Origin of the sequence: Marinobacter litoralis (assembly GCF_003336705.1) — a bacterium.
Lineage (GTDB): Bacteria > Pseudomonadota > Gammaproteobacteria > Pseudomonadales > Oleiphilaceae > Marinobacter > Marinobacter litoralis.
Genome location: NZ_QMDL01000003.1, coordinates 345,678 through 461,020, shown reverse-complemented (window position 1 = coordinate 461,020; position 115,343 = coordinate 345,678). Strand labels below are relative to the sequence as shown.

Genomic DNA, 115,343 nt, shown 5'->3' with positions numbered 1-115,343 from the left:
ATGAAATCAATTAGTTATAGAAAAGCCCCGCAGACGTTGACTTGCGGGGCGAATGGCTCCTACGAATTCAGATACTTCGCATGGAAGCGAAGGTGCTCTTCAATAAAACTGGCGATGAAGTAATAGCTGTGGTCGTACCCTTCATGCCGGTTCAGTTCCAGCGGGTAGCCACTTTGCTTCGCTGCTGCTTCCAGCATTTCCGGTTTCAACTGCTCGGTCAGGAAATTGTCCGCTTCGCCTTGATCCACCAACGCCGGTACAAACTTGCTTGCCTTTTGCATCAGCAAACTGGCGTCGTACTCGGCCCAGCTGGCGGTGTCTTTACCCAGGTAAGCGCCAAAGGCCTTCTTACCCCACGGGCAGTTGACCGGATTACTGATCGGACTAAACGCCGAAACGGACTGAAAACGCTCGGGATTTCGCAATGCCAGTACCAATGCACCATGTCCGCCCATGGAGTGGCCAGAGATGGAACGCTGATCGCTCACCGGGAACATATCTTCAATCAATGCCGGTAATTCGTTGAGCACGTAATCGTACATGCGGTAATGCTTACTCCAGGGTGCCTCGGTGGCGTTCACATAGAACCCGGCACCCTTGCCCAAATCGTAGCCTTCGTCATCGGCGACATCGTCACCGCGCGGGCTGGTGTCCGGGGCAATGATGGCCACGCCCAGTTCGGCTGCCATGCGATGCGCGCCGGCTTTCTGCATGAAGTTTTCATCGGTGCAGGTCAGCCCGGACAACCAATACAGCGCTGGCACCTTTTTGCCATTGGAGGCCTGCGGCGGCAGGTAGATAGCAAACCGCATCGAACAGTTCAGGGTCTTGGAGTAATGACTGTACTGCTTGTGCCAACCACCAAAACTTTTATTACTGCTCAGATTTTCAATAGTCATTGCAACCTCTCAATAAAACGGTCGCCTGTGTTATCCACAGGCGACCTGAATTCATTACTTGTCGTAGTGAATAACGGTACGGATGCTCTTGCCTTCGTGCATCAGATCAAACGCCTTGTTGATATCTTCCAGACCCATGGTGTGGGTGATGAAATCATTCAACTTGAACTCGCCTTGCATGTAACGCTCAACGATGCCCGGCAGCTCGGAACGGCCTTTCACACCACCAAAAGCGGAACCTTTCCAGACCCGGCCGGTCACCAGCTGGAACGGACGCGTGGAAATTTCCTGGCCGGCGCCCGCAACACCGATAACCACCGACTCACCCCAGCCTTTGTGGCAGCATTCCAGTGCAGACCGCATCACATCCACGTTGCCGATACACTCGAAAGAGTAATCCACACCGCCGTCGGTCAGCTCTACGATGACTTCCTGAATCGGCTTGTCGTAGTCTTTCGGGTTGATGCAATCGGTCGCACCCAACTGGCGGGCCAGTTCAAATTTGCTCTCGTTGATATCGATGGCAATGATGCGGCTGGCCTTTGCCATGGTGGCACCAATTACCGCCGACAGGCCGATGCCGCCCATACCGAAGATGGCCACGGTGGCGCCCTCTTCTACTTTGGCGGTGTTCATTACCGCACCCATACCGGTGGTTACACCGCAACCCAGCAAGCAGACTTCTTCCAGGGGCGCTTCTTTATTCACTTTTGCCAAAGAAATCTCGGGCAGTACGGTGTACTCGGAGAAGGTTGAGCAGCCCATGTAGTGATAAATAGGCTCACCGTTCAAAGAGAAGCGGGTGGTGCCGTCGGGCATCAGGCCCTTGCCCTGGGTTTCACGAATCTTCCCGCACAGGTTGGTTTTGCCGGAGGTGCAGAATTTACATTCGCCACACTCAGGGGTGTACAGCGGAATAACGTGATCGCCCACTTTCAGACTGGTCACGCCTTCACCGACGGACTCAACAATACCGCCGCCTTCGTGGCCCAGAATGGTCGGGAAGATGCCTTCGGGATCTTCGCCTGACAAGGTAAACGCATCGGTATGACACACACCACTGGCGATCACCCGAATTCGTACTTCACCAGCCTGTGGCGGCATTACATCCACTTCCTCAATGGACAGAGGTTGTTTCGGGCCCCAGGCGATGGCTGCTTTAGATTTGATGGTCTGAGTCATGTTGTGTGCTCCAGATTTTGTCGGGCTTCGGCAGGTTCTTCTGCCATGTTGATGGGATCATTGTATTATTATTCTTAAGATAGATAATCGGCCAATTAAGCAAATCACCTTTACTGTATAGTAACAATGAACCGTATTTTGTTTGCTGGCGGCATTTTGTATCTAAGCTCACCCAAGTCGTAACGCAAGGAACTGAACATGTTTATTTGGGAAGGGGTCAGTGAGTTTGTCGCGGTCGCGGAAGCCGAGAGTTTTACCGCTGCCGCGAAGCGATTAGGTATTTCAACGGCGCAGGTCAGCCGGCAGGTCAGCGCGCTGGAATCCAGGCTGTCTACCAAACTGCTGTATCGCACCACTCGTAAGGTTTCGGTGACTGAAGCCGGCCAAACCTATTATCAGTATTGCCGACAGGTGCTCGATGGTTTGGAAGAAGCCGAACGGGCCATGACCAACCTGCAACTTATCCCCAAGGGAAAATTACGGCTGACAGCGCCGGTCACTTACGGTGAAAAGGTGATTGCCCCTTTGGTGAACGATTTCATCTTGCGTTACCCGGAGCTGGAAGTGCAGCTGAATTTAACCAACCAAAAGCTGGATCTGGTGGGCGGCGGTTACGATTTGGCGATTCGTCTGGGCAAACTGGAGGATTCGACCATGATGGCCAAGCGGTTGTCGTCGCGAACCTTATACGTATGCGCCTCACCCGGATATTTATCCACCTATGGCGTGCCCCACTCGCTTTCAGAGCTGGAACGGCACAACTGTCTGCAGGGTAATCTGGATTACTGGCGATTTCAGGATAGAGGCAAGCCTCACAACGTCCGTATCAAAGGTAATATGAAGTGCGATAGCGGTTGGGCACTGCTGGATGCCGCTCTGAAAGGCATAGGGATAGTCCAGTTACCGGATTACTACGTCCAGCCGTCACTGGCCTGTGGAAAACTCATGAGTTTATTGGAACATTACCAGGAAGCTGACGACGGAATCTGGGCCGTTTATCCACATAACCGACACTTATCCCCAAAAGTACGGATGCTTCTGGATTTCTTGGATGAATCGTTAAGCTAACACCAAGTGAGGCGACCTACGCCTCACTTGCCGATACAAAATGAGCTGAAGATCTTACCCAACAGCTCATCCGGGGTCAGATGCCCGGTAATTTCACCCAATGAGTCCTGAGCAGCTTTCAGGTCTTCCGCCAACAACTCCCCGGCCCCGTAGCCTTGTAATTGGGATTGCCCTTGAATCAGCGAGTCCCGGGCCCGTTCCAATGCATCCAGGTGCCGGCGCCTCGCCAAAAAGCCACCTTCGGTGGTACTGGCAAAACCAATACAGGCTTTTAAGTGGTCACGAAGAATATCCAGACCTTCGGCTTCTTTAGCCGCCAAACGCACAACCGGCGCCGCTTGCCCGGGTTCATCACAGATACCCACTTGCTCACCCGACAAATCCACTTTGTTGCGAATCACCGTAACCGGCGCATTTTTGGGTAGCTGGTCGATAAAATCCGGCCAGATTTCATGGGGCTCGGTTTTATCCGTGGTGGTACCATCGACCATCAACAAAATACGGTCGGCCTGACGGATTTCTTCCCAAGCGCGGGCAATACCAATCTGCTCCACTTCATCAGGGCTATCGCGCAACCCTGCAGTATCAATGATGTGCAACGGCATACCATCAATGTGGATATGTTCTCTGAGTACATCCCGGGTGGTGCCTTCGATTGCCGTCACGATAGCGGCTTCTCTACCTGCCAAGGCATTGAGCAAACTGGACTTTCCGGCATTCGGCCTGCCGGCAATCACCACTTTCATGCCGTCCCGGAGAATGGTGCCTTGCTGGGCTTCCGATAAAATCTTTTCCACACGCTGTAACAAGCTGTCCAGATCGGTGGCAACTTTGCCATCAGCAAGGAAATCGATTTCTTCTTCCGGAAAATCGATGGCTGCTTCCACGTAGATACGCAGATGAGTCACCGCATCAACCAGATCATCGATCTGCCGGGAAAAGACTCCCTGCATAGAACGCACAGCGCAGCGAGCGGCTTGTTCGGAGCTGCTTTCAATCAGGTCGGCAATCGCTTCAGCCTGAGCCAAATCGAGCTTGTCGTTCAGGAACGCTCGTTCGGAGAATTCACCGGGGCGGGCCAGTCGTGCGCCAAGATTGCAAACTTCTCGAAGTAGCAGATCAAGAATGACCGTGCCGCCGTGCCCTTGCAGCTCAAACACATCCTCGCCGGTAAACGAGTGCGGGTTTGGAAAGTACAGACCAATACCCTCATCGATCAGTTCACCCTGAGTATCCAGGAAAGGGCCGAAATGCGCATACCGTGGTTTGGGTTCGAAGCCCAACATGGCTCGGGCAATGTTCGACGCTTTCGGGCCGGAAACCCGGACAATCCCTACCCCGGCCTGACCCGGTGCGGTGGCAATAGCGGCGATGGTGTCGGTAGCTGGCTGCATAATTTCTTTCCTGACTAGAACTGACAAAGGCTCCACAAGGGAGCCTTTGTTGGGTCAGAAATACCGGACGATCAGTATTTCTTGCCTGCAACTTCTGCTTCAATCTTGCGAGTAATGTACCACTGCTGCGAGATTGAAAGAATGTTGTTCACCAGCCAGTACAGAACCAGACCCGCCGGGAACCACAAGAAGAACACGGTAAAGATCAGTGGCATCAGCTTCATGATCTTGGCCTGCATAGGATCAGGCGGAGTCGGGTTCAGGCTCATCTGGATGAACATGCTCGCACCCATCAAGATTGGCAAGATGAAGTACGGATCCATCTGGGACAAATCCTGAATCCACAGCATGAACGGTGCATGACGCAGCTGAACACTCTCGAACAGTACCCAATACAGCGAGATAAACACTGGCATCTGCACTAGAATCGGCAAGCAGCCACCCAGCGGATTGATCTTTTCCCGCTTGTACAGAGCCATCATTTCCTGGGACATGCGCTGGCGGTCGTCACCGTAGAGCTCTTTCAATCGAGTCAGTTGCGGTGCTACTGCGCGCATTTTCGCCATCGAACGATAGCTGGTCGCGGACAAATGGAAGAATACCGCTTTCACCAGAACCGTCAGCAGGATAATCGCGACACCCCAGTTACCCACCAAGCCGTAGAACCACTCCAGAATGATGAACAGTGGCAGTGAAATAAAGAACAACCAGCCGAAATCGACGGTACGGTCCAGATTCGGCGCCAGAGCTTCAAGCCGATCGATGATCTTCGGGCCTACGTATGCCGTTGCGCCTACTTCCGTTGTTTCGCCCGCTGCGACAGTCGTAGCCGGGTAAACGAAGCCCATTACGTGCAAGGGACCACGCCGGGTTGTCTGGAATTGAGCCGGTGTTTCGGAATCCGGTACCCAAGCGGTAATAAAGTAATGCTGCAGGAAAGCCAACCAGCCGTTGGTTACTGATTGATTAATGCGCGCTTCTTTGAGGTCGTCAAAGTCGTATTTTTCATACGGATCTTCCGGCGTACTCATCACCATACCCAAGTAGGCCTTGATGCCCATACTGGCTTGGGAGGTAGGATCGGGTGCTTGGTCCCGAACAATCTTGCCGGTGAAGTTACCTTGCCAGGCGCTGTCAGACTGGTTGTCGATCAGGTAACGAACACCAATTTCGTAGCTATCGCGCTTGAACTGGTAGCGTTTGGTGATTTTTACGCCGGTATCTGTGGTGAAGTTCAAATTCAAATTTAGTTCGTCGCTGCCTTCTTCGAGTACAAACTCGTTAGCAGCTGCTTCGAAAACAGGCGGTTTTGCTGCACTGCGGCCATCGGGGCCATCGCGACCGATCAAACCACTTTCGAGAAAATACGTGCGGTTATTGGTGTTGGAAAGCAGCTTAAGCGGTTGTTCACTGTTTAACGATTCGTCGTAATCGAGCAGGGAACTCTCGACGATGTTGCCACCCACACGATCCACTTTCAGGTTATACACATCGGTTTGTACTGAAATGAAACGGTTGCCCACGTTTTCATTGGTCGTGGTATTGGCTGATGCAACACCACCGGTTTCCGGTGTGGAAAACTCGTCGGTACTGGTACTGGAAGATCCACTTTCGGGTAACACCATGCTGTCTGCGGGCTGATTGCCGTTAGAAAGCGTTTCGGCCTGAACCACCTGTTCGGTTTGTGGCTGATGGTAATCTTCATTCCAGGCTAGCACCATCAGATAACTGACAATCGCGAGACCGGCAAACAAAACGATGCGTTGAATATCCATAAACTTAGTGTCTGGTCTGAGTAGTGGATTGGAGCGGTTCAGTCGGGCCAGCTGTTATTTCAGGATGTACATCCATGTTCGATTCAGTGCCTGGTACCGGATCATATCCGGCATCCCCCCACGGATGACATCTCAACAAACGTGCACCAGCCAGGTAACTGCCTTTGAGTGCTCCGTGATGTTGAATAGCCTCGACGGCGTATTGTGAACAGGTAGGAGTGTGTCGGCAATGGCTAGCCATCATGGGACTGATAGCGTACTGGTAGAATCGTATGGGTAACAGCAGAAGTTGCCGCATTACTCATTGCCTTGAGCGTTAGCATCCGACGGGGTCTTGGCAAGCTGGCGATACTTTTTTTTCACCCTGCGCCAAATGTCGTTCAATGATGAACGAACATCGGGGTTTTCAAGCGTATTCAATCCTTGCCTGCCTAAAACAATAATATCGAGGCTGGGTAAATCCTGCTGAAGTCTGAATGTTTCTCTGACTTGGCGTTTTATCCGGTTTCTTTGAACCGCATGACGCAAGTTTTTCTTCGAGAAAATCAGACCGACCCTGGCGTGGCCGAGGTTATTCGGGGCAGCCAGGATCAGAAAATTCCTGTGCGGAACCTTCAGCTGCACGTCATCAAAGACTTTGCCGTAATCTGCTGGCTTTAGCAGCCGAACGGATTTTGGAAACGTCAAAGCCTTCATGAGGCAGAAATCAGCTTACGCAGACAGACGTGCGCGGCCTTTGGCACGACGACGGGAAATCACCTTACGGCCGTTAGCAGTCGCCATACGGGCACGGAAGCCGTGAACACGCTTGCGCTTCAGGACGCTCGGTTGGAATGTTCTTTTCATGATTATGTTCTCACAAATCGTAAATTGAAATTTGTAACTGGCTGCAAAATAGACAGCTGAAACAGGAGCGGCATTCTAAGCAAATCTGAGGGGAAGATCAATCGAAGACTGATGTGCAGACGAAGTTTTCGATGTGGGTAGATACCGCAACGATGAATAATAAATGTATTAGGTTCTTTTAAATTTCTTTTAAAGATTAATTATTACTGTTATTACGCAGCCTGTTTTCTGTGGATAAGCGAAAAATCCTCAATAACTACAGGTGGTTGTGGCAATGATAAGGCTTGTGACATGTGTGCCTAAGCCCTGTGCGTAAGACCAAGACGGATTGTGAACAAGTGGGGTTTTGGGTTTTGACCGAAGTTATACATCGATCGGTGCAGAGCTTTCACACAGGGCTCTACCCCGCCTGTACACAATGTTCTGTGTATAACTATTTTTTAGGCAATTTCTGTACACAAGCTTGTAGATATGTCTGTAAGAGCTTGAAACAGCGGTTTAATTGTTTCCACAGGGTGTTCATTACCTAGATGCATGCCCTTTTCCTAGAGCGCTGGGCGGGGTAGAATTCGGGGTCATCTTGAATAACGGGCGTGAGTTTTCCCCGTTTAGAGCACAATCGGGTAGTTGGGAGCAGGCTGTCTTGCCTAATAGTATGTGGCATCAATGTCTTGAAGTACTTCGGGATGAGTTTCCCGCACAACAGTTTAATACCTGGTTGCGACCCCTTCAGTCTGATCATCGGGACGGGTTGTTGATGCTTTTCGCCCCAAACCGCTTCGTTATGGACTGGGTGAACGAAAAATATATCCGGCGTATAGAAGAAGTATTAAAAGACCTGAACGGAGGCCAAGCACCTCGGGTTCAGATGAAAGTGGGTTCGGCGCCTAAGCCTGATGACCCGGTGGTCAGATCGGTGCCTGAAGTGGACGAAACCGGCCACGCTGTTACAGAGGAAGAGAAAAGTGTGGCAGCTACTGCCGTCCAGCGAAGCAGCGCACCCGCACCCAGTGAACCGGTCAGACAACCCGCTTCGGCGCCTGCACCTTCTTCTTCAGCGGGAAGCCAGCGTCGATCGGTCCAGGTTGAAGGTGATATCAAGCATCAGAGCTTTCTGAATGAAACCTTTACCTTTGATACCTTTGTAGAAGGTAAGTCGAACCAATTAGCCCGCGCTGCATCCATGCAGGTTGCCGAGAATCCGGGGGGTGCCTACAACCCTCTGTTCTTATACGGTGGTGTCGGTTTGGGTAAAACCCACCTGATGCATGCCATTGGTAATGAAATCGTTCGTCGTAATCCAAAAGCGAAAGTGGCTTACCTGCGTTCCGAGCGGTTTGTGGCAGATATGGTCAAGGCGCTCCAGTTAAACGCTATTAACGAGTTCAAGCGTTATTACCGGTCAGTGGATGCCCTGTTGATTGACGACATCCAGTTTTTTGCCCGCAAAGAACGTTCACAGGAAGAGTTTTTCCACACCTTTAATGCGCTTTTGGAAGGTGGTCAGCAAGTTATCGTGACCTGTGATCGCTTCCCTAAAGAAATTGTGGATATGGAAGAGCGCCTCAAATCCCGATTCGGTTGGGGTTTGACGGTGATGGTCGAGCCACCCGAGTTGGAAACCCGTGTGGCGATTCTGATGAAGAAGGCCGACCAGGCCAACGTGAAACTCAGCAGCGAAGCCGCGTTCTTCATCGCTCAAAAAATTCGTTCAAACGTGCGAGAGCTCGAAGGTGCGCTACGTTTGGTGATAGCGAATGCTCACTTCACTGGTTCCGAAATTACGCCACCCTTTATTAGGGAAAGTTTGAAAGATCTGCTTGCTCTGCATGAAAAGCAGGTCAGTATGGATAACATCCAAAGAACGGTTGCCGAGTATTACAAGATCAAAGTATCCGATCTGTTGTCGAAGCGGCGTACCCGCACGGTCACCCGCCCCCGGCAGGTGGCGATGCTGCTTTCCAAAGAATTGACCAATCACAGTTTGCCGGAAATCGGCGATGCCTTTGGTGGCCGTGACCACACCACTGTGCTGCATGCGTGTAAAAAGATTCGAGAATTGCAGGAAACCGACCCGGGTATCCGGGAGGACTACCAAAACTTTATGAGATTACTGACCACCTGATGCGAAGGGTGGCAAGTTAATAACATTCACTTCCGATAACTGAAGCCGAGTGCCATGAAACTGACAATCAGCCGTGAATCCCTGCTTACTCCGCTGCAAAGCATTGCTGGCGTTGTGGAAAAGAAACAAACCATGCCGGTTCTGTCGAACGTGTTGTTGGAAGCCGAAGACAACACTCTGACTCTCACTGGCACCAACATGGAAGTCGAGCTGGTTGGCCGGGTTACTCCGGTGCACGTGGACCAGCCAGGCAGAATTACGGTTCCTGCGCGCAAGTTGTCTGATATTTGCCGGGCCTTGGGTGACGAAGCGCCGATTGATCTGGCCCAAGAAGGCGATCGGCTGCACGTTCGTGCCGGCAACTCGCATTTTACTCTGTCCACCCTACCGGCAGAACATTTTCCAAATGTGGAAGACGAGCCCGAAAGTTTCCGCTTGGAACTTCCCCAGAAAGAGCTGGGCCGCATGTTGGACGCGACTGCTTTCGCAATGGCACAGCAAGACGTGCGTTACTACCTGAATGGTTTGTTGTTGGAAGTGGATTCGGGCCACGTACGGACCGTTGCCACCGACGGTCACCGTTTGGCGTTGGCGCACTTTAATATGGATACCGGTTGCCCGGAGCCACGTCAGGTGATTGTGCCTCGTAAAGGTATTCTGGAACTGGCTCGCTTGCTGGATGACGATGAGTCACCGGTCACTTTGGTGATTGGGGATAACCACCTGCGGGCAACGGTAGGTTCATACACCTTCACCTCCAAACTGATCGAAGGCAAATTTCCGGACTACAACCGTGTTATCCCGCGGGGCGGCGACAAAGTCGTTATGGCTGACCGCGCTACCCTGAAAAATACCTTGCAGCGAGCGGGCATTCTCTCTCACGAAAACATACGCGGCGTGCGTTTGAATCTTAAACCAGGCCAGCTGGAAGTTTTCGCCAACAACCCGGACCAGGAACAGGCCGAAGATGCACTGCCTGTGGACTATCAGGGCGAATCCCTTCAAATCGGTTTTAATGTAGGCTACCTGATCGATGTGATGAATGCGCTCAGCGATGCTCAGGTGAAGGTAACGTTATCCAACCCGAACAGCAGTGCATTGATCGAAGCCGAAAACGATAACGGTTGTATGTACGTTGTCATGCCGATGCGTTTGTAATTGTTGGGGGAGAAGTTGATGGGACCAGTAGTGAATGGAATCAAAGGTGCGTTCAGGATTGGTCAGACCCTGAGCGTACTCGGCCGTACCGGCTTGAATTGGGTGCGGGGCGACCGCCCCCCTACTCCGAAACTGTTGCGCCAGACCTTCGAGAATTTGGGTTCGACCTATATCAAGCTCGGACAGTTTATCGCCAGTTCACCAACTTTCTTCCCGAAAGAATACGTTGAGGAATTTCAGTTCTGTCTCGACAGCACGCCGAACTTGCCGTTCAGTGTGATCAAAAAGATCATCCGGGATGAACTCGGTCGCCCGATTAACGAAGTTTATGCGGAAATCGATCCGGTGGCCCTGGCTTCTGCGTCGATTGCGCAAGTGCATGCGGCCAAACTGGTGAGCGGTGAAGATGTGGTGATCAAGGTTCAAAAGCCGGGTGTGGAAAACATTCTGCTGACGGACCTGAATTTCCTCTACCTTTCCGCGCGTATTCTGGAAACTTTGGCGCCCAAATTGTCTTGGACTTCGTTGTCCGGAATTGTTGATGAAATCCAGAAAACCATGATGGAAGAATGTGATTTCATCAAGGAAGCCAATAACTTGAAGGTGTTCCGGGAATTCCTTGAAAGCACCGGCAATGAAGAGGCGACGGTACCTCAGGTATACGAACACTGCAGCAGCCGTCGTATTTTAACCATGGAGCGGTTTTACGGTGTTCCGTTGACGGACCTCGAAAGCATTCGGGGTTATGCGAAAGATCCGGAACGTACCCTGATCACCGCTATGAATACCTGGTTCTCCAGTTTGACTCAGTGTGAGTTTTTCCACGCCGACGTGCACGCGGGCAATTTGATGGTGCTGAAAGACGGTCGTGTCGGCTTTATTGATTTCGGTATTGTTGGTCGGATCAAACCTGATACCTGGCAAGCGGTAAGCGATTTCATTTCGGCGATTATGGTCGGCAACTTTGAAGGTATGGCCGATGCCATGATTCGGATTGGCATTACCCACAGGGAAGTAAAGGTGCAGGATTTGGCAGCGGACCTCCAACGGTTGTACAAACAGATGGACCGCATGGTGCCGGATGAAAGTGCTTACCTGTTGGATCAAGCCGAAGACGACGTAAACCATATATTGATGGATATGGTGAAAGTCGGCGAAAATCATGGCCTGCACTTCCCTCGTGAGTTTGCTCTGTTGCTCAAACAGTTCCTCTATTTCGACCGCTATGTTCACATCATGGCACCTGAAATGGATGTGTTCATGGATGACCGGCTAACCATGCTGCATTAACGAGCGAAGAGGCATAGCTTCTTGTACACTAAGGCAATGCTGGGTATCAGCATTGCCTTTTGTGTTTTTAAGGCTTCAAGTTTCCATCTGATATTGAGATTCCCTCCTCTATGGCGCTAGTGAAACTCCAGACTCAGTGGTTTCGAAATCTGGAGCCTGAACCGGTTCGGTTCTCCCCTTCTTTCAACTTGCTCTACGGTGCCAACGGCAGCGGTAAATCCAGTGTGCTCGAAGCCATCGGGTACTTGGGGCTTGGCCGTTCGTTTCGTATCTCGCGCCATCAAGCTGTGGTTTCACACGGTCAGAGCAAGCTCACCGTGTTCGGGGTATTGGATGCCGGGTTGGACGAACATGCGAAAGGTGACGGACGTATCGAACCGGTTGAACATCGGGTGGGTATCTCCCGTGACATCACTTCGAAAGAAACTTCGTTGCGTGTCAATGGTGAGGCGGTTCGCAGCCTATCGTCGTTGGCGAAACGATTACCCGTTTCTGTTATCGACCCCGGGGTGTTTGACATCGTTGCGGGTGGTCCGGGTAAGCGCAGGCAGTTTCTCGATTGGTTAGTGTTCCACGTGGAACCTTCGTTTTCCTCTTTGTGGCAACAATGTCAGAGAGTGACATCACAGCGGAATCAAACGCTCAGAAATGGTAGAATCGATGAGTCGTTGATGAGGGTATGGGATAATCAGTTTGCCGTGCTTGCTGAATCTCTCAGCGACACCAGAGCTGAGGTTTTCCAAAGGTTTAAAAGTGCCTTTGACGAAGTGCTCAGTGAGCTGGATGCCGGATGGACGGATGGTCTGAAGCTCGAGTTTTACCCAGGCTGGGATCGTAGCCATTCTTTAGTGGAAGTACTGAAGAATCACAGAGAACAAGAACGCCGGATGGGGCATACGCTTTATGGTCCAAACCGTGCTGATATTCGCCTGAAATTGGGCGGGCGTCCTGTGGCGGAGACTTTCTCCCGCGGACAGCAAAAGACCTTGGTTATCCTTATGAAGATTGCCCAAGGCAAGGTTTTAAGTGATTTGGGTAAACAAGTCACTTTCTTACTGGATGATATTAATGCCGAGCTGGATGTCCGTCATCGGATTATGTTGGCCCGGAAGCTTCAGGAATTACGTTGCCAGGTGTTTATTACGTCCATCGAACACCCGGAACCGGATGTATTGTGGACGGATGGACAAGCACCAGAATACCGAATGTTCCACGTGGAACATGGAAAATTGACGGAAGAATAAACTGGGAAAGTTGCAGCAGATCCTATAAGTACTGCTGAATCAGTTACCCGGTATCACCTTCAGGAGTCTCGTTAATGAGTGAGTCGAATTACAATTCCTCCAGTATCAAAGTCCTAAAAGGGCTGGATGCGGTGCGTAAACGCCCGGGCATGTACATCGGTGATACCGATGATGGAACCGGCCTGCACCACATGGTCTTTGAATTGGTGGATAACTCCATCGATGAGGCTTTGGCTGGTCACTGTTCTGAAATCGGTGTATTGATTCACCCCGATGAGTCCATAACCGTTCAGGATAACGGTCGTGGAATTCCTGTGGATATTCACGAAGAAGAAGGCGTGTCGGCGGCGGAAGTCATTATGACGGTACTGCACGCAGGCGGTAAGTTTGATGACAACTCCTACAAAGTCTCCGGCGGTCTTCACGGTGTTGGTGTGTCTGTTGTTAACGCCCTCTCCTCAAAGCTGACGCTGACCATTCGTCGTAATGGCACAGTGTATGAGCAGACTTATACACACGGTGTTCCGAATGCACCGCTGGGCGAAGTGGGTGAAACCGATGCTTCAGGCACCAAGGTACACTTTATTCCGTCACCGGAGACCTTCACCCAGATTCAATTCCACTACGACATCTTGGCGAAGCGTCTGCGTGAGCTGGCCTTCCTTAACAGCGGCGTGCGCATCCGTTTGACCGATGAGCGTTCAGGCCGTGAAGAAGTGTTCGAGTACGAGGGCGGTTTGCGTGCGTTTGTTGAGCACTTGAATACCAACAAGACACCGATCAACCAGGTATTCCATTTCAACCGCGAACGTGAAGACGGCATTGCCGTGGAAGTGGCGATGCAGTGGAACGATGCGTTCCAGGAAAACCTCTTCTGCTTTACCAACAACATTCCTCAGCGTGATGGTGGTACCCACCTGGCGGGCTTCCGGGCCGCCCTCACCCGCTCGCTGAACAACTATATCGATCAGGAAGGGTTGGGCAAGAAGGCTAAGGTTGCCACCTCCGGCGACGATGCACGGGAAGGTTTGACCGCTATCGTCAGTGTGAAAGTGCCTGACCCCAAGTTCTCGTCCCAGACGAAGGACAAGCTGGTTTCATCCGAAGTGAAAACAGCCGTTGAGCAGGAGCTTTACCAAAGCTTCGCCGAATACCTGCAAGAGCATCCGAACGAAGCCAAGCTGATCGTGAACAAGATGATCGAAGCGGCTCGCGCTCGTGAAGCAGCCCGGAAAGCTCGTGATATGACGCGCCGGAAAGGAGCACTGGATATCGCTGGGCTGCCTGGAAAACTGGCGGATTGTCAGGAAAAAGACCCGGCCCTTTCCGAACTGTTCATAGTGGAGGGTGATTCTGCGGGTGGTAGTGCCAAGCAGGGTCGTGACCGGAAGACGCAGGCTATCCTGCCTCTGAAAGGTAAAATCCTGAACGTAGAGAAGGCGCGCTTCGATAAGATGTTGTCTTCTGCCGAGGTTGGCACGCTGATCACGGCACTGGGTTGTGGTATCGGACGGGAGGAGTTTGATCCCGACAAACTGCGTTACCACTCTATCATCATCATGACCGACGCCGACGTGGATGGATCTCACATCCGCACCCTGCTGCTCACCTTCCTGTTCCGTCAGATGCGGGAAATCATCGAGCGTGGTCATGTCTTTATTGCTATGCCACCGTTGTACAAGGTCAAGCGGGGTAAGCAGGAGCAGTACCTGAAGGATGAGAAAGCCAAAGTGGCTTACCTCACCCAGACAGCTATCGACGGCGCTCAGCTGTTCGTAAACCCGGATGCCCCTGCGATCAAGGATTCCGCTTTGGAAACCATGATCAAGGACTACCAGGCCGTTATGAACATGATCGAGCGCTTGTCTCGGGCCTACCCGGGTAAGGTGCTGGAGCAGATGGTTTACAACGACACCTTGACGTTTGACCAGCTGAAAGACGAAGCCGCCGTTGCCGCTTGGGTTGGCCGTTTGGGTGAAGGTCTGGAGCTGGATACTCGTACCGGCACCAAGTACACCTTCTCCGTAACCCGGGATGAAGAGCGCAACTTGTTCCTGCCAAAGGTAACGGTGTTCATGCACGGTATTCCGTATGAGCATGTATTTGGTCATGACTTCTTCGAATCGACCTCTTACAAGGCGATTGCCGATCTGGGCGAGACCCTTGAGGGTCTGATCGAAGAAGGCGCTTATATCCAGCGTGGCGAGCGCAAGCAGCCGGTTCTGTCTTTTGCAGGTGCACTGGAGTGGTTGATGAAGGAAGCTCAGCGTGGTTTGAACATTCAGCGCTATAAGGGGCTGGGTGAGATGAATCCGGAGCAGCTTTGGGAAACCACGATGGATCCTGAAAGCCGTCGGATGATGAAGGTCACCATCGAGGATGCCTTTGCGGCAGACCAGATCTTCACGACCTTGATGGGGGACGATGTCGAGCCCCGCCGTGACTTTATCCAGACCAATGCACTGGAAGTTACCAACCTGGATATCTGATTCATCAGAACATCCGGCACAAAAAAAACGGTGGTTTCCGAAAGGAGCCACCGTTTTTTTATTGAAAGAATAAACCGAGTGAATTACTTAGAAGACTGCGCCCTCTTCCGCTCTTTTTCCTTTTCTTTTTCAATCAGGTGCGGAGACATAACCTCTTCCAGTGTGTGCCCGGTAAGCCGGCGAATTGTCCGCCACAGGTACCAGAAGATCAGCATCATCATCACCATGGACGGAATAGCGATCATCGGGTAGCTGACCAGTGTCATGCGCCCCAGCTCTTCGTTAAAGGCTTGTGTACCTGCCGGACTGACGACTATCCATTTGGCCAGCATGTAGTTCATGATGGATGAGAACAGGAAGGTACCGGCGAAAAAATAACTGGCTTTCAACAGACGATTTTCGAATTCATCCACACTGCCCCGCTCTTCCAGGGACTGGTGAATCTTATCCACATCCAGCACATTCGGGTTGTACAGCAGCGTTCTGACCAATGGGTACTTGGTTCGGGTAGAGATCAACACTGCCAGACCAATTACGGCAGGGACAGACGCTTCCTTGATGGCCAGCCAGCCTGCATCCAGCTCGAGCAACCCGATGCCGCCGGTTAAAGCGACACTGATTAAACCCAACAGCGCGATAAAGTTCTTTTTGCGATAACGGATCAGTTCAAACAAGCCCCAGCTTAGCGGGAACGCCAAGCCGATGATCAGCGCGTTGACGCTGCCCAGATGTTCATCGCCACTGAGCTTCATAAGAATGACTGAAGGAATGACAATACTGACCAGAAGATCAATCCACGGGCGTGGTTGATGTTCAGGAGTGGTCGGGGAATTCTGGGAGATCATGGTTTCCGCCTGATAAATAGATAAAAAAAGGGTAAAAAAAGAGCTTTAGCCAAAAGGGCTTTGGCAGTATACGATGAATTGAAAGCCCAAGGTAACCGCGCTATTGCACAGTCCGGCCTGAATAGAGATGTAAAAAAAGCCGGGTCATTGCCCGGCGTAATGAGCGCAAACGGGCCTGTCAGGCTCCGGTTTCTTTAAGGCACTCCTCGATGATGTTCAGGCCTTCTTCCAGCACGTCATCCTCGATGGTTACCGGCATCAGAAAGCGTAAGGTGTTGCCAAACATACCGCAGCTGAGAAGGATCAGACCTTTCTCTTTGGCCCTCTTGGTAATCGAGGCGGCAAGCTCTGGTAGCGGTTTACGTGAATCCTTGCTTTCCACCAGTTCGAAAGCCGCCATTGAGCCAAGGTTGCGAACATTATCGACGTGGGCAAACTGGTTTTGCCATTGCTCGAACCGGTTTCTTAAGGTGTCACCCAATCGTTGGCTTTTGCCCAGAATATCTTCTTCCTCGATGACATCGAACACCGCCAACGCCGCCGCGCAAGCGGTGGGGCTTCCGGTGTAGGTACCACCCAGTGAGTTAGGCCCGGAGGCATCCATCACTTGATCGGTGCCAACCACGGCGGAAATCGGCATGCCGTCGGCCATGGATTTGGCCATGGTCATGATGTCCGGCTCCACGCCGCTGTGTTCGATCGCAAACAGCTTGCCGGTGCGTCCAAAACCACTCTGAACTTCATCAACGATTAACAGAATATCGTTGTCATCGCAGAAGTGTCGAAGCGCCTTCAAAAAGCTTGTCGGGGCAGCGTAGAAACCACCCTCCCCTAACACCGGTTCCAGAACAATCGCGGCTGTATCCTGAGCCGGCGAATCGGTTTTCACGGTCATCATCAGGCCGCGCAGCGCTTCCTCCTCGGAGATACCGTGGTAAGGAACAGGATACGGCGCCCGATAAACCAGCCCGGGCATCGGGCCGAAAGAGGTTTGGTAGGGCGCGGCCTTTCCGTTCATGGCCATGGTGAAGAAGGTACGGCCGTGATAGCCGCCATCGAAACAGATGATGTTGGGTTTACCGGTCGCAGCGCGGGCAATCTTCACTGCGTTCTCCAGCGCCTCGGCCCCGGAGTTGGCCAGCATCACTTTAGCGTGGCCCCGAACCGGCGTGACTTCACTCAGCTTCTGGGCGACTTTCACATAGCCCTCGTAGGGCATCACGGTCTGGCATGTGTGCATCAGTTTATCGAGTTGGGCTTTGACCGCGGCCACCACTTTTGGATGGCGATGACCAATGTTGAGGACACCAATGCCCCCGGCAAAATCGATCATTCGTTTGCCATCGGCATCCCACAATTCAGCGTTCAGGGCATGATCGGCAAATTGTTCATTGGGACTGGCAGCTCCTGCAGCGACGTAACGCTCTTTAAGTGCTTGCAGCTCTTGGTTGTTCACGTGTGAATCCCCCTGCGCCTGAGTGACGAATGTCTAACTTCAGTGTAGGAAGTACGTCGCCATCACACAAACCGACCATTGTGAACGGCAGGCACAGGCCGGCGTTCTGAAGTACACTCAGGCGGGCAGCTGGATAAGTTTATCCACAGCCTGATCATTGATTTTGTTCTGAACTTGAGGATGCTCTGTGCGCGCTTACGCCGATAATGATTACCCGGCCGATCACAAACCCGATTGGAAACTGGTTGCCGGGCTGTGGCCTTATCTGGCCGAATTCCGTGGCCGGGTGGTGCTGGCGCTGTCTTTGTTGGTGCTGGCGAAGTTGGCGACCGTCGCCACGCCCATCGCGCTGAAATACATTGTCGACTATCTGGACCAGACCCAGGCCGCCGACATGGTGCTGTGGATTCCGGTGTTCTTGGTGTTGGCTTACGGTGGCCTGCGCTTCGGAAGTACCCTGTTCAGCGAATTGAGAGACGCGGTGTTTGCTCGAGTCGCGGAACGGGCTATGCGGCGCGTGTCTTTACGGGTATTCGAGCACTTACACCAGCGAGAGCTAAGTTTTCATCTGGATCGTAAAACCGGCGGACTGGCACGGGATATTGAACGCGGTACCAACGGTATTAGTTTCTTGTTGCGCTTTACCTTGTTCAACATTGTACCCACGTTGCTGGAAATCCTGATGGTTGCCGGCATTCTGTTGGTCGTCTTCAACGTCGGTTACGTAATGGCCATATTGGTGGCGGTGGTGGTGTACGTGGTGTATTCCATCAAGATCACAGAATGGCGCACCCAATTTGTTCGGGAAGCCAACGCGCGGGACAACGAGTCCAATTCTCGGGCGATCGACAGCCTGCTGAACTACGAGACGGTCAAATACTTCAACAACGAGCGTTATGAGGCAGAGCTGTACGACCAGGATCTGGATAACTGGGAACAGGCACGTCTGAAGAACCGGCTATCACTGGCGGCCCTGAACACCGGCCAGGCGTTGATCATCGGTGTTGCGTTGATTGTCATCATGACGATGGCCGTGCGGGAGGTGGCCAGCGGTGAGATTACCTTGGGCGATTTCACGATGGTGAACGCCTACTTGTTGCAGCTGTTTATCCCGCTGAACGCTTTGGGGTTCGTTTATCGGGAAATTCGTCAGGCCTTGGTAAACGTAGAACGCTTGTTCAAACTGCTTGGGGATAAACCGGCGATTCAGGACGCACCGAACGCCACCGAACTCGTTGTGGATAACTCGGAAGTCCGGTTTGAGCATCTTCATTTTGCCTATCGGGCAGACCGGCCGATTCTTCAGGACGTGAACTTCTCCATTCCGGCTGGCCATACCGTAGCCGTGGTCGGGGCCAGTGGCGCCGGCAAGTCTACCCTCGCCCGTTTGTTGTTCCGTTTTTACGATGTGGATAACGGGCGCATCAGCATTGATGGCCAGGATATCCGGCAAGTGACGCAGGACAGCCTGCGTTCCGCCATTGGCGTCGTGCCGCAGGACACGGTGTTATTCAACGATACCCTCTACAGGAACCTGGCTTATGGCCGCCCGGATGCAACTGAGGAAGAGGTGCATCAGGCTGCTCGGATGGCCCACCTGGAAAACTTTATCCATAGCCTGCCGGAAGGGTACAACACCAAGGTGGGTGAGCGAGGTTTGAAGTTGTCCGGTGGGGAAAAACAACGGGTGGCCATCGCCCGGGTGATTCTGAAGAACCCGCCCATTCTGATTCTGGATGAAGCGACCTCGTCACTGGATTCGTTGTCTGAGCAGGCGATCCTGAGCGCGTTGAAAGAAGTGAGCCAGCAACGCACGACCTTGGTGATTGCCCATAGGCTTTCAACGGTGCGGGATGCCAACACCATACTGGTGATGGATGCGGGCCGTATTGTCGAGAGCGGCAGTCATAACGAGTTGCTGGCCCACGGCGGCTACTACGCTCATTTGTGGGAGCAGCAGCACCGCAGTGATGACGACAGCGAGGCTTAATCCTCGCTGAGGCGCTGGGCCAGACCTGAGGCGCGTACAACCTGTGTTTCAACGCTGTCCTGCAAGACTTTGGCATCGCCAGTGATCAGACTGAACCAGTGCCTGGCTCGAGTAATCCCGGTATACACCAGTTCTTTAGTCAATACCGGGCTGAGCCGGTCGGGGAGCACCAGACAGGTGTGGATAAACTCCGAACCCTGGGATTTATGCACAGTCATCGCGTACACCGTTTCCAGTTGCTGCAGCCGGCTGGGGGAAATCCAGCGGATACCTTCGCTGCTGTCACCACTCGGGAAGGCCACTCGCAGGGTATCTTTGGCATCGCCGTTGGCGGTTTTATCCCAAGGTACACGGAAGGTAATGCCGATATCACCGTTCATCAAGCCGAGGTTGTAGTCGTTCCCAGTCACCAGCACCGGCCGGCCGGGGTACCAGCCCTCCGTCCGTGAAATCAGTTTTTCCGACAGCAGGTGTTGCGCCACCCGATCGTTCAAACCTTCCACGCCCCAGGGCCCTCGGCGCAAAGCACAGAGGATCTGGAAGTCGTTGAAGGCATTCAGTACCCGAAGCGCCAGCGCATCCCATGCTTCGCGGGGACTGTCTGCATTGAGATTATGATCCCGCATCATTTCGAGGTAGTGACGATAGCCCACCGGTGGCAGCAGCACTTCACCGTTCACGACCCTGCCCTTGCCCGCGTTACGAAAAGCCTCCGGTGTTCCGGTAATGGCATGCTGGCAGATGTGATCGAGAGCGCTTTCCAGCTCAGGTTTTTGCGTGTGGCCATTCAGCCAGATCACGTCATCGAACTCGGCTTGGCGCATTTTCTGGCGCATAAAGTTATCCACAGCACCACCATTGACCGCCTCGGACACAGCACGAATGCCACTGCCCTCACCGAAACGGTAACTTTTACGCAGCATTGCCACCGCTTGATCCAAGGCATGGCCTTGGGTGTCGATCAAGGTTTCTGGTATCTGAATACCCGTAATAGCGGCGAGCCAGGCCGCGGTATTTGGCGTGTAATGGCCTGCCTTGGCGCGCTGGCACAATTCACCCAGCACGGCACCGGCATCCACCGAGGCCAGCTGGTCTTTGTCCCCTAACAAGATCAGCTGGGCGTGGGCGGGCAGCGCATCGAATACCGAAGCCATGAGGTCTACATCGACCATGGAGGCTTCATCGATCACCAGAATATCCACCATCAACGGGTTGTCTTGGTTATGGCGGAACTTACGGGAATCCGGGCGGCTCCCGAGTAGCCGATGCAGAGTGGTGACTTTGGTGGGGATATCGTCCAGTACAACTTGGCCGGGCAACTCGGAAAAGGGCAAACGGTTGGCCGCGCCGGCAATGGATTCGTTCAGGCGTGCGGCGGCTTTACCGGTCGGTGCCGCCAAGCGAATGCGGTATTTGCGCCCTGCCCGCTCCGGGGATTCACCCGCGATTGCTTGCAGTGCCGCCAGCAGTTTTACTACCGTGGTGGTTTTACCGGTGCCCGGGCCGCCGGTGATTACCGAGAAGCAGCTGCGTGCAGCCAAGGCACAAGCCAGCTTCTGGTAATCGATGTCTTCGCTTGGAGCGAACAGCGTGTTCAAAGCCTGCGAGAGCGTGCGCGCGGCGGGCGCATCGGGCTTCGCCATTGGGGATGGCAAAGCCAACCGTTGCAAAATGCCCTCGGCAATACGCTGCTCGTAACGCCACAGCCGGCGCAGATAAAGTCGGCCTTCGGTCAGAATCAAAGGTGACATGCGGGTGCCGTCACTGACCGCGAAGGATGCCGACAATGCGGAGACGCAATCCTGCAGGGAGATTCGGGCCAGTAGATCCGCCGGTTTCAGGTGATTCAAATCCAGTGGCATGGCCTGATTCAAGTTATCCACACGGGGCTGCGCCTCGTTGGAAGGTTCCTCCGGGGGAAGCGACAAGGTGGCATCGGCATCGTCCAGCAGAGTGGCCAGATCAATGCACACGTGGCCTCGGCCGACTTGGTGGGAGATCAGTGCCGCCAACAGGAAAACCAGAGGATGCAGCGGCTCACCCTGCTCTTCGGACAAATCCCGAATCAGTCGGGCAAAGCCCAGATCCAGAGGGCGAATCCACTCAGCCTGCTGCCATTGTTCCAGCAGAGCATCGGTTTTATCCACAGTGGCCAACAAGCGCGAGTTATCCACAGTCGGGTTCGAGGCTTCAACCGTGTGCCCGTCTCCCAAATCCATCGTTATCTGGTGTTCATTATTTCGGGTACGGCTCATGCGGCCACCTCCCCTGAAGCAGCGTTGCCATCAAACAAGGCATCCAGTTGCTCGATCAGCGCCTTCGGTGGTTTGTCGACGAACGCGCCACCGGTGGCCGAGTTCACGCCTCGCAGGAACAGATACACTGCGCCTCCAATATGCTGGTCGTAGTCGTAATTCAGCAAACGGGCTGTGAGCAAACGGTGCAGGGCCAGCAGGTAAAGCACGTACTGCAAATCGTAGCGTTTATCCAGAATGGCCTCGCCCATGGCTTGGTCGGTGTAGGCGCTGTCATCTTCACCCAAGGTATTGGATTTATAATCCAGCACGTAATACTGCCCGTTGTGCTCGAACACCAAATCAATAAACCCTTTGATCATGCCGTTGAAGCGTTTTGCCTCGGCCTGTGGTCGGTCGGCGGCGTTGAGCGTGTGTGCTTTAACCAACTCGTCGAGCTTTTGCACATTGACGTTGCGGCTTTCGAACCAGAATTCCAGTTCCGGGCGCAGGCTGGTTAGCCCGGCCAGGCTCACCCGTTCATCGCCCGAACGTTGCAGTGGGATGGGCTGAGTCATCAGCGCCAGCAGCCAGTGCTGCAAGGGTTCAACCCAATCACTCCAGCCGCGAGTACTGCAGCGGCGGGTCAGTTGCTCCCGCAGTTGCTCGGGGTTATCCACAACCCACTGGAAGCCGTGGTGGGTGCACCACTCCAACAGCTCATGCAGGAAGGTGCCGGGTCCCGCGCCTTTCGGAAAGTGGTGATGGTTGCGCTGGTCTGTCACCACTGCAGTGTCTTCCTCGGTATTCTGGGCGCTTTCTTCCAGCAGGTTCTGGGTTTCAGCGTCTTCAACCTCACCGGTGAACACAATGCCGGTGCCGGCCATACCGGTGTATTCGATCGACGAATAGCTGGCAATCCACCAGTCTTCTTTGGCTTCCCGGCTGGAAACCAGTGCCGGACCAAGCGCTTCCGGTGCCTGTTCGGTGTAGAGCGTGTCTTCCGGCTCCGGTAGCGGAGTGACGGTAATCTCCGGCCTGCCCTCAGCCAAGGTGTTCAGGCACTGGCCGATGCTTTCTGCCCCGCTGCCGGATATCAGGTATCCCAATCCGCTTTGTTGCCAGTTGTCGAGGGCTGCGGCGCCCACCCAAGTGGCGAACCTTGCCCGGGTCAGCGCTACGTAGATCTTACGGATGTCTTCACCCAAGCGTTCCTGATCGGCTTTGGCGACATCCTCGGCACTCGGGTCGAATACGGTGATCAGTTTGTTGTCGCTGTCGTGGTAGCTGACAAACGACTGCTTTTCGCTCTGGGCCCGGTAGGCGGTGCCAAAGGGCAGGAACACCAAGGGGTATTCCAGTCCTTTGGACTTATGCACAGTAATCACTTTCACTAAGGCGGCATCGCTTTCGAGTCGCAGTGTGCGGTGTTCATCTTCCTCGTCGGCAGCGCGAAGAATCTGCGTGAAATGGTGTACCAGCGCGTGTTCGCCGTCCAGTTGCAGGCTGTCTTGTTGCAGCAGTTCGGCAATGTGCAGAATGTCGGTCAACCGGCGCTCGCCATCGGGCCGTTGGAGCAAACGTCCGGGCACTTCAAAATCCATCAGGAAGCTGCGCAGCATCGGCAGCACGCCTTGGTTCTGCCATTGCTGTTGATAACCGATAAAGCGCTCTATTTCTCGTTCCAGCACCAACTCATCGGTGAGCAACTGGTTCATCGCCTGCCAGGATTGACCCAAAGTGGGGGTTGCCAGCGCAGCCCGGATGTAAGCCAGTTGCCGGGGTTCGGCAAAGGCTCGCAACCACGACAACACTTCTTTGGCTTCCGGCGATGTCAGCACCGAGCCCCGGTCGGACAAGTACACGCTTTTGATGCGCCGGCGGCCCAGTGCATCGCGAACGGCACTGGCTTCATCCCGGTTGTTGACCAGCACGGCAATGTCTTGCGGGCTGACCGGTTCCAGATCGTTCGGATCATCCTGCAACACAAAACCAGCCTTCTGGCCCTGCCCCAGAGTTAGCAGGCGCGCGATTTCACTGGCACAGGTTTCGGCGATATCGGCGGTGGCGGTGCCTTTGGCGATCGCTTTGGGGCTGCCGTCTTTATGGGTATCGCCGGACTCGTGGGTCCAGAATATCAGGCTGGGTTGAGGTTCTCCGGTCACCGACCACACCCGTTTGGTGCCGTTGGCCGCGACACCCTGAAACGGTAAGGGGGAGGTATCGCCCTGACCAAACAGGAAGGCACCGTTGCGGCTGTGTTGGTCGCTGTATTCGAACACCCGGTTTACCGCAGACACCATGGTTTGTGCAGAGCGGAAGTTTGTCCCCAACGTGTAGGTACGGTCTTGCACCCCCAGACGGGCTTGCAGATAGGTATAGATATCCGCGCCGCGGAAGCCGTAGATGGCTTGTTTCGGGTCTCCGATCATCAGCAGGCAGGTATCCGGGTGGTTCTCTTCAACCCGGTAAATACGGTCGAAAATCCGGTACTGAACCGGGTCGGTATCCTGAAATTCATCAATCAATGCCACCGGAAACTGGCGGCGAATGGTGGCGGCCAGTTGTTCGCCCCGGGGGCCGTGCAGGGCATCGTCGAGCCGGGTCAGCAGGTCGTCGAAGCCCATTTCCGAACGTTTCTGTTTTTCATCTTCCAGGCGTTGCGCAATCCAGTGACTGGCGTGGCGCAGGATGTCGGATTTCGCGCTGGGTTGGTTCTGGCCGAATTCGATCAGTTCTTCAAGCGCGTCGAACGCCGGATGATACGGGGCCGGGTCGTCACCTTTCAGGATGTTATCCAACCCTTCGGGGGTCTGGTTTTTGAAGCCCGCGGCTGAGTCCAGCTTCTCCGGCAGCAAGTCGTTGGAGCCAGCCCAATCCACCAAGGTGTCCCAGACTTTCAGCATGGCGTTCTTGCTGCCACCGTGTAGCCGCTTGTTCTTGTTGAGCTCGTTCAGTAGATCGGCTACTTCCCCCTGCCACTTGGCCCAGTCATAGCGTTTCAGCGCGTTTGACTGGTTTTCTCTTTCGGTGACGGCCTGTTCGATGGCGTTATGCACATCTGCGGGTGGCGTGCCGAGGCTTTCGGGATCGCCGATTAGGTTGCGGACGGCCGTGCGAAGATCCGTGGGGGTTTTCCAATGGCTCAGGGCTTCATCCATCAGTGCCGGCGGTAGTGGGTAAACAAAGGTACGCCAGTAATCCCGGGCGACCTCGTCCAACAACTCGCTCTGGTCGGTTTCCAGCGTAAGTTTGAACAGACTGCCACTGTCGAAAGCGTGCTCGCTCAACATGCGATTGCAGAAGCCGTGGATGGTGGATACGGCGGCTTCGTCCATCCATTCGGCGGCGAGCAGCAGTTTTTTGCGGCAGTCGGGCCAGCTGGCCGGGTCTGGATAGCTGTCGTCCCGAAGCTTGTGGATAAGTGCCGTTTCCGGTGATGGCTCAAGGCTGGCGGCGTGCTCGGAAAACACCTCGGCGGCCTGGGTCAGCCGGGTGCGGATACGGTCCCGGAGTTCTTTGGTGGCGGCTTCGGTAAAGGTCACCACCAACAGGTTCGGTGGCAATAGATCTTGCAACGGGCTTTGCTCTATCTGACCGTGACCCAGCACCAAGCGCACATACAAAATGGCGATGGTAAAGGTTTTCCCGGTACCGGCACTGGCTTCGATCAGGGCGCTGCCGTTCAGGGGCAATGCCAACGGGTCGAGATTGGGATTTCGGTTGTTCGTTTGCTCTGTCATTCCATGCTCTCGATCTGTTCAGCCGCGGACTTGCCCTGCTCTGCTTCCCACAGGGGGACATATAAGTCGTGCAGGAGCGCTTCAAATTCCCCACTGGCCATGAGTGATTCCGGCGTTTCGAAAGCACCGCGCAGGTAGCCGGTGTCTCTGGTCAAAGCGGTGGTGTAGGCGTTCTCGGCTTCATCAATGGCGCGTTCGTGATCGCCCACGTACTTTTTGCCGCCGTAGAAACTGGTGACCCAGGCAAAACCGGCGTCGCAGTGAATCGGTAAGGCCCGGGTGGTGGCTTCCATCCAGCGTTTCAGGACGGTGTCAAAGCGGTGCTTGGCCGTTTCGGGTGTCATCGGGGCAAAGCTGAACTTACGGTCTTCTTCCTTACCCAGAATCAGCGTTGCAAACGGTTGGCCGCTGAGCTGTCCGGCCAGATGGATCAGCCAGTCCCGCATCAGGTTGGCGTAGCGCACTTTCTTGCTGTAACCGGAACCGGTCAGCAAACTGGAGCTGGCCACCACCAGTCGGCACAGATCGCCGTTGGCATTGCGGCGCAGGCCATCAATCAGGTCGGCCACTTCCACGGTGCCGGTGGACTGTTTAAACGCGTAGTTGAAGGCCAAGGGTTCAGCCACGGCTTCGGGCCATTCCGCCAGCGCGCTTTGGTAGCGCCCGAACAGGTTCGGCAAGCGCCCGGACAGTTCGCTGCGTAGTCGGTGTTCGGTCACGCCCATGCCGAGGTCACCCCGCCGGGCCATGCGGTCCAGCGTGGTTTCCAGCCGATCGTGCAGTTCTTCTTCGGTGCCGGCTTTGAGCAGGCTTTGCTGGATCAGTTCGTTGTCCAGACGCCAACGGTCCAGCCCGTTCAGGTCGAAGTTTTCGTTGTCGGTGTCGTCGTTTTCCACCTCTTCAAAGCGTACCTGCAGGCGGCGTTGATAGAAGGTTTCGATGGGCTTTTTCAGAAAACCGGCCAGGTCGTTCAGGCTGATGGGCTCTTCCGGTGCCTGATACGGCAATGGGGTTTGAGTGTGTGCTGCCGGTTCCACCCCGTGGGCGCTGCGCCATTCCCGTTCATAGGTAAACAGGTTGCGGCTTTCCAGCACCTCCACCAAGGGCTTTGCGGTGTCTTCCAAGATATTTTCCCGGGCGTTGGCCTTGGGGAAATAGTCGCGGCTGAAGGGCTGCAACGGGTGTTGGGTGGTCAGTGCTTTCGTCACCGTCTTGTTCGGTTGCCCCGCCACTGTCCACAGGCTGTCGAGGTGATCCTGAAGCTGGCCCACCAGCACCGATGGTGGCCGCTCGGAGTCGTCTTTGATGCTGCGCCCTACCCAGCTGATGTAAAGCTGTTCGCGGGCTGATAGCAAAGCTTCCAAAAACAAATAGCGGTCGTCCTCGCGGCGGGAGCGATCTCCCGGGCGGTAGTCTTGGGCCATCAGATCAAAATCCACAGGTGGCCGCGAGCGAGGGTAGTCGCCGTCGTTCATCCCCAGCAGGCACACCTTGCGGAAGGGAATTGCCCGCATGGGCATCAAGGTGGCGAAGTTGACCTTGCCGGCCAGGAAGCGCTGGTTCAGACCACCTTCGTCCAAGCCGGACAGCAGCACGTCTTTGACGATGTTCAACGGCAATGATTGCTCGTTTAGCCCGGCCGCCAGTGCATTTTCCAGCCATTGCTCCAGATGCCGCCGGAAGCGGTTAAGCAGCAACAGATCACTGCCTTCCACTTTGTGGAAAAACTGCTCCAGCATGTCCGAGAAAAGCGTTTCCCACTGCTCAGGGGTGCGTTGGGTTTGCAGGGCCTGCCACAAGGTTTCCAGTTGATGCACAAAGTCACCGAGCCGGCCGGCCAGATCGGCTTGCAGACCACCGATTTCGCCATAGGGCTCTACGCCGGCCCATGGGTCGTCCTCACCCATGCCGTAACCCAGCAGCATGGACCTAAGCCCGGATTGCCAGGTATTGCGATCCAGTTCTGCGGGTAAATCAAGACTTTCCCGGTGCTGACCGTGCAGGCCCCAGCGGATGTTGGCGCCTTCCACCCAGCGCCGCGCCAGTGGAATGTCGTCTTCGTGGATGCCGAAGCGATCACGGATACCGGGGACTTCCAGCAGGCTGATGATTTCACTCACACCGAAGCGACTGCGGGGCAACGACATCAGCGTTTCCAGTGCGATCAACACCGGTTCGTGGTGGCGCTGCCCTTGGTCAGAAATGGTGAACGGAATGTGGCGTTTACGACCGGGCTGGTAACGGCCAAACACCGCCTGAATATGTGGGGCGTACACGTTGATGTCGGGCACCATCACGATGACATCGCGGGGCCGAAGGTTGGGGTCGGCATTGAACGCTGCCAGCAATTGGTCGTGCAGTACTTCCACCTCACGCTGGGGGCTGTGGGCTTCGTGAAAGGCAATGGAATAATCCCGGGTAAGGTCCAGCTCGCGGGCTTGCTCACGAATTTCCTGCAGCGGGGTCAGGTTATAGATGTCATTCTGCAGTTGGTTTAACAGGCTGGGGGCCTCCCCGTTGCCGTGCTCCGAGAAGATATCGATTTTCTGGTCCGGGGTCTGGAAGCTGCTGCGATATTCCTCCGGGTTGTCGAATTCGTCCAGCAGGCGAATATAGTCCCGGCCTTGTTTGCCCCAAGCCGCCAGTAACGGGTTGGCGTGTTGGTGCAGTTGGTCTTTATCATCAATCTGCGACAGTACCGGATGGGCTAGGCCCCGCTTACGGTTGGCGCGAAGCAGTTCCCGGTCGCTGATGATATCGGCCCAGTAAAACTGGCTGGGGTTGTGCACACACAGCACCACCTGACTAAAACGGCTAAGCACGTACAGTGCTTCCAAAGCCTGTCGCGGCAGTGAGGAAACGCCAAACACAACGATGCGTTTGGGCAGTCGGGCCGGGTTAGCGGGCGTGGTGATGCGCTGGCCCTGCTCCATAAAACGAGTGTGAATTTGCGAACGGCTGGTACGTGAGGCTTCGCCGACATCTTCCACCAGCTTGCGCCACAACAACGGCTGCCAGAGAGTTTCCGTTGTCAGTGGTTTTTCTTCGCCTCTGGGCGTAATGAGAACATCCCGGCCCTGCTCCCAAGCAGCGAGCCAGTCAGCGCGGAAGACCTGATATTGGTCGAACAGATCGGCCACTTTTTCAGCCAACTGGAAGTTGCGCAGCTCGGTGTCGGTGCCGTCCAGAAAACGGGCTAGCGGAGTGAAGGCTTCGTCTTGCCCGACCAGTTCGGGTAAAAGCCGGTATAACCGCCACACCAGCCGGCTTTTATCGAAGGGTGATTGCTCGGGTACTTCGCCGTCCGGTAACACGGCCCGGTACGCTTGCCAGATAAAACGAGCCGGGAATAGAAAGTCCATTCCGGCAGCAATACCCAGCCCGCCTTCGACGCCGTCTTCGGTGCGTTTTTCGGCCAGTGCCAGCTTCAACCATTGGGCAATGCCGTTGCTTTGCACCAGAAACGTTTCGCTTTGCAGCGGCGGCATCGGATTTTGCCGGCAGATGTACACCACCGCCCGGCGCAGATCTTCCAGATGGTTGGCGTGGATGGCGTGAAAGCCGGGTTCAATACTGTTGGTCTCAGGCATACCAGTGTTATCTTGATTCCGGAAAATGGGTCTGGGTGACAGGTTACCCCAAACCCGAGTTTGTTTCGTTAGGCAGGATATCCCTTTCATGCGACAAATGCGGTCGTATCCGACCACGGCGGATCTTGAGAACCCGTTGTACTACCTGGAAAACATGAACACCTTGGTGGACTGGGTGGCTGCGCATCACAGCGATCTCCTGACTGAATTCGAGCGCGCGCGGCTGGCGAGTTTCCGAGCGCTACCGGTGGCGGCGCGGGCGCTACTGACTCGCATGGTGATGCGCACCGGTGACTTGTTCCGTGTGGATAAGTTGAATTACCCGGAACTGCCGCAGCCGGAAACCGACGCCGTGGCGGAGCTGATCGCTGAGCAATGGCTGGAGCCTGCCCCGTTGCTGGGCTTAGAGGATGTGTTTCGGTTGTTTACCCTCGCCGAACTTCGGCCGCTGTTTGCAGACTGGCTGGCGCAGAACCGCTTGCCCAAAAGCTTACCCAAAGCCCAGCTTCGTGAGGCCCTTGCCGCCACCTTGCCCGAACCTGAGCCGGTTCACCGCTGGTTTGATCAACCGGTGCCGCAGGTGGTGCAAGTACAGGATATGGCTCTGTTCGATCGCATTCGCCTGATGTTCTTCGGCAACCTGCGCCAAAGCTGGACCGACTTCGTGTTGGTGGAGCTGGGCGTACAGCAATTTGAGACGGTGCCCTTTACCCCCGAATCCCGGGCCTTCCAGCACCGGGCCGAGGTGGACAGCTACCTGCAGATGCATCAGTGCCGGGAGCGCTTGGATGCTGGTGAGGCGGCAGAAGAGGTTTGGCCGGATATTTCAGCGCCTGTGGATAACTCATGGTTAGCCAGCCGCCGAAACCGCCTGTTGTTGGAACTGGGCCGACAGGCTGAGCGGCAAGGCAATTCAAAACTAGCATTGCAGGCTTGGGCCGCCAGCGGGCACCGGGAAGCCAGGCTCAAGCAGTTACGATTGTTGGAACGCCTGAAACGGTTCGAGGAGGCCTGGGCCATCGCCGGGCAGTGGCAAACCGGCAAACTGAGCGATGCCGAAACTCAAGGACTGGAGCGGATTCTGAAACGGCTGGCACCGAAAATGGGCGCACCGAAACCACAGGTGCCGACCAAGCCGTTGATCCGGGAAATAACGGTCACCCTCCCGAAACCGGATAGCGGCACGGTTGAGCAAGCGGCTTTGGCGCACCTAACCAGCGAAAGTGCCCCGGTGTTCTATGTGGAAAATACACTGATCAATGCCCTGTTCGGCTTGCTGTGTTGGCGGGTGATTTTCAAACCCATCGCTGGCGCGTTTTTTCACCCCTTCCACATCGGCCCGGCAGACCTGACTCGAGAAGACTTTGTCGCCCGCCGACAAACGGAGTTCGACCAGTGCTTTGCGCTGCTGGAAACGGAGGCTTATCGACGAATCATCCGTGAAACCTTCAAAGCGAAACAGGGTCTTGCTAACCCGTTTGTCGCGTGGCCGGTGGTCACCGAAGACTTGCTGGAATTGGCCATGGAGTGTATCCCGCCGGCCCATCTCAGAGCGCTGTTTGACCGGCTGCTAACCAATGTGAAGGAACACCGCAGCGGCTTCCCGGATTTGATTCGTTTTATCCCCAACGGAGAAGCCCCTGAACACCGTTATGAAATGATTGAAGTGAAAGGCCCCGGCGACCGACTGCAGGATCACCAACGCCGCTGGCTCGCTTTTTTCGACCAGCAAGGCATACCCGCCAGCGTGTGTTACGTGCGTTGGCAGGATGCGGGGGGGAGTTCATGAAGGTAGCCGTTCGTACCCTGTGCGAGTTCGCTGCTCGCCACGGCGATCTGGACTTCCGCTACACCCCGGCCCCCAGCGCGGAAGAAGGCATCGCGGGCCATCAAACGATTCAGGATAACCGCGGTTACGGCTACAAAAGCGAGTATTCACTTACCGGAAAGTGCATGGGTTTAAAGCTATCCGGAAGAGCTGACGGTTATAACCCGCACAACGGCCGGCTGGAAGAAATCAAAACTCACCGGGGTGATGTGTCCCGTATACGCGAGCACCAACGGGCACTGCACCGAGCCCAATTGCGGGTTTATGGAGCTCTGTTATGCCGACAGGAAAAGCGCAAAAAGCTGGAGTTGGCGTTGGTCTATTTCGACATCGGCAAGAGCAAAGAAACCACACAGGTAGAAACTGCCAGTGCCGACGAGCTGTGGCTGGAACTCGAAGCTCTATGCACCCTGTATAAAGCCTGGGCCGAGCAGGAAGAACATCATCGGGAACAGCGCAATGCGTTGTTGGCCGAGCTGACCTTCCCCTTCCCGGACTTCCGTCCACGCCAGCGGCAGCTGGCGGAAACCGTCTACAAGAATGCCGTGAAAGGTGAAACCTTATTGCTGGAGGCGCCCACCGGACTGGGTAAAACCTTGGGCACCCTATTCCCGGCGTTAATGGCGATGCCCGCCGCAGGACAGGATCGGCTGTTCTACCTCACCTGCCGCAACACCGCTCGGCAACTGGCACTGGATGCTGTGGATAAGTTGCGTTCGGCCCAAGACCCGTTGCAGCCCTGGCCCCTGCGTACACTGGAACTGGTATCCAAAGACGACGCCTGTGAGCACCCGGACAAAGCCTGTCACGGCGATTCCTGCCCGCTGGCGAAAGGTTTTTTCGACCGTTTGCCAGATGCGCGGGCCGAAGCCGTTCAAAGCAAAAGTCCGCTAACTCAAGATGTTTTGCAGCAAATCGCTGCAGGTCACGACATTTGTCCTTATTTTCTGGCTCAAGAAATGGCCCGTTGGAGCGATCTGGTGATCGGCGATGTAAACCGGATGTTCGACCAATCCGCCTTGCTCCACGGTTTGATCCGCCAAAACAACTGGAAAGCCAGTGTGCTGGTGGACGAAGCCCATAATCTGGTGGACCGTGGCCGCGGCATGTACTCGGTACGCCTGGACCAGCATCGCTTGCTGAAGGTTAAGAAAACCGCGCCCAAACCGCTGAAGTCGGCTTTGGACCGAACCGCCCGCGCGTGGCAGAGTCTGATTCGTGATCATGGCGATCAGGACCAGCCGGTGTTTCTGGCTACCCTACCCTCACAGTTGTTGGGGGCCTTGCAGGCGATGGTGTCCACCATCACCGATTACCTCGCCGACAACCCGCCCGACCTCCCGTTGCAAGAAGTGATGTTTGAAAGCGTGGCCTTTATGAAGCTGGCGGACAGTTTCGGGGATCACTCGCTGTGTGAATTTCAGCGCAGTGGTCGTGGACGGGCCAGTTTAACGTTACAGAATCTGATTCCTGCCGATTACCTTCGCGAGCGCTTTGCCGATGCCCACTCGGTGCTGCTGTTCTCCGCCACCCTAAGCCCCGGCGTTTATTACCGGGACCTGCTGGGTATGACGGAAGATGCCCGGTTTACCTCCCTGCCCAGCCCGTTCAGCGCCGAGCAACTGCAAGTAAACTTTACCCCCGGCATCAGCACTCGGCAGGTTCACCGAGAGGCTTCGTTGCAACCCATTGCGGAGGTGATTGCCAGCCAGTACCGGCAACGCCCCGGCCACTACCTGGCGTTCTTCAGCAGCTTTAAATACGCCAAAGAAGCCAGTGATGCCTTGGCGGAACACGCCCCGGATATTCCCCAGCGCAGCCAGCAACCGGGCATGACTGCGGAACAGCGGCGCGAATTTCTGGCGGGGTTCCAGAAGCCGAATGGCGGCGTGGCATTCGCGGTATTGGGCGGGGTGTTCAGTGAAGGCATTGATCTGCCCGGAGACCAGTTGATCGGTGCCTTCGTCGCCACCTTGGGCCTGCCGCCCTTCGACGCTTGGCACGAAATCCTGAAAACCCGACTGCAGCAGCGGTTTGGCAATGGCTACGAATACACCTACCTCATTCCCGGCTTACAGAAAGTTGCGCAAGCAGCGGGACGGGTGATTCGAACACCGGAAGACCAAGGAGTGATCTGGCTCATAGACGACCGATTTCTGAAGCCGTCAGTTAATCGGTTGCTGCCGGGCTGGTGGTTTCCTGAGCCGTTCTGAACTTTGTTATGTTTTGTAACTCTTTGAAATAAATCCGGAGTTTCGCCATCCCGCTATTGAAAGTTTAGGTTGCATGCTTACAATTCGTCAGCTTCTCACGCGTCCTTCACTTATCCCCAAGGCAGACACTGCAGATGAATAACACGGATCTTGTTTTCCAGAGCTATGGCCGCTGTTGTCGAACCGAACAGTTTTTTGTCGATTTTTACGATTTCTTCATGGCCAGTTCAGAGGCCATTCGCAAGCGTTTTGCCGACACCGATATGGCGGCCCAACGCCATCTGCTACGCCACGGCGTGATGCAGATCATTCTGGTGGCTCGCGGTATGTCCGACCGTAAATTGCGGGATCTGGGCGAGAGTCATAACCGAAAGAATTACGACATCCAGCCGGAATGGTACGATTTGTGGGAAGAGGCGTTGCTGAAAACCGTGCGTATGCACGATCCGGAGTACAGCCCGGAGCTTCGGCAAGCCTGGAAAGAGGTGCTAAAACCGGGGATTGATCTGATTCGCGGCGCTTATTGAGGCGGCTTGTTTTACGGCTGGCCCTGAATAAACAAGCCCTGCCGTTAATCGCTGCAGGGCTTTTTTATTGATCAGCCGAACTGGAAAAATGCCAGCTTGTTGCCGTCGGGATCGCGCACATAGGCCCCGTAGAACTGGTTCGGGATGCGCTGCCCCGGCTCACCGTCGCAGGTGGCACCCAATTCAATGGCTTTCTTGTAGTAGCTGTCTACCGCTTCTTTCGAGCCCGGTTGCAGCGCCAGCATGTTGCCGTTGCCCGGGTTGTTCGGTTCACCGTTGAACGGCGTGCATACCGCCAGCATGGGCGTGCTCAGATCTTTGCCGATGAACGCAATACGGCCCATATCCAGCAGCAATTTTGCGCCCATGTCCCCCAGCAGATCGCTGTAGAACTGCTTGGCTTTCTCCATATCGCTGACGCCCAGAGTAACGTATCCGATCATCATGAATCTCCGCTTGGGTTTTCGGTTGGGTATAGCATGGCTTCTAACTGCTACACTAACCCATTAATCAGAAGGAGTGTATGCATTGATTTACCGGTTCAGGCGGTTTTGTCCAGGGCTTGCGGCCTTGTTCGCAACCTGTGTTGTGCTCAGCGGGTGCGCCCTGCCTCCGTTGAGCGACCGCCCTGAAAGCCAATCCCTTCCCGCGCAACAAACCTCACCAGCTTCTCGCGCCTGAATCACCGGATGCACAATAAATCCTTCAATGCCGACAAACAGGCGGCGATTGTCGGCGGGCGCAATATAGCCAATGAATATTTCGGCGCGGGCTCGGGCGCGTTGTTTGCGGATCTGGATGTGCTCGCTATTGGCCCGGTGGTTGAATCCGAATTTCTGAAGAATCTGTTAGCGGGCGATCTTGAGTTTGTCTGGTCGCCGGTGTCGATGGTGAGCGATGACCCGGCGAAAGTGCTGGGAGAAAACCCCGAAAAAGGCTTGATGAGCCGCCAATTGGCTGAAGCCATGGGTGACCCGAAGCACTCAATTACCTTGGTGTCGCCCTACTTCATCCCCACCAAAGCCGGGGTGGAGATGTTCCGGAAACTGCTGCTTAAAACCGGTGTGCAGCTGTTCGAGTTGCGCAAGGTGCCCGGAGAAGAGCCTGTGGAGCGCTCGTTACAGGACAACCTGATGGGCAGCTCGTCTTCCAGCCTGCATGCCAAAACCTTTGCGGTGGACGGAAAACGGTTGTTCGTGGGCTCGTTCAACTTCGATCCTCGTTCCGTTCACATCAACACGGAGCTGGGCTTTGTGATTGAAAGCCCGGAACTGACTCAACTGATGGAAAACCACTTTGAAGAGCAAGCCCAAATAACCGCCTATGAGGTAGTGCTGGACGAAGACGGCGATTTACAGTGGATAGAGCGCAATGGTGATGAAGAGATACGGCGCAGCAGCGATCCGGGTGTTGGGGTACTTAAACGGATAATGGTTTCGGTGTTTTCGTTTTTGCCGATTGAGCATTTGTTGTAGGCGCGTTTTAGACAACGCGTGGTTACTCGATTACGCACACAAATTCACCCACTACTCGATACTGAAGCGCATTTTCTTCGTTCAGTTCAAGAGTTTCGAAGTTTTGATCGTACGAGTTGGGCTTAAGTTGAATGCGCTTATGGAGCCAGCCGTGTTCGTCTTCGGTTTTAAAGCTTTCGTACACTTTCACCGTGTAGCGCGAACCGAAGTCAGCATCGATGCTATCTGTGCATTCCACCAACACCGTTTTGCCATTCCGGCTGCCACCTCTATCGGGACGGAACAGGCACAAAGCGCCATTTGGTATAACCCGGTTCATTGATTCTCCGATCACTTGGCAGGCAAACATTCCCTCCCGTACCTGAATGTCGTTAGGTACGGCTACCCAGTCTTTGTCCTGTGCGTTCTGTAGGTCACTGAACGTGCCAGCGGCCGCTTGCAGATCGAACAAAGGCACAGCGTTGACATATGGCTTGAGGTCCACCACTTCGGGAGTCCAATTGTCTCCTTGGTTGGGGGCGTGTTCAGGGATGTGCTGCTTGAGATATTCCCGAAGCGCCTTATCACAGGCGTAAACGAAGGTGCCCCGAATTCCCCGGAGCATGATGGTTCGGTAGATATTGATGATGTATTGCTTCAGCTCTTCCGGGTCTTTAATGCCCTGCCCACCAGTGCGGTCGAAATAGTTGGCCTTATCGATGACGATGGATTGGCTTTCCGTATCGAAACGGATTTCTTCTCCAAATATGATGCCTGCGTAGTTAAGGTCGTAGCCCTGTGTAGTGTGGATACAACCGACTTCGTTGTGAGAGCTGACCTTATTAATCCAATCGGTATTCGTGCTGTTCCAGCGAAGCTGGACGTCATCAATGACAATGTCGTACGCCGTGCTGTCTTTTTTTGAGATCCACGGCCACGAATAGCCAGCAATTAGCCGGGACAACCCGACCTGGGTTTCTTTGTCGTTAATGGCCTGCACCATATCGCCAAGCGATTCGAACACTTCGAACTCATAGTTTTTTGCTCGGAAGACTTCTTTCTTACCAACACGACCGTTGAGCAGGTTATCCACAAACTCGACATAGGGTTGTCCAGCCTTTACGCGGAACTGCGACAGAAGCGAATGCGTCACGGAATCCTTGGCGGCTTTAAGGTGCAGGAAAACTTCTGTATCGGCGTCTGACGGTTTGATCGATTGCCCTTGGTCATAGAAGAAAATGGCTTTATCAGATTGCTGGCACACCCAATCGACTTCGCTACAGCTGTGTTTGTCCAAACCCAAAGCCGCACAGGTTTTGTCAAAGCCACCGAAGTAGGCTCCGAGGTTTTTACGCTTTCGCAAGCGATGGGATTCGTCCACTAACACGATGTCGTAGTGCTGTTTGGCGAGTTCAGATGGACTGATCACCATACCGGGACTAAGGCCTGAGACGTGTCTGAATGCCTTCTTTAGTGTGGTTCGAAAGGATGTCATCGGCACGACCAGCGCCATCTTTGGCTTGGGAGTAGTGGCCTGAAATTTGGTGAGTAAGGACTGAATCTCTGCTTCGTCTTCAGAGAAATCCCGAAGGTCAATGTGATTTTTTTCTGAGAGAAGCAGTTTGAACAGGAATATCGCCAAGACGGATTTCCCGGTGCCTGCTCCACCTTCAATGACGATGTTTTTGACACCGGGGTTTAGCAATTCATGCAGGATGGTAAGCAGCCCCTGACGCTGGTCGAAGGACAGCGATTTATAAGGGGAATATTTAAATACATCGGAATTATCGAGGTGATCTAGAGTACGTGACACCACTCCTTTGGCGATCAAGCGATTCCATACTTCCCGGAATACCTCGTTGTAGAGAGCGTCGCGCTGGTAATAGTTGTGATCCGCGAGGCCGAGATTGCCGTTCAGCAGCGTGTATTTACCGTCTGCTGCCATGTATTTGATCAATAGCGATTCGACATCCAGAGTCGCCGATTTGTTGAAGTATTCGCTGGTGATCAGATGAACTGCAGTTAGCAGTTGTTTCTCGTTGTGCTTGAGGTGTGTGCTCATACGGGTGAGCGTGTCTGTGGTTTCGCCGATGTAAGCACGTCGGTGTTTCTCATCACTAAGCACGTACACCAGGGGCCAGCTATCCGCTGCAAAAGCGTTGTTACGTAACTCGCTTATCGCATCCTTGCTGAAAGGGTAACGCTGTACTTCTACCATCGACGATTGACTCATAGCTCCGTGTATTTTTTTGCTGTTCCTTTAGCTTTGCTAACGGGGTATTTCTGTTCGTTCTTGGCAATCTTGTCGAGCACGATTTGTTCCAGGTTCAAATCGTAGCTGTCTGCCAATAGCAAGGCGTAGGCGACAACATCTGCTAATTCTTCTTTCACTTTCTCGACATTTGCTTGTTCGGGAGATTTCCAGAGAAACAGTTCCAGCAACTCCGAAGCTTCAATGCTCAGGGCCAGCGATAAATCTTTAGGGTTATGGAATTGTTTCCAATCTCTGTCGTCTCGGAATTGACGTAGCCGGGCCAGTGCATCCTTCATAAACGTCCTCCCTTCTATTCTGGATAAAGGTAATTGCCAGAACATTAGCAGACTTACGAAAGATACAGAAATGCTAACCCGAAAAGGGCTATGGAATGATAACAACGAGGGAGATCAACAACAGAAAAGCGGGAAAATGGTCGGCGTGGCAGGATTCGAACCTGCGACCCCTTCGTCCCGAACGAAGTGCGCTACCAAGCTGCGCCACACGCCGATCAACGGCCGGTATTATACGGATTACCGGCCATTTTGCTAGCCCCTTCCCTGGGGAAATACCTACTTAAAACTGCGCGTTAGAGCGTTTACCCGGCTGTGGGTAGCAGGGAAATATCGGCAACGCGCAGGAACAGGTTACGAAGACGGTTGAGCAGCGCCAAACGGTTGTTTTTAACGGCTTCGTCGTCGGCCATAACCATGACTTCGTCGAAGAAGTTATCCACAGGTTCGCGCAGGCTGGCCAAGGATGTCAGAGCGGTGGCGTAGTCGCCCTGCTCGAACAACGGCAACACTTTCGCGGCTTGCTCTTCAACCTTCTGGGCCAGAACTTTCTCGGGCTCATCCTGCAGCAACGCGTTGTCTACGGTTTCGCCAATGCTGTCGCCGCCCTGCTTGGTCAGGATGTTCGATACCCGCTTGTTGGCACCGGCCAAAGCCAGAGCTTCTGGCAACTGGCGGAAGGCTTCAACGGCCTTCACGCGGCGGTTGAAGTCCAGTGGGCAGGTCGGGCGACGTGCGTGCACGGCCAGATAGACTTCGGCACTGATGCCCTGCTCGTCGTAGAAGGCCCGGAAGCGCTCGAGCATGTAGTTCACCACGGTGCTGGCGGTGTTCTCTTCGGTCAGTACCGTGAAGTTCTCTTCCGCCCACTCGCACAGGGTCTGCAAATCCAGCGGCAGTTCGCGCTCGATGATGATGCGCAGCACACCGAGGGAAGCACGGCGCAGGGCAAACGGGTCACGGGTTCCCGAGGGCGGCTGGTTGATGCCGAACAGACCCACCAGTGAATCGATACGGTCAGCGATGGCAACGGCGCAACCGGTCAGCGTGGTGGGCAGATCGTCGCCGGCAAAGCGCGGCATGTACTGCTCGTTCAGGGCCTTGGCCACGTCGGCGTGCTCGCCGTCGTCGGCGGCATAGTAGCTGCCCATGATGCCTTGCAGTTCGGTGAACTCCAGCACCATTTCGGTAACCAGATCGGTCTTGGCCAGCATGGCGGCGCGCTCGGCCAAAGCCGGGTCACTGTCGATGGCTTCGGCGATTTTCTTGGCCAGTGCGGCTACGCGCACAGACTTGTCGTAAATGCTGCCCAGTTTTTCCTGGAATACGATCGGCTTGAGCGCATCGATACGATCTTCAAGCTTGGTTTTGCAGTCGGTTTCGAAGAAGAAAGCCGCGTCCGACAAGCGCGGGCGGATGACCTTCTCGTTACCGGCAACCACCTGAGCCGGGTCTTTACTTTCCAGGTTGGCGACGGTGATGAACAACGGCATCATCTGATCGTTGCTGTCGACCACGTGGAAGTATTTCTGATGTTCCTTCATGGAGGAGATCAGAGCTTCGGCTGGGACTTTCAGGAAGCGCTCGTCGAAGCGGCCCATCAAGGGCACCGGCCATTCGTTCAGGGCGGTGACTTCGTCCAGCAGATCTTCGTCGATAACGGCAACGCCACCGGCTTCGTTCTTGGCCAGTGCGTTCACGCCAACCCGAATTTGCTCACGACGCTCGGCGAAATCGGCCAGTACGTAACCTTCTTGCTTGAGCACGGTTTCGTAGTCGGCCGGGGTCGGGATGATCAGCTCTTTCGGGCAATGGAAGCGGTGGCCACGGGTTTTGTTGCCGGGCTTCAGGTTCATGATCGGGTTGTCGATCACGTTGTTGCCGTACAGCATGATCAGCCAGTGGACCGGGCGCACGAATTCGGTGCGGTGGGCACCCCAACGCATGCGCTTGGGAATCGGCAAAGCAGACAGTGACTGGTTGATCAGTTCAGGCAGCAGCTCAACCGTGGGCTTACCTTTTTCGACGGTGCGGAATACCAGCCAGGCGCCTTTGTCGGTTTCCAGCGTGTCCAGTTGATCGGGAGTAATGCCCAATGAGGTGGCGAAGCCGGTCAGTGCGCGGGTCGGGTTGCCGGCATCATCAAAGGCGGCTTTAACCGCAGGGCCACGCTTTTCTACAGACTTGTCAGGCTGGGCATCGGCCAGATCCCGAATGCGCACCGCCAAACGGCGTGGCGCCGCGAAGGCTTCGACGGCGCCAAAGGCAACACCCGCGTCTTCAAGGCCTTTGGTGATGCCTTGGGTGAAGGCGTCAGACAGGCCTTTGAGGGCTTTCGGAGGCAGTTCCTCGGTGCCCAGTTCGACTAGAAAATCCTGTGTAGCCATTATGCTTTCCCCTGTTCCTGCTGTGCCTTTTTCGCTTTTCCGGACTTCTTGCCTTTGGCTTTAGCGTCAGCCGCATCAGCCGCTGCCAGCACCTCTTTGCGGAGCGCTTCGGGTGCCAATGGGAAGCCTTGCTTGCGGCGGCTTTCAAAATAAGCCTGAGCCACGGAGCGGGCCAGTGTGCGTACACGCAGGATGAAACGCTGGCGCTCGGTCACAGAGATGGCGTGACGAGCATCCAACAGGTTGAAGGTGTGAGAGGCCTTGAGTACCTGCTCGTAGGCAGGCAGTGGCAGGCCGGCTTCGATCAGGCGGGCACTTTCCCGCTCGTACACGTCGAAGCTGTGGAACAGGAATTCGGTATCGGCCTGCTCGAAGTTGTAGGTGGACTGTTCCACTTCGTTCTGGTGGAACACATCGCCGTAGGTGACTACGCCATCCGGGCCGTTGGTCCACACCAGATCGTAAACGCTGTCGACGCCTTGCAGGTACATCGCAATGCGCTCAAGGCCGTAGGTCAGCTCACCGGTAACCGGGTAGCATTCCAGACCACCCACCTGCTGGAAGTAGGTGAACTGGGTAACTTCCATACCGTTCAGCCAGATTTCCCAGCCCAGACCCCAGGCACCCAGCGTCGGGGATTCCCAGTTGTCTTCTACAAAGCGGATGTCGTGTACCAGAGGGTCCAGGCCCAAAGCACGCAACGAATCCAGGTACAGTTCCTGAATGTTGTCTGGAGACGGCTTCAGAACCACCTGGAACTGGTAGTAATGCTGCAGGCGGTTCGGGTTTTCACCGTAACGACCGTCGGTTGGGCGGCGGCTGGGCTGCACGTAGGCGGCGTTCCAGGTCTCGGGCCCGATGGAGCGCAGGAATGTGGCCGAGTGGAATGTGCCGGCGCCGACTTCCATATCGAGAGGCTGAAGTATCACGCAGCCATGCTGCGCCCAGAAATTCTGCAATGCCAGAATCAGACCCTGAAAGGTCTTGATGTCTGGCGCGGAGTTATTGGTTGCCTTGTCTGTCACGACGATTGCCTGCTGGTCAGTCTGTGTGTGGCGCTCCGCTTTCACGGAACACTCCGAAAATTTAAAACGCGCATTATACGCTGGCTGGCGCTGCTTTTCTAAGTGCCAATCTGCGTATTGATGTGTTCGGGATCAATCAAAAGAACGTCAGCCCCACGTGGAACAGCTTCTCCACATCCCGGATGCGGGATTTATCGACCAGGAACAGAATAACGTGGTCGTTCGGCTGCACGCGCAAGTGATCGTGGGCGATCAGAACCTCGCCATGGCGCACGATCGCACCGATGGTGGTGCCCGGTGGCAGATGGATTTCATCCAGCCGTCGGCCCACCACTTTCGAGGACCGGTGGTCGCCGTGGGCGATGGCCTCGATGGCCTCGGCTGCCCCGCGGCGTAGGGCGTGTACGTTCACCACATCGCCCCGGCGCACGTGGGTCAGCAAACTGCCGATGGTGGTTTGCTGGGGTGAGATGGCCACGTCGATAACACCGCCCTGAATCAAATCCACGTAGTCGGGGTTGTTGATCAGGGTCAGTACTTTGCGGGCGCCCAGGCGCTTGGCCAGCAGCGACGCAATGATGTTGGTTTCGTCGTCGTTGGTGACCGCACAAAAGACATCGGTATTCTCGATGTTTTCTTCCACCAGAATGTCTTTATTAGCGCCGCTGCCTTCCAGCACCACCGTTTTGCGCAGTTTTTCCGACAACATGATGCAGCGGTCGTGATCCCGCTCGAGAATTTTCACCTGGTAGCGGCTATCCAGTGCCCGTGCCAGCCGGTAACCAATGTTGCCCCCGCCACAAATGAAGATGCGTTTATACGGCTTGGACAGCGGCTGCAGTTCACTCATCACTGAGCGGATGTGGTCTGTGGCGGCGATAAAGAACACTTCATCACCATCTTCGATCACCGTATCGCCTGTCGGGATGATGGCACGGTCTTTCCGGAAAATGGCGGCAACCCGTGTGTCGATTTTCGGCATATGGGTGCGCAGATAGGACAGCTCGCGGCCTACCAGAGGGCCACCTTCGATGGCTTTGATGGCGACGAGTCGGGTCAGGCCTTTGGAAAACTCCAGCACCTGAAGCGTGCCGGGATACTCGATAAGCCGGGTGATATGCTTGGTGACCAGTTGTTCCGGGCTGATGATGACATCAATCGGAAAGCCCCGAAGTTTATCCAAGTCTTTCTCGGTATCTTTGTTGTAGAACAGCGCGGGATTGGCCAGATACGAGCCGGCGCGCACCCGACAGATGGTCGTGGGCGTTTTGTGCAGCAGCTTGGCGACCTGGCACGCCACCATGTTGGTTTCATCGCTGTTGGTGACGGCGATGACCATGTCGGCATCCTCGGCGTTGGCTTCGTTCAACACGGCCGGATACGACGCCTTGCCGTGCACCGTGCGAATGTCTAGGCGATCTTGCAGCTCCCGGAGGCGAACGCTGTCGCTGTCGATCACGGTGATGTCGTTGGCTTCATTGGCGAGGTGTTCGGCCAGCGTACCACCGACCTGGCCTGCACCGAGAATCAGGATGTTCATGCGTCAGGTTTCTCCAGCACGGCGTAGAAAAAGCCGTCGTGGCTGTTGGGATCCGGCAGCAGATTGCGGCCGGCATCCATATCCAGGCCCCAGCTCGCGTCGATCGGAATCAGTTGTGCGTGTTCTTGCTGTTTCAGGAAGCGCTGAATTATACGGTGGTTCTCTTGTGGAAACACCGAACAGGTGGCGTAGACCAACCGGCCTCCGGGTTTCAGGATAGACCACATGGCGTTGAGCAGGCCAAGCTGTATGCCGGCAAGCGGCACGATGTCCGATTCACGGCGTAGCAGTTTGATGTCCGGGTGCCTGCGGATAACGCCGGTGGCGCTGCAGGGCACATCCAGCAAGATGCGGTCGAAGGCCTGACCATCCCACCATTGCTCTGTGTCAGCCGCGTCCGCCTGTATCAGGCTGGCGGACAGGTCGAGCCGGTCCAGATTTTCCTGAACTCGGGGCAGGCGATCTTGCGATTCGTCGATGGCGATGACTTCAGAAAGTTCGGCACAGCTTTCAAGGATGGCGCAGGTTTTTCCACCGGGTGCCGCGCAGGCATCCAGCACTCGCTGGCCGGGTTGAAGATCCATCAAGGTGGTGCACAGTTGTGCGGCTTCGTCCTGAACACTGACGGCACCGTCTTCAAACCACGGCAGGTTGTCCACAGGAACCGGGCGTTCCAACTGAATGCCAAGCGGGGCGAAGCGGGTTGCCTTGGCACCGATGCCGGCATCGGTCAGCAGCTTGAGGTATTCGTCGCGGCTGAAGCGCAAAGCGTTAACACGCAGCGTCATCGGGGCTTGGGTGTTGTTGGCATCGAGGATGGCCTGCCAGTGCTCCGGCCAGTTGTGGCGCAGTTTTTCCACCATCCAGACCGGGTGGCTGAAGCGGCTGCTGTCGTCGCTCGGCTCCGGAGCGCCTTCCCGCTCGGCCGCTCTTAATACGCCGTTGACCAACCCGGTCAGGTGCGGCCGATCGAGCGCGCGGCAGGCTTCTACGGTTTCATTGAGCACGGCGTAAGTCGCCTGTTCACTGAAACGAAGCTGAAACAGTGCTACCAACATCAGATGATGAATAACCCGGTCGGGTTTGCGAATGGGTTTCTTCAGGCGCTGGTTGAGCTCGCCATCCAGCCGATGAAACCAGCGACAGGTGCCGTAGCAAATGGCCTGCAACTGGGGACGCTGCTCAGGGGGCAGTTGGCTCAATGCGTACGGCAGGCATTGCGAGAGCGACTGACCGTTTTCGACCGCAAGCAGCACATCGGCTGCAACCGCTCGAAACGGCAGGGAGTCATAGAACATGATCAGTTCAGCTCCTGTTCGGGCATCAGCACGGGTTTACCGCCGTTAATCAAGTCATTCACGCTCAGGGCGCGAGTGCCGGGTAGCTGCACTTTGGTGACTCTCAAACAGCCGGTGCCACAGGCAATGTCGATACCTTCCCGTTCACGGCGAAGCACGGTGCCGGGGGCTTTATCGCTGCCCTGCTCTAGCGCCTGGGCCTGATGCAAACGGATGCGCTGTTCGCCGAGATCGGTGAAGGTGCCGGGCCATGGGTTGAACGCCCGGATCAGTCGCTCGATGTCGGTGGCGCTGTTGTTCCAGTCGATGTGGCCTTCTTCTTTTGACAGCTTGTGGGCGTAGCAGGCTTCGTCGTCGTTCTGGGGCTCGCCGGTCAGCGCGCCTTGGCTCAGTTTCGCCAAGGCCTCTACTATGGCGTCGCCGCCCATATCCGCTAATCGGTCGTGAAGGCTGCCGCCGGTATCGTCCGGGTTAATCGGAGTGGCGGTTTTCAGTAGCATGTCGCCGGTATCCAAGCCGACATCCATTTGCATGATGGTGATGCCGGTTTCGGCGTCGCCGGCGGCAATGGCCCGCTGAATGGGTGCAGCACCGCGCCACCGAGGCAATAAGGACGCGTGAATATTCAGGCAACCGTGGCTTGGGATCTCCAGCACGGCTTTGGGAAGAATCAGGCCGTAAGCCGCAACGATCATCACATCCGGATTCAGTGCCGCCAGTTCCTGTTGTGCCTCCTCGGGTTTCAGGCTCTGGGGCTGGAACACAGGGATATCGGCATCCAGTGCGACTTGTTTTACCGGACTCGGCATCAGTTTGCGGCCTCGGCCGGCTGGCCGGTCGGGCTGACTGTAAACGCCTACAACAGTATGCCCCGCCGCAAGAATGGCTTTCAGGGCGATGGCAGCGAAATCCGGAGTTCCGGCAAAAACAATGCGCACGGTGGTGTTATCTCTGTGTCGTTGAATACGAAAAAACCGGGTCGTAACCCGGTCCTGAATTCGGTCTGAAGTTGAGCGGCATGATCCGGCTCAGACTCAGGCGCTCTGCTTGTGGAGCTTTTCCAGCTTCTTGCGAATGCGGTTACGCTTGAGAGAGCTGAGGTAATCCACAAACAACTTGCCGTTCAGGTGGTCCATCTCGTGCTGGATGCAAACCGCCAGGAGGCCGGTGGCTTCGAGAACAAACTCTTCACCATCACGGTCTTTTGCCGTAATCCGGACGTGTTCGATGCGCTTCACGTCTTCATAAAAACCCGGCACCGACAGGCAGCCTTCCTGCATGGCTTCCAAATCGCCATCCAGTACTTCCACTTTCGGGTTGATGAACACCCGCGGCTCGCTCTTGTCTTCGGATAAATCCATGACGATGATCTGCTTGTGCACGTTCACCTGTGTCGCCGCCAGGCCAATGCCGGGCGCATCGTACATGGTCTCGAACATGTCGTCGATCAGCGTGCGTATTTCGTCGGTTACCTCGTCTACCGGCTTGGCGATGGTGCGAAGGCGCGGATCCGGGTACTCAAGAATATCTAAAATCATAGTGCTCTGGCTTCTCTGAAATGCGACAGCGTACTGCGCAAATTTTCTTCACAAATCTATTATGAAGCATGTGTGATGAGGGTATTATCCGATAAATTACCGATTGAGTACAAACTGATCAGTTAATAGTAGGATTCTATCGATTATTCCGCAGAATTTACTGGAAGAACAAAAGATAACATCACAAATCCCCATACATCTTCTATAGTAACGGGAATAACAGTGTAACAAGCCGCGGGTGAACTGTGGTGCCGTTACCGAACGCTAAGATTCAAGGCACGCGATCAAGGATACAGACGATGAGGAAATTGTTGTACGCTCTGGCAGTTACTACGCTGCTGTTTACCTCCTGGGCCCATGCACAACCCGAGTTCAAGGCTGACCATCCTGAGCGTTACACGGTCGTCAAAGGGGACACCCTGTGGGACATTTCAGGGCGTTTTCTGAATAACCCCTGGTACTGGCCGGAAATTTGGCATGTTAATCCGCAGGTTGCCAACCCTCACCTGATCTATCCGGGCGATCGTTTGGCGCTGGTTTACATCGATGGCAAGCCGCGCATTACCAAGGTGGCTTCCGGCGATGTGAAATTGTCTCCGCAGATTCGTTCTGAAGCTATTGATACTCCGATTCCCGCGATTCCTCTGGACGCCATTGCCAGCTTCCTGACTGACACGCGCATTGTCAGCCCTGAAGAAATCAACGGTGCGCCTTATGTGCTCGAAGGTGAAGATGGCCGCATCATCACTGGCGCTGGCGACAAAATCTACGCCCGTGGTGAAAAGCCCGCAGATCGCGTTGGTGTGTTCCGCCGCAGTCAGGAATTTGTTGATCCGGATACCGGCGAGTTTCTGGGTCTGGAAGCGCGCAGCATTGCTCGTGGTAACGTCGCGGCCGAGAACGGCGACGTTCTGACGGTCGAGCTGACGCGTTCCAGTGAAGAAGTTCGCATTGGCGATCGCTTACTGGTGAGTGAAGACCGCCGTCTGACCACCAACTTCATGCCCAGCTCTCCCGATGAGCAGATCGAAGGCAAGATGATCTCGGTCGATGGCGGCGTGAACCAGATTGGTCAGTACAATGTGGTGGCCATTAACCGCGGCGCCCGTGAAGGCATGAAGGCCGGTAACGTGCTGGCGGTGATGAAGGCCGGTAACCGTGTTCGTGACCCGATCACCGGCGAAACCATTGAGCTGCCTTCCGAGCGGGCCGGTCTGCTGATGGTATTCCAGGTGTATGAAAAGATGAGCTACGGGTTGGTTCTAAAAGCCACTCGTTCGTTGTCGGTGGGTGACAAGGTCGTTAACCCCTGATACTTCTCAGCCCTTATAGCCAGCGAAAGCGGGTTGTGGGGGATAGCAGTACCATTAAATGGCTGGGCCGGAGCGCCCGGCCATTGTTGTTTTCAAGGATGAAAAAATGTCGGAACAGGAATTTCTGCAGTCTGAGGCTGGCCGCTGGCTGGTGCTTTCGCTTCTCCCCCGGTTTGGTGTGCGCGTTCGTGAAAGAGTGCAGACTAACACCGCCAGTCTGGTTGATGCCCTTGATCTGAACGCCGCGACCCTCAAAGCGTTAGGCCTAGGGACAGAAGCCATTGAATTGATTCACGCCTGGCAAGGGGGAGATGTCCATCACCCGAAAATCCAGCACGCGCTCTGGATTCATCAGGCATGCCAGCAACATGGCATTGCGATTATTGGTCAGAGTCATCCCGATTTCCCGGAGGCGCTGCGGCAGATACACAATGCGCCGCTGGTGCTCTACCTGTTGGGCGATAGCCGGTTGTTGTTGCAAGATCAGATTGGCGTAGTAGGCAGTCGCAATGCCACCCGGCAAGGCTTGGATCATGCTCGTCAATTTGCCGCAGAGCTGAGCAAGCGCGGCCTGTTGATCACCAGTGGGCTGGCACTGGGCATTGATGGCGCAGCCCATGCAGGCGCGCTGGATGCCGGGTACCCGACCATTGCGGTGGTGGGGTGCGGATTGGACCGGCTTTACCCGGCGCAGCATCGGAAACTGGCCCACCGCATTGTGGATAACGGGCTTATTGTGTCGGAATACCCGCCGGGTACTCAGGCCCGGGCCGCCTATTTTCCGCAACGGAACCGGATTATCAGTGGTTTGAGCCGAGGCGTGCTGGTGGTCGAGGCCAGTCTGAAAAGCGGGTCGTTAATCACCGCGAGAACGGCTCTTGAGCAAGGTCGCGAGGTGTTCGCCATTCCCGGCTCGATCCACAGCTCGGTCGCCAAAGGTTGTCATCAATTGATCAAGCAGGGGGCCCGACTGGTCGAAACGGCCGACGATGTGCTGGAAGAATTAGGCACTTGGTGGTCGATGCAAGCAGCGCCCGCGCCCGAGGCTGCCGGCCCGGTCGAGAAACCGGATCTGGACAGTCGGGAAATCGCGGTATTCGAGGCTTTGGGGTATGATCCACAGTCTACCGATGCACTGAGTCTTGCCACCGGATTACCGGCGGATCAGTTGATGCAGTCGCTTTTGCTGCTGGAATTGGAAGGTTTGGCGTATTCCGCTCCGGGCGGATACTTGCGGCGAGGCTAACCGGTGCATTTCCACTATCTGATCAAGCAGGTTGTACGATTTCTTTATGTCGCCAACGTCGTCCTTGAATGCCTGGCAACTGCATTGTGCCCGCCGCACGGTGTTGTCCGGCGGAGTAATTGCTTACCCCACCGAAGCGGTCTGGGGTTTGGGGTGTGACCCCTGGAATCAACAGGCGGTAGAGCGCATCCTCGAGTTGAAACAGCGGCCAATGGCCAAGGGTATGATTCTGGTGGCGTCGTCCATCGATCAGGTGCGGTTTCTTTTGGACCCTCTGCCTCGTGTGTTGCAATGGGAAGCCGAGCAGCATTGGCCGGGGCCCATCACGTGTTTGATACCGGATGTACTTGAGCAAATTCCGGAATGGGTGCGGGGGCAACACAGCACCATCGCGGTTCGCGTATCTGATCACCCCTTGGTACAGGATCTGTGCGAAGCAACCGGGATGCCGCTGGTTTCAACCTCATGTAACCCGGCAGGCCGCGCGCCTGCTCGTAACATTTGGCAAGTGCGACGTTATTTCGGCAAGGAACTCGACCGGGTGATACCGGGCGCACTCGGGGGCAACCGTAATCCCAGCCGTATTATCGATATCCTCACCGGAAAACAGTTTCGTTAGGAGCAAGCATGTCACAGCAGCCGGACTCTCAGGCCGTTAAAGCGTATCTACTGGGCCTTCAGGACCGCATTTGTCAGCGATTGGAAGCGCTGGATGGTCAGGCTTCCTTCATCGAGGACAGCTGGGAACGGCCGGAAGGAGGCGGCGGTATCAGCCGGGTCATTTCTGAGGGCAAAGTGTTTGAAAAAGGCGGCGTGAACTTCTCCCACGTGATGGGCGACACCATGCCGCCATCGGCCACGGCGCATCGGCCTCATCTGGCGGGAGCACCCTGGCAGGCTATGGGGGTGTCGTTGGTGATGCACCCGGAGAACCCGTATGTGCCAACCTCTCACGCCAACGTCCGTTTTTTCATTGCAACACCTGAAAAGGGTGAACCGGTGTACTGGTTTGGCGGTGGTTACGATCTGACGCCCTACTACGGTTTTGACGAAGACTGCGTGCACTGGCATCGCACCGCCCGCAACGCCTGTGAGCCGTTCGGTGACGACGTTTACTCAAGGTTCAAGCACTGGTGCGACGAGTATTTTTACCTGAAGCACCGGCAGGAACCTCGCGGTGTCGGCGGACTGTTCTTTGATGATCACAATACCGGCGATTTCGACCGGGACTTTGCCTTCATGCAATCCGTGGGCGACAGTTACATTGAGGCCTATGAGCCCATTGTAAAGCGCCGGATGGATCATGCGTGGGGTGAGCGGGAACGAGATTTCCAACTCTATCGCCGTGGACGTTATGTGGAATTCAATCTGGTGTATGACCGTGGCACGCTGTTTGGCTTGCAGTCAGGAGGCCGGACGGAGTCTATCTTGATGTCGCTGCCACCCATGGTGCGCTGGGATTACAGTCGCCAGCCGGAGCCCGGCAGCGAGGAGGCCCGGCTAACCGATTACTTCCTCACGGACCGAAACTGGTTGGAGGGTATTGATGAACAATGAACTCTACGCGGTTGTCGGAAATCCGATTAACCACAGTAAATCGCCCCGGATTCACAGCTTGTTTGCGCAGCAAACCGGCGAGCCGGTGGAGTACACAGCGATTCAGGCTCCGCTGGACGATTTTGCCGGCACCGTAAAGCAGTTCTTTGAAGGCGGCGGAAAAGGTCTGAATGTCACCGTGCCGTTTAAAGAGGATGCTTGGGCGCTTGCCGAGCACAGAACATCCAGAGCGGAAAAAGCCGGGGCGGCCAATACGCTGTACCTGGATCAAGAAAATGATCTTGTGGCCGATAACACAGATGGCGTCGGTATTGTTCGTGACCTGCGGGACAACCAGAAAGTACCGCTCAAAGGCGCGCGTATTCTTGTGCTGGGCGCTGGAGGTGCCGTACGGGGTGTACTGGGCCCGATACTGGCGGAACAGCCTGCAGCATTGACCCTGGCGAATCGCACCGTCGCCAAAGCTGAGGCCTTGGTCCGGTTGTTTGCTGACGAGGCCGCCAACATTGAGTTGTCGGCCTGTGGTTTCGAGCAGCCGGGACAGCCGTTTGATGTGATTATCAACGGCACCAGCGCCAGTTTGCAGGGGGATTTACCTCCGATCTCGGGGAATGTGATCGGGCCGGATACGGTGGTGTACGACATGATGTACTCTCTGCAAACCACCACGTTCAACCAGTGGGCGTTGGATAACGGTGCTCAAAGGGTATACGACGGATTGGGTATGTTAATCGAGCAGGCGGCAGAGGCGTTTCATGTGTGGCGGGGTGTCCGCCCGGAAACCTCTCCGGTTGTGGACGAACTAAGAAACGACTGAGCCGAGGTTAATAACGTCGGCCATAAGGGAAGGTCATGGATATTCTGACGCTTGTCGGGCTGCTTGCCGGAGTTGTGATTGTGCTGCTTGCCATGTTGGCAAACGCGTCGATCTCCACCTTCCTGAATCTGCCGGGCTTGGCCATTGTGCTTGGCGGTACCTTTGCGGTGACTTTGATTAAGTTCCGGTTGCCCACCGTTGCCAGTGCCTTTCGGCTGGCGGCAAAAACCGTGTTCACCGATCGCCTTCCCCGTCCATCTTCGTTAATTTTAGAAGTGGGTGAACTGGGCCGGATGGTCCGTAAAGAGGGCATTCTGGGCCTCGAAGAACACGAAGCCAGCGACGAATTTCTGAAAAAAGCCATTACCTTGTGCGTTGATGGCCACCCGCCGGAATTGGTCGAAGAAGCCTTGCTGCAGGAAAGCCAGCAAATCGCCGAGCGCTATGACGTGGCCGAGCGGGTGTTTCGCGGTATTGGTGAATCTGCGCCGGCTATCGGCATGCTGGGCACCCTGATTGGCTTGGTGCAGATGTTGAATACCCTTGATGACCCTTCCAGCATCGGGCCGGCCATGGCCATCGCCCTGTTAACGACGTTGTATGGGGCCTTTCTTGCTCAGTTGATTGCCCTGCCCCTGGCGGAAAAACTGCAGCTTAAAGCCGAAGACGATGCTCGTAATCAAATGCTGATCATCACCTCGATCAAGAGCATTATGCGAGGTGAAAACCCAAGGGTGATGACTGAGTTCCTGTCTTCCTACCTGCCTCCCGAGCACCGGAACGGTCTTGCGCCTGAAAAGGAGGCATAAGGTTTGTTGCTGCCCGGGGCTCGTAAACGGCAAAAGGCCAAAAGCGGTGCGCCAGACTGGATTGTAACCTTTGCTGATCTGGCCACCTTGCTGCTGACTTTTTTTATTCTGCTGCTGTCGTTTGCGGAAATGGATGTGGAAAAGTATCGAGCCATGGCCAATTCCATGTCGGTGGCGTTTGGTTCCCAGAACGTTATTGGTGAAGGGATTGGAGGGTCGCCGATTACGCTGGTGGAATCCAATACGGTGTCACTGCCCGAACCGTCTGACAGCTTGCAAGACCAGCCTGAATTTATTGATGAACGAGCGGAGAAGCCGGAAATCCGGCAGATCCCGGGTGGGGTTCTGGATTTGAGTTCCAGACTGGTGCGAGAGCTGGAACCGGAAGCTGCGGCCGGTACGTTGCAAGTGAATTATGACGAAGATCAGGTGGTGATCCGCTTTGCCGAAGAAGCCACGTTCCGGTCCGGGGATGCGGCCATTAAACCCAGCATGATTCCGATTATTGAGCGGGTCGTGACGGTTTTAGCCGGTTGCGATGGTGATGTGGTGGTGTCAGGCCACTCCGACGATCGCCCCATTTCCAGCAGTAAATACCGTTCTAACTGGGATCTTTCCGCGGCTCGAGCTGTCTCTGTGGTGCATGAACTGGTGATGAACCGGCAAATTCCTGCGGACCGGGTGATGGCGGCCGGACGCGCTGAAACCCGGCCGTTGGCAGCGAACGATAGCCCTGAAAACCGCGCCTTGAACCGCCGGGTGGAAATTTCCATTCGAAACCCGGAGTGCCAGACGGCCGAAGCGGTTGGCGATCTTCCTGTTGAAATTCTACCCTGACACGGCTTGCCTTATGCTTGCAGTGTAGATCCTCATAGTACTTTCATATAACTGACACAGTTTCAAAGCCTTATACTGTGCGGCCTTAATACCTGGAATCCATTGGGAGTAAGAGCAATGAGCGGACCGGATAAACCGAAAGTCCTTGATGAAGTGTGGAGTGACGAGCGGGTAAAAAGCTTCCTGGATCTGGAGCCTTATGACAAGACGGTGCAGGCGGATCATTTTGTCCTGTTACGTGCCTATGAAGCCATGCGTGCCGAGGATTTCGAGCGCTTTGTCGGCTTCTTTGTTGCCGCAGGCCGCAACCTGGATGCCACCGACGAGCACGGCGAGACCATGCTGGACCGTATCTCCAAGCATGGCCGCAGCGGCGATTACGCCCGCGCACTGGAAAACGCAGGCGCCAAAGCACCAGCCGGAAACTGAGTTCCGGCTGAGCTTATTCTGAAGCTTCGAGGTATTCGTTCTTCAGCTTCACGTAGTTGGCAGCGGTGTACTTGAAGAAGGTTTTCTCTTTGTCGCTCAACGCTCTTGCTTGTTTGCAGGGCGAGCCGACATAGAGGTAACCGGATTCAAGCCGCTTGCCCGGCGGTACCAAGGTGCCTGCCCCGATGATCACCTCGTCTTCGACCACGGCCCCATCCATCACAGTGCATCCCATGCCGACCAGCACCCGGCTGCCAATGGTGCATCCGTGCAGCAGGGCTTTGTGGCCAACGGTCACATCGTCGCCCAGAATCAGCGGCCAACCACCCGGGTTGAAATCGCTGGCGTGGGTGATGTGCAAAACCGACCCGTCCTGAATGCTGCAGCGGTCGCCAATGCGGATTTTATGCATATCGCCGCGGATCACAGTCATCGGCCAGACCGAGCAATCGTCGCCCATTTCCACATCGCCGATCACCACGGCACTCTCGTCTACCCAGGTACTTTTACCAAATTTTGGTGTGCTACCCTTGTGAGTTCGTACATTCGCCATTACATATACCTCTATAACGTTTCCCGGAGGTTGGGGGCGCGTGTGGGATAGGTCTTTCCAAAACTGTGCGGAGCCATGGATGGCGGAGCTCAAGCGTCACATGGACGTGCCGAAGGAGCGTGTTTTGGAAAGACCTATCCCACACGTGCCATGCACCAATGTGTGATATCGGGAAGCTACCCTAAACATGAACCGCTGAGAAGGGGACCTATGAATAACCCGCTACTGACTGACGATCTGCTGCCGAAGTTCGAGCACATTCGCACCGAGCACATGGAAACGGCGATTGACCAGATTCTCAGCAAGAACCGGATGAAAATCCAATCGCTGGCCGATCAGGAAGATCCTACTTGGGATACCTTAGTTCAGCCCATGCAGGCGATGGAAAACGACCTGAGCAATGCCTGGTCCGTGATCTCCCACCTGAACGGTGTGATGAACAACGACGACCTGCGCAAGGTGTATAAAAACTGCCTGGAAAAGCTGACCGAGTACAGCACCGAAATCAGTCAGAATGAAGCCCTGTGCAATGCCTATAAGAAACTCGCAGCACGGGACGATTTTAAAGATCTGAGCGAAGCCCAGCGCAAGTCCATCGAGAACACCCTGCGCGATTTCCACTTGGGCGGTGTTGATCTGCCGGAGGACAAGAAAAAGCGTTACGCGGACTTGTCCCGAGAGTTGGCCGAGCTGTCGAACAAGTTCAGCGACAACGTATTGGACGCTACCCAGAACTGGTTCAAGCACATTACCGATGTCAGTGAATTATCCGGTGTGCCGGAAAGCGCCCTCGACGGTGCCAAGCAGACCGCCCGGCAGAAAGAGTTGGATGGTTATGTGATTACTTTGGACTTTCCCAGTTTCCATCCGGTGATGACTTACTGTGATAACCGCGAGCTGCGCCGGGAAGTGTACGAAGCCTTCGTTACCCGCGCGTCAGACCAAGGCCCGGATGCGGGCACTTGGGACAACACTCCGGTAATGGCCGAGATTCTCAAGCGCCGTCATGCATTGGCGCAGCTGCTGGGCTTTAACAATTACGCCGAGCGTTCGCTGGCCAAGAAAATGGCCCGTAGCGTGGACGAAGTTCTGGAATTCCTGAACCAGCTGGCGGAGAAGTCCAAGCCGCAAGCCGAGAAGGAATTTGCCGAGCTGAAGGCGTTTGCCAAAGACGAACACGGTGTAGACGACCTGCAAGCCTGGGATGTGGGCTATTACAGCGAGAAGCTACGTCAGAAACGCTACGACATTTCCCCGGAAACCCTGCGTCCCTGGTTCCCTGTGGATAAAGTGGTGCCGGGCCTGTTCCGGGTGGCTGAGAAGCTGTTTGGTATTCAGATCGAGGCAAAGCCCGAAGTCGAAACCTGGCACGAAGACGCCACAGCCTACTGCATCAGCCGCAATGGTGAGCCCATTGCCTGGTTCTATCTGGACCTGTTCGCCCGCCAAGGTAAACGTGGCGGAGCCTGGATGGCCGATTGCCGGGTACGCTGGCGCAACATGCGCGGCCAGCTGCAGCTGCCGGTTGCCTTCCTGACCTGTAACTTCACCCCGCCGGTGGATGGCAAACCGTCACTGCTGACCCACGACGAAGTGACCACCCTCTTCCACGAGTTCGGTCACGGCCTGCACCACATGCTCACACAAGTTGAGGTCATGGACGTGTCCGGCATCAACGGCGTGGCGTGGGATGCCGTTGAGCTGCCGTCCCAGTTCCTGGAAAACTGGTGCTGGAATCCGGAATCTCTGGCGTTGATTGCCAGCCACCACGAAACCGGAGAACCGCTGCCGGAAGATCTGCTGCAGAAACTGCTGGCGGCGAAAAACTTCCAGTCCGGTATGGGCATGGTGCGCCAGTTGGAGTTCTCGTTGTTCGATTTCCGCTTACACGCGGAGTTCACCGACGAAGCCCCCACCAACCCACTCGATATGCACCGCAAGGTGCGCGAAAACATCGCCGTGGTGCAGTCGCCCGAGTTTAACCGCTTCCCGAACGCCTTCTCCCACATATTCGCGGGTGGTTACGCTGCGGGCTATTACAGCTACAAGTGGGCTGAGGTGCTGGCGGCCGATGCCTTCTCGTTGTTCGAGGAAAAAGGCATCTTCGACCCGGAAACCGGCAAGGCGTTCTTGCAGAACATTCTGGAAAAAGGCGGTTCGCAGGAGCCCATGGAGTTGTTCAAAGCCTTCCGTGGCCGTGAGCCTCAGGTGGATGCGTTGTTGGAGCAATCTGGCATCACCGGCGAAGTAGCCTGATACAATGAAAGCTGGCCGTGCTATTGCGGCCAGCTGGTTAATCTGGAGTTGAGTTATGCCGAGTCCAAAGCGTTTTATCGCCGGTGCGGTGTGTCCGCGCTGTGCGGAGATGGACAAAATTACGATGTTCACGGACGACAAAGGCGATCAGGTGCGTGAGTGCGTGGCCTGTGGTTATACCGATGCCCTGTCTGAGGTTGAGCAGCCAGCGGCACCTGAAATTGAGACCCGGGTGAATAAGCGGGGCAATGAGGACGACCATACGGTTAAACAGGTGGTGTTTTTTAAGGCTGGTTCTGAGGACTGACTTGTCTTGGAGTATGGCTCTGTAGCCTGTTGGTTTGGGAGATGGTCGGGGTTCGGGAGAGGGGGCCAAAACGGAAAACGTGGTTTCCCTGATAGTTTTGGCCCCCTCTCCCGAACCCCTTTTTTCTGGCCTTTTTAGAATCGCTTGGGTGCTTGAGGCGTTTTCAGAAAAACATCAAAAAGTGCTTTTTCGTTCTCTTTAGTCTTTACCCCAGAGATTCCTCCAAAGATAAACGTTCGGGGTTGGTGGGGGGTGTCAAAACTATCAGGGAAACCACGTTTTCCGTTTTGACACCCCCCACCAACCCCGAACCACCCCGCAAAAAAGCAGGCTACAAAAAGGCAGGCTACTTAAAAAGTTAAAGAACCATAGCCGCCAACCACCCAAAGCCAAGCAGTGGCAAGTTGTAGTGCAGGAAGGTCGGAACAACCGTATCCCAAATGTGGTTGTGCTGACCGTCTACGTTCAAACCAGCCGTTGGCCCAAGGGTGGAGTCAGACGCCGGGGAGCCAGCATCACCCAGAGCACCGGCGGTGCCTACCAAGGCAACAATGGCCAACGGACTGAAGCCCATTTGCAGAGCCAGCGGAACGTACAACGCCGCGATGATGGGAATGGTGGAGAACGACGAGCCGATACCCATAGTAATCAGCAGGCCAACTACCAACATCAGTAGCGCCGCAAGAGGCTTGTTCTCGCCGATGGTTGCCACCGAACCTTCTACCAAGCTGGCGATTTCGCCGGTTTCCCGCATCACTTCTGCAAAACCATTGGCAGCGATCATGATGAAGCCGATCATCGCCAGCATTTTCATGCCTTCGGTGAACAAGTCATCCGCTTCCTGCCATTTAACAACACCCGACAGGTTGAACAGAACGAAACCTGCCAGAGCGCCCAAAATCATAGAGCCCAGCCACAGCTGAACTACGAAGGCTACAACAATGGCGATCAGAGCCATGATCAGGGTTTTCGGGCTGTATTTCACATCCACCCGCTCGGTCTGGCTGATCAGTTTCAGATCGTAGCCGCGACCGCCGCGGTAGCTGAAGAACACCGCAATCAGCAGACCCACCAACATACCCAAAGCGGGCAACGCCATAGCGGACATGACGTTAAGCTCACTGGCATCTACGCCGTTGTCTGCTACGTTAGCCAATAGAATTTCATTCAGGTAAATGCCGCCGAAGCCTACCGGCAGGAACATGTACGGAGTGATCAAACCGAAGGTCAGTGCACAGGCCACCAAACGGCGGTCCATATGAAGCTTGGCCATAACGTACAGCAGCGGCGGCACCACCAGCGGGATAAAGGCGATGTGAATCGGCAGGATGTTCTGGGAAGACATCGCAACGGCAACCAGCAGACCGATGATCATGAAGCGAATGCCGGTGGCTGCGCCGCCTTCGTCTTGCTTGCCGACCAGAGCCAGGGCCTTGTCGGCTAAGGCATGAGCGAGGCCCGATTTACCGATAGCCACAGCGAAGGCGCCCAAAGTAGCGTATGATAAAGCTACAGTTGCGCCGCCGCCCAAGCCGGCGTTAAAGGCATCAATGGTGGATTCGAGAGACATACCTGCAACTAGGCCACCAGATATGGCTCCGACAATCAGGGCAACAACAACGTGGATGCGGCACAAGCTCAGTACGAGCATGATCAGTACCGCGGCAACAACGGCATTCATGGCAAACTCCGGCTGGAAACTGAAGGTTAGCTGGCACTTTCAGGGCACCAGCGGTACGAAAAGTGGGCTAATGTGCAGGAAATGGCCGTTCCAGTCAAAGTGGTTGTGTAACTAACGGTTGGAGTCTATTCGGGCAAACCGGGGAACTTCTTCCCCTGCCACCTGAACGGTTTCGCGGAACATGCTGAGCGGGCGCACCCACAGGCTGTGGTCTCCATACAAGCAGCGGTAGACCACAAGCGATTCTTCGGTTTCGCTGTGCCGTGCCACGCCAATGACTTCGTAATCCCGGCCTTTGTAATGGCGGTAGCGGCCCGGTGAAACAGGTTGCGGAGATCGGCTCATAAATGTTGCCCCATGCGAAGTGAGCTATGCTCAAAGTGTGCGTAACGTTCAGCCTGTAGAATCTGAATTTCCAGCCGGCCGATGAGCAATGGTAGACATGTTGTGAGAGCTATTCTATTTATTTTGCTGTATCTGATCAGCCCGATAGCCTTGTCTGGCCCGGTAGCGTTTCAATGGCTGGCAGTGCCTTATGGCGAGCTCACACTGGAGGACGTTCGCTCTTCACCTGCGACCGAGTGGCACACGGTATCTGCGGAAGACACCTTCAATCACGGCTTCAGCGACAAGGATTATTGGTTAAAAGTCTCTCTGCCTGTGGATAAACGTAACCGACTCTTGGTTATTGGCTATCCGTTGCTGGATGAAGTGTCTGTGTACTGGACGGTTGCCGGGCAATTGATCGAAACCCACCACACTGGTGATAAGCTTCCGTTCAGCAGTCGTCCGATCGTCCATCGTAACTTTGTTTTTTTAGTCCCTGCCTCTACTGAACCCTTGACCGCTTGGGTGCGAGCGCACACAGATGGTTCGGCTCAGATACCGGTCTCAGTGACAGCCTCTGCGGAGTTTCTGGCGAAGGAGCAAGCGTCGTTTGGCTGGCAAGCCATGTTTGTCGGCGTCGTTTTAGCACTGGTTTTGTATAACTTCTTTTTGTTTGTGATGGTGCGTGACACAACCTACTTGTGGTACGTGGCGACAGTATTTACCACGAGCTTGGTTCAACTTAACTTTAACGGCTTACTGTTTCAGTGGTTGTGGCCAAACACCCCGTGGCTGAATGAGTTCGTAACCGCTCCGTTAGTTGGAGCCGCTTTAATTTTCGGTGTGACTTTCACGATCAAGTTTTTGTCCTTAAGGCATTTCAGCCTAGCCAGCTATCGCCTGCTTTGGCTGATTCGATTACTCGCCATTCTGTTACTTGGGTACAGCATTTTCGTGTCGTATCACACGGGGATTGCTTTGGTAAGCGCCTTGGCGGCTATCGGCACACCGATGGTTTGGCTGGTGGCGTTGAGGCTCTGGCGTCGGGGGCAGGCGTTGGCGGGTTATTATGTTTTGGCGTGGACGCCTCTTTTAGTGGGGCATCTAGCCTTAGCCACGAGCAAACTGGGGTTAATTCCCCGGAGTTTGTTTACCGAAATGGCTCCGCAAGCCGGGGTGGCGATTGAAGCGGTATTACTGTCCTTTGCCTTGGCCTACCGAATCAATATTGAACGCCAGAAGCGCCAGGAAGCACAAGATCATGCGTTGGCGGTGCAGCGAGACGCGAATCTGACCCTGGAGAGTCGGGTTCAGGCCCGGACCGAAGAGCTGCAAAAGGCCAATGAATTGCTTAAAGCGGCAAGCTTGACCGATGGCCTGACCGGTGTTGCCAATCGTCGACGTTTTGACGAGAAATTGAATGAAGAGTGGCAGCGGGCCGTGCGTCATGACCAGGAACTCAGCTTGATCTTGGTGGATATCGATCACTTCAAAAAGGTGAACGACACCTTGGGCCACCTAACCGGAGACGATTGTCTGGTAGCGGTCGCCCATGCCATCGACAACGAAGTGCAGCGTGCTATTGATCTACTTGCCCGATACGGCGGCGAGGAGTTTGCGGTACTGCTGCCAACCACGGGTAGCGAGGGCGCTGAGATCGTAGCGGAGCGCCTGAGGGTGGCGATTGAAAGTTCTCCGGTGGATTCGGGTGACGGTAAAACTCCGGTAAATCTTACCATCAGTCTCGGGGTCGCCACCCTTCTGGCGAGCCAACATACCGACCCGCAAGAGTTGATACGGCGCGCGGATGAAGCGCTTTACCGAGCCAAGAATACAGGTCGCAACCGGGTAGTTGTCTGGCGGGATAGCCAGACAACTACCATTAATTGAAGCTCAGTTTTTCAGTTTGTATCGGCCCGGGCCGAGGAAGATAACGGCTAAAGCCGAGAACAAGAAGAAGCCTTGCAGTTCCAGTGACCAGCCGCCATTGCTGCTTAGCGAAAGCAGTTGATGGCTGTGTACCAGCGCGATCGCGACGATCATGTTGAAGACTACAATGAGCGCGCCAATGCGGGTCTGGTAGCCCAAAATGATCATTAGCGGGGCGATAATCTCACCGACGTAAACGCCATAGGCTAGGATGGCCGGCAAGTTGTGGCTGACCAGTTGGCTTTCAATGAATCCAATTCCATTAAGCAACTTAGACACCCCGTGGAACAGCAGAAGGCCGCCAAGAGTGAGTCGAATAATCAGTTTTCCCAAATCTGCATTGTCCAACACGTGAGAGTATCTCCTTAATTATTTCAACCAGTAAGGTGAGTTGCGGTGATCAGTTTAGCGAGTTGGCAAGTAGCCGAAAAGGAGCGGGGTTAATCTGGGTTGGCTGAAGCCTTGACCAAACGGTTAAAGCATTCCTGGCCGGAGTGAAAACTGAATGTGATTGCGATCCAGCAGGTGCTCCCAAAATTGGCGCATCCAGTCCCAGGCGCGGTTGTTGACCTGATTCACGAAAGGTTCGAGATCGAGGCTGTAGTAGTCGGGAGTGCCAGCAATCTGAAGTACCGTGATGGTAATGGCATCATCGAGTTCATTGGCAAACGGTTCGCCAATCAGTTCGTGCACCAGCAGGTTGGCACGAGTGGCCTCAAGGTCAATGAGTTCGCTGGCACGGATGGAACGGTTGTTGTCGTGCATCTCCTCCATCAGACGATGGCACATGTAGGCACGGATGAGCAGCCCGTCCAAACCGTCGTACTGAACCAGTAAAACAGAGGGCTGGGTGAAGTATTGGGCTGCGCCGTCGATGAACGGTTTAAACAGCTCTCTGATACCGGCTTCCTGAGCGCATGCATCGACACACTCGATCAGGCGCGGGGCCATCTCGATGTACTCGACGGCGAACTGAAACAGGCTTGTGGCAGGGTTTGAACCGCCCACCACAATAGAAGCTGGCAATCGATCCACCTTTTCTTTCATTTGTTGCAGAAAGCTGCCGGAGCGAGCTTCTTTGCGTCGAGCCTGATCAATAATCTCGAGGACTGCTTGTGGTGTCATTGCAGGAGATGCCGCTGTTTGTACGAGTTGAGGTCGCAAGGCCCCTCCTTGGTCATACCAAGAGCAACCGGAAGCAGGTTATGGGGTGGCTGGCCACCACGATATGCCTGCCATTTCTCGTTATTGTAGCCAAAATTCTCGAGGTTGCTGCCATAGAGTGTTAAATAACGTTACAACTGCGGACGCTTGATTTCGGTTCAGTGAGTTTGAAACCAGCGGTCGTGGCGGGTGTACCGCCAACATAGCCAGCCCATACTGGCGGCCCGGGCCAGCATCAGGCTGATCAGTGACAGCCACAAGCCATGATTGCCCCAGTCGGTTGTTAGCCACCAAACAGGAAGAAACACCACGAGGGCCGAAAACAGCATGGTGTTTTGCATCTCCCGGGTGCGGGTGGCGCCAATAAAGACACCATCCAGCAGAAATCCCCAGACCGCGGCGAAAGGCAGTAACCACAGCCAAGGTAGATACTTCCAGGCTGTGAGCTGCACCCCCTCAATATCGGTCAGCAAACTGATCAACCATCGACCGCCAAGTACGAACGCAACCGTAAGCAGCAGTGCACCCCATATCGACCAACGCAGGGCGCTGCTGAACACCGTTTTAAACTGGTCTTTGCTGCCTTTGCCAATGGCTTCGCCAATCAATGCTTCGGCCGCATTGGCAAAACCATCCAGAGCGTTAGAAATAACCAGCAGGAAGGTGATCAAAACTGCGTTGGCGGCCAGTATGATGTCCCCTTGGCGGGCGCCCTGTGCGGTAAAAAAGGCGAGCACCAGCAGCAAAGCGATGGTGCGCACCATGATGAAACGGTTGACCTGAAGAATCCGAAGATAATCGGATATTTTCCCGAACAGCTCCTTGGTCAGCTTTTGACCCTCGGGCATGCGTTTGAGCACGATGACGAAACCGATCGTGGTGGCGCCGTACTCGGCCAGAACGGTGGCCATGGCAACGCCGCGGCTGTTCCAGCCTAAGACCGTTACAAAGAAAATATCCAAAGCGATGTTGATGCCGTTGGCAATGATCAGCATCACCATCGGGCCCCGGGGATACTGGGTGCCGATCAGCCAGCCCACCAAAGTGTACTGGCACAGTACGGCGGGCGCGCTCCAGATACGAATCGAGGCGTACTCAGCTGCCAGTTCAGCCACCGCCGGGCTCGGGTTCATTAAATGCAAGCCAAGGGTGATTAACGGCTGGTGAAAAAGGATCAGCAACAAGCCTATACCCACAGCAAGCATCAGCGAGCGCAACAGCAGCGCGACTTGAGCGAAGGAATCCTGTTGGCCCCAGGCCTGCGCGGCCAGACCGGTGGTCCCCATGCGCATAAAACCGAAGGTCCAGTACAAAATACTGAACAGGTTAGCGCCAACTGCAACCGCACCGAGATATTCCGGGTTATCCAGATGGCCCAGCACGGCGGTATCTACCAACCCCAAAAGCGGCACCGTGAGGTTCGTCAACATCAGCGGCCAGGCAAGCAGCCACAGGCGCTGGTCTGTGGGGCTGAAGATTGCTTTATGCGAATTACTCATTAAAACGGGCCGTTTATCTCATTTAGGTTTAATTGGATTTTTAGTGTTTTGCTAATCACTGGCTACACTGAGCAATGATGTATCCATAAGCAGGCTTTCACTCGCGGTTGTTCCGGTGTTGCGAGCACCGGAACCGACCGCTGAGGGATGACGCAAAATCCGACAAGAATAACACTCTGTGGAGACACAGTATGCGCGTGCATGCCAAGCGGGCACTTGCCCTAGTTACTGGTCTGTTGCTTCCGACTGTTGTCATGGCGGACTGGACCATGAACATGACGCCGGGCGTAACCGGTACCAGTAATCAGATATTCAGCCTTCACATGACCATTCTATGGATCTGCGTAGCCATCGGCGTGGTGGTGTTCGGGGTCATGTTTTGGTCGATCTTTGCCCACCGCAAGTCACAGGGCCACAAAGCAGCCAACTTCCATGAACACACATGGGTGGAAATACTTTGGACTGCTATTCCATTTGCCATTCTGGTCGCCATGGCGGTGCCAGCCACGGCAACACTCATCGAAATGTACGACACCACCGAATCCGAGGTCGATATCAAGATCACCGGGTATCAGTGGCGTTGGCAGTACGAGTATATCAATGAGGACTTCGGTTATTTCTCCAGCTTATCGACGCCTCGCGATCAGATTGAGAATCGTCAGGCGAAGGGTGAGAACTATCTGCTTGAGGTGGACAAGCCGCTGGTGATTCCGGTTGGTAAGAAGGTTCGTTTCCTGTTAACGGCCAACGACGTGATCCACTCTTGGTGGGTGCCGGCATTTGGTGTGAAAAAAGACGCTATTCCGGGCTTTATTAATGAAACCTGGACCCGGGTGGACGAACCCGGAATCTACCGCGGTCAGTGCACCGAGCTGTGTGGTAAAGACCATGGCTTCATGCCAGTGGTGGTCGAAGCCGTGCCCGAAGAGGAATATCTGGCTTGGGTGGCAGAGCAAAAAGAAGCCGCCGAAGCGGAGCGTCAGCTGACCCAGAAAGACTGGACCTTGGATGAGTTGATAGAGCGTGGCGAGAAGGCCTATGCCAGTGCTTGTGCAAGCTGTCACCAACCGAACGGTGCGGGTATGCCCCCGGCCTTCCCGGCGCTTAAGGGTAGCCCGATTGTCACCGGCGATATGGTGGCACACATCGATATTGTGGTGAACGGGGTTTCCGGCACCGCGATGCAGGCCTTTGGCGGGCAGTTGAGCGAGGTAGACCTGGCGGCTGTGATTACCTACGAGCGGAATGCCTGGGGTAATAACACCGGTGAGATGGTCACACCGAAAGAGATCTTCGATTTCAAGAATAAAGAGTAGTTGACGCCAGATAACAACAATCACCAGCCATAACAAAACGGCGGTAACGGGGGTTTTCATGAGTGCGGTTGCAGATACCCACAACCAGGAACATCACCACGGCCCGGCCAAAGGCATCAGCCGTTGGTTGTTGACCACTAATCATAAAGACATCGGGTCTATGTACCTGATCTTCAGCTTCGCTATGTTTCTGCTGGGCGGCAGCATGGCGATGGTCATACGGGCAGAATTATTCCAGCCGGGTTTGCAGATTGTTCAGCCCGAGTTTTTTAACCAGATGACCACCATGCACGGCCTGATCATGGTATTCGGGGCGGTTATGCCCGCGTTCGTGGGTTTGGCCAACTGGATGTTGCCACTGATGATTGGTGCGCCCGACATGGCCTTGCCACGGATGAACAACTGGAGTTTCTGGCTACTGCCCTGTGCCTTCCTGATCCTGGTGTCCACACTGTTTATGGAAGGCGGCGCACCCAACTTTGGCTGGACCTTCTATGCGCCTTTGTCCACGACTTACGGGCCACCAAGTACCACCTTCTTCATTTTTGCCATCCACATCATGGGTGTGTCGTCCATCATGGGTGCCATTAACGTGATCGCCACCATTCTGAACCTGCGCGCACCGGGCATGACCCTGATGAAAATGCCCCTGTTCGTATGGACCTGGCTAATTACGGCGTTTCTGTTGATTGCGGTGATGCCGGTGCTGGCCGGTGCGGTCACCATGATGCTGATGGACATTAACTTCGGCACCAGTTTCTTTGACGCCTCGGGCGGCGGCGACCCGGTGTTGTTCCAGCATGTGTTCTGGTTCTTCGGGCATCCAGAGGTGTATATCATGATTCTGCCGGCGTTCGGGGCCATTTCTCACATTGTGCCGGCGTTCTCCCGCAAGCCGCTGTTTGGCTACGCCTCCATGGTGTATGCGGTGGGCGCTATTGCCCTGCTCTCGTTCCTGGTGTGGGCGCACCACATGTTTACCGTGGGCATTCCGCTGGCGGGGCAGCTGTTCTTTATGTATGCCACCCTGCTGATTGCAGTGCCCACCGGGGTCAAGGTTTTCAACTGGGTGACTACCATGTTCCGGGGTTCGCTGAGCTTTGAGGCGCCCATGCTGTTTGCCGTCGCCTTTATCATCCTGTTTACCATCGGCGGCTTCTCCGGCTTGATGCTGGCCATTGCCCCGGCGGACTTCCAGTACCACGACACCTACTTTGTGGTGGCACACTTCCACTATGTTCTGGTGCCGGGGGCCATCTTCGGCATCTTCGCCTCGGCCTATTTCTGGTTGCCGAAATGGACCGGCAACATGTACGACGAAACGCTCGCCAAGACTCACTTCTGGTTGTCGTTCGTGGGCATGAACCTGGCCTTCTTCCCCATGCATTTCCTCGGTTTGGCGGGCATGCCACGGCGGATTCCGGATTACGCGCTGCAGTTCGCCGATTTCAACATGGTGTCGAGCATTGGCGCCTTCATGTTTGGCGTTACGCAACTGTTGTTCCTGTTCATCGTGGTGAAGTGTGCCCGTGGCGGTGAGAAAGCACCGGCAAAACCGTGGGATGGCGCAGAAGGTCTGGAGTGGACGGTTCCATCCCCTGCGCCTTATCACACCTTCACAATACCCCCTGAAGTGAAGTAAACGGGAGTTAGTCATGGCCTATCCGCAGCAAGGCAAGCGCAGTAACAGCCGGGTCATTGCCTGGTGCATGAGCGGCGTGGTGGGCATGTTCGCGTTTGGATTTGCCCTGGTTCCCTTGTACGACGTGTTTTGTGACATCACCGGAATAAACGGCAAAACCAGTGGCCGCTATGAAGCGGGTGCCAGTGATCAGGTGGATGAAAACCGAACCGTCACCGTGCAGTTTCTGGCCAGCAATGGCCCGGGAATGACGTGGGAATTCCGCCCTGTGGTACGCAGCGTGAAGGTGCACCCTGGTGAACCGATGACCGTGAATTTCTTTGCTTCTAATCCGACGGACAGCAACATGGTGGGCCAAGCAGTGCCCAGTCTGTCGCCGTCGGAAGGCACGCTGTATTTCCACAAGACAGAATGTTTTTGCTTCAATCAGCAACCACTGGAGGCGGGCGAAAGCGTGGAGATGCCGCTGGTGTTTATCGTGGATCCGGAGTTGCCTGAACACATTACCAAGCTGACGTTGTCCTACACCCTGTACGATCAGGGTAAGCCCGTGGAAGTTTCTGGCCCTGCAACGGCAGACACAATAACCAACAATAACGGCTAAGCCATCGGAGAGAGCTATGGCGGATCACCAGACCTACTACGTTCCCGAACAGAGTAAGTGGCCCATTATCGCCACCGTTGGCCTTGGGGTGACCCTCTACGGTGCGGCATCAATCATGGTCAACGGCAATCAAGGTGAAAGCACCACCGGTTCCTGGGTGATGTTCTGGATTGGCGCATTGATCATGGCTTACATGTTGTTTGGTTGGTTCGGCAGCGTGATTCGTGAAAGCCGGGCCGGCCTGTACAGCGATCAGATGGACCGTTCGTTCCGTTGGGGCATGAGCTGGTTCATTTTCTCAGAGGTGATGTTCTTTGCCGCCTTCTTCGGAGCACTGTTCTACGTGCGGGTGTTCGTAGTGCCCTGGCTGGGGGGCGAGGGTGACAAAGGCAGTTCCAACATGCTCTGGGAAGGCTTCCAAGCCAGTTGGCCATTAGTAAACAACCCCGATCCACAAGCGTATCAAGGACCGTCAGAGGTGGTTGGGCCTTGGGGATTGCCGTTGCTCAACACCATTCTACTGGTGACATCCTCGTTCACCGTGACCATTGCCCACCACGCCTTGAAGGCCGGCGATCGCGCCAAGGTGAAGCTCTGGATGGCGCTGACCATTGCGCTGGCCGTTGTGTTCCTGTTTGTTCAGGGTTACGAATACGCCCATGCCTACAACGATCTGGATCTGACGCTGCAGTCTGGTATCTATGGCAGTACGTTCTTCATGCTGACCGGTTTCCACGGGGCCCACGTTCTGTTGGGTACCATCATGCTCACGATCATGCTGATTCGGATCTCCAAAGGGCATTTCACCGCAGACAACCACTTCGGCTTTGAGGCCGCGGCTTGGTATTGGCACTTTGTGGATGTGGTGTGGCTAGGGTTGTTCGTGTTTGTTTACGTACTTTGAACGCTGGCGTTATCTACGGTGTCGGGTTGAGGGTAATCGATCCGGACCAGAGCGCGATCAATAGCAGGACGAGCAACATCACACTCAAGGCAACCCGGACTGCCAGGGAGTTGACCACCCTCCGGGTTTTGCCGCCATCGTGGATCAAGAAAAACAGACCGCTGAATAAGCTCACAACAACGGCGAACAGCAATACGACGATGGCAACTTTAAGCATGGGGGATCCCGTTGTTATTGATTGTTTTGGCGTTGGCCGAAAAGGTTTAGGCCCTCTCCTTATCTCCACTATAGCAAAGCATGGGTAGGCTGGTTTGATGGATCGCCGATGGCAGTTTGATTGGCGCTTGCTTGTTTTCAGCGGGCTACTCCTGCCTCTTCTGTTGAGCCTGGGCATCTGGCAATTGAACCGGGCTGATGAAAAGCAAACCTTACTGGAAGCATGGCAACAAAGAGCCAGTGATAAGCCTTGGGCGGAAGTGATGACCGGAGATTTACAGCCCGGTTTGCCGGTGTATCTCACGGGTTTTTACGATGGGCAAAGCTGGTTATTGGATAACCGGACCCGGGACGGCGTGCCTGGGTATGAAGTGCTGACCGTGTTTCGGCCGCTTGAGGGGCCGGTCGTAGTGGTCAATCGAGGCTGGATCCAGGGTTCGCGAACCCGAAATATCTTGCCGATGATTGAAACCCCGAACGAACTCCTCACATTGGAAGGCCGTTTGGCGGAGTATCCGGAGCCCCCGGTTTTGGCCGAAGTCAATTCATCGGAATCCGGTTGGCCGAAACGAGTGCAAGCGTTACCGAAAACCAAGGTGGCCGAATTCGTGGATGAACCGGCTCCGATGATCGTTATGCTTTCTGATCCAAAACAACCCGGCGCCTACCGCGCCGACAGGGTTCCGGATGTGATGGGTCCTCAAACTCATTATGGATATGCGGTGCAATGGTTTGCGCTTGCGGCAGTGCTGACTATATTGACTGTAGTAGCGAGTTATAGGCGTAGCGAGACATAAAACAATAACGAACGACTGAAAGGCAGGAGCCGATCATGACAACGACAACGGCTGACTCCATGAGTGGGCGCGATTCCTCGAGCCCGGAACAGATTCGCCGTGGCCGGCGCACAGCGATTCTTTTGTTTGCTGTAGGCTTTGGGCCCATGGTGCTGGCGACCATCATGTTTTATACCGGCTGGTTAAACCCGGCAGGCCACACCAACAACGGTGAACTTCTTCAGCCGGTCGTGCCGGTACAGACGCTGAATCTTGAAACCCATACCGGCGAGCCACTGGCGGATCGTTTTGGTGTGGATAAGGTGGACCCCCAGTGGTTGATGCTGGTTGCGGCCGGACATTGCACCGAAGAGTGTGAGCAACTGCTGTATCTGGCGCGGCAAGTCAATATTGCACTTGGCAAAGAAGCCCCGCGAGTGAGCCGTGCAGCCTGGTTGGGTTCAACACCGGCAGCCTTGGATGCACGCTGGAATCAGGAATACCAACGAATGGAACGGTTGACGTTGATGCCCGGAATGGCCCCCGCTTGGCCTGAAGGGGTAAACCCCGCAACGGAACCCCGTATTCTTCTTGTCGACCCCTTTGGCAATGTCATGATGCATTACGGAACCGACAACACCGGTAAGCAGATGCTCAAAGACATCAAACGGCTGCTGAAGCTGTCTCAGATTGGCTAACCGGGAGGGGGATGCGGTGAACCAGACTCCAACAGACGCCCTGGCCCGAAAGCTAGCGTTCTGGTCCACATTGGCTTGTGCGCTGGCCGTGGTGGTGATCATGCTCGGTGCATGGACGCGTTTGGTCCACGCCGGTCTTGGCTGCCCGGACTGGCCAGGTTGTTATGGCTTTCTGACAGTGCCCCAGAGTGAAGCCAACATTGCCATTGCGAATGCACGTTTCCCAGAAACCCCGGTGGATGTCGCCAAAGGCTGGCCGGAAATGATCCATCGCTATGCCGCCGGTACGCTGGGGTTGGTGGTGTTCGGATTGGCCATTGCCGCCATTCGTCATCGCCGTGAACAGCTACCTGTGCGATTGCCATTGTTTATCGCGGGCTTCATATTGCTGCAAGGCGCATTCGGAATGTGGACGGTCACGCTCAAGCTCTGGCCTCAAGTAGTGGCGCTGCACTTGTTAGGTGGGTTTACCACGCTTAGCCTGTTGTTCTTGCTGACGTTGAGATTGCGTAAACGTGCAGGTGCTCAAAGTCTGTCGGCGGGCAGAGTTGCTGCCACCCTGACTAAGCTTCGCCCATGGCTATACGGTGGCCTGCTCCTGGTTGTGCTCCAGATAGCGCTCGGAGCCTGGACCGCGGCCAATTACGCGGCCGTCGCGTGCACTGACTTACCTACTTGCCAAGGCCAGTGGTGGCCGGAAGGCATGGATTTTCAGCATGGCTTCGATATTGCTCAGCAAGTGGGTCCGAATTATCTGGGTGGGCAGCTAACCGATAGTGGCCGTGTTGCCATTCATGTGACCCACCGGTTGGGGGCGGTCATTGTGCTGTTATACCTGGGTTTTCTAATGATACAGCTCTGGCGACAGCGTGGCGGCAGTGGCCTGGACCGCAGTATTGCTTTGGTGGCCGGCGTGCTGGCGATTCAGTTCAGCCTGGGCTTAGCCAACGTCTGGTTTCATATTCCGCTTGGCATTGCCGTGGCTCATAACGCCATGGGGGCCGGGCTCCTGCTGTCGATGATCAATCTGATCTGGCGGCATTCCCAGTTACCGCATTTCCAAACGGCGACGGCATCCCACACAACAACCATAACTCGGGAGGTAACGGCATGAGCGAGCAAGTGAAAGCGCTGCCGGTTCAGAAATCTACAGGGTCTGCAACACACATTTCGTGGCATGATTACCTGGAACTGACCAAGCCGCGGGTTGTGGCGTTGATGATTCTGACCTCTCTGATTGGCATGTTGCTAGCCGTCCCGGGAGTGCCGGGCTGGAACGTGTTGTTCTTCGGCAACCTCGGAATCGCCTTGCTGGCCGGTGCTGCGGCTGTGGTTAATCACGTGGTGGATCAAAAAATCGACACAGTCATGGCGCGTACCCGCAAACGCCCGGTGGCGACTGGCCGGATTGCGCCCTTCGATGCCATTTTGTTTGCCGTGGTGCTGGCGGCGGTCGGAATGATTGTGCTCATGTGGCAGGTGAACGAGATTACCGCCTGGCTCACGCTGGCATCTCTGGTGGGTTATGCGGGCGTTTACACCTTATTCCTGAAGCGTGCGACACCTCAGAACATCACCATTGGCGGCCTTGCGGGGGCGATGCCGCCACTGCTGGGCTGGACCGCGGTAACCGGGCAGGTGGAAGGCCATGCGCTGCTGCTGGTGTTGATCATATTTGCCTGGACCCCGCCACACTTCTGGGCCCTGGCCATTCACCGCAAAGAGGAATACGCCAAAGCGGGCATCCCGATGTTGCCCGTCACCCACGGCAACAAATACACCGAGCTGCACATTGTGCTGTACACCGTGATGCTGTTGGTGGTCAGCCTGCTGCCTTTTGTCACCGGCATGTCGGGCGGCATCTACTTGGTGGGTGCGCTGGTGTTAGGTTTACGATTCCTGCAATATGCCATTCGCTTGCTGAAAGGCGATGATCGCCGGGTAGCGATGGACACCTTTAAGTACTCCATCGTGTATCTGATGGCGTTGTTCGTGGTGCTACTGGTGGATCACTTCGTCTTTTTCTGACTCGTGAGCATGACACTCATTTAACAGGGAGGCCCTATGGGGCGTTCGCTACGTATTACGCTGATTGGGTTGTTTCTGATTGTGGCTCTTGTATTCGGCTTAACCGTAGGGCGTCAGGTGTTTCTGGCGAACAGCGAGCCGGCACCGGCACCAGACCTGAGTGAATACAACACTTATGTGTATGACCAGCCGCGTGAGTTGACGGAATTTACCTTGTTGAATGAGCAAGGGGAAACCGTAACCCGAGAGGATCTGAAAGGCCGCTGGAGCTTTGTGTTTGTGGGCTACACCAATTGCCCGGACATCTGCCCTGCGGCCATGGCGAACCTGCGCCAAACCGATAAACTGTTGTCCGCCGAACTGCCACAGCCGGATTATCTGCTGGTGACCGCTGACCCGGAACACGACACCCCGGACACCCTGAAAGCTTATACCGGTTTTTTTGGTGAACATTTCCACGGTTTGACCGGTGAGCTGGATACACTCAGATCGCTGGCGAAAAGCCTGAGTGCCGTTTTTGTGCACCGCGAAGTAGATGGTCAGCTTTTGGTGGACCACAGCGGGCACTTCGCGTTGCTGAATCCCGACGGCAAACTGCAGGCTCTGATTCAGCCACCGCACAACCCCAAAGAACTAGCGGAAGCCTTCGAGCGAATATACCGCTGGGCCAAGACGAATCACCCCAGAGCTGCAGGCGTCTGATCCCCCTGTGCCTTAGGTCTGACTGACAAAGCCCATCGACTGCCATACACTGCCCGATTAATGCTTTTACCATGCTTAGCCGGGCAGTAATCATGACATCATCACCGACTGTTTCTCCCAAACAGCTATTCACCGTTCTGCTGGCCGGCGGGCTTGTGTTGTTGGTGGTGCACACCTTGGGCCGGTTTATTTATACGCCATTAATGCCCTATCTGGTGGCGGACGATCAGATAAATGCTTCTCAAGGTGCCGCGATCGCAACGTGGAATTATCTGGGCTACTTGGTGGGTGCCCTGCTGGCGATACGTTGGCATCGGATCGACCAAATTCGCTTCCTGCTACCGCTATTCATGCTGGTGCATGTCATTACAACGCTGATCATGACTCAAACTGACCACCTTACGGTGATGTCGGTGGTGCGCTGGCTAAATGGCGTGGCAAACGGGGTGATCTTCGTGCAAGCACCCGCTTTGATTCTGGAATGGCTGGTGTTGCGAAACCGCGCTTCATTGAGTGGCTTGGTGTATATCGGCGTTGGCACCGGGCTGTTGGTATCCAGTGGCTTGGTGGCAGGCCCTGCAGACTTCCTCGAAGGCGCACAGCGCTGGTGGCCAGCGCTGTTGGTATCAATCCCGCTGGGTTGGTGGGGCGTGATGCAACTGCGCAAGCTGGATGTGCCGGTTCGTGATCATGATGACTCTGGCAAAGCGATTACCACTACACCCCTGCTGGATCGCGCCAGTGTACCGTTATTTTTGAGCTACGCCGGTGCCGGCTTGGGGTACATCTTACCCATGACCTTTTTGCCGCTATTGGCCAATCTTGAGTTGCCAGCTGACCACTTTCTGCAGGACGGCACGTGGATGCTGGTCGCGATTGTGACCATCCCGTCGCCCTGGTTATGGAACAAACTCGGTGCCGTGATGGGCGACCTGCGGGCGCTGAGGTTGAACTTTATTATCCAGTTGGCAGGCGTTCTGGCTGCAGTGGTCTGGCCCGGTGCCGTTGGTTTGGTGTTATGCGCGATGCTGGTGGGCGGCACGTTTGTGGGCACGGTTCTACTTACTCAAAGAACCGGGCGTGCGTTGCACCCCCACCAAGGCCCAAGGCTGTCGGCTGCCATGGTGGCGCTGTATGGTTTTACCCAAATGGTTGGCCCATGGTTAACCAAGCAGTGGCTGGATGCGGGCGGTACTTTGTTGTCGGCATTCGGTATTGGTGTGGCGGCTCTGGCATTTGGGTTGGTGTTTGCGTTTTTTGTGCCTCGCCCGGAGGTTTGGCATTCTCGGTCTTGAGTCTGGTTTGGCCAACTAAACCGTCGTTCAATCATGGTAGTGTTTTAACATATCTCATTATTCTGCAGGGTGTGGGAGGGGTTTTGAATTTTGGGTCGAACAAAGGTGTCTGAGCGAAGCGAGTTCTTTTTCGGCCCAAAATTCAAAACCCCTCCCGCGCCACCCCCAAACCAAAAAGGCTAAACCCAACACCCCCCCATGCCCCCAATAGAAGCCATACTCCCAAAGCTAACCCAATCCCTGAACCAAAGCACCACAGCCCTGCTACAAGCCCCCCCGGGAGCCGGCAAAACCACTCGAGTGCCCCTGGCGTTATTGGATGCACCATGGCGGGATGACCGGAAGATCCTGATGCTGGAACCCCGGCGCTTGGCGGCAAGATCGGCGGCGCGGTTTATGGCGACACAGTTGGGAGAGGCCCCGGGGCAAACGGTTGGGTACCGGACCCGGTTGGATACCAAGGTTTCTGCGAACACCAAGATTGAAGTGGTTACTGAAGGCATTCTCACGCGCTTGATTCAGAGCGACCCCATGCTGGAAGACTACGCCGCCGTGCTTTTCGATGAATTCCATGAGCGTTCGCTACAGGCCGATCTGGGCTTGGCGTTGGTACGGGAAACCCAGCAGGCATTGCGGGAGGATCTTCGGATACTGGTGATGTCGGCGACACTGGATACCGCGCCGATCGCCAGAGTACTGGGTGATGTGCCGGTGATCAGCAGTGAAGGCCGGGCGTTTCCGGTGGAGGTGATGTACCGCCCGGTGCCCCGGAATGGCCGGGTGGTGGATCAGGTGGTGTCGGTCGTGCAGGAGGCTCTGCAGAATCAGACCGGTTCGGTATTGGTGTTTTTACCGGGTGCCGGGGAAATCCGACGGGTCGCGCAGCAGTTGCAGGGGCAGCTGCCGGACAACGCAATACTGGCACCGCTCTACGGTAATCTGAAATCCGAGGAACAGGACCGCGCCATTTCACCGGCCCCTGCTGGCAGCCGAAAAATCGTACTGGCTACCGCCATCGCCGAGACCAGTCTGACCATCGAAGGTGTGCGGGTGGTGATTGATGCCGGCCAACAACGCCGGGCGGTATTCAATCCGAACAGTGGCATGACCCGCCTGATGACTGGCCGGGTATCCAAAGCGTCTGCAGAACAGCGTAAAGGCCGGGCCGGTCGTATCGAGCCGGGTGTGTGCTATCGGCTGTGGAGCGAGTCCGAGCAGTTCGGACTGGCCGATTTTACCCCGCCAGAGATTCAAGAAGCCGATTTAGCCCCCTTGGTGTTGGAGCTGGCCCAATGGGGTGCCCGTTCGCCGGACCAAGTGGCGTGGATCGATTCACCGCCGATCGCACACTGGCAGCAGGCGGTGACCTTGTTGCAGTGGCTGGATTTACTGGATGCCGAGGGTGCCATCACCGATCACGGCAAGGCCGCCCGGGATCTGGGTATGCATCCGCGCTTGGCGCACATGGTGATCAAAGGCCGCATTTTGGGGCTGGGGCAACTGGCAGCGGAGTTGGCCGCTTTGCTGGAAGAGCGGGATTTGCTTGGGCCGGGCTCCGGTGCTGATTTGCATGAACGCATTCGGGTGTTACGTGGCGAGCGCGGCCATCGCGGCATAGATGTGGCCCGTTTGAAAGCGGTGAAACAGGCGGCCAAGCGCCTTTGCCGAGACGAAGCCTCAGCAGAGCTGCCCACCGAGACCGAAGTGGGCCGGGTGTTGGCCCAAGCTTACCCCGACCGCATTGCCCGCCGTCGTCCCGGAAGCACACCCCGCTACCAACTCAGTAACGGCAAGGGCGCGGTGTTGCGGGAAGACGACGCCTTGGCTCGACAGGAGTGGCTGGTCGCGGCGGACTTGGACGGCAAAGCCCGGGAAGCGACCATGTATTTGGCGGCACCGGTAGATTTGTCGGATCTGGAGCAGGATCTCGCGGCCCATATCGAAGACCGCGAAGAAGCCCTCTGGGACGACAAACGGGGCACTGTTTTGGCCCGGAAGGTTCGCAAGCTGGGTTCGTTGGTGCTCGCTGAGCAAGCGCTGGCTCAGGTGGCGCCGGAGTTGCTCCAGCAAGGCTTGTTGGATGCCGTTCGGCGCAAGGGACTGGATAGCTTGCCTTGGACACCGGCTGCCCAACAGTGGTGTGCACGGGTTCGGATGCTGGGCCATCAGTTCCCCGGTGATTGGCCGGACGTCAGCGACAGTGCATTGCTGGAGTCGCTGGAGGATTGGTTGGCACCCTATTTGTCGGGTATGAAGCGCTGGGCAGACCTGGCTGGCCTCAATCTGGTTCAGGCTCTGAATACACTATTGGATTATCCACAACAGCAGCGGTTGGAAGAACTTGCCCCGCGCGCGCTGACGATACCTACCGGCCAGAATGTTACCTTGGATTACAGCGCTGATAACGGGCCGGTGCTGGCGGCTAAACTGCAGGCTTTGTTCGGTTGGACGGAAACCCCCAAAGTCGCCGGTGGCCGCGTGCCGGTGGTCATCCACTTGTTGTCTCCAGCCCAGAGACCACTGGCAGTCACTGCCGACTTGGCCAGTTTCTGGAAGAACGCCTACCCGGAGGTTCGCAAGGACACCCGTGGCCGATACCCCAAGCACCCTTGGCCGGAAGATCCACTGACCGCGCAAGCACAACAGGGCACGAAAAAGCGCCCTGCCAAGTAACCTTTGTGCCTTTGATCACTGGCCCGTAATGCGACGATGCGCACTAACGGAGTGCGCTGCTTAGGCCCAACGTGCGGGCGTGAAAAAAGCCCGAATTTCGCATGAAAAAAACGCTTGTCAGTTGCTCAAAGCTGATTAAAATGCCGGCAATTTCATCCGTTCGGCGGCCACACATGCAACTCGTGTCTTTTAATGTCTTTCGTACCCTCGGGTTCCCCGATACCACGGTCCTCAAGCCTGAGCATTTCCAGCGTCACAAGGATTTGTTGAAGGAAGCGGATTGGGTGCTCTTCCCTGAATACTGGCAACTGAACGCACTGGTACACGGATTGAAATGCCGAGTATTTCCCAGTGTCGCCAGTTACCGAATTGGCCACGACAAGATCGAAATGACCCGGGCCTTTCAAACCGTCGCCCCCGAGCACACGCCTTGGACACGCATCGAGGCCAATGGCCCGCAGGAGCGGGAGGCACTTTGGAACGCCATGCCTCTACCCTTTGTTGCCAAGCTGCCGAAGTCCAGCATGGGTGACGGTGTATGGCTGATTGAGTCCCGGGAGGACTGGCAGCGTTATTGTGATTGTACCGACGTGTTGTACGTGCAGGAGTACCTGCCGATTGACCGGGATGCGCGAGTGGTGGTTGTGGGTGACCGGGTTGTGGCCGCCTATTGGCGAACGCAGGCAGAGCAGGGCTTTTATAACAACGTAGCGAAGGGTGGGCAGGTCGATACCCGCGAAGTCCCTGCGGTGGTCACCGACCTCGCGCTGCGTCTGGCGCGAATGCTGGACGTTAACCACGCAGGCTTTGATATTGCGGTCGTGGAGGGCTACCCCTATGTACTTGAGTTCAATCGCCTGTTCGGTAACGCGGGCTTGGCGAAAGGCAGCGATCTCAACGAGGCCATTTTGGACTATCTAAAGGCCCGGCACAGTGCTGAAAATCCGGAAGGACCGACAGAGCCGCCGCCATTGTGGCCGGTGGCTGTGTAGGCTTGAATCGATAGACTAGAAATCCGTGTTGCGCATGGGGATTTTCGCACCTGGTTTATGGGTATATATGCGCATTTGCGGTGATCAAAGAAAAGCCTGATGATCGCGAAATCCTATGGGTGCTGCAGCCGTGCTGTGGGGCCTTTTTCTATGTCTGCTTTCCCTATGGAGGGATGCACCACTGATGATCGACGCAGCCAACGCACATATTGCTGATTACTACGACGCCGAAACCTTCAAGCGTATCAAGGAATTCTCCGAAACGAAGGAAACGCCGTTTGTAGTGATTGATACCGCTACCATTAATCGTCAATACGATGAGTTGGTGGAAGGATTCCCTTATGCGAAGGTTTATTACGCGGTAAAGGCTAACCCGGCCCCCCAGATTTTGACCATGCTGAGGGACAAAGGCGCCAACTTTGATATCGCATCGGTGTATGAGCTGGAAAAAGTGATGGCGTTGGGGGTTACCGGCGATCGCATCAGTTACGGCAACACCATCAAAAAGGCCAAAGACGTGCGGGCCTTTTACGAAAAAGGTGTGCGCTTGTTTGCCACGGATTCCGAGGCGGACCTGCGCAACATTGCCAAAGCCGCGCCCGGCTCGAAGGTGTACGTGCGCATTCTGACGGAAGGTACGCTCACCGCAGACTGGCCTTTGTCCCGCAAGTTCGGTTGCCAGACCGACATGGCCATGGACCTGTTGATTCTGGCTCGGGAACTGGGCTTGGTGCCCTACGGTGTGTCGTTCCACGTGGGTTCCCAGCAGCGCGAAATTGGTGCCTGGGACGCGGCGCTGAACAAGGTGAAGGTCATCTTTGAGCGTCTGAAAGAAGAAGACGGCATTGAGCTGAAAATGATCAATATGGGCGGTGGTTTTCCGGCCAATTACATCAGCCGTACCAACGAGCTGAGTGTTTATGCTCAGGAAATTGCCCGTTTCCTAGAGGAAGACTTCGGTGTCGATCTACCGGAAATCATCATTGAGCCGGGCCGTTCACTGATTTCCAATGCCGGTGTGCTGGTCAGCGAAGTGGTGCTGATTTCCCGCAAATCACGCACAGCGTTGCACCGATGGGTGTTTACCGATGTGGGTAAGTTTTCGGGTTTGATCGAAACATTGGATGAAGCGATCAAGTTTCCGATCTGGACGGAAAAGGAAGGCGTTGGTGAAGACTGCGTAATTGCCGGTCCAACCTGTGACAGTGCCGACATCATGTACGAGCACCACAAGTACCCGTTGCCGTTAAATCTGGCCATTGGGGACCGGATGTATTGGTTGTCTACAGGCGCCTATACCACCACCTACAGTGCAGTAGAGTTCAACGGATTCCCTCCGTTGAAGGATTACTACATCTAAAAAGTATCGATGTTTGGCCGAGGTCAGTCGTCAGGGCGACCTCGGCCCAAGCGGCTTATTTTTGAATCAGCTACGGTTTAGCTTTAACCGGAAGGCAATGGGCAGCACCAGCACACTGTAGGCTAGGATCACCCACACTGCGTGACGGATATCGCCGGTCCAGTCCGCCAGAACCCCGCCCAGCATTGGCACTGAAAACGCCAGTGTGTAGCCGACCAGAAAGGTTCCCGCAGAGAGCCGGCCGGTTTCCTCGGAAGACACCAGCAAGGGTGGCAAAGCCACCAGAAGAATCAGCAAGATACCCGCGAAAAAGCTCATGAAGGTAGCGCTGATGATCGACGCCCAGCCGGTCAGCAATAGTGCACCGAAAGTCCCGCTAATACTCAGAATCGCCATCACGACAATCAAACTGCGCAGCCCTACCCATCGCCGTGCCATTTTCAGCATGACCAGCGAGGCGAAAACCTGCGCGAAGTTGTACCAGAACAACGCGTCCGGGAGCAGGTCGAAGTTGCCTTGTTGCTCCAGCAAATTCCCCATATAAGCATTCAGCCCGAAGAACGATGAGCCGGATAGCCCTAACAGCAAACCCAATCGCAGCGTAAGCGGGTTCTTCCAGTCGGGTAGCCAAGCCGATCTTCGCACCGGTCGAGCCAAATCCCGCTTAGGAAGAAACAGTGCAGCCGCGACCAACAGCGCCGGTAGCGACCAAGCCAGCAGCGTGGCGCGCCAACTGTTGTCCAGCAAAGGCATAAGAACCGGTAAGGTAATTCCCGCCCCTATAAATTCGCCCATCAACATGCCATTCATATAAATGGCGGACCCGATGGCCAAGTGGTGTGGTTCAAGCCAGCGCGGTAGTAGCGCGGGTAAGGCCGGCTGCATCATGGCGACACCCAGCCCCATGATCGCGCTGGCGATCATCAGCGTCAGGGTGTCGGGCACTAACCCCCGGCCAGCGGACCCAATCACCATGATCAACATGGCCAACGCCAGAGTGTTACGCGGGCCGATACGGGAAATGGCAAGCGACCCGGGCATAGCGCCAATGGCGAGCATCAGAATAGGTAAAGTCGTCAGTGCACCGGTGAGCGCTTGCGTCAGGCCCAGTTCGTCACTGATGAACGGTGCCAGCGGCGGTGCCACCAGCACCGGTATTCTTAGGTAAACACCGGCTAACCAAAGCAACACCGCCACCGGCAGCAGCTTGGCTGGCGATGGCGATGTGTTCGCGGCGATAGCGTTTGCCACGGCGTGCGAATCAGTCTTCGCTGGTGTCGGGCAGGTAGGCACCGTCTTCGTCGTGTACTTCCTGACCGGTGACTGGCGGGTTGAAGGCACAGATCAAACGCATGTCTTCGGTACCACCGCGCAGGGTGTGTTGGTCGTGTTGGTCGAGTGCGTACAGGGTGCCGTCGGTAATTTCGTGAGTTTCACCCGTCGCCTTGTCGGTAATGGTGCCATTGCCGGCTACGCAGTAAACGGCTTCCAGGTGATGCTTGTACCAAAGGTTCAGTTCAGCACCGGCCGGAATGATGGTTTCGTGGAACGAGAAACCCATGCCGTCTTTTTTCAGAAGCATGCGGCGGCTGGTCCAGCCCGGGCCCGTGACTTCGCGTTCGGTACCAATAATGTCTTGCACTCGTACGATTTTCATTCACATTCCTCATTGTGTGATGGAATAGCCTTACAGTATAAACATGCCCGTCAGCCGCGATTCAACCGCCAGTTGTCATAAACGGCCATGGCCTGAGCAATCGCCCGAGTCAGATTTTGCCGCTGCGACTCGCTTAATGTTCGCTGTTTTCGGCACCGATCGAGCGCTCGCTGAATCTCGCGTCGGCTGGTTTTGTCGAGCTGTTCCAGCCAATGATGGTCGGCCGGCTCAAGCGCCAGCAAGTCTCGCCCTGCGTGGTTTCGGTGGCTGATGTGCCACCAGTGATCGACCGCCCGGCCGAGAATGACATAGCCAAATTGGCTGTCCTGAACCGGGCCGAAGGTGGCGGACTGAAGCCCGTTTTGCAGGGGCCCGATGCTGAGTGCCGGCAGCAGCAAACGATCCCCGTATAAATAACTACCCGCCGCACCGATCAGCCCACCGACCAGAGCTCCGGTGCCCAGTGAAGAACCGAAGGTCAGCGCATCCACCCCCGCGCCGCCCATGGCCCCGGCTCCGAAACCGGCGGTTGCCAGATACTTCTTGCTGACGGCCCAGTGTTGGCGGGTATCTTCAGAAAACAGGTCGTGCTGGTTGGCCCATTCCAGTTCTGCTTCCTGACGGGTAATGCGTTGGTGCTGGTACAGGTGTTCGATGTCGATGCGCAGGGATTGCTCGCGTCGGCGCTGTCGCTTGTACCAGCGGTCTCGTAGCGTTTCGGCGAGCGTGGCTTCGCTGGTACTGGCTACTTGGTCCAGCGTCAGCGTGCGTTTCTCCTGATAGCTCATTAACTCTTCCAGCGCTCGGGCAATCATGCCAGCTGCCAGTCGCTGGCGCTGGTTCCGTTGCTCAGCCAGCCGTTGCGTGGCTTCCTCCAATGGCTGCTCCCAGTCGGGCTCCAGTTGGCCGAATGTTCGCAACAGGCTCAGATGTTTCTCGAACGGAGCACGAACGGCATCGAACTTGCGGACAACTTGGAAGAACTGTCCAAGCGCAGCCTGCCACACATCGCTGTAGTCGTCGGGGCCAATGCTGTTGATCAAAGCCAGGCTTGGGCGACCGGTCCAGCGCAGGATCGTCATTTCCGCTTCGTGTTCTGCGCTGTATGGAACCGAGCCGTCTACCACGTAAATGATGCCGGCCCCTTCGATGATGGGGGTGAGTAACTCGCACTCATCGGTGTAGCGATCGTCGCCTTTATGCTGAACGACAAAGGCGCGGACGGTTTCGGGATGATCCGAAGCAGACAAACTGTGCGCCTCCAGCCATTGCAGCACCCGCCTCGGGCGCTGAAAACCCGGGGTGTCCGTCAGTGTATAAAGTTGTTTGCCATCAACCGTTAATGGGTAGCGTTGACTGGCCCGGGTGGTGCCGGGTTCCAGAGCGATCGCAATGGCGTCGTTCTGGGACAGGGTGGCGACCACGCTGGATTTGCCTTTGTTCGGATGGCCGACTACCGCGAATACCGGAGGTTGTTTCATGGTGCTAAGCCTCCGGTCGGGTAAGGAGTGTCCGGCGCGGACGGTAACAGAGCGACGGTCGCGAAGCCCTCGGGAAGCCGTTCGGTAAAGCGCAGCCAAGGTTGAATCAGGTGGTTTTTAGGGCGCTCATTGGCGTTGTTTGCCAAGGGCAGAAGCATGACTCGAGATCCTTCAGGCCATTGTTCCATGGCTTGTTCCAGAAAATCGTGCAGTTCGCCGGTTGGTGGCTCCCAGCTGCGGGTAACCAGAATGACGGCGGGTGAGGTTTCTTGTGCGAGATCTTTGGCCAGTGTGGCTAAAACGAGATCGTCTTCGGCTAACGACGCTCGGCCTCCGGCTTTCAGAATCTGGCTGTCGTGCATGGTTAACTGTTGAGGCAGCTCTGGCTCGCCGGCGCCGGCCCAGCAAATCAGGTGACGGGTGTTACACAGATCGCTGGCGGTGGCTTGAGTTCGGACATCCGGCAGATCGCTCGCATCGTTATGTTGGTTGCCGGTGTCGAGTGTCGGGGTTTCCATTCGGTACAACAGCGCTTGCATGCCCGGGTGGCTGTGCAGCAGTTGGCGAGCTTTGCGGGCTGTCAGCCAGTGGCTGAACCCTAACAGTAGCATTCTGGGAAGCATCACCCAGGTAATCCAGAGCATTACCACGAACGGCCACCAGTTGCCCCATTGCTCCGGGGTGGCTCCTTGGCTGGCGGGTGCGGCCCGGAAAAATCGGGTTGCTTCAATCAGCTCCTGAGACGGCACGGCCGCCGGCCACAACGACGACCAGGGTAAGGCGATGGCTTGAACTAAGCGATGATAGCTGGCGGCGGCGGTATCGAGCGTGGTACTCCAGCCAAACGCCAAATCCTGAATGACCAGTAAAATGAACAAAGTGAGCAAACCGGTGAGGGCAAAGGCAACACCACCCGTATGCCCGGCACGAGCCATGAGGATCGGTTGCAAAGGCATCAGTGCGCTTGCCTGAGATTGGGGTATGAGGCGTTTGGATAACCGGCGCCATGGCTGCCAGCCCATCAGTGATTGGGCGGTGGTCGCCAGTGCCAGAAGGAGTTGTAAAAGAACGAAGGCCAGAAGCACGGTAATGTTGATACGTTGGCCGCCGTCGTAGAAAAGCAGGCCTGCCATCGTGAGCACGCCGAACACAGCACCGGCTGCGGCGAACCCGCTGTTAATGCGTCGCCACTGTTTCTCTACGTTACGCCCGGTTTGTTCTTCGCTGCCGGGGCCGCTGAGCCGCCGCATGTGATCGAGCCAGTGTTCGGCGGTTGGGCTGATTCCCTGCTGCTCACAATCGAGGGCAAAGCGACGGTCCCGGCGGTGCAGAAACGCCGGGGCTTGATCCCTGTCCCGCTGGAAGCGGTTATCAACGTCCAGCAACAGACGGAGGGTGTTCTGGCTCATGCAGCGTCCTGATAAATTCGATCGGGTTTGCTTTCCTGCTAGGATATAGCCAACGACGCTAACGAAGCCAGCCGGAAACCCTATGCCCCACCACTTGATGAATCTTCGCAACGTACCGGATGATGAGGCTGATGACATCCGCGCGCTGTTTGAAGAGCACGATGTCCGTTACTACGAAACACCTCCGAGCCGGTGGGGTATCAGTATGGGCGGGTTTTGGGTGCACGATGATGACGAAGCGGCCCGGGCAAGAGCTTTGTTGGACGACTACCAAGCGCGGCGCCTGGCCCAGCAGCGCCAGGAATACGATGCCCGTTGTGAGCGTGGTGAGACCGGCCTTTGGCACCAGTTCCGTTCCCGGCCGGTGACTTTTCTTGCGGCAATCATTGCGATTGCCGCTATCCTGAGTTTGACGTTGCTACCCTACATCCGTTTGTAGCAACGATGGCGAGCCTTTCATGAAGCAGATTTTCCCCGATAAAAACAAAACCGGGTTAACCCGTGAGCTGATCGACGCAATGGCGCCTATGTTTGAGCAAGCCAGTGCCGGTGCCATCGCAATTGATGTGCAGAGCCGCATCACCTGGATCAACCAGTGTTATGCCGATTTGCTGCAATTACCGTCTCCCTCTTCGGTCATCGGCAAAGAAATTTGGCGGGTGATTCCGCATACCCGAATGCCGGAAGTGGTCGCGACCGGAAAGCCCATGCTGCTCGACATCATGGAGCACAATGAACAACAGTTAGTGGTTTCACGTTTACCGTATTATGACGACAACGGCGCGGTCGTGGGTGCCGTGGCATTTGTGCTTTACGACGATGTCCAGCCGTTGACTCCGCTGGTTTCCAAGTTTCGGCGTTTGCACCAGGATCTGGCCGCTGCCCGAAAAGCGCTGGCGAAAAAGACCCGAGGCACGCGTTACAGCCTGACCGATTTTGTCGGTGCCAGCCCCCAGGCCCTGGAAGTAAAACGCCGGGCCCGACTGGCGTCCGGGCGAGACGTGCCCGTGTTGCTGCTGGGTGAAACCGGCACCGGTAAAGAAGTGTTGGCACAGGCGATTCACTCCGCCTCGGAGCGGGCGGAAAAACCGTTTGTCGGGGTCAATGTGGCGGCGGTGCCGGAGAACCTGTTGGAGGCCGAATTCTTCGGCGTTGCTCCCGGGGCCTATACCGGCGCAGACAAACGCACACGAGACGGTAAGTTCCAGCTGGCCAACGGCGGCACGTTGTTTTTGGACGAAGTCGGTGACATGCCCCTGCCACTGCAAGCGAAGCTGTTGCGCGTGCTGCAGGAGGGTGAAATCGAGCCGCTGGGTTCGAATAAGCTCAGTTCAGTGGATGTTCGGGTGATTGCCGCCACTAGCCGGAATCTTGACGAGATGATGGCCGAAGGCAGCTTCCGTTCCGATTTGTATTACCGACTGAACGTGCTGGAAATCTGGATACCGCCTTTGCGCGAGCGATTGGTGGATCTGGGGATCTTGTCTGAGGTGCTGTTGGGTGAGATTTGTGAAAGCCAAGGCCTGCGTGGCGAAATCACCGATGCCGGTATTGCCGCTCTGGGTGCCTATCATTGGCCGGGAAATATTCGGGAATTACGGAACGTACTGGAGCGGGCTCTGACCATGAGCGAAGAAGGTGAACTTCTGGATGCAGGTGCTATTCTGAAAGTACTGCCCGGTGGCGATGCAGAGGCCGTCCCGAAAACGCCGTTCCGCCCGGTGCGACCGCTGGCTCGGGTTATTGCGTTAGCCGAAGCCCAGGCCATTGAAGAGGCGTTGGCGGCCTGCCGCGGTAATCGTACCCGAGCGGCCAAGCTGCTGGGGATTTCTCGTTCGGTCTTGTATGAAAAAATGGCGAAATTGTCCGGAAATTAGGACGGTTGTCCGGAAGTTCAGACAGTTAGCTAAGACTTTTAGTGATTTTTGTCTGGATTTACGGACATTTGCCACGATCGCTCAGCTTTATTTTGGAATAAATATATTATTAATCAGTGGGTTAGGTTGCTTGGCATAAGCGTTGCTGATTTCAGAGTGTAGTACGTCAGAACAACGCTTGAATAACAACTGACGCAACACTGTTGGACCACATAATCGCGCCAGTTGGATTTCTAGCGTTGTCTGATTCTATAAAAAGCTTACCGGCGGAATGGCCGGATGGCGGACGACAACAACAAGAAGGATCCAATACATGTCGATCAAGCAAAAGCTCTCTCGTCTTACGTATGGGATCACTGCCGCGGCAGTGATCAGTGGCGGTCTCGCCAGCAGTGATGTACTCGCCGCCGAGAAAGTGCGCTGGCAAGTACCCCTGGCCTTCCCCTCGCATCTGATTGGCCTGACCACGCCGGTGAAGCATTTGAGTGAGAACCTCAAGGCCATCTCTGGTGGTGATATCCAGTTGCGTTACTATGAGCCCGGGGAGCTGGTTCCACCGTTTGAAATAATGGATGCCGTTGGTAGTGGCAAATATCCGGCCGGTTATACCTGGGTTGGATACGATCAAGGCACTATTCCCTCCCTGCCGCTCTATTCCGGAGCCCCGTTCAACATGGAACCACCCGCTTATCTGGCGTGGTACTACGAAGGTGATGGCCGGGAACTGCTGGAAGAAATCTACGCAGAGCGCAACATTCACCCGATGCTGTGTTCCATCATTGGCCCTGAGGGTGCCGGCTGGTTCGCGAAGCCAATCAAAGGGGTGGAAGACTACGACGGCCTGAAGATCCGCTTTGCCGGTATCGGCGGTAAGGTGCTGGAGAAACTCGGTGCCTCAGTGACCATGGTGCCGGGTGGCGAGATCTATCAGGCGCTGGAGCGTAAAACCATTGACGCGACCGAGTTCTCGCAGCCTGCAATCGACAAGATGCTGGGCCTTGATCAGATCATCAAGAACTACATCATGCCGGGTTGGCACCAGACTTTGACCACGTCGCACCTATTGGTGAACAAAGACGCCTGGGAAGACCTGGAACCAGAGTCGCGTGCGTTGATTGAAATGGGCTGTGAAGCCGCCACGCTGAAAGGCTTTGCCCAAAGTGAATGGGCGCAACCTACCGCTTTGCGTGATTATGAAAAGGAAGGCGTAACCGCCCAAACCCTACCAGAGCCAGTGCTGCGTGAGCTGCAAAAGGTCACCACCGAAGTGCTGGATGAAATTGCGGCTAAAGACCCGATGTTCAAGCGGGTTCTGACCAGCCAGCGCAACTTCATGGAACACCACTCCATCTGGCACTCGAAGGGCTACTTGCCCCGGACTTTCTACCAGTACGACTGATCACTGGATGATGATCATGACAGGCAGCGGATGCGCGCTGCCTGTCGCTCTCCCCTGCATCCGAAAGAATCGAGGTAAACGTGACGGACTCCAATACACCGGTGGGTGATCCAACCCTGCCCCACGATAAAGAGGGCTTGCCCTCTAACGCACTCTCATCGCGGCTGGATTGCCTCGTAGTTGCTGTCGGCCGGCTCAGCTCCTGGCTGTGGATAGGCGTGCTGCTGGTGGTGCTGACCAATGTGTTCTCGCGCTATGTGCTGGAGCAAGGGTCGATCGCTCTGGAAGAGCTGTCCTGGCACCTGTTCGGCATCGCTACCATGCTGACGTTGGGCTACGCAGTGGTCCGGGATGACCATGTGCGTGTAGACGTGTTGAAAGAAAAGTTTCCGCTCAAGGCCCAAGCCTGGATAGAGCTGCTGGGAATCATCGTTCTGGCGTTGCCTATCATTTATATGATGATCGATGCGCTGGTGCCATACGCCTGGAAGGCCTGGATCTATCAGGAGCGTTCGCAGGCACCCAGTGGCCTGCCGTACCGGTTTATTTTCAAGAGCATGCTGCCCCTTGGCCTGGCTCTGGTCATGCTGGCTTTATTCTCCCGAGCGACCCGGTGCACCACTTTGCTGTTTGGTTTTCCGAGAGCCATAGCGCCCACCCACGATGATCGCCGCTCCAGCGGCCATCCAAATCCTTGAGAATGAGATAGACGCTATGGGTGTAGAAGCAATTCTAGTAATCGCCATGTTTGCCAGCTTCATGTTTCTGCTGTTGCTGGGCTTCCCGGTGGCCTGGTCGCTGGCCGGTATTGGATTGGTGTTCGGCATCGTCGGACATGTGATGGTGGAGTATTTCGACTCCCCGATCTGGTTTACCTGGCAAGGCACCATTGGCGTGCTGGATGCCAGAATCTACGGCATTGTCGCCAATGAACTGATGGTGGCGCTGCCCATGTTTATCTTCATGGGCATCATGCTGGACCGCTCCGGCATAGCCGAGAAACTGATGCACAGCCTGGTTCGCGTGTTAGGGCCATTGCGTGGCGGCTATGCCGTGACGGTGGTCATCGTTGGCGTGTTACTGGCGGCATCTACCGGCATTGTCGGTGCCTCGGTAGTGCTGCTAGGTATGTTGTCTCTGGGACCCATGATGCAGGCCAAGTACAACAAGTCGCTGGCGGTGGGAACCGCTTGTTCGGTAGGCACCTTGGGCATTCTGGTGCCGCCCAGCATCATGCTGGTACTGATGGCCGACCGGCTGGGTACGTCGGATGCCTCTGTGGGTAAGTTGTTCATGGGCGCTCTGATTCCCGGTGTGATGCTCGGAGCCATGTACATTTTGTACATCCTGATCGCCTCTTTCATAAAAAAAGATCTGGCCCCCGCGCCAGAGAATCGTGAGCCGCTGGATGCCAGGGCCATTCTTGGTGTGGTTCAGGCGGTATTGCCGCCGATGGTGCTGATCATCGCGGTGTTGGGGTCTATTTTCTTCGGGATCGCCACCACCACCGAAGCTTCAGCTGTGGGTGCCGGGGGCGCATTGTTGATGGCTTTTGTCAGCAAGCGCCTGAACATGGAAACCCTGAAAGAGTCTCTGTATCAGACCAGCCGAACCTCGGCGTTTATCTTTGGCATCTTCATCGGTGCCACGGTATTTGCGTCGGTGCTGCGCGGTTTGGGAGGTGATGAGGTCATTGAGGGGGCCATTACCGGCTTGCCCTTTGGAACCACCGGTGTGTTGCTGACGGTGCTGTTCATTACCTTCCTGCTGGGCTTTTTCCTGGATTGGGTCGAGATCACCTTGATCGTCCTGCCGCTGGTAGCGCCGGTACTGTTCAAGATGGGCGTCGAGCCCGTGTGGTTTGCGATCATGTTTGCCATTTGCCTGCAAACCTCCTTCTTGACCCCGCCGGTCGGATTTTCGCTGTTTTACATCAAAGGAGTGTGTCCGCCGGAAATCACCACCCGGGACATTTATCTGGGCGTATTGCCCTTCATCGCATTGCAAATACTGGCGTTGGCGTTGGTGTTCTGGTTTGAGCCGTTGGCGACCTGGCTGCCTAACGAAGTCTACGGCGGCTCTTGAACCCATTTGCAGTGTTAACGACAGACAATAACGAAACAACAATAAGGGGACTGTGATGAAACGTCTTCAACAGCAAACTGCATTAGTCACCGGCGCGGGACGAGGTATTGGTCGTGCCATTGCGGAACATTTCGCCCGCGAGGGTGCCCGCGTGGCGGTCGCCGATCTTACACTGGACAGCGTGGCAGACACCGTTGCCGCGATCGAGCAGGCGGGCGGCACGGCAATGTCCCTGGCCATGGATGTGACCGATGAAGCGGCGGTAAGCCAAGGCGTGGCCGCGATTGTGGAAAAGTGGGGGCGACTGGATATCGCCCTTGCCAATGCCGGTATCCAGCACATTGGACCGGTACATAAATTGGCCTATGCTGAATGGAGTAAGGTGATGCGTGTGCATTTGGATGGTGCGTTCCTGGTTACCAGAGCGGCCTTGCAGCAAATGTACGAGCAAAACAGCGGCACTATGCTGTACATGGGTTCGGTGCATTCGCTTGAAGCGTCGCCCCTGAAAGCACCGTATGTGGCGGCCAAGCACGGTATGCTCGGATTGTGCCGGGCGGTGGCGAAAGAAGGCGCGGAATTTGGTGTACGCAGCAACATCATTTGCCCCGGCTTTGTGCGCACGCCATTGGTGGATAAACAGATTCCCGAACAGGCCAAAGAATTGGGGATCTCGGAACAAGACGTCATCAGCAAGATTATGTTGAAGAATACCGTGGATGGCGAATTTACAACCGTGGACGATGTGTCTGAACTGGCGGTCCATTTGGCGGCCTTCCCATCCAATGCTTTGACAGGACAATCCATGGTGGTCAGCCACGGTTGGCATATGCAGTAAATACCCGGAGAGACCGATGAGTGCATCAGAACAATCAGCGGTGGTATGGACTCCGACAGAAACCACGTTGGCCGAGTCACGAATGGGCCGGTTTAAACACTGGCTCGAGCAAGACGGACACGGCCCATTTGCCGATTACCACGCGTTGCATCAGTGGTCGATCGACGAACTGGAAACCTTCTGGGAGAAAGTCTGGGACTACTGTGGGTTGATCTGTGATAAGCCGGCTACCCGGGTGTTGGGTAGCCGAAAAATGCCGGGTGCCGAATGGTTCCCGGGTATGAAACTGAACTTCGCTGCCAATTTGCTGCGCTGGGCGGATAATGATCATGCAGACAAAGAGGCGGTCGTCGCCTACTGTGAAACCCGCCCGGTATTGCGTAAAAGTTACCGTGAACTGAAAGCCGACGCCGGTGCACTGGAAGCCTTCCTGCGCAGCAAAGGCATTGGAAAAGGTGACCGGGTTGCCGGTGTTGTCACCAATGGCTATGAAGCGTTGGTGGGTATGCTGGCGGCCACCAGTATGGGTGCGATCTGGAGTTCCGCGTCACCGGATTTCGGAATTGGCGCGATCAACGACCGTTTCGGCCAGATTGAGCCGGCCGCGCTGATTGTGGTGAACGGTTACGGCTATGGCGGCAAAACTTTTGCACGTCAACAGGACTTTGCCGACCTGATTGCCGGCCTGCCCTCACTGAAAGCGGTTGTCAGTGTCCAGCAACTGCCTGACCAAGCGCCGGTATCCGGTGATCGGGTTACACCCTGGGAGCAGGCGCTTGAAGATGGTGCCGGACAAGCGCCATCATACACCCCGGTGGACCCGGATCATCCTGTGTACATCCTTTATTCGTCCGGAACCACCGGAAAACCCAAGTGCATCGTGCACGGCACCGCTGGCCTGCTGATCAACCACGCCAAAGAACTGATGCTACACGGCGATGTCGGCCCGGAAGACCGTTTCCTGTACTTCACCACCTGTGGCTGGATGATGTGGAACTGGCAAGCCTCGGCCTTGATGACCGGTGCCGCCGTGATCACCGTAGACGGCTCACCCGGCTACCCCAGCCTCGATGTCCTTTGGGACACCGTGGCCAAAGAGAAAGTCACCCATTACGGCACCAGCGCGCGCTTCATCGCCGGTTGCCGGAAAGCCGGGCTCAAACCTGCGAAGGCTCACGACCAAAGTGCCTTGCGCGTGGTTTTCTCCACCGGCTCGCCGCTGCTTCCGGAAGACTACGATTGGGTCTACAGTGATGGCGCACCGAACGTTTTGCTGGGCTCCATCGCCGGCGGCACCGACATCTGCGGCTGCTTCGTGGGCGCAACCCCGTTGCTGCCTGTGCGCCGGGGCGAAATCCAATGCCGCGTCCTGGGTGTCGATGCCGTTGCCTACAACGACGAAGGTCAGCCGGTCAGCAATGGCCGCGGTGAGCTCGTCTGCCGCCAGCCCCTACCGTCCATGCCTGTCAGCTTCTGGCAAGACCCGAACAGCGAACGCTACCAAGATGCCTACTTCAACACCTTCCCTGGTGTTTGGGCCCAAGGCGACTTCATCGAATTCACCGAACACGGCGGCGCCATCATCTACGGCCGCTCCGACGCCACCCTCAACCCCGGCGGCGTAAGAATCGGCACCGCCGAAATCTACCGACAGGTTGAAACCGTCGCAGAAGTCAAAGACAGTCTGGTGGTTGGCCGCCAGATCGAAGGCGACGTAGAAGTCGTCCTCTTCGTTGTCCCGGCCGAAGGCCAGAGCGTCACCGCGGACCTGATGAAAACCCTGAAAACCAAAATCCGAGAAGGCGCCAGCCCCAGACACGTGCCCAAGCACATCGTCGAAGTGCCCGACATTCCCTACACCCGGAGCGGGAAGAAAGTGGAACTGGCGGTGGCTCGGCTGATCAACGGTTCGAACAAAGCCGAAAACCGGGATGCTCTGGGTAACCCTGAAGCCTTGGATCAAATACGCGAGCGGTTGATGGAATCCGGCCTTTTGCCGGAATGACCTCAAAGCCCACCAAATGTTAGAAAGTTTCGTAAATTCCTGCCGTTTCATCACGTTGTAGCAGAAGATCTGGCATTATTCGTACGTTCTTATACTAAGATCGTAATCCATAAGCCGTAAAAAATGCTATCTTATTAGGTCTATCAAAAGTTCCGAATCAGTCATCGCCCCGGCCAGACGTTCACAAGACGACCGGCCTCGCCATGACCGTCCTGAACCCACCCCTTAGCCAGAGGACGAAAATGACCAAATCCAAGTCCAAGATCATCTACACCCTGACCGACGAAGCCCCCGCGCTAGCCACCCGGTCACTGCTCCCCATACTGGAAACCTTCGCCAAGCCGGCTGGTATCGAATTTGAAACCAGCGACATCTCCCTCGCGGCCCGTATTCTGGCAGGCTTCCCTGACTACCTTGAAGAAAACCAGCGCGTCACCGATGACTTGGCCGAATTGGGTGAATACACCAAAGACCCAGATGCCAACATCATCAAACTGCCGAACATCTCTGCCTCTATCCCGCAGTTGCGTGCAGCCATCAAAGAGCTGAACGAAAAAGGTTACAACGTCCCTGAGTACAAAGAGCACCCAGAGACCGACGAAGAAAAAGACATCCACGCCCGTTACTCCAAAGTATTGGGCAGTGCCGTAAACCCGGTTTTGCGTGAAGGTAACTCCGACCGCCGTGCCCCGGCCGCGGTAAAAGCCTTTGCTCGCAAGTACCCGCACACCATGGGCGAATGGAGTCCGGCGTCTCGTACCCACGTTGCCCACATGCGTGGCGGAGATTTCTACTCCAGCGAGCAGTCCGTGACTCTGGACAAGGCCACCAACGCCCGTATCGTCTTCGAGAACAAGAAAGGCGAACAGACCGTCCTGAAATCTGACCTGCCCCTGCAGGAAGGTGAAGTTGTCGACGGCATGTTCATGAGCAAGAAAGCGCTCTGCAAATTCTTCGAAGATGCGATCGAAGATTGCGAAAAGACCGGTGTGATGTTCTCCCTGCACGTCAAAGCAACCATGATGAAAATCTCTCACCCGATCGTGTTCGGTCACGCGGTGAAGATTTACTACAAAGAGTTGTTCGATAAGTACGGCGACCTGTTCGAAGAAATCGGTGTAAACCCGAACAACGGTCTGTCCTCCGTACTCGACAAAATCAAGCAGTTGCCAGAGTCGAAGCAGGAAGAAATTCAGGAAGCCCTGCACAAGACTTACGAGCACCGTCCGGAAATCGCGATGGTTGACTCGGTGAAAGGTGTGACCAACCTGCACGTGCCGAGCGACGTGATCGTTGATGCGTCCATGCCCGCCATGATCCGTAACTCCGGTAAAATGTGGGCCCGTGATGGCAAGCTTAAGGACACCAAGGCGGTAATGCCTGAGTCCACCTACGCCACCATCTATCAGGAAACCATCAACTTCTGTAAGACTCATGGTGCTTTTGATCCTACCACTATGGGTACCGTGCCGAACGTTGGCCTGATGGCACAGAAAGCTGAAGAATACGGCTCGCACGACAAGACCTTTGAAATCAAAGAAGAAGGAATTGTCCGCATCGTCGCTGAAGACGGTACCGTGCTGACCGAGCACAACGTGGAAGAAGGTGACATCTGGCGTGCTTGCCAGACCAAAGACCTGCCAATCCGCGACTGGGTCAAGCTGGCCGTTAACCGTGCCCGTGCCACCGGTATGCCTGCTGTGTTCTGGCTGGACGACGAGCGTGCTCACGATGCCGAACTGATCAAGAAGGTAAACACTTACCTGAAAGATCACGACACCGAAGGTCTGCACATCCGTATCGAATCGCCTGTACGTGCCATTCGCTGGACCATGGAGCGCCTGATTCGTGGCTTGGATACGATTTCCGTAACCGGCAACGTACTGCGTGACTACCTGACTGACCTGTTCCCGATTCTGGAACTGGGCACCAGTGCCAAGATGCTGTCCATCGTACCTCTGTTGAATGGCGGTGGTTTGTACGAGACCGGCGCTGGCGGTTCTGCGCCTAAGCACGTTCAGCAGTTGGTACAGGAAAATCACCTGCGCTGGGATTCATTGGGTGAGTTCCTGGCTACCGCGGTATCTCTGGATGAGTTGGGCGAGAAACACGACAACGCCCGCGCCCGTTTGTTGGGTCAGACCATGGACAAAGCGACTGAGCGCCTGCTGGAGAATAACCAGTCCCCATCCCGCGTCACCGGCGAGCTGGACAACCGTGGTTCTCACTTCCATCTGGCCCGTTACTGGGCAGAAGAGCTGTCCAAGCAGGACAGCGATCAAGAACTGAAGGAATTCTTCACCAAGTTGTCCAAGCAGTTGGAAGACAACAAGGACAAGATTCTGGAAGAGATGACCGTGGTTCAGGGTCACCCGGCCGATATCGGCGGGTACTACTATGCACCGGCGGACAAGGTCTCAGAAGTGATGCGCCCAAGCGCTACCTTCAACAAGATCCTTGAAGAAGCTGCTGCTTCAGTGAAATAAGGCTCGAAAACAGGCCGGGGGTAAAACCCCGGCCTGTTTTTTAGTCTTGCTGTAAATTTGCGAAACCCGCACCGGTCAGCTTTGCCAGATCGGCTGGGGCCAGTTCGATTTCCAACCCCCGTTTACCCGCACTGACGAAAATGGTGTCGTACTGTTCGGCAGTGGCATCAATGAACGTTTTCAAGCGTTTTTTCTGCCCTAGCGGGCTCACCCCGCCCAGTACATAGCCTGTACTTCGCTGCACCAGTTGTTTATCCGCCATGCCGGCTTTTTTGGCTTCTGCTGCTTTGGCGATCAGCTTTAGGCTAAGCATGCTGGTGACCGGCACTAAACCCACCGCCAGCTCTTTGCCGTCCAGCGCCACGACCAATGTTTTAAAGACCCGGTTTGGGTCAACGCCCATTTTGTCGGCGGCTTCGCTGCCGTAGCTTTCGGCCGACGGATCGTGTTCGTATTCGTGCACGGTGAAGCTGATTTTCGCTTTTTTAGCGGCGAGAATTCCGGGAGTCATAAGCAGTCCTGTTGCCTGAACGGTTTTCCGGAATTAAAACATGGACCGCTGCGCAGTTCACCCTCGCCCGAACACCGGCCAGCGCTCGGTGATTGCATCTGAGGTTGCGTCGTAAACCGCGAGGTCGCCAAATTCCAGCAAGACAGCCTCACTTTGGTGAGGGCGCAGGAATACCCGGTCCCCCACCTCGAGTGGAACGCCCTCTGCGAGGTTCAGCATTTCCTGATTGGTTGAGCGGCCATAGATGCTGTTGTGTACCAATCCCGGTGGAGATACCGGGCTGGCCTTCCAGTAGCCGCCATAGATAAACGCGGTGCGCGCATGATTGGGGTTCCACAGTGCTTGCAGTCGACCCAGCCCGGGTACTCCCGGGATGCGGGTTCGATCCAAAAGCTTCAGTACCGGTGTCGCAATGAACGCAGCGGGTTGGTGGTCGGCCAGGGTGGCCACATCGAAGTCAGTGGGCAGAACCAGCCCTGAACCTGCAGCCAGTTCGTTAGCGGGTATTCGCCCGGCCATCCCTTGATACAGCTGATAGGTCGTAGAGCCTCCGGTGTTCAGGGTCAGCTCTGAAATGCTGCGGCCCAAGGTCGCTTCTGCCGTGTCCACAAACTGCTGATAACGGGCCATGGCTTGGTCGCGCAGCCAGTTCGTCGGCCCGGGTGCTTTGGCAATATGGGGTTCATACCCCATGAAACCGCTGAAGGTCAGCCACGGCGAGCGTTCGATACGCGAGAGCGCCCAGACCAACGCATCCTGGCTGGCAAAACCGCCCCGGTGCAGGCCAATATCGATTTCAAGGTTTACCCGCATTGGTTGCTTGCGCTGCTCCGCCAGTTGCCGGTATTCAGCCAGCCTTGCCGGAGAATCCACTAACCATTGCAGTTGGTGATGGGGTTCGAATCCGCTTGGGGCGGCTTCGAGTTGCCGATAGAAGCGTGCAGCGCAGGTTGCCGGAAGCGGCTTACCAAGCAGAATGTCGGAGTCAGGCAGAGCACGTGCTACCTGGTTGAGGCTCGGCTGATGAAACAGCATCAGTTTCCGGGTGCCGGCAACCGCCATGACGTGTTGGAGCAATGGAACGGATGGGAGCGACTTGGCGACGATCCGGTAATCGAAATCCTTGCCGATGCGAGCGCTCAAAACGGCGATATTGTGATTTAAACGCTGGCGGTCGATCACCAGCGTCGGTGTTGCCAGGTCTTTGTCCCGCAGGGCTTTTTGTAGGGCCATAAAATAACGGGAGTGCCCGGCGGTTTGCGCTTCAGGCCTCAGTAAGCCGGTTGCCCCCAATCCACCCACTGCAACGCCGGCCAGCAGCAGTCTGCGGCGTTGTTTGCGAAACGCTTCGCTGTGAGCCATGTTGGTCTATCCCGCACTCGTGGGTTGGTTGAACAGACGAGCCAGATAGGGGTTCAGAAAACGGCCGTTCGGGTCGAGTGATTCTCTCACTTCGCAGAACGCCTGCCACTTTGGATACAGTGACTCGAAATCGGCACCCGTGAGGGTATTCAGTTTGCCCCAGTGTGGCCTTCCGCCATACCGCTTCAGAATGGGTTCCACGGCCTCGAACAAGGGGGTATGGTCTTCCTCAAAGAACCGGTGTACCGCGATGGAAACTGAATCGCGCTGGTAAAAAGGGCTGAGCCAGGCATCGTCGGCCTTTACAAACCTTACCTCAATGGGGAAAAACACCTCGGGGAATTGGCTTTCGATGGTATCGATCACCTCTCGAAGCGCAGCCTGCCAATGGTCTCTCGGCAGGTGGTATTCCATTTCATTGAAGCGCACGTTCCTGGCACTGGTGTAGTTCTGCCAGGAGGAGGCCACCTTAACCTCGGTGCCGAGGGTGCGCATGTAGCCACCGAGTATGAGCCGGCGCAGACGCGGCGACCACGACAGGTAATCGCGGGCTTGTTGCAGATCCCGGGCACCGTCGTTCTGATCGATGGCCTCGGTTTCAGATACCGGCTCATCGGTGATGTCGTGGGTGCTGGTGAAGCCCATGCCCGAGAACGGGATATAGAAGAATTCGTAGTTGCGGTGCGCCTTGGCGCGCGCGTCGGCGTTATTGAGAATGTCGTCGATGGCTAACCATTCGGTGGTTTTCTTTAGCCGGTATGGGCGCCGGTTCTGGAGGGTGACATCGGTTACGAAGCCCAAGCTGCCCAGCCCGACTCGTGCTGCCTGGAAGACGTCCGGGTTCTGCTCCCGGCTGCACTCCAACACCTCTCCCTGCGCGGTGACCAGTGTCAGGCCTTCAATATAGCCCGACAAGCTCATCAGTTCAGCCCCGGTGCCATGGGTCGCCGTTGCCAGTAAGCCGCCCAGCGATTGCTGATCGATGTCCGGCATGTTGAATAGTGCTTGGTTGATGCTTTCGAGCGGTTGGCCAAGTTGACCGAGCAGCGTGCCGGTGGCGATCCGGGCACGGCAAAGATCATCGTTGTGATCGAGGATACCGTTCAGGCGAGCCAGTGACACCAGCACATCGTTGGTGGGCACCAACGGCGAGAACGAATGGCCAGAACCAACAGGCCGAATAGTCGCGTTTTGATGGGCTGGGTTGTCCAGAATTTCCAACAGTTCGTTGACCGAACGCGGGGCCAGACGATGGCTCGGACTAGAACTCTGCGAGCCAGACCAGTTGCGCCAGGTCATTGTGCCTGCGGTGGTCGATTTTTGCCCGGAAGATATTCGGGCATGACCAATCTCGGGCCACCCTACTTGGCTGGCAATGGCGCTGCCTACCAGCAAATTCAGAAAGTGCCGTCGCTGCATGCTGTGCTCCTAAATCTGCGCCGGTGTCGCCATGAAGGTGATCAGAGCCTGAAATTCGGCGGCGTTGCAATCCATGCACAGGCCATAAGGGGGCATGCCACCCATGCCCGAGACGACGTTGTCCAGCAGTGTGTCCATGCCCTTTTCCATGCGCGGTTGCCACGCATTTTTATCCCCGGTCAGTGGCGCATCGGAGGTGCCGTTGCCATGGCAAGCCATGCAGGAACGCTGATAAATCTCGGCAGTTTCGGGGTTCTCGGGGGTGGCTGAGCGGGCGTACTCGATGATCTTTTCTGATGGGCCGGACGTATTGGTGCAGGCCGATGACAAGGTGATCGCCAGCAGCGCAAGAATAGCGCACGAAACAGATTTCAATGAAAAGTTGGATCGCATCATGATGTCTAAACGTAATTGAGTGTCACGTTTATTTTTGACTAACTCGACATTAAAAGCAAGCCAGACTCGACTCTGCACCCGACAGTGACTACTTTTTAAGAGAGCATAGGAGTGTCAGACAAGGTGTTTACATGAGTCAAGGGCGACCAGAGGACAACGGTACAGCGCCGCTGCAAGCTAACCGCAGCCCGCTGCGACGCGCGCTGTGGGCGGCCTTTGTGTACCTGTTGGTGGGTCTGGCCTGGATCGGGTTCTCGGATCAGTTGGCCGAGGCTTGGGTTCAGGATGCCCGCGCTCTGTCGGAAGTTCAAACCTGGAAGGGCTTTTTATTCGTTGGCGTGACGGGCATTACATTGTTCATCGTGATGTTTCGCCAGCTCCGTAAAGACCGGTTGCTTCTGATGGTACAGGTTCGTCAGCGTAAGGTTATGCGAGAGCATGAGCGCCAGTTGACGGTACTGTTGAACAATCTGCCCGGTATGGCCTTTCGCTTCAGAAATGATCAGTTAGGCAGTTTTATTTTTATTTCTGATGGGTGTGAAGAGTTGACCGGTTACAGCGCCGAAGAGCTGATGAGAAAAGGCTCACTCAGCAAATCGGGCCTGATGGGCGACGACAGCCGTTACGCGATTGCCCAAGAAGTAGCTGAATCGATTCGCCAGCAGGGGTTCTTTTCGATCGAGTTTCCGATTACCCGTAAAGACGGACGGGACCTATGGGTTTGGGCCCGAGGGACCGGTTTGACCGATGACGAAGGCTCCCGATTGTTAGAAGGGATCGTGCTGGACGTATCCAGGCAAAAGGCGTTGGAGCAAGAGCTGGAAGAGTTGGCCACAAAAGACCCGCTTACGGGGTTACTGAACCGTCGCGAACTGAGCCGTATTCTCGCCGAGGAATTAGAGCGCGCGCACCGTTATCACCGGTCATTAGCGATATTGTGGATCGATTTTGACCATTTTAAAAAAGTGAATGACAGATACGGCCATGCCGCCGGTGATCTTGTGTTATCGACCGCCAGCCGGATTCTGGATAGCAGTGTTCGTGGTGTAGATTCGGTGGGCCGGTTCGGAGGCGAAGAGTTTGTTGTCGTTTTGCCGGAGATGGGGCAAACCGAAGCTTTGGATACGGCCGAAAGGTTGCGACAAGCGGTGCGTGACAAGCCGGTGATTCTGGCGTCGGGTGATCAGGTTTCTGTCACTGCGAGTATTGGTATTGCCGTGTACCCGATACACGGTTCCTGTGTCGAAGAGTTGTCAGCAGAGGCCGATAAGGCGATGTATCGGGCCAAAATGCAGGGTCGTGACTGTGTAGCCATAGCGCAGCCGGCACGGCCCATACATAATGAAGCGACATAAGATCGTACTTCAGGGACAAGCAGCTCCCGGAGGAAGCGAAACCCGTCACTCTGATAATAAAGGCGCTTGTTATGCATTCACTCGCCCGCAGTGCTTTACACACCTGCAAGGTTCCCCGGGACCTTTCCTCCATCACCTTTCGTGACAGCGCAGGGGAAAACCCTGAGCGCGTTAATTTGTCTCAAGGTGCGGTTGAGTCGATTTGGCAGAGTGTAGAGTCGCTGTACCGTACCGGTGTTCATCCGGGGATACAGCTTTCGTTGAGGTACCGCGGCGAACAGGTATTGCATCGAGCCATTGGCCACGTTCACGGCAACGGTCCCAATGATGACTCGAATGTGCCGAAAACCCTGATGAGTACGGAAACCCCCATTTGCTATTTTTCGGCCTCCAAGGCCGTGACCGCATTACTCATCCATATGTTGGCGGAGCAAGGTCTGATTAACCTTATGGACCCTGTGTCTTACTACTGCCCGGAGTTTGCGAAGAACGGCAAGCGCACCATCACCGTTCACCAGATTTTGTCGCACCGGGGCGGTATTCCCGCAATTCCGAAAGACACCCCCATTGATGTTCTTTGGGACCGAGACGAAGTATGGCGTTTGCTGTGCGAGGCCAGGCCGGTCGAAGTGGACGGAGCCAAGGTGGCCTACCACGCGATTACCGGTGGCTTTGTGCTTCAGCGGGTGTTGGAGAAAGTCACCGGCGACACCATCGAGAATTATCTGGACAAGTATCTGCGCAAACCCATGGGTATGAAATGGTTCACCTACGGTGTGGCTCAGGACCAACTGCATGAATTGGCATCGAACTACGCCACCGGACCAACGCCCCGTTTCCCGGTGTCTTGGGTGGTGAACCGGGCTTTGGGTGGCGATATTAAAACTGTTGAGCAGGTAACCAATGATCCGCGTTTTCAGGAAGCGGTCATTCCGGCGGGTAATCTGTGTGGCACGGCTGAGGAAATGAACCGCTTTTTCCAGATGATGCTGGACGGTGGTATGTGGCAAGGTAAGCGTATTTGTAGCGAGATGACCATCCGCCGTGCTATCCAGCAATTCGGTTCCATGCAGCTGGACCGTACCATGTTGGTGCCCATGCGCTTTAGTGCCGGGATGATGCTGGGAGGCAACCCGGTTGGTCTCTGGGGGCCGCAAAGTCGCCATGCGTTTGGCCATATCGGTCTGATCAACAAAATGTGTTGGGCGGATTCCGCCAGGGATATCTCGGTCAGCCTGCTGAATACCGGGTTCCCGATTGTGGGTCATCACATCCCATCGCTTGCCCGGTTTGTCTACACTGTTACCAAGCAGTTTCCGATATTGCCGGAGCAAGATAGGCGGCTAACACCGGCATAAAATGAAACCTTTTTCATTTTATTGTTTTTTGTCTGACAGTTTGGCAAGATGGCAATCAGGTTTAGGATTGCCAATGATCTCAATGGATGAGGTGCCGCTGCATGAACCGATCAAATATACCGATACCTGATGCCTCTCGCGTAGAGCTGGGGCACTACGACAGTGTCCGCACTCACGTGCGGCAGCAAGTGTGCGATGAAGTCCGGAAATTGGAACGCCGGATCGAAACCTTGAAGCTGACCCAGGCTCCGCACGCCGAGATAATCATTTCAGCCTATGAGCGGATGATTGAGCGAAAACGGGGCTTTTTGCAAAATTGGGACATGTAATGCCTATTGGCGGTGAGCCGTAGGCACCGTATTCCAAACGACTTTTGCCTGATCTTCGCTCTGGTTGACACAGTAGTCTGGATTGGGAACGGTTGGCACATCCTCTGAATTTTCGTAATCGTCCGGATTGGCTTCCGGATCCTGTATTCTGGAAGGTTCGTCATTCGAGGTGTAGATCTGCACCTTGCTCATGGCATAGTTCAGCTCTACCCGCTGGCAATCGGGGTTGGCTTCCTCAAGGATTACCCCGTGGCGGCGGTAGTCGATGACGGGCTCTTTGCTGTTTTTGATAAACAGCGTATCTTTCTGTTCTTCCCCGATAAACTCCTGGCGTAACTCAATCCCCCCGTGATTTCGGCTAACAAAGTCAGCCGTGGCCAGTTCCGGTTTGTTGTAACCCGACGCGCTGAAATTCGGCGCACTGAAGCGTGCACCGGCGAGCAGGCTTACTAATTCTGGCTGCCGATCTTGTTGGGCCGTATCGACGCTGCGAGCTATGTATTGAATGGTGCGGTAGACCTTTTCATCCAAACTGCTTTCATTGCCCGTTTTCGGTACATAACGCCAGTCGAGCGTTTGGTAGCGCCACTCACGGTCGTTGAGCGCTTGCTGGGTGTTTGTGGCCGCTTGATCGGTGAAACGGATGCTGGCACCAGCACTGCGAGTGTTGTAAGTGCCCGCGGTACTTTGGCCGATACGGTCGCTGATGTACTGGCGTCCGTCGTCAAAGTTGTCTACCTCGCCCACACTGATGACCTGGTTCATCAAGTCGAGAGGATTCCGTACCCGGGTGTAACTTTTGCCATCCTCGGCCGGCGTGGCACCAATAAAATTATCGATATGGCGCCGGATGTCTTTAGCTGTTTCGCGATTTTCCGGGGTGGCATCAGTGCCGCTGGGTTCTATGCCGGAGTAGTAATCGTTGAACAGGGTGTGTTCGAGTGTTTCCGGTGCCTGAGGCGTGTTGGTGAGATCAAACGTTGAAAAGGTCAGATCCACATCGCTGGCCGGGTTCAGCGCCGACGAGCCCGAGCTGTCTGACCCGCAGCCCGTGACTGTGGCGAAGGCCATGGAAATCGTGGCATAGAGAAAAACAGATCTCATTTCGAGTGACCTCAGGGTGCGAAAACCATTGGGAACAGCTAAAGTGATGACTGCTGACAATAAACGATAAAGTGAACAGCTGCCCGCTCGGAGATCACATTTTGCAGCAACGGTTACGCGATACCTGGGTCCGGGTGCTCCTGATGGGCCTGTTTTTGGTTGTTATTGCTCTCCCTACTCAAACCCTTGCACAGCCTGGTTGTCGCGATGGCGTCTTGTCGTTGGGAGATGGCAGCGAAGGTATCCGGGATCTGAATGGCTGTCTAGCCTACCTTGAAGACCCTGATCAAAGCCTGAGCTTCGAGGAAGTGCGCAACCTGCCCCTTGGTCAATTCAATCGACACTACGAAGGCGTGCTCAATTTTGGTTACACGGAGTCGGCGTATTGGACGCGTCTTGATCTAAGCACAAAATACCTGCAGGGCCCTGCGGACTGGATGCTGGAGCTGGCTTTGCCGCTGGTGGACGATGTCCGCTTGTATGTGGTTCGTGAGGGTCGCTTGGTCGAAGAGCGCCGTGCCGGTTACTACGATAATTGGAGAGACCGGGATTTGGCGGTTCCTAACCCCACCTTTCGTTTGACCATGCAGCCTGATGCACCCACCACCATTTTTCTACGTGTCACGAACAAAAATACCTTCCGATTACCCATCACTCTGTGGCCGCGTGATGAGTACATTGCCAAAGTGGCTGTCGATGAGGTGATCCGGGGGATTTTGCTCGGCGCTATTCTTGCCATTCTTGCTTACAACCTGTTTGTCGCCGTTTCGGTTCGTGAGCCCAGTAATATCTATTACCTACTCTATCTGGTTTCGGCTGTGGCGTTTACGGCTACCGAGCAAGTGCACGGAATTCAGTTGTTCGATGTACGGCCGTTGCTACTGAGCAAGGAATATCTTCACTTTCACATTATTTTCACTTGGTTTTTCGGGCTGTTGTTCGCGCGGGCCTTGCTGGAAACACGGCAACGATCGCCAGACCTCGATAAGGTTTTGATGGTGAGCATGCATGCTGTGGTCGCCACGTTTGTAATGGCGCTGTTTATGCCATATTCGGTATCCATGGAATGGATTGTGGTGGCATCAATCGTCCTGAGCAGCATGCTGATCGTGGTGAGCTATCTGTCCTGGCGGTATTACAACCCGGCTGCTCGGGCGCACTTTTTTGCCTGGGCGGCGGCTTTGGTGGGTTTTGGCACCTATGGCTTCACCGTCATCGGCTATTTGCCTCTTAATACCTTCACCAGCTATACGCCTCAGCTCGGGATTACCGTCCAGGTTATTCTGTTTTCATTTGCGCTGGCAGACCGAATCAAGCAAGTACAGGGAGATGCACTGGCCTGGAACAAAAAGGCGCTGGCCAACCTTCAACGCTACCAGTCCTTGTTCGATAACGTGATTGAAGGTGTGTTCCAAATGTCTCCGGAGCGCCGTTTTGTAACCGCGAACCCGGCGATGGCGGAGTTGTTAGGTTACCGGAGCCGGCACGAACTGTTACAGGCCAATCCCGATGTACTGGAAACCTGTATTGCGGATGATCTGCTGAGACGATTGGTGGTCGATCAGTTGAAACGAACGGGCACGGTGAAAGGGGTGGAAGCCCAATACCTAACCCGGGGTGGCGAGGAGCGCTGGGCGACCATTTCGCTGCATACCGTGTATGACGCAGAAGGTACACCGATGCATTTGGAGGGTACCTGCATCGATACCACCGAAAGCCATCAGCGACTGCAGATTGAGCGGGAGCGAGAGCAAGAACGATTGGAAAAAGAGCTGGCGCGGAACTCGGCTCAAGCGAAAAGCCAGTTCCTGGCAAACATGAGTCACGAGATCCGGACACCGTTGGCGGCGATCATCGGATATGGCGAAACGCTGCTTGATGCCGATTTGAGCGAGAGCGAAAAGCGCAGCAGCGCAGAAACCGTTGTACGTAGCGGCCGGCATTTGCTTGAGTTGGTAAACGACATATTGGATCACTCAAAGATTGATGCCAACAAACTTGATGTCGATGTGGTGCCGGTGAACTTGCCGGAAATGCTGGAAGAGATTCGGGCATTTTTTGAGCCAAAAGCCAACGAGAAAGGCCTCGATTTCAGTATCATTTGTGACTATCCACTGCCTGAGAAAATTCAGACCGATCCTACGAGATTTCGGCAGATAATCATTAATTTGTGTGGAAATTCGCTGAAATTTACGGAAACGGGTTCGATCTCCCTGATTGTCCGATGTGATCGCGAGCGGGAGATGTTGCATGCCCGAGTTGTTGATACCGGCATCGGCATGAAGCCCGAGCAAATAGACCGATTGTTTGATCCGTTTGCCCAAGGCAGTAGTGCGATTGCCCGGCAATACGGTGGGAGTGGTTTAGGCTTGAGTATTTCGCTTCGCTTGGCCGAATTGTTGGGTGGCAGCATTCGGGTAGACAGCGTTTATGGTGAAGGCAGTGAATTTGAGGCAACCATTAGCACGGGCCCGTTGCATGACAGCCATTTCTTAAGGGACGCTTCTGAATTCATTGAACGGCGTCGAGCGATACCGATGGTGACCGCACCCATGCTGAGTGGTCGTATCCTTTGTGCTGAAGATAACGAGTTGAATCAACGGTTGGTATCGTTGCTGGTCGAACGAACGGGGGCCGAGCTGGTACATGTGCACAACGGTGCCGAGGCGTTTGAGCGGGCCACCAAAGAAGCCTTCGATCTCATCCTGATGGATATCCAGATGCCGGTCATGAACGGTCGCGACGCGACGCTGGCACTGCGGGAAGCCGGGGTAAATACCCCTATTGTCGCGCTGACAGCCAATGTGATGACGGAAGACATTGCCGAATATCGGAAGGCTGGGTGTAGCGGTTATTTAGCCAAACCCATCGATAAACAGCAGTTCTACCAAACTTTGGTGAAGTATTTGGGGCGGAATGCGGAGCCGGAGCCTACCTTGTATAACGGGCGGGTGCTGGTGGTGGAAGATAACGATGACAACCGGCGCTTGGTTGAGCGCATGCTCAAACGTATCGGTGCCGATCCCGTTCTAGTGGACAATGGTGAAGAGGCGGTACGCAGGGCCTTGGCCGATACAGTGCATCTGGTGCTGATGGATCGGTTTTTGCCGGGAATGGATGGTGTCGAAGCTACTCGGTTGTTGCGGAAAACGGGGTTCAGGCGCCCGATCATTGCTTTTACCGGAGGTGATCAGTCGGAAACGGACGCACTGCTGAGCGCGGGTTGCGATGGTGTTCTGCGCAAGCCCATCGACCACACGCACTTACAGGCATTGCTGGATCGTTACCTGAGCAGAGATGCAGACAATGCCGTTGATGAAGATATCGGCGATTTATCGTCGCGATTTCTGGCGGGGCTGGCCGACCGGCAAAAGCGCATGAACGACGCTTTGGCCAACCGAGACTTAACCGGTTTGGAGTTGGAGAACCATCAGATTAAGGGCACTGCCGGTGCCATGGGCTATCCGTTGCTGACAGAGCAGGCGGCGGTTCTGGAACAGCACATCCGAAGTGATGGCCCGGATTGGCAGCGTATTCACGCCGGGCTGGAAAAGCTTAACGACATGATTAACCGCGCCTTGGCAGAGACGGGTCAAGGGCTTGGTGATAACACAGGATCCGATGTATGAATCACAACCAACACCGCCAGGAACAGCATTCACTGAGCATGATGTACGGTACCTACGCTGACATCCTGTTCGTGCTTTTTCCGTTTTTGATCATTGCCATGCAGCGGCTTTGGGATGGCAATCTGTACCAAACCCTAATGCAGCCGGACCTCAGTATTGCCGCCATTATTCTAGCCGGCTTGGCGATGGGGAAGTTTGTATTGGGGTTGGTTACTAATCAGGATCTGGGGCGCTATAAAGAGCGTATAGTATTCTTTATAGCATTGACGCTGTTTTTGGTGTTGGGGCCGGCCATCATATTGTTGTTGAGCATGATGAGTAATGCTGAAATCCCCCGTTTTGTCGCTTTTGTGCAGCCGGTTTTATTGATCATTGCCATTTCGCTCTACTCCACCGCCGTGAGTATCGCCAACATTCTGACTCGTGGCGAGCCGGCAGAGCGGGACATGTCGCAGGTCTATTCAGACAGCTCTGTGTCTCGGGGGGTGGTGGACCATCCCCCGCTGGATTTGCCGAGGCGAACCGACAACGACGCGCACTGAATGGACAGATTAACAGGTGAGGTACTGTGAAATGAGTGATCTTAGAGTTTTGGTCGTTGAAGACGAACCGTTGATGCGTGAACGATTGGTTGGCATGTTGCAAAAAGCGGGTGCGACCGAGGTGAAAGAATGTGCGGACGCCGCCTCAGCACGCGCGGCGTTCGATGCCAGCGAGTTTCACATCGTACTGCTGGACCTGGGTTTGCCGGATGGCAACGGCCATGAGTTGATGGCTGCGTTTAAAGCGGAGAGGAAGGAGCAACACATTGTGCTGGTAACGGCTGATGACTCGATCGAGAGCATTCAGCGCGCCATCAGCGCTGGCGCAAACGGATACGTTGTTAAGCCTTATTCGCAGGAAAAGATCCACGATGTGGTCAACAACTTTGCGATGGTCCATGGCGGCGATATGGCCTTGATCGAAGGGCTGAACCGGCCGCATTAACCGGTTCAGCCGCTGGCCTGGCGATAAACTACGCGACCTGGCGAGCAATCCATGAATTGTAGCGGGTTGCCAATGCCCTGACGTACCGAGCTTCGGCACCGTCAAGGTTGCTTAACACCCCGTTAAAAATCCAGCCTCGTTCGTACACCCCCAGCACGCGCTGTTCATCGTCCAGATTGACGCGCTGGTTCAGCTTCTTGCAAATGGCATCGAGTAGCGGCAGCTTCTCTGGTCTTTTGACCGGGGCATTGCGGTTGCTGATTGGCTGGTTAGCGGCCCGCCTCATTGGTTGTCTTTTCATTGTCTTCTCCTTGCCTTTTGCTGCTGCAACAACAGAAAACCCCGGAGCCTGAAGCAACCGGGGTTTGGCAGAGAAGCTGCCCCGGTCGCTGCAATGGCTCCCGGGACTTGACCGAAAGCCGTTAGATGTCTTTCACCATGGCACGCTGGGTCTGCCCTACCGGGCAACCTGCGATCGTGGAAATACTGTGTTGGAAACGCATGATGGTCATAACAACTCGTTGAATTCGGTTCAGCTATCAGTGTATAGCCAATTACAGGGTTTGCAATAGTCTGGGCTATTCGGCAAACGCGTACAGACAGTTTTGGGGCGCGGCCTCATAATTCGCATCGTCACGTGTTTTTACGTTGTGTAATCCGCGGCACCTGCCCAGGTGCCGATTGGATCTCTCCTTTCTGGCGCAGTCTTTATGACTGCGCTTTTTTTTGCCTTGAAGAAACCATCTCGGTTAGTTCGTAGCCACTAGTTCGTACAGCTTAAATCTTTAGAATTGGCGATAATTTGCACACTAAAGAACTTCCAACTGAAACGAACGAAGAGGTTGAAACCTAAGAAAATGTCCAAAGACCGCGCACGCGCTGTTAAGAGATTTGTGACTGACTTTATTGTGGAAATTGCACTGGTTGTTGCTGTTGCTGTGTATTTTGTGATGGCGCAGGGGCAATCTGTTGGTGAGAACCTGACCTTTACCATGGTCGGCGCAGGCTTGATGGCTGTTGCGACATACTGGACTTTGCACACGGCACGCAAAGGCCTGGAAGTTATCGCGCTTCGACTTCACCCGGGCAAATAATCCGTTGCCAGGTTCGATGAAGAATCAGGGCATCGTTAGAAGCCCGATGAACCGGTAAGCCCAGCGCGTCAATCACTTGCTGGCGAATGGTTGGCCAGCGTCGAACCTGTTCCGGATTGAGCAGTAAGGAAACCGATTCCAGCTGAAAGGCGGGTGTCATGCCCGCCGCACGAAACAGCCGGTGCAGCCAGAAACTGTCGAAGGTCCAGGCGTCACAAAACACCTGATCGGGCAGAATCGCATTGAGCTGGGCAGCAACGTGCGAGACGGAGTAACCCTGTTCTTCCAGCTCCTGACGAGTGATACCGTGAATCGCTTCCGCCCGAGTCGACCAGTCGTGCCAGGTTTTATGCGGATCAATCAACCAGCTGTGCTGCGTACCATCCGCCAAGCACACGCCCACCTCGATTGGGTAGCCCGCGATCAAATCCAGACTGGATGCTTCGAAATCGATGAATGCCGGTTTCGTGGTAACGGTCATGAATAAGCGCTGATTGTTGTCGGTTTTCACCCGAGTTTACTCCGGATCTTTCTCCTGTGCGAACCCAACACGCCGCAGCGCTGTTACAATGTACCCGCGCTATGTATAACCTCGATGACAATTCCTTTTTTATCCCGGTGACCGCTCCATGACTGACACAGTTGTTGTTATTTACTCCGGAGGCATGGACTCCTTTACCCTGCTTCACCTTGCTCGTGCCCAGGGCCACAACGTACACGCATTGTCGTTCAACTATGGCCAGCGCCATGTGCGTGAACTGGACGCCGCCCGGGCTGTGTGTGAAGCCGAGGGAATTCCCCACAAGGTGATCGACATCCGGGCCATGAGTGAGGTGATGTCCGGTTCGGCATTGACCTCAGATATTGAAATACCCGAAGGTCATTACGAAGAAGACAACATGAAAGCAACGGTTGTCCCCAATCGCAATATGATTCTGTTGTCGCTGGCTACCGGTTACGCGGTTACGGTGAATGCACAAGCCGTTTGGTACGGCGCCCATGGTGGCGATCATGCTATCTACCCCGATTGCCGCCCGGAGTTTGTCGAAAAAATGGACGCAGTGTGCCGGGTGGCCAACTACGAGCCGGTTGCCGTGAAAGCACCGTTCATGACCTTGGATAAAGGCGAGATTCTGGCAGAAGGCTTAAAGCTGGGGCTCGACTACGGTCAAACCTGGACGTGTTACAACGGGCGAGAGAAGGCTTGTGGTCAATGCGGTTCCTGCGTTGAACGTCTGGAAGCGTTCGCTGCCCACGGCATCAAAGACCCTTTGGCTTATGAGCGTGGTGCCTGATGTACCGAGTTAAAGAGGCGTTCTACACCTTGCAAGGGGAAGGTGCTCAAGCGGGCCGGGCCGCGGTGTTTTGTCGATTTAGCAAATGCAATTTGTGGAACGGGCGTGAGCGCGACCGGGCCAATGCGGTGTGTAATTTTTGCGATACGGATTTTGTCGGGACCGATGGGCAAAATGGTGGGGTCTTCGAAACCGCAGAAGCGCTGGCCGCGCATATCCGTGCGCTCTGGCCCGAGGGGTTGGGAAAGCCCTACGTAGTGTGTACCGGTGGCGAGCCGTTACTGCAGCTGGATACCGAGTTGATCGCGGCCTTTCATGACGCGAATTTTGAGGTAGGTGTCGAAACCAATGGCACTTTGCCTGCGCCTGAAGGAATTGACTGGTTGTGTGTCAGCCCCAAGGCCGATGCCGAGGTAGTCATTACCCGGTGTGATGAGTTGAAGCTGGTGTACCCTCAACCGCTGGCGATGCCCGAGCGGTTTATCGGGGTTATTCAGGCAAATCATTACTTTTTGTCGCCGATGGCTTCGCCTTCTCTGCCTGAACAGGCAGCAGATCCGGTCAAACAAAGTAATACCCGTAAAGCGACGGATTATTGCCTGGCCAACCCCCAATGGCGACTGACCTTGCAGATGCACAAAATCATCGGAATCGACTGACGGGATCGGTTCAGGCCTGTTTCGTCAGATTCGAGTTCGCGATTCGGTGCTGGCTCGGGCTGTTGCCTGTCCAGCGTTTGAATGCTCGAGTGAAATTCGCCGCATCGGCATAACCCAACGCGTCGGCAATCTGGGTCAGGTTCATGGCGGTGTTCTCCAGCAAATCCTGAGCACGCTCCAGGCGAACTTCATCTACAAGGCTCTGAAAACTGGCACCTTCTTCTTGTAAGCGCCGTTTCAGTGTTCGTTCCGATACGAAAAGCGTACTGGCCGCCCGTGCCAGTTTTGGCGGAAACGGGTGGCTGGCTTCAATCACTCTTCTTACTTTTCTGGCCACCCCGGCGACCTCTTCCAGCTCTTGCAATGCTTGTTCGCATTGCTCCCGGGACGTTTCAGCCAGATGCTGATTGCTGAAGCGGGTTGGGTGGCTGAGGTGGCTGGCGGGCACTACCAGAGCGTCTTCGGTCGCACCGAATTCAACGGGCACACCGATCATTCGCCGGAAACGGTGAAAGTGGCTCGGTTCCGCCCCGCGTCTCATGATCCTCAAGCCTGGTAATGTAGTGCCAAGGAGCTGTGCCCCCATCGAGACACAACCGAACAATACGGCATCCAGAACAAAACCGAGAATTGAACCGAGTTGAGTCTCGCACTTCACTGCATACCAGACGCTGGACCCGGCCATGTGCTTTTGAACTTTTAGATGAGGTACCCGAAGCGTCAGGTAGCGAGTCATTAACTCGAGGGCCTCTTCAAGTGTCCGGCTGCTCATGACCGCCGTGCCCAGGGCGCCATGTAGCGGCAGTTCGAGTTCTCGCGCCAACAATATACCAAGCCCTGGTTCGCCGCTTTCAACAATGGCACGGGTTACGAATTCCGCAGCCTGAGCCTCGCTGACTCTGAGATCGGTGGATTTCAGGCGCGCTGGGTCCAGCCCGACGCGCTGAATCAAGTCCCTTTGATCCACTCCAATAGTGTGGAGCAGCTCGGCCAGAGTGTGGAGATAGATGGCCGGCATGCCCAGATCCTGTGTGTTAGAAACTGAGACGCCCATGAGTTTCCTCGGTCGTGACGGTTATTGTTATGTAAGTGGCAAAGATTATGGCCGCTTCGTGGCCCGGGTCCCATGACTTGGATGACGGGTCAATTAGCTGAAGAGGCCAATTCGGTGTGGTGTGGAAAGCAATCGACCTAGCTATTGTGGCGCTCTATGAAACCGCTCAATACCGCGGCAGAGCGCCTCGGGTTCTCCAGCATCGGCAGGTGGCCAACGCCGCGAAACACGTGTATGTCAGCCTGAGGAGTGGCGGTCTTGAACCAGTCAACACAGCGAGTCGGGGTAATGGTATCCCGGTCACCCCACTGCACTTGCAGAGGCGGTGTCTGGTTTCCAAGATAACGGGTAGGCGCCATTGGGTCGGCAACCATGTCATTAAAAATATGCTGCAATGAATGCCGCCGTTTCATCAGATCAGGACCGAGTAAACCGGTCATGGCAATGCCGGGTAGTGTGGGTTTGCCATTACCGACGCTGTTGAACATACGATAAACCCCCGCCCAGTCCTGAGGAATGAGAACGGAATCGGTGGTCGGGCGTGCGGGCGTGGTGTTTGCCATGCCGGGACGTTCCGGGATGCCTGCACTATTCAGTAGCGTGAGCGTGCGGGGAGGCACTTTAAGTTGATGGGCCAGCAACGCCGCAATCGCACCGCCCATGGAACTCCCGGCAATATGCAGTGGGTTGCTATGGTACCCGGCCAGCCACTGACCAAGACGCTCTGCCTGGCTTTCATACCCGTAATTGGCATCGGGGCGGTATTGGCTTTCGCCTAGCCCCGGTAAATCGGGCACTAATAAATGCCAGTGTGAAGGGAGTTGCTGCATCCAGAAGGCCCAGTTCTCCTTCATTGAAGCAAAGCCGTGGAGTAGTACCAGCGTCGGTGCGCCAGACTTTGCTTTGCCTCGCTCCAGAAACACCATCCGGTGGCCATCTACAGTGGTTTCTCGTCGCTTGGCCTTTAACAGCAAGCGTTGTCCGGTGCGCGCTAGCGGCCAAACGTCGGGAGTGGGAAGTTTCATGGCACATTCACCTGATCGCGATGCATTGAAGGTCAGTGTAACGGCAAGTGTGGCGGGTGCTATTGCTGCGAAGCCTGGTGTTGCAGGCAGCAAGGTCATTCGGGAGGCCGGCGTTAGAGTCGGAGATCGGTAATTACAGGGTTGTGGTCGGAAGCCCGCCAAGGACCATTAAGTTCGGGTGCGTTCTGGTAGTCCAGCGCTCGGGGTTCATCGGCGTTGATGTTCCAGATGTATACCCCTGAGACGTGAGGCATGAGCGTTTGATTGGCAAGCGCATAGTCCAATGAGCCCTTCTCGCCGCGGTAACGATAGCTGTGATAGCGGCAGTCGTCGGGCCTGCATGGGTGAGCGCGATGCAACAAACTGGCGAAACCTGCAGCGTAAAAGGTGGCTAACGGCGTTTCTTGCGCATAACTGTTGAGGTCGCCGGTAATCAGTGTGCCAGCGAGAGGTTCTGCTGTGGATAAGTCAGAGAGCCAGCGAATGATGGTTCGCGCTTCGCGGGTGCGGTGGGCGCTGAAACAACCCTGACCATCGTTCTGATCGGCATTCGGCCCCTGTGCGTTGCGGCAGGACTTGGATTTGAGATGAGGCACCACGACACGGACGGATTTGCCCCCTGCGAGAGGCATAAATGTCTGCGCCAGCGGCGGGCGGCCACGGTGCCGATAAATACCTTGGTTTAGCCGCAGAGCTTTGCCCTCGGGCCGTACCCGGTCGCTGCGGAACATAAGAGCCGTTCGAATGGCATCAGAGCCGTCCCGGTCGGGCGTTTTTATGAAGCGCCAAGCCGAACCTAGTGCTTGTGTGAGCTGGGCTAACGCGCTGCGTGGCCCGTAGCCGTCGTTTTCCAGTTCAGTAACCGCCACGATATCGGGCGCAACCTGATGGATGGCGGTTGTCAGGCGGCGGAGTTGGTTGTTGTGGGCACTCAGGTTTTTGGCACCTCTGGGGGTTGGATAGCCGCTCTCTCCCCCGTCGCCGTTGAAGTAGTTTTGCAGGTTCAGGGCCATGATCCGCGTGACATCGCCCGAAGGCCTAGGCGGCGCATCGGGTCTTGGTTCAGGTCTGGAGAATCGGGGCGTTTGGTCGGGTTGAACCCGCCACTGACCAAAACGGTAATCCAGTACACCGTGGATGCTGGTCACCTGATCGCCGGCCCGAACCGTGTTGTTCTTACTCAGATCAAGCCACGGGACCGAGGTGGGGTCACGGGTGCTTTTACCATCGTCCAGCAGAACACGATGCTTATGGTTTTCAAGCCCTTGCTGAACCGCCGGATCACCGGGCGCCAGGTACTCGGTAGGGATAATTTGATCGGTTTTCGCCAGCGTCAGTTCACCAAAACGGGCCAGATTGTGATGCTCTATCACGGTCAGCGGTGCGTTGAACGACACACGCATATTTTCGAAGCTTTCCGGTGCTTGTGGCCACGGCAATGAAAGCTCAACAGGTGTAGGGAGTGGCGCCTGGCCGCACACGATAAGCTGGTTCACGTTGACCAGTTCTGTCAGGTCATGAAACTCTTTGACGACACCGGTCAGTCGCAGCCGTTGGCCGGGGCTGGCGTTGCGGCGGGTATAGACGAACAGCGCTTCCGACGTCGCAGGGTCGTTGTCGGTTTCTGCGTCGGCTTGTTGAATGTAGAAGCCGTTAAAGCCGTCTTGGTGATTGGATGTGTAAGTCACGATCCCTTCGATCGAGACGGTTTGGCCTGCCAACGGTGAATGAGGCCCGGAACTTTGAATCTGGTGAATAGCGGTAGCGGGTGAACCGCACTTTTGTGCAGCGTGCGCTGCCGGGCTGGCCGTCCATAAAAACAGCCCGGCTAGGGTGATGAATATTTTGAAGAAAGGTTTGATCACAAGGCCTGTCTGTTAAAGACCGGCCACCGCTTTAAGGGCTTGTTCACGTTTGCTTCCAAAGCCTAGCTGGTCCGGATTGACCAGTTCCAGTTGCTGCACCAGAGGGTCCGGGTGGTCGCGGTCAAAGGTAATGCCAAGCTGAGACAACACGTAGGGCGCCAGTGCAGCGCGGGTTTCAACCTGCAGGCTGCCATTTTTCATGCCGTAGTCGCGCGCCACAATGTGTTGCTGAGCGTCGGTTAGCCGTTGGTCCGGTGCAATATCGAGGGTTACCCGACGTTGCCAGTCTTCATCGTGCTGAGCGCTGTAGCGAGCTTTCTGGCGCAGTGCTTCCGGGGTGTTTTGAAAACGGCTGAGCGCGAAATCACGGAATTCCCTATTCGAGCTGCACCAGGCACGAACATGCCAGTTATTTCCCGCGCACACCAGAGCGTGAGGCTCGAGTACGCTTTCGACGGCCTCGGGGCGGCTCAAAGAGACGTAGCTGGCCTTTAGCTGACGTTTGTAACGGGTGGCGGTGACGACTGCGCGCATGGTTTCCGGTGCAACGTACCGGCCGGGCCCGGTGATCACTGTGTTGCCTGGCATGCCGAGCTCAAGCTCTGCCAGAGAGTCATTGAGGTTTTGCTGTTGGGCGAGCAGGTCTTGGTATTCTGAGACTTCACCGTGGGTGACCACCGGCTTGAAACTGCTGGACGGCACATAACCCTTGAGATGTCGGTCGTACACCAGATTGCCCGGTGCCACCTCTCTCAGGTACGTGTTGATGTCTTTGGAGGCCTGTTGGCGACCAATGCCAAAGCTATGGCAGATATGGTTGGTCGTCAGGCGGCCTTCCCACAGTGCAACGGTTTCGATGAGTCGATAGCGAAGCAAGAGATCCCAACGAATGGGCCAATCCGTTTTCTTCATAACCAGGCGCTCACAATCCAGTAAATAGCTTCTTATTTATCTTACCCGTTAGGGGGTTGGGGGTCTGTTACGGCCCATTAATGTAAAACAATGTCAAATTGGGCCCAGTGTAATACAAGTCTCGGCATCTCCCTAGTTTCGGCTACCCCATAGCCTGATTAAATGCCGGTCAACCGCCCAAGGATAATGTTGCTATCCTTCTCTTGAGCATGCCCACCTTATCGATAATGCGGAGTCAGTCATGACCCGAATGGTAGCTTCCCTGTCTGCATTGCTTCTGAGTATTGTGTTTCTGGTCAGTGGTAATGCGTTTTTAATGACGCTTCTGGGTATTCGCCTGAGTATCGAAGAGGTTTCGCCAGATATCATCGGTTGGGTACTGGTGTGTTATTCCATCGGTTTTGTGGTTGGCACCCTCTACGTTCACCACATTATAGGACGTGTTGGTCATATTCGCGCCTTCGCCGTCTTTGCGGCGATGGCCGCCGTTGCCGCCCTGTTGTACCCGATGGCCGTGTCTAGCCTGTTTTGGGCAGTGCTGCGAGTGTTGTCGGGCTTCAGTGTCGCCGGCGTGTTGGTGGTCATCGAAAGCTGGTTTTCCAGTCGGGCCACCAACGCCAACCGCGGTTCAATGTTCGCCATTTATCAGATCGTGTTTTACCTATCGGCAGCGGGTGGCCAGCTTGTGGTCAATATAGGTAACCCGTCGGATTTCCTGCCGTTTTCCTTGGCTGCCATTCTGCTGACTTTGGCGGTAATTCCGTTGTCGCTGACCCGAATGGAAGCGCCGGTTATTGAGCACACCAGTCGAATGTCTGTGTTCAAGTTGGCGCGCGAGTCGTTTTCGGGTGTTGCTGGTGCCTTGGTGAGTGGCGTGTTGATCGGCGGGTTTTACGCTTTGGGGCCGGTGTACGCCACGCTGGTTGGGTTGGATGTCGGCAAGACCTCGACATTTATGGCCACGGCGATTGTTGCTGCCATGCTGCTGGCTTGGCCACTGGGGCGTGTATGCGACCGCTTTGATCGTCGGCGTGTCATGTTCTGGGTCTCGCTCATAGCTTCATCCGCCGCCATCGGCGTCGCTGTTTTTGGCGCAGAGAGACTGTTGTTGCTGACCGTGCTGGTCGGATTGTTTACCGGTTTGTCCGCCACCTTGTATCCTATCGCCGTTGCGATTACTAACGACCGTATGGACAGCAATCGTATTGTCGCTGCCAGCGCGACACTGCTACTCAGCTACGGTATCGGAAGCGTAATAGGCCCGATCACGATGGCAAAGCTGATCAGTTTGTTCGGACCTTCGGGACTGTTTTTTGGCAACGCTGGATTCCTGATTTTGCTGGCCGTCATCACGAGCTATCGGATTAGCCAGACCGACGATGTTCCGGTGGATGAGCAGGAGCACTTTGTGCCTGCCATGCCGGAAGCGTCCTCTGTGCTTTCCGAGCTTGATCCGCGAAACGAAGAATTTCACGAGTCACCGGAAGTCGAAGAAATGCAAGCAGAGATGCGCCAGGGCCATTGAGGGTTTTGGCGTTTTTTTGAGCTTTATTCCGCATTTCAATCTTTCCTCATTTCAACTAGTAGCTTACTATTGGTAAAATTTATGTACTGTTAGTGTCTTGCCCTTTGTTGAGGGCTAAGCGCCAAGCCTTAATAGGAGTGAATATCGTGAGAGATCAGTTTCCGTTTGCGGTTGCCCGTGTTACTCGCCGCTGGCGCAAAATGCTGGATGAGCGCCTGAAAGACCTAGGGGTTACCCAGGCTCGCTGGAGCACCATGGTGTACCTGCAGCAAGGTGGCGAAGGTCTGACCCAGAGAGAGTTGGCCAGTTTGATGGCAATCGAGAACCCGACATTGGTTCGGCTGTTAGACAGCCTGGAACAGCAGGGGTTGATAGAGCGTCGCGCCTGCCCCAAAGACCGTCGTGCCCGAAGGTTGCACCTGACCAAAGAGGGGGTGAACTTTATGGACGAATTGACCGAACGCGCAAACGAGCTCCGTGAAGAAATGCTCGACGGAATTTCCGATAAGGAAATCGAGAGCGCGCTCGCTGTTTTCCATAAAATTATGGAAAACGCAGAAACGCAGAAATAAGCTTTGGCGGATAATACGATTGCCGGGCTCGAAGCCCGCT

At 55.4% G+C, this 115,343-nt stretch carries 99 protein-coding genes and 1 tRNA gene (1 of these 100 only partly in view); 56 read left to right on the top strand and 44 right to left on the bottom strand.

The window, feature by feature from the left end; translation table 11 throughout:
• Positions 1-59: 59 nt before the first annotated feature.
• Positions 60-899: an S-formylglutathione hydrolase gene (gene fghA, locus DOQ08_RS11800; protein ID WP_114335119.1), complete on the bottom strand. Its 840-nt coding sequence runs from the start codon at positions 897-899 to the stop codon at positions 60-62.
• A 54-nt stretch (positions 900-953) separates the two neighbouring features.
• Entirely contained in the window at positions 954-2,081 is a 1,128-nt protein-coding gene (locus DOQ08_RS11795; RefSeq protein WP_008175541.1) for an S-(hydroxymethyl)glutathione dehydrogenase/class III alcohol dehydrogenase, read from the bottom strand.
• Between the two features lie 198 nt (positions 2,082-2,279).
• On the opposite strand from DOQ08_RS11795, the gene DOQ08_RS11790 reads away from it, so the two are divergent.
• Positions 2,280-3,149 (top strand): LysR substrate-binding domain-containing protein, encoded by an 870-nt coding sequence (locus DOQ08_RS11790; RefSeq protein ID WP_114335117.1) that lies wholly within the window; start codon positions 2,280-2,282, stop codon positions 3,147-3,149.
• A gap of 23 nt (positions 3,150-3,172) precedes the next feature.
• Here DOQ08_RS11790 and mnmE read toward each other — a convergent pair whose 3' ends face one another.
• The 5 genes from mnmE to rpmH form a co-directional block, all read right to left on the bottom strand.
• The gene (gene mnmE, locus DOQ08_RS11785; RefSeq protein ID WP_114335116.1) at positions 3,173-4,543 is read right to left on the bottom strand and encodes a tRNA uridine-5-carboxymethylaminomethyl(34) synthesis GTPase MnmE; all 1,371 of its coding nucleotides are present in this window, start codon (positions 4,541-4,543) and stop codon (positions 3,173-3,175) included.
• 71 nt (positions 4,544-4,614) lie between these two features.
• Positions 4,615-6,318 carry a membrane protein insertase YidC gene (yidC, locus tag DOQ08_RS11780; RefSeq protein ID WP_114335114.1) on the bottom strand — a complete coding sequence of 568 codons (1,704 nt, stop codon included), beginning with the start codon at positions 6,316-6,318 and terminating at the stop codon, positions 4,615-4,617.
• Positions 6,319-6,322: 4 nt separating this feature from the next.
• Entirely contained in the window at positions 6,323-6,616 is a 294-nt protein-coding gene (yidD, locus tag DOQ08_RS11775; protein ID WP_114335113.1) for a membrane protein insertion efficiency factor YidD, read from the bottom strand.
• Positions 6,616-7,014 (bottom strand): ribonuclease P protein component, encoded by a 399-nt coding sequence (gene rnpA, locus DOQ08_RS11770; RefSeq protein WP_114335112.1) that lies wholly within the window; start codon positions 7,012-7,014, stop codon positions 6,616-6,618. Before rnpA ends, yidD begins: the two co-directional genes overlap by 1 nt.
• 15 nt (positions 7,015-7,029) lie before the next feature.
• Positions 7,030-7,164, bottom strand: a complete 135-nt coding sequence (rpmH, locus tag DOQ08_RS11765; protein WP_008172542.1) for a 50S ribosomal protein L34 — start codon at positions 7,162-7,164, stop codon at positions 7,030-7,032.
• A 655-nt stretch (positions 7,165-7,819) separates the two neighbouring features.
• Here rpmH and dnaA point away from each other — a divergent pair.
• The 5 genes from dnaA to gyrB all read left to right on the top strand — a co-directional run bounded on the left by dnaA (position 7,820) and on the right by gyrB (position 15,470).
• Complete coding sequence (gene dnaA / locus DOQ08_RS11760) at positions 7,820-9,289, top strand: chromosomal replication initiator protein DnaA (RefSeq protein ID WP_406565367.1); 1,470 nt, start codon at positions 7,820-7,822, stop codon at positions 9,287-9,289.
• A gap of 54 nt (positions 9,290-9,343) precedes the next feature.
• Positions 9,344-10,447, top strand: coding sequence for a DNA polymerase III subunit beta (dnaN, locus tag DOQ08_RS11755; RefSeq protein WP_114335110.1), 1,104 nt, complete (start codon positions 9,344-9,346; stop codon positions 10,445-10,447).
• Positions 10,448-10,465: 18 nt separating this feature from the next.
• Complete coding sequence (locus DOQ08_RS11750; protein WP_114335109.1) at positions 10,466-11,737, top strand: ABC1 kinase family protein; 1,272 nt, start codon at positions 10,466-10,468, stop codon at positions 11,735-11,737.
• A 110-nt stretch (positions 11,738-11,847) separates the two neighbouring features.
• On the top strand, positions 11,848-12,981 hold the full coding sequence (gene recF / locus DOQ08_RS11745; RefSeq protein ID WP_114335108.1) for a DNA replication/repair protein RecF: 1,134 nt from the start codon (positions 11,848-11,850) through the stop codon (positions 12,979-12,981).
• 74 nt (positions 12,982-13,055) lie between these two features.
• Positions 13,056-15,470 (top strand): DNA topoisomerase (ATP-hydrolyzing) subunit B, encoded by a 2,415-nt coding sequence (gene gyrB / locus DOQ08_RS11740; protein WP_114335107.1) that lies wholly within the window; start codon positions 13,056-13,058, stop codon positions 15,468-15,470.
• A gap of 83 nt (positions 15,471-15,553) precedes the next feature.
• Here the strand turns inward: gyrB and DOQ08_RS11735 are convergent, their stop codons facing one another.
• Together DOQ08_RS11735 and gabT are read right to left on the bottom strand one after the other, a co-directional pair.
• Positions 15,554-16,315: a VC0807 family protein gene (locus DOQ08_RS11735; RefSeq protein WP_114335106.1), complete on the bottom strand. Its 762-nt coding sequence runs from the start codon at positions 16,313-16,315 to the stop codon at positions 15,554-15,556.
• 178 nt (positions 16,316-16,493) lie between these two features.
• A complete protein-coding gene (gene gabT / locus DOQ08_RS11730) occupies positions 16,494-17,771 on the bottom strand; it encodes a 4-aminobutyrate--2-oxoglutarate transaminase (RefSeq protein ID WP_114335105.1) in 1,278 nt (425 codons plus the stop codon).
• 187 nt (positions 17,772-17,958) lie between these two features.
• Here gabT and DOQ08_RS11725 point away from each other — a divergent pair, with 187 nt between their 5' ends.
• Positions 17,959-19,761 carry an ABCB family ABC transporter ATP-binding protein/permease gene (locus DOQ08_RS11725; protein WP_114335104.1) on the top strand — a complete coding sequence of 601 codons (1,803 nt, stop codon included), beginning with the start codon at positions 17,959-17,961 and terminating at the stop codon, positions 19,759-19,761.
• On the opposite strand, the gene recD is transcribed toward DOQ08_RS11725, so the two are convergent.
• Genes recD through recC form a run of 3 tightly spaced genes read right to left on the bottom strand, consistent with a single transcriptional unit; the run spans position 19,758 to position 29,328 of the window.
• On the bottom strand, positions 19,758-22,016 hold the full coding sequence (gene recD / locus DOQ08_RS11720) for an exodeoxyribonuclease V subunit alpha (RefSeq protein WP_114335103.1): 2,259 nt from the start codon (positions 22,014-22,016) through the stop codon (positions 19,758-19,760). The genes DOQ08_RS11725 and recD overlap by 4 nt on opposite strands.
• The gene (gene recB, locus DOQ08_RS11715) at positions 22,013-25,738 is read right to left on the bottom strand and encodes an exodeoxyribonuclease V subunit beta (RefSeq protein ID WP_114335102.1); all 3,726 of its coding nucleotides are present in this window, start codon (positions 25,736-25,738) and stop codon (positions 22,013-22,015) included. Before recB ends, recD begins: the two co-directional genes overlap by 4 nt.
• The gene (gene recC / locus DOQ08_RS11710) at positions 25,735-29,328 is read right to left on the bottom strand and encodes an exodeoxyribonuclease V subunit gamma (RefSeq protein WP_114335101.1); all 3,594 of its coding nucleotides are present in this window, start codon (positions 29,326-29,328) and stop codon (positions 25,735-25,737) included. Before recC ends, recB begins: the two co-directional genes overlap by 4 nt.
• Before the next feature lie 88 nt (positions 29,329-29,416).
• Here recC and DOQ08_RS11705 point away from each other — a divergent pair, with 88 nt between their 5' ends.
• The 3 genes from DOQ08_RS11705 to DOQ08_RS11695 all read left to right on the top strand — a co-directional run bounded on the left by DOQ08_RS11705 (position 29,417) and on the right by DOQ08_RS11695 (position 33,896).
• Entirely contained in the window at positions 29,417-31,117 is a 1,701-nt protein-coding gene (locus tag DOQ08_RS11705; protein ID WP_227537629.1) for a VRR-NUC domain-containing protein, read from the top strand.
• On the top strand, positions 31,114-33,369 hold the full coding sequence (locus tag DOQ08_RS11700; RefSeq protein ID WP_114335100.1) for an ATP-dependent DNA helicase: 2,256 nt from the start codon (positions 31,114-31,116) through the stop codon (positions 33,367-33,369). Before DOQ08_RS11705 ends, DOQ08_RS11700 begins: the two co-directional genes overlap by 4 nt.
• 134 nt (positions 33,370-33,503) lie before the next feature.
• Positions 33,504-33,896 (top strand): globin domain-containing protein, encoded by a 393-nt coding sequence (locus DOQ08_RS11695; protein ID WP_114335099.1) that lies wholly within the window; start codon positions 33,504-33,506, stop codon positions 33,894-33,896.
• A 71-nt stretch (positions 33,897-33,967) separates the two neighbouring features.
• On the opposite strand, the gene DOQ08_RS11690 is transcribed toward DOQ08_RS11695, so the two are convergent.
• Positions 33,968-34,339 (bottom strand): VOC family protein, encoded by a 372-nt coding sequence (locus DOQ08_RS11690; protein WP_114335098.1) that lies wholly within the window; start codon positions 34,337-34,339, stop codon positions 33,968-33,970.
• 246 nt (positions 34,340-34,585) lie between these two features.
• Here DOQ08_RS11690 and DOQ08_RS11685 point away from each other — a divergent pair, with 246 nt between their 5' ends.
• Positions 34,586-35,371 carry a phospholipase D-like domain-containing protein gene (locus DOQ08_RS11685; RefSeq protein ID WP_114335097.1) on the top strand — a complete coding sequence of 262 codons (786 nt, stop codon included), beginning with the start codon at positions 34,586-34,588 and terminating at the stop codon, positions 35,369-35,371.
• 22 nt (positions 35,372-35,393) lie between these two features.
• On the opposite strand, the gene DOQ08_RS11680 is transcribed toward DOQ08_RS11685, so the two are convergent.
• From DOQ08_RS11680 to def, 9 genes are all read right to left on the bottom strand, one after another.
• On the bottom strand, positions 35,394-37,583 hold the full coding sequence (locus tag DOQ08_RS11680; protein ID WP_114335096.1) for a DUF2075 domain-containing protein: 2,190 nt from the start codon (positions 37,581-37,583) through the stop codon (positions 35,394-35,396).
• Positions 37,580-37,900 (bottom strand): nucleotide pyrophosphohydrolase, encoded by a 321-nt coding sequence (locus DOQ08_RS11675; RefSeq protein ID WP_114335095.1) that lies wholly within the window; start codon positions 37,898-37,900, stop codon positions 37,580-37,582. The genes DOQ08_RS11680 and DOQ08_RS11675 overlap by 4 nt, the downstream gene beginning before the upstream one ends.
• 137 nt (positions 37,901-38,037) lie before the next feature.
• Positions 38,038-38,114 (bottom strand) — tRNA-Pro (locus DOQ08_RS11670).
• An 88-nt stretch (positions 38,115-38,202) separates the two neighbouring features.
• Complete coding sequence (glyS, locus tag DOQ08_RS11665) at positions 38,203-40,284, bottom strand: glycine--tRNA ligase subunit beta (protein WP_114335094.1); 2,082 nt, start codon at positions 40,282-40,284, stop codon at positions 38,203-38,205.
• Positions 40,284-41,309, bottom strand: coding sequence for a glycine--tRNA ligase subunit alpha (gene glyQ, locus DOQ08_RS11660; protein WP_114335495.1), 1,026 nt, complete (start codon positions 41,307-41,309; stop codon positions 40,284-40,286). The genes glyS and glyQ overlap by 1 nt, the downstream gene beginning before the upstream one ends.
• Before the next feature lie 136 nt (positions 41,310-41,445).
• Positions 41,446-42,849, bottom strand: a complete 1,404-nt coding sequence (trkA, locus tag DOQ08_RS11655; protein WP_114335093.1) for a Trk system potassium transporter TrkA — start codon at positions 42,847-42,849, stop codon at positions 41,446-41,448.
• A complete protein-coding gene (gene rsmB, locus DOQ08_RS11650; RefSeq protein ID WP_114335092.1) occupies positions 42,846-44,147 on the bottom strand; it encodes a 16S rRNA (cytosine(967)-C(5))-methyltransferase RsmB in 1,302 nt (433 codons plus the stop codon). The genes trkA and rsmB overlap by 4 nt, the downstream gene beginning before the upstream one ends.
• A 2-nt stretch (positions 44,148-44,149) precedes the next feature.
• The gene (fmt, locus tag DOQ08_RS11645) at positions 44,150-45,085 is read right to left on the bottom strand and encodes a methionyl-tRNA formyltransferase (RefSeq protein WP_114335091.1); all 936 of its coding nucleotides are present in this window, start codon (positions 45,083-45,085) and stop codon (positions 44,150-44,152) included.
• Positions 45,086-45,181: 96 nt separating this feature from the next.
• Positions 45,182-45,685 (bottom strand): peptide deformylase, encoded by a 504-nt coding sequence (def, locus tag DOQ08_RS11640; RefSeq protein ID WP_114335090.1) that lies wholly within the window; start codon positions 45,683-45,685, stop codon positions 45,182-45,184.
• Between the two features lie 299 nt (positions 45,686-45,984).
• On the opposite strand from def, the gene DOQ08_RS11635 reads away from it, so the two are divergent.
• The 8 genes from DOQ08_RS11635 to DOQ08_RS11600 all read left to right on the top strand — a co-directional run bounded on the left by DOQ08_RS11635 (position 45,985) and on the right by DOQ08_RS11600 (position 52,693).
• Complete coding sequence (locus DOQ08_RS11635; RefSeq protein ID WP_114335089.1) at positions 45,985-46,998, top strand: LysM peptidoglycan-binding domain-containing protein; 1,014 nt, start codon at positions 45,985-45,987, stop codon at positions 46,996-46,998.
• Between the two features lie 106 nt (positions 46,999-47,104).
• Positions 47,105-48,244 (top strand): DNA-processing protein DprA, encoded by a 1,140-nt coding sequence (gene dprA / locus DOQ08_RS11630; RefSeq protein WP_227537625.1) that lies wholly within the window; start codon positions 47,105-47,107, stop codon positions 48,242-48,244.
• Between the two features lie 46 nt (positions 48,245-48,290).
• Positions 48,291-48,863 carry an L-threonylcarbamoyladenylate synthase gene (locus tag DOQ08_RS11625; protein WP_114335087.1) on the top strand — a complete coding sequence of 191 codons (573 nt, stop codon included), beginning with the start codon at positions 48,291-48,293 and terminating at the stop codon, positions 48,861-48,863.
• An 8-nt stretch (positions 48,864-48,871) separates the two neighbouring features.
• A complete protein-coding gene (gene hemF, locus DOQ08_RS11620; protein WP_114335086.1) occupies positions 48,872-49,801 on the top strand; it encodes an oxygen-dependent coproporphyrinogen oxidase in 930 nt (309 codons plus the stop codon).
• Positions 49,791-50,618: a shikimate dehydrogenase gene (gene aroE, locus DOQ08_RS11615; protein ID WP_114335085.1), complete on the top strand. Its 828-nt coding sequence runs from the start codon at positions 49,791-49,793 to the stop codon at positions 50,616-50,618. Before hemF ends, aroE begins: the two co-directional genes overlap by 11 nt.
• A gap of 35 nt (positions 50,619-50,653) precedes the next feature.
• Positions 50,654-51,427 (top strand): motility protein A, encoded by a 774-nt coding sequence (locus tag DOQ08_RS11610; protein ID WP_114335084.1) that lies wholly within the window; start codon positions 50,654-50,656, stop codon positions 51,425-51,427.
• Between the two features lie 3 nt (positions 51,428-51,430).
• Positions 51,431-52,264, top strand: coding sequence for a flagellar motor protein MotB (locus DOQ08_RS11605; RefSeq protein ID WP_227537624.1), 834 nt, complete (start codon positions 51,431-51,433; stop codon positions 52,262-52,264).
• 117 nt (positions 52,265-52,381) lie between these two features.
• Positions 52,382-52,693, top strand: coding sequence for a PA4642 family protein (locus DOQ08_RS11600; RefSeq protein ID WP_114335083.1), 312 nt, complete (start codon positions 52,382-52,384; stop codon positions 52,691-52,693).
• Between the two features lie 13 nt (positions 52,694-52,706).
• On the opposite strand, the gene DOQ08_RS11595 is transcribed toward DOQ08_RS11600, so the two are convergent.
• On the bottom strand, positions 52,707-53,246 hold the full coding sequence (locus DOQ08_RS11595; RefSeq protein WP_114335082.1) for a gamma carbonic anhydrase family protein: 540 nt from the start codon (positions 53,244-53,246) through the stop codon (positions 52,707-52,709).
• Positions 53,247-53,456: 210 nt separating this feature from the next.
• Between DOQ08_RS11595 and prlC the strand changes: the two genes are divergently transcribed.
• Complete coding sequence (prlC, locus tag DOQ08_RS11590) at positions 53,457-55,502, top strand: oligopeptidase A (RefSeq protein WP_114335081.1); 2,046 nt, start codon at positions 53,457-53,459, stop codon at positions 55,500-55,502.
• 55 nt (positions 55,503-55,557) lie between these two features.
• Positions 55,558-55,809, top strand: a complete 252-nt coding sequence (locus tag DOQ08_RS11585; RefSeq protein WP_114335080.1) for a YheV family putative zinc ribbon protein — start codon at positions 55,558-55,560, stop codon at positions 55,807-55,809.
• Between the two features lie 358 nt (positions 55,810-56,167).
• On the opposite strand, the gene DOQ08_RS11580 is transcribed toward DOQ08_RS11585, so the two are convergent.
• Together DOQ08_RS11580 and DOQ08_RS11575 are read right to left on the bottom strand one after the other, a co-directional pair.
• Complete coding sequence (locus tag DOQ08_RS11580; RefSeq protein WP_114335079.1) at positions 56,168-57,490, bottom strand: Na+/H+ antiporter family protein; 1,323 nt, start codon at positions 57,488-57,490, stop codon at positions 56,168-56,170.
• A 111-nt stretch (positions 57,491-57,601) separates the two neighbouring features.
• The gene (locus DOQ08_RS11575) at positions 57,602-57,835 is read right to left on the bottom strand and encodes a DUF1653 domain-containing protein (RefSeq protein WP_114335078.1); all 234 of its coding nucleotides are present in this window, start codon (positions 57,833-57,835) and stop codon (positions 57,602-57,604) included.
• 102 nt (positions 57,836-57,937) lie between these two features.
• Between DOQ08_RS11575 and DOQ08_RS11570 the strand changes: the two genes are divergently transcribed.
• A complete protein-coding gene (locus tag DOQ08_RS11570; protein ID WP_227537623.1) occupies positions 57,938-59,707 on the top strand; it encodes a sensor domain-containing diguanylate cyclase in 1,770 nt (589 codons plus the stop codon).
• A 3-nt stretch (positions 59,708-59,710) separates the two neighbouring features.
• On the opposite strand, the gene DOQ08_RS11565 is transcribed toward DOQ08_RS11570, so the two are convergent.
• From DOQ08_RS11565 to DOQ08_RS11555, 3 genes are all read right to left on the bottom strand, one after another.
• On the bottom strand, positions 59,711-60,097 hold the full coding sequence (locus DOQ08_RS11565; RefSeq protein ID WP_114335077.1) for a DoxX family protein: 387 nt from the start codon (positions 60,095-60,097) through the stop codon (positions 59,711-59,713).
• Positions 60,098-60,220: 123 nt separating this feature from the next.
• On the bottom strand, positions 60,221-60,871 hold the full coding sequence (locus tag DOQ08_RS11560) for a hypothetical protein (RefSeq protein ID WP_114335076.1): 651 nt from the start codon (positions 60,869-60,871) through the stop codon (positions 60,221-60,223).
• Positions 60,872-61,068: 197 nt separating this feature from the next.
• On the bottom strand, positions 61,069-62,409 hold the full coding sequence (locus tag DOQ08_RS11555; protein WP_114335075.1) for an MATE family efflux transporter: 1,341 nt from the start codon (positions 62,407-62,409) through the stop codon (positions 61,069-61,071).
• 191 nt (positions 62,410-62,600) lie between these two features.
• Here DOQ08_RS11555 and coxB point away from each other — a divergent pair, with 191 nt between their 5' ends.
• Genes coxB through DOQ08_RS11535 form a run of 4 tightly spaced genes read left to right on the top strand, consistent with a single transcriptional unit; the run spans position 62,601 to position 66,875 of the window.
• On the top strand, positions 62,601-63,725 hold the full coding sequence (gene coxB, locus DOQ08_RS11550) for a cytochrome c oxidase subunit II (RefSeq protein ID WP_114335074.1): 1,125 nt from the start codon (positions 62,601-62,603) through the stop codon (positions 63,723-63,725).
• 58 nt (positions 63,726-63,783) lie between these two features.
• Positions 63,784-65,367 (top strand): cytochrome c oxidase subunit I, encoded by a 1,584-nt coding sequence (gene ctaD / locus DOQ08_RS11545; protein WP_114335073.1) that lies wholly within the window; start codon positions 63,784-63,786, stop codon positions 65,365-65,367.
• Between the two features lie 13 nt (positions 65,368-65,380).
• The gene (locus DOQ08_RS11540) at positions 65,381-65,971 is read left to right on the top strand and encodes a cytochrome c oxidase assembly protein (RefSeq protein WP_114335072.1); all 591 of its coding nucleotides are present in this window, start codon (positions 65,381-65,383) and stop codon (positions 65,969-65,971) included.
• Positions 65,972-65,987: 16 nt separating this feature from the next.
• Positions 65,988-66,875: a cytochrome c oxidase subunit 3 gene (locus DOQ08_RS11535; protein WP_114335071.1), complete on the top strand. Its 888-nt coding sequence runs from the start codon at positions 65,988-65,990 to the stop codon at positions 66,873-66,875.
• 13 nt (positions 66,876-66,888) lie between these two features.
• Here the strand turns inward: DOQ08_RS11535 and DOQ08_RS11530 are convergent, their stop codons facing one another.
• Positions 66,889-67,092 (bottom strand): twin transmembrane helix small protein, encoded by a 204-nt coding sequence (locus DOQ08_RS11530; protein WP_114335070.1) that lies wholly within the window; start codon positions 67,090-67,092, stop codon positions 66,889-66,891.
• A gap of 97 nt (positions 67,093-67,189) precedes the next feature.
• Here DOQ08_RS11530 and DOQ08_RS11525 point away from each other — a divergent pair, with 97 nt between their 5' ends.
• From DOQ08_RS11525 to DOQ08_RS11485, 9 genes are all read left to right on the top strand, one after another.
• Positions 67,190-67,888 (top strand): SURF1 family protein, encoded by a 699-nt coding sequence (locus DOQ08_RS11525; RefSeq protein WP_114335069.1) that lies wholly within the window; start codon positions 67,190-67,192, stop codon positions 67,886-67,888.
• Positions 67,889-67,923: 35 nt separating this feature from the next.
• Positions 67,924-68,565 carry a hypothetical protein gene (locus DOQ08_RS11520; RefSeq protein ID WP_114335068.1) on the top strand — a complete coding sequence of 214 codons (642 nt, stop codon included), beginning with the start codon at positions 67,924-67,926 and terminating at the stop codon, positions 68,563-68,565.
• A 16-nt stretch (positions 68,566-68,581) separates the two neighbouring features.
• Positions 68,582-69,679, top strand: coding sequence for a COX15/CtaA family protein (locus DOQ08_RS11515; protein WP_206074863.1), 1,098 nt, complete (start codon positions 68,582-68,584; stop codon positions 69,677-69,679).
• A complete protein-coding gene (cyoE, locus tag DOQ08_RS11510; protein ID WP_114335067.1) occupies positions 69,676-70,593 on the top strand; it encodes a heme o synthase in 918 nt (305 codons plus the stop codon). Before DOQ08_RS11515 ends, cyoE begins: the two co-directional genes overlap by 4 nt.
• Positions 70,594-70,629: 36 nt before the next feature.
• The gene (locus DOQ08_RS11505; protein ID WP_114335066.1) at positions 70,630-71,295 is read left to right on the top strand and encodes an SCO family protein; all 666 of its coding nucleotides are present in this window, start codon (positions 70,630-70,632) and stop codon (positions 71,293-71,295) included.
• A 92-nt stretch (positions 71,296-71,387) separates the two neighbouring features.
• Positions 71,388-72,590: a YbfB/YjiJ family MFS transporter gene (locus DOQ08_RS11500; protein WP_114335065.1), complete on the top strand. Its 1,203-nt coding sequence runs from the start codon at positions 71,388-71,390 to the stop codon at positions 72,588-72,590.
• Positions 72,591-72,788: 198 nt separating this feature from the next.
• Positions 72,789-75,263 (top strand): ATP-dependent helicase HrpB, encoded by a 2,475-nt coding sequence (gene hrpB, locus DOQ08_RS11495; RefSeq protein WP_114335064.1) that lies wholly within the window; start codon positions 72,789-72,791, stop codon positions 75,261-75,263.
• A 173-nt stretch (positions 75,264-75,436) separates the two neighbouring features.
• On the top strand, positions 75,437-76,255 hold the full coding sequence (locus tag DOQ08_RS11490) for an ATP-grasp domain-containing protein (RefSeq protein ID WP_114335063.1): 819 nt from the start codon (positions 75,437-75,439) through the stop codon (positions 76,253-76,255).
• 184 nt (positions 76,256-76,439) lie between these two features.
• On the top strand, positions 76,440-77,615 hold the full coding sequence (locus tag DOQ08_RS11485; RefSeq protein WP_114335062.1) for a type III PLP-dependent enzyme: 1,176 nt from the start codon (positions 76,440-76,442) through the stop codon (positions 77,613-77,615).
• A 66-nt stretch (positions 77,616-77,681) separates the two neighbouring features.
• Here the strand turns inward: DOQ08_RS11485 and DOQ08_RS11480 are convergent, their stop codons facing one another.
• From DOQ08_RS11480 to DOQ08_RS11465, 4 genes are read right to left on the bottom strand one after another with little or no spacing between them, the layout of a single operon-like run.
• Positions 77,682-78,866: an MFS transporter gene (locus tag DOQ08_RS11480; protein WP_114335061.1), complete on the bottom strand. Its 1,185-nt coding sequence runs from the start codon at positions 78,864-78,866 to the stop codon at positions 77,682-77,684.
• Between the two features lie 10 nt (positions 78,867-78,876).
• Positions 78,877-79,272 carry an ectoine synthase gene (locus tag DOQ08_RS11475; protein WP_114335060.1) on the bottom strand — a complete coding sequence of 132 codons (396 nt, stop codon included), beginning with the start codon at positions 79,270-79,272 and terminating at the stop codon, positions 78,877-78,879.
• A 50-nt stretch (positions 79,273-79,322) separates the two neighbouring features.
• Positions 79,323-80,753, bottom strand: coding sequence for a GTPase/DUF3482 domain-containing protein (locus DOQ08_RS11470; RefSeq protein WP_114335059.1), 1,431 nt, complete (start codon positions 80,751-80,753; stop codon positions 79,323-79,325).
• Positions 80,750-82,162 carry a DUF2868 domain-containing protein gene (locus tag DOQ08_RS11465; RefSeq protein WP_114335058.1) on the bottom strand — a complete coding sequence of 471 codons (1,413 nt, stop codon included), beginning with the start codon at positions 82,160-82,162 and terminating at the stop codon, positions 80,750-80,752. The genes DOQ08_RS11470 and DOQ08_RS11465 overlap by 4 nt, the downstream gene beginning before the upstream one ends.
• 82 nt (positions 82,163-82,244) lie before the next feature.
• Between DOQ08_RS11465 and DOQ08_RS11460 the strand changes: the two genes are divergently transcribed.
• The 8 genes from DOQ08_RS11460 to DOQ08_RS11425 all read left to right on the top strand — a co-directional run bounded on the left by DOQ08_RS11460 (position 82,245) and on the right by DOQ08_RS11425 (position 92,852).
• Complete coding sequence (locus tag DOQ08_RS11460) at positions 82,245-82,601, top strand: DUF6164 family protein (protein ID WP_114335057.1); 357 nt, start codon at positions 82,245-82,247, stop codon at positions 82,599-82,601.
• A 19-nt stretch (positions 82,602-82,620) separates the two neighbouring features.
• Positions 82,621-84,039, top strand: coding sequence for a sigma-54 interaction domain-containing protein (locus DOQ08_RS11455; protein WP_114335056.1), 1,419 nt, complete (start codon positions 82,621-82,623; stop codon positions 84,037-84,039).
• 313 nt (positions 84,040-84,352) lie between these two features.
• Positions 84,353-85,438: a TRAP transporter substrate-binding protein gene (locus tag DOQ08_RS11450; RefSeq protein WP_114335055.1), complete on the top strand. Its 1,086-nt coding sequence runs from the start codon at positions 84,353-84,355 to the stop codon at positions 85,436-85,438.
• Between the two features lie 80 nt (positions 85,439-85,518).
• Positions 85,519-86,136: a TRAP transporter small permease subunit gene (locus tag DOQ08_RS11445; protein WP_114335054.1), complete on the top strand. Its 618-nt coding sequence runs from the start codon at positions 85,519-85,521 to the stop codon at positions 86,134-86,136.
• A 16-nt stretch (positions 86,137-86,152) separates the two neighbouring features.
• Positions 86,153-87,523, top strand: coding sequence for a TRAP transporter large permease (locus DOQ08_RS11440; RefSeq protein WP_114335053.1), 1,371 nt, complete (start codon positions 86,153-86,155; stop codon positions 87,521-87,523).
• A 55-nt stretch (positions 87,524-87,578) separates the two neighbouring features.
• Entirely contained in the window at positions 87,579-88,361 is a 783-nt protein-coding gene (locus DOQ08_RS11435) for a 3-hydroxybutyrate dehydrogenase (protein WP_114335052.1), read from the top strand.
• A 16-nt stretch (positions 88,362-88,377) separates the two neighbouring features.
• Positions 88,378-90,366, top strand: coding sequence for an acetoacetate--CoA ligase (locus tag DOQ08_RS11430; protein ID WP_114335051.1), 1,989 nt, complete (start codon positions 88,378-88,380; stop codon positions 90,364-90,366).
• 242 nt (positions 90,367-90,608) lie between these two features.
• Positions 90,609-92,852, top strand: coding sequence for an NADP-dependent isocitrate dehydrogenase (locus DOQ08_RS11425; RefSeq protein ID WP_114335050.1), 2,244 nt, complete (start codon positions 90,609-90,611; stop codon positions 92,850-92,852).
• Positions 92,853-92,892: 40 nt separating this feature from the next.
• Here the strand turns inward: DOQ08_RS11425 and ybaK are convergent, their stop codons facing one another.
• The 4 genes from ybaK to DOQ08_RS11405 are packed head-to-tail and all read right to left on the bottom strand — an operon-like array spanning position 92,893 to position 96,540.
• Positions 92,893-93,363 carry a Cys-tRNA(Pro) deacylase gene (gene ybaK / locus DOQ08_RS11420; protein ID WP_114335049.1) on the bottom strand — a complete coding sequence of 157 codons (471 nt, stop codon included), beginning with the start codon at positions 93,361-93,363 and terminating at the stop codon, positions 92,893-92,895.
• A 57-nt stretch (positions 93,364-93,420) separates the two neighbouring features.
• The gene (locus DOQ08_RS11415) at positions 93,421-94,725 is read right to left on the bottom strand and encodes a DSD1 family PLP-dependent enzyme (protein WP_114335048.1); all 1,305 of its coding nucleotides are present in this window, start codon (positions 94,723-94,725) and stop codon (positions 93,421-93,423) included.
• Positions 94,726-94,731: 6 nt separating this feature from the next.
• A complete protein-coding gene (locus DOQ08_RS11410) occupies positions 94,732-96,144 on the bottom strand; it encodes a D-arabinono-1,4-lactone oxidase (protein ID WP_114335047.1) in 1,413 nt (470 codons plus the stop codon).
• Between the two features lie 9 nt (positions 96,145-96,153).
• Positions 96,154-96,540 (bottom strand): c-type cytochrome, encoded by a 387-nt coding sequence (locus DOQ08_RS11405; RefSeq protein ID WP_227537620.1) that lies wholly within the window; start codon positions 96,538-96,540, stop codon positions 96,154-96,156.
• Between the two features lie 131 nt (positions 96,541-96,671).
• Here DOQ08_RS11405 and DOQ08_RS11400 point away from each other — a divergent pair, with 131 nt between their 5' ends.
• From DOQ08_RS11400 to DOQ08_RS11390, 3 genes are all read left to right on the top strand, one after another.
• Positions 96,672-97,895 (top strand): sensor domain-containing diguanylate cyclase, encoded by a 1,224-nt coding sequence (locus DOQ08_RS11400; protein ID WP_114335045.1) that lies wholly within the window; start codon positions 96,672-96,674, stop codon positions 97,893-97,895.
• 71 nt (positions 97,896-97,966) lie between these two features.
• Complete coding sequence (locus DOQ08_RS11395; protein ID WP_114335044.1) at positions 97,967-99,253, top strand: serine hydrolase domain-containing protein; 1,287 nt, start codon at positions 97,967-97,969, stop codon at positions 99,251-99,253.
• A 101-nt stretch (positions 99,254-99,354) separates the two neighbouring features.
• Positions 99,355-99,582 (top strand): hypothetical protein, encoded by a 228-nt coding sequence (locus tag DOQ08_RS11390; protein WP_114335043.1) that lies wholly within the window; start codon positions 99,355-99,357, stop codon positions 99,580-99,582.
• A gap of 3 nt (positions 99,583-99,585) precedes the next feature.
• Here the strand turns inward: DOQ08_RS11390 and DOQ08_RS11385 are convergent, their stop codons facing one another.
• Positions 99,586-100,686: a hypothetical protein gene (locus DOQ08_RS11385; protein WP_114335042.1), complete on the bottom strand. Its 1,101-nt coding sequence runs from the start codon at positions 100,684-100,686 to the stop codon at positions 99,586-99,588.
• A gap of 143 nt (positions 100,687-100,829) precedes the next feature.
• Here DOQ08_RS11385 and DOQ08_RS11380 point away from each other — a divergent pair, with 143 nt between their 5' ends.
• Genes DOQ08_RS11380 through DOQ08_RS11370 form a run of 3 tightly spaced genes read left to right on the top strand, consistent with a single transcriptional unit; the run spans position 100,830 to position 105,302 of the window.
• Entirely contained in the window at positions 100,830-104,315 is a 3,486-nt protein-coding gene (locus DOQ08_RS11380; protein ID WP_114335491.1) for a response regulator, read from the top strand.
• A complete protein-coding gene (locus DOQ08_RS11375; RefSeq protein ID WP_114335041.1) occupies positions 104,312-104,857 on the top strand; it encodes a hypothetical protein in 546 nt (181 codons plus the stop codon). The genes DOQ08_RS11380 and DOQ08_RS11375 overlap by 4 nt, the downstream gene beginning before the upstream one ends.
• Positions 104,858-104,888: 31 nt before the next feature.
• Positions 104,889-105,302, top strand: a complete 414-nt coding sequence (locus DOQ08_RS11370; protein WP_114335040.1) for a response regulator — start codon at positions 104,889-104,891, stop codon at positions 105,300-105,302.
• 28 nt (positions 105,303-105,330) lie between these two features.
• On the opposite strand, the gene DOQ08_RS11365 is transcribed toward DOQ08_RS11370, so the two are convergent.
• Positions 105,331-105,603, bottom strand: a complete 273-nt coding sequence (locus DOQ08_RS11365) for a hypothetical protein (protein ID WP_114335039.1) — start codon at positions 105,601-105,603, stop codon at positions 105,331-105,333.
• A gap of 592 nt (positions 105,604-106,195) precedes the next feature.
• Here DOQ08_RS11365 and DOQ08_RS11360 point away from each other — a divergent pair.
• Positions 106,196-106,396, top strand: a complete 201-nt coding sequence (locus DOQ08_RS11360; protein ID WP_227537617.1) for a hypothetical protein — start codon at positions 106,196-106,198, stop codon at positions 106,394-106,396.
• Here DOQ08_RS11360 and DOQ08_RS11355 read toward each other — a convergent pair.
• Positions 106,365-106,877: a 3'-5' exonuclease gene (locus DOQ08_RS11355; RefSeq protein WP_114335490.1), complete on the bottom strand. Its 513-nt coding sequence runs from the start codon at positions 106,875-106,877 to the stop codon at positions 106,365-106,367. The two genes, DOQ08_RS11360 and DOQ08_RS11355, sit on opposite strands and share 32 nt — an antisense overlap.
• Before the next feature lie 148 nt (positions 106,878-107,025).
• Between DOQ08_RS11355 and queC the strand changes: the two genes are divergently transcribed.
• Together queC and queE are read left to right on the top strand one after the other, a co-directional pair.
• Complete coding sequence (gene queC, locus DOQ08_RS11350; RefSeq protein ID WP_114335037.1) at positions 107,026-107,691, top strand: 7-cyano-7-deazaguanine synthase QueC; 666 nt, start codon at positions 107,026-107,028, stop codon at positions 107,689-107,691.
• Entirely contained in the window at positions 107,691-108,350 is a 660-nt protein-coding gene (gene queE, locus DOQ08_RS11345) for a 7-carboxy-7-deazaguanine synthase (protein WP_114335036.1), read from the top strand. Before queC ends, queE begins: the two co-directional genes overlap by 1 nt.
• A gap of 10 nt (positions 108,351-108,360) precedes the next feature.
• Here the strand turns inward: queE and DOQ08_RS11340 are convergent, their stop codons facing one another.
• Positions 108,361-109,368, bottom strand: coding sequence for an AraC family transcriptional regulator (locus DOQ08_RS11340; RefSeq protein WP_227537615.1), 1,008 nt, complete (start codon positions 109,366-109,368; stop codon positions 108,361-108,363).
• 173 nt (positions 109,369-109,541) lie between these two features.
• On the bottom strand, positions 109,542-110,429 hold the full coding sequence (locus tag DOQ08_RS11335; RefSeq protein ID WP_114335034.1) for an alpha/beta fold hydrolase: 888 nt from the start codon (positions 110,427-110,429) through the stop codon (positions 109,542-109,544).
• On the opposite strand from DOQ08_RS11335, the gene DOQ08_RS16145 reads away from it, so the two are divergent.
• A complete protein-coding gene (locus DOQ08_RS16145) occupies positions 110,428-110,562 on the top strand; it encodes a hypothetical protein (RefSeq protein ID WP_264756362.1) in 135 nt (44 codons plus the stop codon). The two genes, DOQ08_RS11335 and DOQ08_RS16145, sit on opposite strands and share 2 nt — an antisense overlap.
• Here DOQ08_RS16145 and DOQ08_RS11330 read toward each other — a convergent pair.
• Together DOQ08_RS11330 and DOQ08_RS11325 are read right to left on the bottom strand one after the other, a co-directional pair.
• Positions 110,543-112,294, bottom strand: a complete 1,752-nt coding sequence (locus DOQ08_RS11330) for an ExeM/NucH family extracellular endonuclease (RefSeq protein ID WP_227537614.1) — start codon at positions 112,292-112,294, stop codon at positions 110,543-110,545. The two genes, DOQ08_RS16145 and DOQ08_RS11330, sit on opposite strands and share 20 nt — an antisense overlap.
• 12 nt (positions 112,295-112,306) lie before the next feature.
• Positions 112,307-113,206 (bottom strand): helix-turn-helix transcriptional regulator, encoded by a 900-nt coding sequence (locus DOQ08_RS11325; RefSeq protein ID WP_114335033.1) that lies wholly within the window; start codon positions 113,204-113,206, stop codon positions 112,307-112,309.
• A 241-nt stretch (positions 113,207-113,447) separates the two neighbouring features.
• Here DOQ08_RS11325 and DOQ08_RS11320 point away from each other — a divergent pair, with 241 nt between their 5' ends.
• From DOQ08_RS11320 to DOQ08_RS11310, 3 genes are all read left to right on the top strand, one after another.
• Positions 113,448-114,731 (top strand): MFS transporter, encoded by a 1,284-nt coding sequence (locus DOQ08_RS11320; protein ID WP_114335032.1) that lies wholly within the window; start codon positions 113,448-113,450, stop codon positions 114,729-114,731.
• 146 nt (positions 114,732-114,877) lie between these two features.
• Positions 114,878-115,303, top strand: a complete 426-nt coding sequence (locus tag DOQ08_RS11315) for a MarR family transcriptional regulator (RefSeq protein ID WP_114335031.1) — start codon at positions 114,878-114,880, stop codon at positions 115,301-115,303.
• Positions 115,304-115,306: 3 nt separating this feature from the next.
• Positions 115,307-115,343, top strand: the start of a protein-coding gene (locus tag DOQ08_RS11310; RefSeq protein WP_114335030.1) for a DHA2 family efflux MFS transporter permease subunit. The gene runs 1,355 nt beyond the window's last position; 37 of the gene's 1,392 nt are visible here — the first part of the coding sequence; it begins with the start codon at positions 115,307-115,309; its stop codon lies off the right edge, out of view.

Excerpts from the sequence above, each read along its gene's own strand:
- fghA (WP_114335119.1), bottom strand. The coding sequence starts at position 899 with ATGACTATTGAAAATCTGAGCAGTAATAAAAGTTTTGGTGGTTGGCAC.
- DOQ08_RS11795 (WP_008175541.1), bottom strand. The coding sequence starts at position 2,081 with ATGACTCAGACCATCAAATCTAAAGCAGCCATCGCCTGGGGCCCGAAA.
- DOQ08_RS11790 (WP_114335117.1), top strand. The coding sequence starts at position 2,280 with ATGTTTATTTGGGAAGGGGTCAGTGAGTTTGTCGCGGTCGCGGAAGCC.
- mnmE (WP_114335116.1), bottom strand. The coding sequence starts at position 4,543 with ATGCAGCCAGCTACCGACACCATCGCCGCTATTGCCACCGCACCGGGT.
- yidC (WP_114335114.1), bottom strand. The coding sequence starts at position 6,318 with ATGGATATTCAACGCATCGTTTTGTTTGCCGGTCTCGCGATTGTCAGT.
- yidD (WP_114335113.1), bottom strand. The coding sequence starts at position 6,616 with ATGCGGCAACTTCTGCTGTTACCCATACGATTCTACCAGTACGCTATC.
- rnpA (WP_114335112.1), bottom strand. The coding sequence starts at position 7,014 with ATGAAGGCTTTGACGTTTCCAAAATCCGTTCGGCTGCTAAAGCCAGCA.
- rpmH (WP_008172542.1), bottom strand. The coding sequence starts at position 7,164 with ATGAAAAGAACATTCCAACCGAGCGTCCTGAAGCGCAAGCGTGTTCAC.
- dnaA (WP_406565367.1), top strand. The coding sequence starts at position 7,820 with ATGTGGCATCAATGTCTTGAAGTACTTCGGGATGAGTTTCCCGCACAA.
- dnaN (WP_114335110.1), top strand. The coding sequence starts at position 9,344 with ATGAAACTGACAATCAGCCGTGAATCCCTGCTTACTCCGCTGCAAAGC.
- DOQ08_RS11750 (WP_114335109.1), top strand. The coding sequence starts at position 10,466 with ATGGGACCAGTAGTGAATGGAATCAAAGGTGCGTTCAGGATTGGTCAG.
- recF (WP_114335108.1), top strand. The coding sequence starts at position 11,848 with ATGGCGCTAGTGAAACTCCAGACTCAGTGGTTTCGAAATCTGGAGCCT.
- gyrB (WP_114335107.1), top strand. The coding sequence starts at position 13,056 with ATGAGTGAGTCGAATTACAATTCCTCCAGTATCAAAGTCCTAAAAGGG.
- DOQ08_RS11735 (WP_114335106.1), bottom strand. The coding sequence starts at position 16,315 with ATGATCTCCCAGAATTCCCCGACCACTCCTGAACATCAACCACGCCCG.
- recD (WP_114335103.1), bottom strand. The coding sequence starts at position 22,016 with ATGAGCCGTACCCGAAATAATGAACACCAGATAACGATGGATTTGGGA.
- recB (WP_114335102.1), bottom strand. The coding sequence starts at position 25,738 with ATGACAGAGCAAACGAACAACCGAAATCCCAATCTCGACCCGTTGGCA.
- recC (WP_114335101.1), bottom strand. The coding sequence starts at position 29,328 with ATGCCTGAGACCAACAGTATTGAACCCGGCTTTCACGCCATCCACGCC.
- DOQ08_RS11705 (WP_227537629.1), top strand. The coding sequence starts at position 29,417 with ATGCGACAAATGCGGTCGTATCCGACCACGGCGGATCTTGAGAACCCG.
- DOQ08_RS11700 (WP_114335100.1), top strand. The coding sequence starts at position 31,114 with ATGAAGGTAGCCGTTCGTACCCTGTGCGAGTTCGCTGCTCGCCACGGC.
- DOQ08_RS11695 (WP_114335099.1), top strand. The coding sequence starts at position 33,504 with ATGAATAACACGGATCTTGTTTTCCAGAGCTATGGCCGCTGTTGTCGA.
- DOQ08_RS11690 (WP_114335098.1), bottom strand. The coding sequence starts at position 34,339 with ATGATCGGATACGTTACTCTGGGCGTCAGCGATATGGAGAAAGCCAAG.
- DOQ08_RS11685 (WP_114335097.1), top strand. The coding sequence starts at position 34,586 with ATGCACAATAAATCCTTCAATGCCGACAAACAGGCGGCGATTGTCGGC.
- DOQ08_RS11680 (WP_114335096.1), bottom strand. The coding sequence starts at position 37,583 with ATGAGTCAATCGTCGATGGTAGAAGTACAGCGTTACCCTTTCAGCAAG.
- DOQ08_RS11675 (WP_114335095.1), bottom strand. The coding sequence starts at position 37,900 with ATGAAGGATGCACTGGCCCGGCTACGTCAATTCCGAGACGACAGAGAT.
- glyS (WP_114335094.1), bottom strand. The coding sequence starts at position 40,284 with ATGGCTACACAGGATTTTCTAGTCGAACTGGGCACCGAGGAACTGCCT.
- trkA (WP_114335093.1), bottom strand. The coding sequence starts at position 42,849 with ATGAACATCCTGATTCTCGGTGCAGGCCAGGTCGGTGGTACGCTGGCC.
- rsmB (WP_114335092.1), bottom strand. The coding sequence starts at position 44,147 with ATGTTCTATGACTCCCTGCCGTTTCGAGCGGTTGCAGCCGATGTGCTG.
- def (WP_114335090.1), bottom strand. The coding sequence starts at position 45,685 with ATGATTTTAGATATTCTTGAGTACCCGGATCCGCGCCTTCGCACCATC.
- DOQ08_RS11635 (WP_114335089.1), top strand. The coding sequence starts at position 45,985 with ATGAGGAAATTGTTGTACGCTCTGGCAGTTACTACGCTGCTGTTTACC.
- dprA (WP_227537625.1), top strand. The coding sequence starts at position 47,105 with ATGTCGGAACAGGAATTTCTGCAGTCTGAGGCTGGCCGCTGGCTGGTG.
- DOQ08_RS11625 (WP_114335087.1), top strand. The coding sequence starts at position 48,291 with ATGTCGCCAACGTCGTCCTTGAATGCCTGGCAACTGCATTGTGCCCGC.
- hemF (WP_114335086.1), top strand. The coding sequence starts at position 48,872 with ATGTCACAGCAGCCGGACTCTCAGGCCGTTAAAGCGTATCTACTGGGC.
- aroE (WP_114335085.1), top strand. The coding sequence starts at position 49,791 with ATGAACAATGAACTCTACGCGGTTGTCGGAAATCCGATTAACCACAGT.
- DOQ08_RS11610 (WP_114335084.1), top strand. The coding sequence starts at position 50,654 with ATGGATATTCTGACGCTTGTCGGGCTGCTTGCCGGAGTTGTGATTGTG.
- DOQ08_RS11600 (WP_114335083.1), top strand. The coding sequence starts at position 52,382 with ATGAGCGGACCGGATAAACCGAAAGTCCTTGATGAAGTGTGGAGTGAC.
- DOQ08_RS11595 (WP_114335082.1), bottom strand. The coding sequence starts at position 53,246 with ATGGCGAATGTACGAACTCACAAGGGTAGCACACCAAAATTTGGTAAA.
- prlC (WP_114335081.1), top strand. The coding sequence starts at position 53,457 with ATGAATAACCCGCTACTGACTGACGATCTGCTGCCGAAGTTCGAGCAC.
- DOQ08_RS11585 (WP_114335080.1), top strand. The coding sequence starts at position 55,558 with ATGCCGAGTCCAAAGCGTTTTATCGCCGGTGCGGTGTGTCCGCGCTGT.
- DOQ08_RS11580 (WP_114335079.1), bottom strand. The coding sequence starts at position 57,490 with ATGAATGCCGTTGTTGCCGCGGTACTGATCATGCTCGTACTGAGCTTG.
- DOQ08_RS11575 (WP_114335078.1), bottom strand. The coding sequence starts at position 57,835 with ATGAGCCGATCTCCGCAACCTGTTTCACCGGGCCGCTACCGCCATTAC.
- DOQ08_RS11560 (WP_114335076.1), bottom strand. The coding sequence starts at position 60,871 with ATGACACCACAAGCAGTCCTCGAGATTATTGATCAGGCTCGACGCAAA.
- DOQ08_RS11555 (WP_114335075.1), bottom strand. The coding sequence starts at position 62,409 with ATGAGTAATTCGCATAAAGCAATCTTCAGCCCCACAGACCAGCGCCTG.
- coxB (WP_114335074.1), top strand. The coding sequence starts at position 62,601 with ATGCGCGTGCATGCCAAGCGGGCACTTGCCCTAGTTACTGGTCTGTTG.
- ctaD (WP_114335073.1), top strand. The coding sequence starts at position 63,784 with ATGAGTGCGGTTGCAGATACCCACAACCAGGAACATCACCACGGCCCG.
- DOQ08_RS11540 (WP_114335072.1), top strand. The coding sequence starts at position 65,381 with ATGGCCTATCCGCAGCAAGGCAAGCGCAGTAACAGCCGGGTCATTGCC.
- DOQ08_RS11535 (WP_114335071.1), top strand. The coding sequence starts at position 65,988 with ATGGCGGATCACCAGACCTACTACGTTCCCGAACAGAGTAAGTGGCCC.
- DOQ08_RS11530 (WP_114335070.1), bottom strand. The coding sequence starts at position 67,092 with ATGCTTAAAGTTGCCATCGTCGTATTGCTGTTCGCCGTTGTTGTGAGC.
- DOQ08_RS11525 (WP_114335069.1), top strand. The coding sequence starts at position 67,190 with ATGGATCGCCGATGGCAGTTTGATTGGCGCTTGCTTGTTTTCAGCGGG.
- DOQ08_RS11520 (WP_114335068.1), top strand. The coding sequence starts at position 67,924 with ATGACAACGACAACGGCTGACTCCATGAGTGGGCGCGATTCCTCGAGC.
- cyoE (WP_114335067.1), top strand. The coding sequence starts at position 69,676 with ATGAGCGAGCAAGTGAAAGCGCTGCCGGTTCAGAAATCTACAGGGTCT.
- DOQ08_RS11505 (WP_114335066.1), top strand. The coding sequence starts at position 70,630 with ATGGGGCGTTCGCTACGTATTACGCTGATTGGGTTGTTTCTGATTGTG.
- DOQ08_RS11500 (WP_114335065.1), top strand. The coding sequence starts at position 71,388 with ATGACATCATCACCGACTGTTTCTCCCAAACAGCTATTCACCGTTCTG.
- hrpB (WP_114335064.1), top strand. The coding sequence starts at position 72,789 with ATGCCCCCAATAGAAGCCATACTCCCAAAGCTAACCCAATCCCTGAAC.
- DOQ08_RS11490 (WP_114335063.1), top strand. The coding sequence starts at position 75,437 with ATGCAACTCGTGTCTTTTAATGTCTTTCGTACCCTCGGGTTCCCCGAT.
- DOQ08_RS11485 (WP_114335062.1), top strand. The coding sequence starts at position 76,440 with ATGATCGACGCAGCCAACGCACATATTGCTGATTACTACGACGCCGAA.
- DOQ08_RS11475 (WP_114335060.1), bottom strand. The coding sequence starts at position 79,272 with ATGAAAATCGTACGAGTGCAAGACATTATTGGTACCGAACGCGAAGTC.
- DOQ08_RS11470 (WP_114335059.1), bottom strand. The coding sequence starts at position 80,753 with ATGAAACAACCTCCGGTATTCGCGGTAGTCGGCCATCCGAACAAAGGC.
- DOQ08_RS11465 (WP_114335058.1), bottom strand. The coding sequence starts at position 82,162 with ATGAGCCAGAACACCCTCCGTCTGTTGCTGGACGTTGATAACCGCTTC.
- DOQ08_RS11460 (WP_114335057.1), top strand. The coding sequence starts at position 82,245 with ATGCCCCACCACTTGATGAATCTTCGCAACGTACCGGATGATGAGGCT.
- DOQ08_RS11455 (WP_114335056.1), top strand. The coding sequence starts at position 82,621 with ATGAAGCAGATTTTCCCCGATAAAAACAAAACCGGGTTAACCCGTGAG.
- DOQ08_RS11450 (WP_114335055.1), top strand. The coding sequence starts at position 84,353 with ATGTCGATCAAGCAAAAGCTCTCTCGTCTTACGTATGGGATCACTGCC.
- DOQ08_RS11440 (WP_114335053.1), top strand. The coding sequence starts at position 86,153 with ATGGGTGTAGAAGCAATTCTAGTAATCGCCATGTTTGCCAGCTTCATG.
- DOQ08_RS11435 (WP_114335052.1), top strand. The coding sequence starts at position 87,579 with ATGAAACGTCTTCAACAGCAAACTGCATTAGTCACCGGCGCGGGACGA.
- DOQ08_RS11430 (WP_114335051.1), top strand. The coding sequence starts at position 88,378 with ATGAGTGCATCAGAACAATCAGCGGTGGTATGGACTCCGACAGAAACC.
- DOQ08_RS11425 (WP_114335050.1), top strand. The coding sequence starts at position 90,609 with ATGACCAAATCCAAGTCCAAGATCATCTACACCCTGACCGACGAAGCC.
- ybaK (WP_114335049.1), bottom strand. The coding sequence starts at position 93,363 with ATGACTCCCGGAATTCTCGCCGCTAAAAAAGCGAAAATCAGCTTCACC.
- DOQ08_RS11415 (WP_114335048.1), bottom strand. The coding sequence starts at position 94,725 with ATGGCTCACAGCGAAGCGTTTCGCAAACAACGCCGCAGACTGCTGCTG.
- DOQ08_RS11410 (WP_114335047.1), bottom strand. The coding sequence starts at position 96,144 with ATGCAGCGACGGCACTTTCTGAATTTGCTGGTAGGCAGCGCCATTGCC.
- DOQ08_RS11405 (WP_227537620.1), bottom strand. The coding sequence starts at position 96,540 with ATGATGCGATCCAACTTTTCATTGAAATCTGTTTCGTGCGCTATTCTT.
- DOQ08_RS11400 (WP_114335045.1), top strand. The coding sequence starts at position 96,672 with ATGAGTCAAGGGCGACCAGAGGACAACGGTACAGCGCCGCTGCAAGCT.
- DOQ08_RS11395 (WP_114335044.1), top strand. The coding sequence starts at position 97,967 with ATGCATTCACTCGCCCGCAGTGCTTTACACACCTGCAAGGTTCCCCGG.
- DOQ08_RS11390 (WP_114335043.1), top strand. The coding sequence starts at position 99,355 with ATGAACCGATCAAATATACCGATACCTGATGCCTCTCGCGTAGAGCTG.
- DOQ08_RS11385 (WP_114335042.1), bottom strand. The coding sequence starts at position 100,686 with ATGAGATCTGTTTTTCTCTATGCCACGATTTCCATGGCCTTCGCCACA.
- DOQ08_RS11380 (WP_114335491.1), top strand. The coding sequence starts at position 100,830 with ATGGGCCTGTTTTTGGTTGTTATTGCTCTCCCTACTCAAACCCTTGCA.
- DOQ08_RS11375 (WP_114335041.1), top strand. The coding sequence starts at position 104,312 with ATGAATCACAACCAACACCGCCAGGAACAGCATTCACTGAGCATGATG.
- DOQ08_RS11370 (WP_114335040.1), top strand. The coding sequence starts at position 104,889 with ATGAGTGATCTTAGAGTTTTGGTCGTTGAAGACGAACCGTTGATGCGT.
- DOQ08_RS11365 (WP_114335039.1), bottom strand. The coding sequence starts at position 105,603 with ATGAAAAGACAACCAATGAGGCGGGCCGCTAACCAGCCAATCAGCAAC.
- DOQ08_RS11355 (WP_114335490.1), bottom strand. The coding sequence starts at position 106,877 with ATGACCGTTACCACGAAACCGGCATTCATCGATTTCGAAGCATCCAGT.
- queC (WP_114335037.1), top strand. The coding sequence starts at position 107,026 with ATGACTGACACAGTTGTTGTTATTTACTCCGGAGGCATGGACTCCTTT.
- queE (WP_114335036.1), top strand. The coding sequence starts at position 107,691 with ATGTACCGAGTTAAAGAGGCGTTCTACACCTTGCAAGGGGAAGGTGCT.
- DOQ08_RS11340 (WP_227537615.1), bottom strand. The coding sequence starts at position 109,368 with ATGCCGGCCATCTATCTCCACACTCTGGCCGAGCTGCTCCACACTATT.
- DOQ08_RS16145 (WP_264756362.1), top strand. The coding sequence starts at position 110,428 with ATGGCACATTCACCTGATCGCGATGCATTGAAGGTCAGTGTAACGGCA.
- DOQ08_RS11335 (WP_114335034.1), bottom strand. The coding sequence starts at position 110,429 with ATGAAACTTCCCACTCCCGACGTTTGGCCGCTAGCGCGCACCGGACAA.
- DOQ08_RS11325 (WP_114335033.1), bottom strand. The coding sequence starts at position 113,206 with ATGAAGAAAACGGATTGGCCCATTCGTTGGGATCTCTTGCTTCGCTAT.
- DOQ08_RS11320 (WP_114335032.1), top strand. The coding sequence starts at position 113,448 with ATGACCCGAATGGTAGCTTCCCTGTCTGCATTGCTTCTGAGTATTGTG.